At 62.8% G+C, this 115,343-nt stretch carries 112 protein-coding genes, 1 tRNA gene and 1 riboswitch (2 of these 114 only partly in view); of the genes, 67 read left to right on the forward strand and 46 right to left on the reverse strand.

The window, feature by feature from the left end; translation table 11 throughout:
- Both QRN42_RS00790 and QRN42_RS00795 read left to right on the forward strand, forming a co-directional pair.
- A protein-coding gene (locus tag QRN42_RS00790) for a pullulanase X25 domain-containing protein (protein WP_284977571.1) crosses the window boundary here: on the forward strand, positions 1–575 show its 3' portion. Its footprint begins 322 nt before the window's first position; only the last 575 of its 897 coding nucleotides appear in the window; the start codon falls outside the window, past its left edge; its stop codon occupies positions 573–575.
- Positions 576–668: 93 nt separating this feature from the next.
- A complete protein-coding gene (locus QRN42_RS00795) occupies positions 669–953 on the forward strand; it encodes an acylphosphatase (RefSeq protein ID WP_284977572.1) in 285 nt (94 codons plus the stop codon).
- A gap of 21 nt (positions 954–974) precedes the next feature.
- On the opposite strand, the gene QRN42_RS00800 is transcribed toward QRN42_RS00795, so the two are convergent.
- From QRN42_RS00800 to QRN42_RS00815, 4 genes are read right to left on the reverse strand one after another with little or no spacing between them, the layout of a single operon-like run.
- Positions 975–1,367 carry a type II toxin-antitoxin system VapC family toxin gene (locus QRN42_RS00800; protein WP_284977573.1) on the reverse strand — a complete coding sequence of 131 codons (393 nt, stop codon included), beginning with the start codon at positions 1,365–1,367 and terminating at the stop codon, positions 975–977.
- Complete coding sequence (locus QRN42_RS00805) at positions 1,364–1,630, reverse strand: type II toxin-antitoxin system Phd/YefM family antitoxin (protein WP_284977574.1); 267 nt, start codon at positions 1,628–1,630, stop codon at positions 1,364–1,366. Before QRN42_RS00805 ends, QRN42_RS00800 begins: the two co-directional genes overlap by 4 nt.
- 56 nt (positions 1,631–1,686) lie before the next feature.
- Positions 1,687–2,589, reverse strand: coding sequence for a ribokinase (locus tag QRN42_RS00810; protein WP_284977575.1), 903 nt, complete (start codon positions 2,587–2,589; stop codon positions 1,687–1,689).
- A 34-nt stretch (positions 2,590–2,623) separates the two neighbouring features.
- A complete protein-coding gene (locus tag QRN42_RS00815) occupies positions 2,624–3,397 on the reverse strand; it encodes a GntR family transcriptional regulator (RefSeq protein ID WP_284977576.1) in 774 nt (257 codons plus the stop codon).
- 135 nt (positions 3,398–3,532) lie between these two features.
- Between QRN42_RS00815 and QRN42_RS00820 the strand changes: the two genes are divergently transcribed.
- Entirely contained in the window at positions 3,533–4,972 is a 1,440-nt protein-coding gene (locus tag QRN42_RS00820) for an MFS transporter (RefSeq protein WP_502869466.1), read from the forward strand.
- Positions 4,973–5,055: 83 nt separating this feature from the next.
- Positions 5,056–6,033, forward strand: a complete 978-nt coding sequence (locus QRN42_RS00825) for a nucleoside hydrolase (RefSeq protein WP_284977577.1) — start codon at positions 5,056–5,058, stop codon at positions 6,031–6,033.
- Here QRN42_RS00825 and QRN42_RS00830 read toward each other — a convergent pair.
- Complete coding sequence (locus tag QRN42_RS00830; protein WP_284977578.1) at positions 6,020–6,772, reverse strand: ArsR/SmtB family transcription factor; 753 nt, start codon at positions 6,770–6,772, stop codon at positions 6,020–6,022. The two genes, QRN42_RS00825 and QRN42_RS00830, sit on opposite strands and share 14 nt — an antisense overlap.
- 87 nt (positions 6,773–6,859) lie before the next feature.
- Positions 6,860–7,360, reverse strand: a complete 501-nt coding sequence (locus QRN42_RS00835) for a DinB family protein (protein ID WP_284977579.1) — start codon at positions 7,358–7,360, stop codon at positions 6,860–6,862.
- 78 nt (positions 7,361–7,438) lie between these two features.
- Between QRN42_RS00835 and QRN42_RS00840 the strand changes: the two genes are divergently transcribed.
- The gene (locus QRN42_RS00840) at positions 7,439–8,092 is read left to right on the forward strand and encodes a hypothetical protein (RefSeq protein ID WP_284977580.1); all 654 of its coding nucleotides are present in this window, start codon (positions 7,439–7,441) and stop codon (positions 8,090–8,092) included.
- Between the two features lie 42 nt (positions 8,093–8,134).
- Here the strand turns inward: QRN42_RS00840 and QRN42_RS00845 are convergent, their stop codons facing one another.
- Positions 8,135–8,470, reverse strand: coding sequence for a hypothetical protein (locus QRN42_RS00845; protein ID WP_284977581.1), 336 nt, complete (start codon positions 8,468–8,470; stop codon positions 8,135–8,137).
- Positions 8,471–8,803: 333 nt separating this feature from the next.
- Between QRN42_RS00845 and QRN42_RS00850 the strand changes: the two genes are divergently transcribed.
- The 6 genes from QRN42_RS00850 (at position 8,804) to QRN42_RS00875 (ending at position 14,296) form a co-directional block, all read left to right on the forward strand.
- Positions 8,804–9,541, forward strand: coding sequence for a GAF and ANTAR domain-containing protein (locus QRN42_RS00850; protein WP_284977582.1), 738 nt, complete (start codon positions 8,804–8,806; stop codon positions 9,539–9,541).
- Positions 9,542–9,739: 198 nt separating this feature from the next.
- Positions 9,740–11,104, forward strand: coding sequence for an MFS transporter (locus tag QRN42_RS00855; RefSeq protein ID WP_284977583.1), 1,365 nt, complete (start codon positions 9,740–9,742; stop codon positions 11,102–11,104).
- 161 nt (positions 11,105–11,265) lie between these two features.
- On the forward strand, positions 11,266–12,261 hold the full coding sequence (locus QRN42_RS00860) for an NADP-dependent oxidoreductase (RefSeq protein ID WP_284977584.1): 996 nt from the start codon (positions 11,266–11,268) through the stop codon (positions 12,259–12,261).
- 23 nt (positions 12,262–12,284) lie between these two features.
- Positions 12,285–13,139, forward strand: a complete 855-nt coding sequence (locus QRN42_RS00865) for an alpha/beta fold hydrolase (RefSeq protein ID WP_284977585.1) — start codon at positions 12,285–12,287, stop codon at positions 13,137–13,139.
- Between the two features lie 37 nt (positions 13,140–13,176).
- Positions 13,177–13,776 carry a TetR/AcrR family transcriptional regulator gene (locus QRN42_RS00870; protein ID WP_284977586.1) on the forward strand — a complete coding sequence of 200 codons (600 nt, stop codon included), beginning with the start codon at positions 13,177–13,179 and terminating at the stop codon, positions 13,774–13,776.
- Positions 13,777–14,032: 256 nt separating this feature from the next.
- Positions 14,033–14,296, forward strand: a complete 264-nt coding sequence (locus QRN42_RS00875) for an SRPBCC family protein (RefSeq protein WP_284977587.1) — start codon at positions 14,033–14,035, stop codon at positions 14,294–14,296.
- A gap of 62 nt (positions 14,297–14,358) precedes the next feature.
- Here the strand turns inward: QRN42_RS00875 and QRN42_RS00880 are convergent, their stop codons facing one another.
- The 7 genes from QRN42_RS00880 to QRN42_RS00910 form a co-directional block, all read right to left on the reverse strand.
- Complete coding sequence (locus tag QRN42_RS00880) at positions 14,359–15,546, reverse strand: TerC/Alx family metal homeostasis membrane protein (protein ID WP_284977588.1); 1,188 nt, start codon at positions 15,544–15,546, stop codon at positions 14,359–14,361.
- 104 nt (positions 15,547–15,650) lie between these two features.
- The gene (locus QRN42_RS00885) at positions 15,651–17,588 is read right to left on the reverse strand and encodes an ABC transporter ATP-binding protein/permease (RefSeq protein ID WP_284977589.1); all 1,938 of its coding nucleotides are present in this window, start codon (positions 17,586–17,588) and stop codon (positions 15,651–15,653) included.
- On the reverse strand, positions 17,585–18,778 hold the full coding sequence (locus tag QRN42_RS00890; protein WP_284977590.1) for a peptidoglycan-binding domain-containing protein: 1,194 nt from the start codon (positions 18,776–18,778) through the stop codon (positions 17,585–17,587). Before QRN42_RS00890 ends, QRN42_RS00885 begins: the two co-directional genes overlap by 4 nt.
- A 6-nt stretch (positions 18,779–18,784) precedes the next feature.
- Positions 18,785–19,606, reverse strand: coding sequence for a hypothetical protein (locus tag QRN42_RS00895; protein WP_284977591.1), 822 nt, complete (start codon positions 19,604–19,606; stop codon positions 18,785–18,787).
- Between the two features lie 10 nt (positions 19,607–19,616).
- Entirely contained in the window at positions 19,617–20,003 is a 387-nt protein-coding gene (locus QRN42_RS00900; protein ID WP_284977592.1) for a peptidase inhibitor family I36 protein, read from the reverse strand.
- A gap of 303 nt (positions 20,004–20,306) precedes the next feature.
- Positions 20,307–20,714 (reverse strand): SRPBCC family protein, encoded by a 408-nt coding sequence (locus tag QRN42_RS00905; protein ID WP_284977593.1) that lies wholly within the window; start codon positions 20,712–20,714, stop codon positions 20,307–20,309.
- Complete coding sequence (locus tag QRN42_RS00910; protein WP_284974266.1) at positions 20,707–21,039, reverse strand: ArsR/SmtB family transcription factor; 333 nt, start codon at positions 21,037–21,039, stop codon at positions 20,707–20,709. The genes QRN42_RS00905 and QRN42_RS00910 overlap by 8 nt, the downstream gene beginning before the upstream one ends.
- 468 nt (positions 21,040–21,507) lie before the next feature.
- Here QRN42_RS00910 and QRN42_RS00915 point away from each other — a divergent pair, with 468 nt between their 5' ends.
- Complete coding sequence (locus QRN42_RS00915; protein ID WP_284977594.1) at positions 21,508–24,663, forward strand: DEAD/DEAH box helicase; 3,156 nt, start codon at positions 21,508–21,510, stop codon at positions 24,661–24,663.
- 180 nt (positions 24,664–24,843) lie between these two features.
- A complete protein-coding gene (locus QRN42_RS00920; RefSeq protein ID WP_284977595.1) occupies positions 24,844–25,470 on the forward strand; it encodes a dihydrofolate reductase family protein in 627 nt (208 codons plus the stop codon).
- Between the two features lie 57 nt (positions 25,471–25,527).
- On the opposite strand, the gene QRN42_RS00925 is transcribed toward QRN42_RS00920, so the two are convergent.
- A complete protein-coding gene (locus tag QRN42_RS00925; protein WP_284977596.1) occupies positions 25,528–25,893 on the reverse strand; it encodes a TfoX/Sxy family protein in 366 nt (121 codons plus the stop codon).
- A 314-nt stretch (positions 25,894–26,207) separates the two neighbouring features.
- On the opposite strand from QRN42_RS00925, the gene cspE reads away from it, so the two are divergent.
- From cspE to QRN42_RS00945, 4 genes are all read left to right on the forward strand, one after another.
- Positions 26,208–26,411, forward strand: a complete 204-nt coding sequence (cspE, locus tag QRN42_RS00930) for a transcription antiterminator/RNA stability regulator CspE (RefSeq protein WP_284974272.1) — start codon at positions 26,208–26,210, stop codon at positions 26,409–26,411.
- A 403-nt stretch (positions 26,412–26,814) separates the two neighbouring features.
- Positions 26,815–29,382: a helix-turn-helix transcriptional regulator gene (locus QRN42_RS00935; RefSeq protein ID WP_284977597.1), complete on the forward strand. Its 2,568-nt coding sequence runs from the start codon at positions 26,815–26,817 to the stop codon at positions 29,380–29,382.
- 78 nt (positions 29,383–29,460) lie between these two features.
- Positions 29,461–30,723 carry an APC family permease gene (locus QRN42_RS00940; protein WP_284977598.1) on the forward strand — a complete coding sequence of 421 codons (1,263 nt, stop codon included), beginning with the start codon at positions 29,461–29,463 and terminating at the stop codon, positions 30,721–30,723.
- 282 nt (positions 30,724–31,005) lie between these two features.
- Positions 31,006–31,545, forward strand: coding sequence for a nucleoside/nucleotide kinase family protein (locus tag QRN42_RS00945; protein WP_284977599.1), 540 nt, complete (start codon positions 31,006–31,008; stop codon positions 31,543–31,545).
- 144 nt (positions 31,546–31,689) lie between these two features.
- On the opposite strand, the gene QRN42_RS00950 is transcribed toward QRN42_RS00945, so the two are convergent.
- Positions 31,690–33,072 carry a UDP-glucose dehydrogenase family protein gene (locus tag QRN42_RS00950; protein ID WP_284977600.1) on the reverse strand — a complete coding sequence of 461 codons (1,383 nt, stop codon included), beginning with the start codon at positions 33,070–33,072 and terminating at the stop codon, positions 31,690–31,692.
- Positions 33,069–34,235, reverse strand: a complete 1,167-nt coding sequence (locus tag QRN42_RS00955) for a glycosyltransferase family 4 protein (protein ID WP_284977601.1) — start codon at positions 34,233–34,235, stop codon at positions 33,069–33,071. Before QRN42_RS00955 ends, QRN42_RS00950 begins: the two co-directional genes overlap by 4 nt.
- Before the next feature lie 348 nt (positions 34,236–34,583).
- On the opposite strand from QRN42_RS00955, the gene QRN42_RS00960 reads away from it, so the two are divergent.
- Positions 34,584–36,278 carry an FG-GAP-like repeat-containing protein gene (locus tag QRN42_RS00960; RefSeq protein ID WP_284977602.1) on the forward strand — a complete coding sequence of 565 codons (1,695 nt, stop codon included), beginning with the start codon at positions 34,584–34,586 and terminating at the stop codon, positions 36,276–36,278.
- 617 nt (positions 36,279–36,895) lie between these two features.
- Here QRN42_RS00960 and QRN42_RS00965 read toward each other — a convergent pair.
- From QRN42_RS00965 to QRN42_RS00985, 5 genes are all read right to left on the reverse strand, one after another.
- The gene (locus tag QRN42_RS00965) at positions 36,896–37,345 is read right to left on the reverse strand and encodes a hypothetical protein (RefSeq protein WP_284977603.1); all 450 of its coding nucleotides are present in this window, start codon (positions 37,343–37,345) and stop codon (positions 36,896–36,898) included.
- Between the two features lie 88 nt (positions 37,346–37,433).
- Positions 37,434–37,937 (reverse strand): hypothetical protein, encoded by a 504-nt coding sequence (locus QRN42_RS00970; RefSeq protein WP_284977604.1) that lies wholly within the window; start codon positions 37,935–37,937, stop codon positions 37,434–37,436.
- Positions 37,934–38,419: a hypothetical protein gene (locus tag QRN42_RS00975; RefSeq protein WP_284977605.1), complete on the reverse strand. Its 486-nt coding sequence runs from the start codon at positions 38,417–38,419 to the stop codon at positions 37,934–37,936. Before QRN42_RS00975 ends, QRN42_RS00970 begins: the two co-directional genes overlap by 4 nt.
- Positions 38,420–38,445: 26 nt before the next feature.
- On the reverse strand, positions 38,446–39,051 hold the full coding sequence (locus QRN42_RS00980; RefSeq protein WP_284977606.1) for a hypothetical protein: 606 nt from the start codon (positions 39,049–39,051) through the stop codon (positions 38,446–38,448).
- 241 nt (positions 39,052–39,292) lie between these two features.
- Positions 39,293–39,700 (reverse strand): MerR family transcriptional regulator, encoded by a 408-nt coding sequence (locus tag QRN42_RS00985; protein WP_284977607.1) that lies wholly within the window; start codon positions 39,698–39,700, stop codon positions 39,293–39,295.
- A gap of 144 nt (positions 39,701–39,844) precedes the next feature.
- Between QRN42_RS00985 and QRN42_RS00990 the strand changes: the two genes are divergently transcribed.
- The 3 genes from QRN42_RS00990 to QRN42_RS01000 all read left to right on the forward strand — a co-directional run bounded on the left by QRN42_RS00990 (position 39,845) and on the right by QRN42_RS01000 (position 41,229).
- Positions 39,845–40,267 carry an Hsp20/alpha crystallin family protein gene (locus QRN42_RS00990; protein WP_284974283.1) on the forward strand — a complete coding sequence of 141 codons (423 nt, stop codon included), beginning with the start codon at positions 39,845–39,847 and terminating at the stop codon, positions 40,265–40,267.
- A gap of 192 nt (positions 40,268–40,459) precedes the next feature.
- Positions 40,460–40,855 carry a J domain-containing protein gene (locus QRN42_RS00995; RefSeq protein ID WP_284977608.1) on the forward strand — a complete coding sequence of 132 codons (396 nt, stop codon included), beginning with the start codon at positions 40,460–40,462 and terminating at the stop codon, positions 40,853–40,855.
- The gene (locus QRN42_RS01000; RefSeq protein WP_284977609.1) at positions 40,852–41,229 is read left to right on the forward strand and encodes a hypothetical protein; all 378 of its coding nucleotides are present in this window, start codon (positions 40,852–40,854) and stop codon (positions 41,227–41,229) included. The genes QRN42_RS00995 and QRN42_RS01000 overlap by 4 nt, the downstream gene beginning before the upstream one ends.
- Before the next feature lie 24 nt (positions 41,230–41,253).
- On the opposite strand, the gene QRN42_RS01005 is transcribed toward QRN42_RS01000, so the two are convergent.
- Positions 41,254–41,490 carry an NfeD C-terminal domain-containing protein gene (locus QRN42_RS01005; RefSeq protein WP_284977610.1) on the reverse strand — a complete coding sequence of 79 codons (237 nt, stop codon included), beginning with the start codon at positions 41,488–41,490 and terminating at the stop codon, positions 41,254–41,256.
- On the reverse strand, positions 41,483–42,913 hold the full coding sequence (locus tag QRN42_RS01010) for a flotillin family protein (RefSeq protein ID WP_284977611.1): 1,431 nt from the start codon (positions 42,911–42,913) through the stop codon (positions 41,483–41,485). The genes QRN42_RS01005 and QRN42_RS01010 overlap by 8 nt, the downstream gene beginning before the upstream one ends.
- Positions 42,914–43,337: 424 nt before the next feature.
- Here QRN42_RS01010 and QRN42_RS01015 point away from each other — a divergent pair, with 424 nt between their 5' ends.
- Positions 43,338–44,669: a cell division protein PerM gene (locus QRN42_RS01015; protein ID WP_284977612.1), complete on the forward strand. Its 1,332-nt coding sequence runs from the start codon at positions 43,338–43,340 to the stop codon at positions 44,667–44,669.
- On the opposite strand, the gene QRN42_RS01020 is transcribed toward QRN42_RS01015, so the two are convergent.
- Entirely contained in the window at positions 44,666–45,115 is a 450-nt protein-coding gene (locus QRN42_RS01020) for a hypothetical protein (protein ID WP_284977613.1), read from the reverse strand. The genes QRN42_RS01015 and QRN42_RS01020 overlap by 4 nt on opposite strands.
- A gap of 11 nt (positions 45,116–45,126) precedes the next feature.
- Here QRN42_RS01020 and purN point away from each other — a divergent pair, with 11 nt between their 5' ends.
- Positions 45,127–45,711 carry a phosphoribosylglycinamide formyltransferase gene (gene purN / locus QRN42_RS01025; RefSeq protein WP_284977614.1) on the forward strand — a complete coding sequence of 195 codons (585 nt, stop codon included), beginning with the start codon at positions 45,127–45,129 and terminating at the stop codon, positions 45,709–45,711.
- Positions 45,712–45,831: 120 nt separating this feature from the next.
- Positions 45,832–46,767, forward strand: a complete 936-nt coding sequence (locus QRN42_RS01030; RefSeq protein ID WP_284974291.1) for a putative endonuclease domain-containing protein — start codon at positions 45,832–45,834, stop codon at positions 46,765–46,767.
- 83 nt (positions 46,768–46,850) lie between these two features.
- Here QRN42_RS01030 and QRN42_RS01035 read toward each other — a convergent pair whose 3' ends face one another.
- From QRN42_RS01035 to QRN42_RS01045, 3 genes are read right to left on the reverse strand one after another with little or no spacing between them, the layout of a single operon-like run.
- Positions 46,851–48,203 carry an MFS transporter gene (locus QRN42_RS01035; protein WP_284977615.1) on the reverse strand — a complete coding sequence of 451 codons (1,353 nt, stop codon included), beginning with the start codon at positions 48,201–48,203 and terminating at the stop codon, positions 46,851–46,853.
- Between the two features lie 41 nt (positions 48,204–48,244).
- Complete coding sequence (murQ, locus tag QRN42_RS01040) at positions 48,245–49,195, reverse strand: N-acetylmuramic acid 6-phosphate etherase (protein WP_284977616.1); 951 nt, start codon at positions 49,193–49,195, stop codon at positions 48,245–48,247.
- On the reverse strand, positions 49,170–50,117 hold the full coding sequence (locus QRN42_RS01045) for an N-acetylglucosamine kinase (protein ID WP_284977617.1): 948 nt from the start codon (positions 50,115–50,117) through the stop codon (positions 49,170–49,172). Before QRN42_RS01045 ends, murQ begins: the two co-directional genes overlap by 26 nt.
- A 166-nt stretch (positions 50,118–50,283) precedes the next feature.
- On the opposite strand from QRN42_RS01045, the gene QRN42_RS01050 reads away from it, so the two are divergent.
- From QRN42_RS01050 to QRN42_RS01060, 3 genes are all read left to right on the forward strand, one after another.
- A complete protein-coding gene (locus tag QRN42_RS01050; protein WP_284977618.1) occupies positions 50,284–51,258 on the forward strand; it encodes an endonuclease domain-containing protein in 975 nt (324 codons plus the stop codon).
- Between the two features lie 187 nt (positions 51,259–51,445).
- Positions 51,446–53,116 (forward strand): bifunctional phosphoribosylaminoimidazolecarboxamide formyltransferase/IMP cyclohydrolase, encoded by a 1,671-nt coding sequence (gene purH / locus QRN42_RS01055; RefSeq protein WP_284977619.1) that lies wholly within the window; start codon positions 51,446–51,448, stop codon positions 53,114–53,116.
- A gap of 170 nt (positions 53,117–53,286) precedes the next feature.
- Complete coding sequence (locus QRN42_RS01060; protein WP_284977620.1) at positions 53,287–55,506, forward strand: NADP-dependent isocitrate dehydrogenase; 2,220 nt, start codon at positions 53,287–53,289, stop codon at positions 55,504–55,506.
- A gap of 78 nt (positions 55,507–55,584) precedes the next feature.
- On the opposite strand, the gene QRN42_RS01065 is transcribed toward QRN42_RS01060, so the two are convergent.
- On the reverse strand, positions 55,585–56,694 hold the full coding sequence (locus QRN42_RS01065; protein ID WP_284977621.1) for an FAD-dependent oxidoreductase: 1,110 nt from the start codon (positions 56,692–56,694) through the stop codon (positions 55,585–55,587).
- Between the two features lie 110 nt (positions 56,695–56,804).
- Between QRN42_RS01065 and QRN42_RS01070 the strand changes: the two genes are divergently transcribed.
- Complete coding sequence (locus QRN42_RS01070) at positions 56,805–57,245, forward strand: DoxX family protein (protein WP_284977622.1); 441 nt, start codon at positions 56,805–56,807, stop codon at positions 57,243–57,245.
- Positions 57,246–57,274: 29 nt separating this feature from the next.
- Here the strand turns inward: QRN42_RS01070 and QRN42_RS01075 are convergent, their stop codons facing one another.
- From QRN42_RS01075 to QRN42_RS01105, 7 genes are all read right to left on the reverse strand, one after another.
- A complete protein-coding gene (locus tag QRN42_RS01075) occupies positions 57,275–58,345 on the reverse strand; it encodes a Gfo/Idh/MocA family protein (protein ID WP_284977623.1) in 1,071 nt (356 codons plus the stop codon).
- 73 nt (positions 58,346–58,418) lie between these two features.
- Positions 58,419–59,111 carry an ABC transporter ATP-binding protein gene (locus QRN42_RS01080; protein WP_284974311.1) on the reverse strand — a complete coding sequence of 231 codons (693 nt, stop codon included), beginning with the start codon at positions 59,109–59,111 and terminating at the stop codon, positions 58,419–58,421.
- Between the two features lie 2 nt (positions 59,112–59,113).
- Complete coding sequence (locus QRN42_RS01085) at positions 59,114–60,544, reverse strand: ABC transporter permease (RefSeq protein ID WP_284977624.1); 1,431 nt, start codon at positions 60,542–60,544, stop codon at positions 59,114–59,116.
- 224 nt (positions 60,545–60,768) lie between these two features.
- Entirely contained in the window at positions 60,769–61,869 is a 1,101-nt protein-coding gene (locus QRN42_RS01090) for a substrate-binding domain-containing protein (RefSeq protein WP_284977847.1), read from the reverse strand.
- A gap of 53 nt (positions 61,870–61,922) precedes the next feature.
- Positions 61,923–63,194 carry a multiple monosaccharide ABC transporter permease gene (mmsB, locus tag QRN42_RS01095; protein WP_284977625.1) on the reverse strand — a complete coding sequence of 424 codons (1,272 nt, stop codon included), beginning with the start codon at positions 63,192–63,194 and terminating at the stop codon, positions 61,923–61,925.
- Between the two features lie 43 nt (positions 63,195–63,237).
- Positions 63,238–64,794, reverse strand: a complete 1,557-nt coding sequence (mmsA, locus tag QRN42_RS01100) for a multiple monosaccharide ABC transporter ATP-binding protein (RefSeq protein ID WP_284977626.1) — start codon at positions 64,792–64,794, stop codon at positions 63,238–63,240.
- A 129-nt stretch (positions 64,795–64,923) separates the two neighbouring features.
- Positions 64,924–66,114, reverse strand: coding sequence for an ROK family transcriptional regulator (locus tag QRN42_RS01105; RefSeq protein ID WP_284974316.1), 1,191 nt, complete (start codon positions 66,112–66,114; stop codon positions 64,924–64,926).
- Between the two features lie 319 nt (positions 66,115–66,433).
- Between QRN42_RS01105 and QRN42_RS01110 the strand changes: the two genes are divergently transcribed.
- Complete coding sequence (locus tag QRN42_RS01110; RefSeq protein WP_284977627.1) at positions 66,434–67,240, forward strand: carbon-nitrogen hydrolase family protein; 807 nt, start codon at positions 66,434–66,436, stop codon at positions 67,238–67,240.
- On the opposite strand, the gene QRN42_RS01115 is transcribed toward QRN42_RS01110, so the two are convergent.
- Positions 67,237–68,838, reverse strand: a complete 1,602-nt coding sequence (locus QRN42_RS01115) for a PucR family transcriptional regulator (protein WP_284977628.1) — start codon at positions 68,836–68,838, stop codon at positions 67,237–67,239. The two genes, QRN42_RS01110 and QRN42_RS01115, sit on opposite strands and share 4 nt — an antisense overlap.
- Positions 68,828–70,075 carry an alanine racemase gene (alr, locus tag QRN42_RS01120; protein WP_284977629.1) on the reverse strand — a complete coding sequence of 416 codons (1,248 nt, stop codon included), beginning with the start codon at positions 70,073–70,075 and terminating at the stop codon, positions 68,828–68,830. The genes QRN42_RS01115 and alr overlap by 11 nt, the downstream gene beginning before the upstream one ends.
- 195 nt (positions 70,076–70,270) lie before the next feature.
- Here alr and QRN42_RS01125 point away from each other — a divergent pair, with 195 nt between their 5' ends.
- Positions 70,271–71,701: an amino acid permease gene (locus QRN42_RS01125; RefSeq protein WP_502869473.1), complete on the forward strand. Its 1,431-nt coding sequence runs from the start codon at positions 70,271–70,273 to the stop codon at positions 71,699–71,701.
- Complete coding sequence (locus tag QRN42_RS01130) at positions 71,698–73,404, forward strand: flavin monoamine oxidase family protein (RefSeq protein WP_284977631.1); 1,707 nt, start codon at positions 71,698–71,700, stop codon at positions 73,402–73,404. Before QRN42_RS01125 ends, QRN42_RS01130 begins: the two co-directional genes overlap by 4 nt.
- Before the next feature lie 103 nt (positions 73,405–73,507).
- Here QRN42_RS01130 and QRN42_RS01135 read toward each other — a convergent pair whose 3' ends face one another.
- The 3 genes from QRN42_RS01135 to purU all read right to left on the reverse strand — a co-directional run bounded on the left by QRN42_RS01135 (position 73,508) and on the right by purU (position 75,632).
- Positions 73,508–74,029, reverse strand: a complete 522-nt coding sequence (locus QRN42_RS01135; RefSeq protein ID WP_284977632.1) for a gamma carbonic anhydrase family protein — start codon at positions 74,027–74,029, stop codon at positions 73,508–73,510.
- 76 nt (positions 74,030–74,105) lie between these two features.
- Positions 74,106–74,735, reverse strand: a complete 630-nt coding sequence (locus QRN42_RS01140; protein ID WP_284977633.1) for a class I SAM-dependent methyltransferase — start codon at positions 74,733–74,735, stop codon at positions 74,106–74,108.
- A gap of 45 nt (positions 74,736–74,780) precedes the next feature.
- Complete coding sequence (gene purU / locus QRN42_RS01145; RefSeq protein ID WP_284977634.1) at positions 74,781–75,632, reverse strand: formyltetrahydrofolate deformylase; 852 nt, start codon at positions 75,630–75,632, stop codon at positions 74,781–74,783.
- Positions 75,633–75,667: 35 nt separating this feature from the next.
- Positions 75,668–75,753: riboswitch (ZMP/ZTP riboswitch) on the forward strand.
- A gap of 117 nt (positions 75,754–75,870) precedes the next feature.
- Between purU and glyA the strand changes: the two genes are divergently transcribed.
- The 10 genes from glyA to QRN42_RS01195 all read left to right on the forward strand — a co-directional run bounded on the left by glyA (position 75,871) and on the right by QRN42_RS01195 (position 84,884).
- The gene (glyA, locus tag QRN42_RS01150; protein ID WP_284977635.1) at positions 75,871–77,166 is read left to right on the forward strand and encodes a serine hydroxymethyltransferase; all 1,296 of its coding nucleotides are present in this window, start codon (positions 75,871–75,873) and stop codon (positions 77,164–77,166) included.
- A 28-nt stretch (positions 77,167–77,194) separates the two neighbouring features.
- Positions 77,195–78,088, forward strand: a complete 894-nt coding sequence (locus tag QRN42_RS01155; RefSeq protein WP_284977636.1) for a bifunctional methylenetetrahydrofolate dehydrogenase/methenyltetrahydrofolate cyclohydrolase — start codon at positions 77,195–77,197, stop codon at positions 78,086–78,088.
- Between the two features lie 119 nt (positions 78,089–78,207).
- Complete coding sequence (locus tag QRN42_RS01160; RefSeq protein WP_284977637.1) at positions 78,208–79,392, forward strand: sensor histidine kinase; 1,185 nt, start codon at positions 78,208–78,210, stop codon at positions 79,390–79,392.
- Positions 79,389–80,054 (forward strand): response regulator transcription factor, encoded by a 666-nt coding sequence (locus tag QRN42_RS01165; RefSeq protein WP_284974328.1) that lies wholly within the window; start codon positions 79,389–79,391, stop codon positions 80,052–80,054. The genes QRN42_RS01160 and QRN42_RS01165 overlap by 4 nt, the downstream gene beginning before the upstream one ends.
- A 167-nt stretch (positions 80,055–80,221) precedes the next feature.
- A complete protein-coding gene (locus tag QRN42_RS01170; protein WP_284977638.1) occupies positions 80,222–80,578 on the forward strand; it encodes an SHOCT domain-containing protein in 357 nt (118 codons plus the stop codon).
- Between the two features lie 63 nt (positions 80,579–80,641).
- Complete coding sequence (locus QRN42_RS01175; protein ID WP_284977639.1) at positions 80,642–81,205, forward strand: hypothetical protein; 564 nt, start codon at positions 80,642–80,644, stop codon at positions 81,203–81,205.
- Between the two features lie 10 nt (positions 81,206–81,215).
- A complete protein-coding gene (locus QRN42_RS01180) occupies positions 81,216–82,049 on the forward strand; it encodes an exodeoxyribonuclease III (protein WP_284977640.1) in 834 nt (277 codons plus the stop codon).
- Positions 82,050–82,068: 19 nt separating this feature from the next.
- Positions 82,069–83,190: a tryptophan--tRNA ligase gene (gene trpS / locus QRN42_RS01185; RefSeq protein ID WP_284977641.1), complete on the forward strand. Its 1,122-nt coding sequence runs from the start codon at positions 82,069–82,071 to the stop codon at positions 83,188–83,190.
- Between the two features lie 4 nt (positions 83,191–83,194).
- Positions 83,195–83,827, forward strand: coding sequence for a 2'-5' RNA ligase family protein (locus tag QRN42_RS01190; RefSeq protein WP_284977642.1), 633 nt, complete (start codon positions 83,195–83,197; stop codon positions 83,825–83,827).
- A complete protein-coding gene (locus QRN42_RS01195) occupies positions 83,799–84,884 on the forward strand; it encodes a YihY/virulence factor BrkB family protein (protein ID WP_284977643.1) in 1,086 nt (361 codons plus the stop codon). Before QRN42_RS01190 ends, QRN42_RS01195 begins: the two co-directional genes overlap by 29 nt.
- 3 nt (positions 84,885–84,887) lie before the next feature.
- On the opposite strand, the gene QRN42_RS01200 is transcribed toward QRN42_RS01195, so the two are convergent.
- From QRN42_RS01200 to sdhC, 5 genes are all read right to left on the reverse strand, one after another.
- Positions 84,888–85,664 carry an alpha/beta hydrolase family protein gene (locus QRN42_RS01200; RefSeq protein ID WP_284977644.1) on the reverse strand — a complete coding sequence of 259 codons (777 nt, stop codon included), beginning with the start codon at positions 85,662–85,664 and terminating at the stop codon, positions 84,888–84,890.
- Between the two features lie 127 nt (positions 85,665–85,791).
- Positions 85,792–86,574, reverse strand: coding sequence for a succinate dehydrogenase iron-sulfur subunit (locus QRN42_RS01205; RefSeq protein WP_284974336.1), 783 nt, complete (start codon positions 86,572–86,574; stop codon positions 85,792–85,794).
- Positions 86,574–88,373 carry a succinate dehydrogenase flavoprotein subunit gene (gene sdhA, locus QRN42_RS01210; RefSeq protein WP_284977645.1) on the reverse strand — a complete coding sequence of 600 codons (1,800 nt, stop codon included), beginning with the start codon at positions 88,371–88,373 and terminating at the stop codon, positions 86,574–86,576. The genes QRN42_RS01205 and sdhA overlap by 1 nt, the downstream gene beginning before the upstream one ends.
- 98 nt (positions 88,374–88,471) lie before the next feature.
- Complete coding sequence (locus QRN42_RS01215) at positions 88,472–88,948, reverse strand: succinate dehydrogenase hydrophobic membrane anchor subunit (protein WP_284974338.1); 477 nt, start codon at positions 88,946–88,948, stop codon at positions 88,472–88,474.
- A gap of 2 nt (positions 88,949–88,950) precedes the next feature.
- The gene (gene sdhC / locus QRN42_RS01220; protein WP_284974339.1) at positions 88,951–89,331 is read right to left on the reverse strand and encodes a succinate dehydrogenase, cytochrome b556 subunit; all 381 of its coding nucleotides are present in this window, start codon (positions 89,329–89,331) and stop codon (positions 88,951–88,953) included.
- 251 nt (positions 89,332–89,582) lie between these two features.
- On the opposite strand from sdhC, the gene QRN42_RS01225 reads away from it, so the two are divergent.
- The 26 genes from QRN42_RS01225 to QRN42_RS01350 form a co-directional block, all read left to right on the forward strand.
- Positions 89,583–90,716 (forward strand): mannose-1-phosphate guanylyltransferase, encoded by a 1,134-nt coding sequence (locus QRN42_RS01225; protein ID WP_284974340.1) that lies wholly within the window; start codon positions 89,583–89,585, stop codon positions 90,714–90,716.
- Between the two features lie 149 nt (positions 90,717–90,865).
- Positions 90,866–92,071, forward strand: coding sequence for an amidohydrolase (locus QRN42_RS01230; protein WP_284974341.1), 1,206 nt, complete (start codon positions 90,866–90,868; stop codon positions 92,069–92,071).
- 100 nt (positions 92,072–92,171) lie between these two features.
- Positions 92,172–92,606: a MarR family winged helix-turn-helix transcriptional regulator gene (locus QRN42_RS01235; protein ID WP_284974342.1), complete on the forward strand. Its 435-nt coding sequence runs from the start codon at positions 92,172–92,174 to the stop codon at positions 92,604–92,606.
- Between the two features lie 55 nt (positions 92,607–92,661).
- A complete protein-coding gene (locus tag QRN42_RS01240; protein ID WP_284974343.1) occupies positions 92,662–93,093 on the forward strand; it encodes an organic hydroperoxide resistance protein in 432 nt (143 codons plus the stop codon).
- Positions 93,090–94,106: an NADP-dependent oxidoreductase gene (locus tag QRN42_RS01245; protein WP_284977646.1), complete on the forward strand. Its 1,017-nt coding sequence runs from the start codon at positions 93,090–93,092 to the stop codon at positions 94,104–94,106. Before QRN42_RS01240 ends, QRN42_RS01245 begins: the two co-directional genes overlap by 4 nt.
- A gap of 233 nt (positions 94,107–94,339) precedes the next feature.
- Positions 94,340–95,446: a BMP family lipoprotein gene (locus tag QRN42_RS01250; RefSeq protein WP_284974345.1), complete on the forward strand. Its 1,107-nt coding sequence runs from the start codon at positions 94,340–94,342 to the stop codon at positions 95,444–95,446.
- A gap of 126 nt (positions 95,447–95,572) precedes the next feature.
- A complete protein-coding gene (locus QRN42_RS01255) occupies positions 95,573–97,093 on the forward strand; it encodes an ABC transporter ATP-binding protein (RefSeq protein ID WP_284974346.1) in 1,521 nt (506 codons plus the stop codon).
- Positions 97,083–98,420 (forward strand): ABC transporter permease, encoded by a 1,338-nt coding sequence (locus QRN42_RS01260; RefSeq protein ID WP_284974347.1) that lies wholly within the window; start codon positions 97,083–97,085, stop codon positions 98,418–98,420. Before QRN42_RS01255 ends, QRN42_RS01260 begins: the two co-directional genes overlap by 11 nt.
- Positions 98,417–99,706 (forward strand): ABC transporter permease, encoded by a 1,290-nt coding sequence (locus tag QRN42_RS01265; RefSeq protein ID WP_284974348.1) that lies wholly within the window; start codon positions 98,417–98,419, stop codon positions 99,704–99,706. Before QRN42_RS01260 ends, QRN42_RS01265 begins: the two co-directional genes overlap by 4 nt.
- Positions 99,707–99,708: 2 nt before the next feature.
- Positions 99,709–100,122: a cytidine deaminase gene (locus QRN42_RS01270; RefSeq protein WP_284974349.1), complete on the forward strand. Its 414-nt coding sequence runs from the start codon at positions 99,709–99,711 to the stop codon at positions 100,120–100,122.
- A complete protein-coding gene (locus tag QRN42_RS01275; protein ID WP_284974350.1) occupies positions 100,119–101,429 on the forward strand; it encodes a thymidine phosphorylase in 1,311 nt (436 codons plus the stop codon). The genes QRN42_RS01270 and QRN42_RS01275 overlap by 4 nt, the downstream gene beginning before the upstream one ends.
- A gap of 11 nt (positions 101,430–101,440) precedes the next feature.
- On the forward strand, positions 101,441–102,091 hold the full coding sequence (locus QRN42_RS01280; RefSeq protein ID WP_284974351.1) for a DedA family protein: 651 nt from the start codon (positions 101,441–101,443) through the stop codon (positions 102,089–102,091).
- A gap of 183 nt (positions 102,092–102,274) precedes the next feature.
- A complete protein-coding gene (locus QRN42_RS01285) occupies positions 102,275–103,033 on the forward strand; it encodes a DedA family protein (RefSeq protein WP_284974352.1) in 759 nt (252 codons plus the stop codon).
- A 90-nt stretch (positions 103,034–103,123) separates the two neighbouring features.
- Positions 103,124–103,504 (forward strand): hypothetical protein, encoded by a 381-nt coding sequence (locus tag QRN42_RS01290; protein ID WP_284977647.1) that lies wholly within the window; start codon positions 103,124–103,126, stop codon positions 103,502–103,504.
- Positions 103,501–104,313: an RES domain-containing protein gene (locus QRN42_RS01295; RefSeq protein ID WP_284977648.1), complete on the forward strand. Its 813-nt coding sequence runs from the start codon at positions 103,501–103,503 to the stop codon at positions 104,311–104,313. The genes QRN42_RS01290 and QRN42_RS01295 overlap by 4 nt, the downstream gene beginning before the upstream one ends.
- 71 nt (positions 104,314–104,384) lie before the next feature.
- Entirely contained in the window at positions 104,385–105,527 is a 1,143-nt protein-coding gene (locus QRN42_RS01300; RefSeq protein ID WP_284977649.1) for an adenosine deaminase, read from the forward strand.
- Positions 105,505–106,200: a MazG nucleotide pyrophosphohydrolase domain-containing protein gene (locus tag QRN42_RS01305; RefSeq protein WP_284974356.1), complete on the forward strand. Its 696-nt coding sequence runs from the start codon at positions 105,505–105,507 to the stop codon at positions 106,198–106,200. The genes QRN42_RS01300 and QRN42_RS01305 overlap by 23 nt, the downstream gene beginning before the upstream one ends.
- A 116-nt stretch (positions 106,201–106,316) precedes the next feature.
- Positions 106,317–107,597 (forward strand): phosphopyruvate hydratase, encoded by a 1,281-nt coding sequence (gene eno / locus QRN42_RS01310; protein ID WP_284974357.1) that lies wholly within the window; start codon positions 106,317–106,319, stop codon positions 107,595–107,597.
- 180 nt (positions 107,598–107,777) lie between these two features.
- Positions 107,778–108,485: an FtsB family cell division protein gene (locus QRN42_RS18065; protein WP_284974358.1), complete on the forward strand. Its 708-nt coding sequence runs from the start codon at positions 107,778–107,780 to the stop codon at positions 108,483–108,485.
- Positions 108,486–108,553: 68 nt separating this feature from the next.
- Entirely contained in the window at positions 108,554–109,237 is a 684-nt protein-coding gene (locus QRN42_RS01320; RefSeq protein WP_284977650.1) for a DUF501 domain-containing protein, read from the forward strand.
- Entirely contained in the window at positions 109,234–110,220 is a 987-nt protein-coding gene (locus QRN42_RS01325; protein ID WP_284977651.1) for a Ppx/GppA phosphatase family protein, read from the forward strand. Before QRN42_RS01320 ends, QRN42_RS01325 begins: the two co-directional genes overlap by 4 nt.
- Positions 110,217–111,599 (forward strand): S8 family serine peptidase, encoded by a 1,383-nt coding sequence (locus QRN42_RS01330; protein ID WP_284977652.1) that lies wholly within the window; start codon positions 110,217–110,219, stop codon positions 111,597–111,599. The genes QRN42_RS01325 and QRN42_RS01330 overlap by 4 nt, the downstream gene beginning before the upstream one ends.
- Before the next feature lie 38 nt (positions 111,600–111,637).
- Positions 111,638–113,092, forward strand: a complete 1,455-nt coding sequence (locus QRN42_RS01335) for an NAD(P)/FAD-dependent oxidoreductase (protein WP_284974362.1) — start codon at positions 111,638–111,640, stop codon at positions 113,090–113,092.
- A gap of 180 nt (positions 113,093–113,272) precedes the next feature.
- Positions 113,273–113,346 (forward strand) — tRNA-Leu (locus QRN42_RS01340).
- Positions 113,347–113,488: 142 nt separating this feature from the next.
- On the forward strand, positions 113,489–114,718 hold the full coding sequence (locus QRN42_RS01345) for a branched-chain amino acid ABC transporter substrate-binding protein (RefSeq protein ID WP_284974363.1): 1,230 nt from the start codon (positions 113,489–113,491) through the stop codon (positions 114,716–114,718).
- Positions 114,719–114,800: 82 nt separating this feature from the next.
- A protein-coding gene (locus tag QRN42_RS01350; RefSeq protein WP_284974364.1) for a branched-chain amino acid ABC transporter permease crosses the window boundary here: on the forward strand, positions 114,801–115,343 show its 5' portion. It continues 477 nt past the right edge of the window; only the first 543 of its 1,020 coding nucleotides appear in the window; the start codon lies at positions 114,801–114,803; the stop codon falls past the right edge of the window.

The raw sequence follows: 115,343 nt of genomic DNA on the forward strand, positions 1-115,343 counted from the left end.
ACGCCGGAACACCGGTTCCTGCCGACACCCCTGTTCCGACCGCCCCGCCGGTGAATGCCCAAGCGAAGAAGGCTGCCACCAAGCGCGCCTCGGCCAAGAAGGTTGCCGCCCCCGCTACCGCCCCTGCCGAGGCGGCAACCGACGTCGCCGAGCCCAAGGTCGCCGCGGCCAGGATCTCCGCTCCCAAGGCCGCCGCTACCAAAGCTGCTGCCGCTAAGAAGGCTCCTCGCAAGGCGAGCGCCAAGGCCGCACCGGCTTCCGCCGTCGAGACCTTGCCGCAGCCGGACGCCGTCGCCGTGGCGGGGGACTTCAACACGGTCCTGGGCGCGCCGGAGGACTGGGCGCCGCAGCATGACGAAGCCCAGATGACTTTCGATGCCACCGCGCAGGTGTGGACACTGACCGCTGACTTGCCGGCCGGGCACTACACGTACAAAATCGCGCTGAACCGCTCGTGGGACGAGAACTACGGTGCGTTCGGTGCCCGGGACGGTGCCAACCACGAACTGCACCACGACGGCGGTCCCGTCACCATCACGTACAGCCACGAGACGCGCGACATCGTGATCAGCTAGGCATCTTCGCTGCTGGCTCCCGCCCTTGTTCGCGCATGCGCCCGTTGTACGGGAGGTGTGACGGACAAGGGCGGGATTCGTTAAGGTGGCTTCATGGCAGCAGACCAGGTTCGCCTCACGGCCCGGGTTACCGGCGTGGTCCAGGGAGTGGGCTTCCGTTATGGGACGGCACGAAAAGCCCGCGAGCTCGCACTAAAGGGAACCGTCCGCAACACGACCGATGGCGCGGTGGAGTTGATCGCTGAGGGGCAAGTGGCCGAGGTAGAGAACCTTGCGGGCTGGCTTCATTCCAAGCATGCGCCGGGGCGGGTTGAGGACGTCGATTTCCGGATAGCTGAAGCCACGGGGGAGTTCGACGACTTCCGGATTGTGGGGTAGCCCGGTGGGGTAGCCGATTGGCTACGTGCCGGGGGACGTCGTCGTGATCCCGGATTCCACTGCTGCAAGGAGTAACTCCGAGTCGTAAGCGAGCATACTGTCGGCCTGGAGCCGGATGGCTGTTGCCAGATGAATGGCTTCAGCACTCCGAAGTTGTCTTGGCATGGCTGCGGCATACATAAGATCCGAGCGGGTCACGTCCACCAAATTGATTCCGGCCAGCGCCGCGTTTGCGAGGTCGAACGGGATGTGCCTGCGACGGGCCGCGCAGTGCATTTCCGTGTAGAGGAGCATGGAAGCCACGAGGTGTCCGCCCGATCCAGCTACCTCGGAAAGGTGTGCGGCGGTGGCGGACGATTCCCGCTCTTCGACCACGAGCTTCAGGAAGGCAGAGGTGTCAACGTAGAGGATCACCGATCGCCACGCAGATCGGACAGGATTTCTGCTGTGGACATTTCGCTCTTGATGCGGGGAAGAATCGCGAAATCCACCGGCGCCTCGCTGGCTGGGCGGACGCTGCCTGCTTGGAGCAAACGCTCAAAGGGTGAAGCCGACGGCGGAATAAGAGTGGCTGCTACCTCGCCGTTGTTGGTGACGTCAATAACTTCGCCGTTTTTGACACGCTCCAGGATCTTACTGCTCTGGTTGCGTAGTTCACGGTGCGGGATAGTTGTCATGTTATCGCCTCCGTAGCAATCGTAGCATTCTGGCGCCGGAAGGCCTCCCCGTTTCTTTAGCCGAGCTCCGCTGCGGGGTGAGTCGCTTCGATGTAGTGCGTCAGCGGCTTCAAGGCCGGCTGGGATGACGCATCACGAACGGCGTCCGCACCCACCGCATTGGCGACGGCCAGGGCGTGCCCGTACTCCAGCCCGGACTGGAGTGCCAGGACCAATGCAGCGCAGAAAGCATCTCCGGCTCCGATGGTATTGGCAATGTCTGTGACCTTCACCGCTGGAGCTTCGGCAACCCGTTCGCCGTCGACGAAGATCGCTGAGCCGTCGCCACCGTAGGTCACCGCGACCAGGGGAGCCTGTTTGAGGGCGGGGATCAGCTCATATTCCGTCTCGTTCACGATCACCAGGTCGCACCGTTCCAAGAGCCCTGGTATGAGCGGTGCTGCCGGGGCGGCGTTCAACGCGAAGAACCCTGTGCACTTGCGGGCGGCTTGGAGCACTACCTCCTGATCAACCTCCAGCTGGCAGAGGACGGCTTCATCGTCACTGAAAGAGACACCTTCCAAGCGCACGGAAGAATTGGCGCCGGGGCAGACGACGATCTGGTTCTCCCCGTCGCTGTCCACCAGGACCAAGGCGGTGCCGGTAGCTGCGTCCACCAGGGACACGTCGCTGGTGTCGACGCCGGCGCTCGCCATCGCCGCAACGAGGCTCCGCCCGGCGTCGTCCTGGCCCACCGCCCCCACCATCCGGGAACTGCCGCTGAGCCGCGCAGCCGCCACGGCTTGGTTGGCACCCTTGCCGCCGGGTTGTTGCCGGAGGACGGCCCCGCCGACGGTTTCTCCCGGCGAGGGGAGGCGGCTGGCGGTGGCCGTGATGTCAAGGTTGATGCTGCCCACGATGGTCAGCGCGCAGGGCGAAATGGGCGCAGAAGGGTCAAGGGACTCTAGGGGCGTGCTCATGGAAGATCCTTTTCGGGAGGAATGCGGCAGGGGATCAGGAGGACTGTATGACGGAGAGGTGGCCCGCCCGGGCAGCGACCAAGCATTTGGCCAGGTAGAACGGGGCATTGTTTCGCCGGACATACTGGGTGAGGACCAGGACAGGATCTGAGGGGCGGAGCGCCAGCAACTTTGCACGGCTGGGCCCGGCTGTGCTCAGGCTGATCTCGCACTCGCCGGGGCCTAGGTTCACCCCAGCGAGACCGCTCAGCACTTCCAGCAGTGTGGAAGCCGAGAGGGTGGGAGCTTCGGCCGCCTCGGACAGCGCCGCCGCTTCAGGGATTGCTTGCGACACGTTTTCCTGGAGGTGGGCTACCGGTTCGCCGTTGCGGATGAGGACGCTTTCCCAGAACCAGACGTCGACGCCGGGCTCAACTCCGATGCCGGGCGCCACGAATTCCGAGGCTGGCTGCTTGATGGCAGCGACACGTTTGACCTGGATGTCCTGGTGCGGGCCGCCGAGCAGTTGATCGAAGGGGCGGATGTGCTCTATCCCGATGCGGGGCAAGGAATCGGCCACGAACCGGCCCACTCCCCGCCGTGCCCGGGTAAGGCCGTCTTCCTCAAGCAACATCAGGGCTTCCCGGATCACGGTGCGGCTGACGTCCATCATGGTGCCCAGTTCGGTCTCCGTAGGGAGCAGCGAGCCCGGTGGCAGGACCTTTGTCCGGATGGCCTCGGCGATGCGGGAGTAAGCCGCGACGCGCAGGGGCTGACCGGGGGTGGTGGCGATGGGCCGGGACAAGAAGCGGACGGCGTTGTCGGTCAAGGGTGCCTCACAAGTATTTGGGTTACCGACACTGTACCGGATGCATGTGACAGGTTGCACAAGCACGTAATACATGCTTGTATAACAACTCACATCTTGTGGCGCCCACCGCGCCCTCGGACAAAGGAGTTTGATGTGAACATCCCCAACACCGCCACAGCGCCGCCCACTGGCGATCAATACCTGGGCGGCGGGAACCCGGGCCCGGTCAAGGTCGAGGGTCGACGTGCTGCCTTGCTCATCAGCACCTTGGTGCTCGCCGTCCTGGCATTCCAACTCAACGCGAGCATGATCACCCCGGCGTTGCCCCGTATCGGTTCCTTCTTCGGGGAAACGCCCGAGGCCGTGGCGCAGGTGCAGTCCATGTTCTTCCTCGCCGGCGCCATTGCGGGGCCAGTCATTGGAAGGTGGAGCGACTTCATCGGCCGCCGCACCGCACTCCTGTTGGTGCTGGGCATCATGGCCGCCGGAACCGTGCTCTGCATCTTCGCACCAAGCCTTCCGCTCCTTGTCGCAGGCCGCTTCATGCAGGGCGTCTCCAGCGCCATCTTCGCCCTCTCCTACATCATCCTTAACGAGTACCTGCCGGCCCGCCTCTTCGGGACATCCATCGGAATCATCGCAGCGATCAACGGCGGCATCGGCGGCGTGGATGGCTACTTCGGCGGCCTCATGGCTGAAACCCTCGGCTTCCAGTCCATCTTTGTCGCGATCCTTGCCCTGGCCGCGATCGCCGTCGTCTGCGTCATCAAAGTCGTCCCCGGCGGTAAGTCCGCCGTGGCACCCGGCCGGATGGACTGGTGGGGCGCAGGGTCCCTGTCGGTGTTCCTGGTTTTCATCACCTACTTCGTATCCACAGGATCTTCGGCCGGGTGGACCTCCCCGGCGGCCCTTGGCCTGCTCGCAGGAGGTGTCGTATCCTTCGCCGGCTTCTGGCTGATCGAAAAGAAGCGCTCAACACCGCTCGTTGCAGTCCATCACCTGCGCTCGCGCCAAGTGTGGCCGGTCATCGCCACCACCGTGCTGACTCTCGCCGGAATTTTCGCCATCATCAACTTCACCGTGGTGCTGCTCAGCCAAGATAAGGCAAACGGCTTCGGCCTCTCCGCGTCCGTTGCCGCGCTTCTGTTCCTCACCCCGGCAGCGCTGATTGGCGTCTTTGCCGCACCCCTCGCGGGGTGGATTGCCGACCGTCGCGGTTGGATCAAGACTGTTCGCGTGGGCACGGCAACCAGCCTTGCCTGCGCCATCGTTGCAGCGGTCTTTGCCCACAACGAAGTGGCCGTCCTCATCGCCATCGCGGCGCTGGGAGTCTTTTATAACGGCCTCTTCCTCACAGCCATCAACGGTCTGTCCGTTTTGCTGTCGCCAAAGGAAGCTCCCGCCGCTTTGCCGAGCATCAACGGCGCATCGTTCGGTATCGGGGCGAGCCTCGGCGTCGTAGTGGTGGCACCGTTCGCAGGCCTGGGTACCTCGGCCGGGTACTCGACGGCACTCTGGATCTCGGTGGCCATCACCGCCCTGGCTTTCGTCGTCAGCTTGTTCATCGCAGCACCACAGGGTGAAAAGATCTAACGTTCGACGCCGCCGAAGCACCGCTTCCGTACCCACATCACCGCCTGCCTCACCACATCCGCTCCACCCGAAACGAGAGACCCATGACCCAGCCCGCTCCCTTCTACCTTGACTGCGACACCGGCATCGACGACGCCCTGGCCCTGGCCTATCTCTTGGCTTCACCACGAGCAGACCTGGTGGGCATCGGCACCGTCAGCGGCAACGTGTCAGCCGCTGGTGGCGCCCGGAATACCTTGGATTTGCTGAGCCTCGCCGGCCACCCGGACGTTCCGGTGGCAATCGGCGCCCACGATCCCCAGGCGGGTACATTCCACGGCGGTGCACCGCACGTCCACGGCGAGAATGGAATCGGCGGGGTGGATCTTCCCGCCTCCGACCGGGAACCCATCGAGGCATCCGCGGCCGAGCTGTTGGTCCAACTGGCTCACCAGTACGCGGGGGAGTTGCAGGTGGTGGCAATCGGCCCGCTGACCAACATCGCCCAGGCCCTGCGTTTGGAACCCAAGCTGCCCCAACTGGTTGCTGGGATCACCATCATGGGCGGCGCCGCATTGGCACCGGGCAACATCACTCCAGTGGCCGAGGCCAACATTGCCAACGACCCGGAAGCCGCCGCAGATGTTTTCACGGCGGATTGGACGGTCACCATGGTGCCCTTGGACGTCACCATGACCAACGTCCTGGAAGAGCATCACAGGCAGGAGCTCCTCGCTGCCGACCACCCCGTCCCGCGGGCACTGGGTGAAATGCTGGGTTACTACTTCGGCTTCTATGTGGACATCTTCGGGAGGGCTTGCTCGGCGATGCATGATCCGCTCGCCGCAGCCATCGCCGTCGAGGGTGTGGACCTAGCGCTCGCGCCCACCGTTCGTGTTCAAGTGGACACCACGGATGGGCCGGGACGTGGCCAAACGGTATGTGACCTTCGCGGACAGTATGCAGGGTTCCCTGCCCAGCGCGGCGCCCGATGCCGTGTGGTGCTGGCCATCGGCGAGGACTTCGCTCCGCACCTTTTGGGAACCCTGCAGGCGGCGTGGCTAGCCGCTACGCGTACATAAGCGAACCCGGCGTCGTGAGCGTTTCGCCTGTCTCGAGCCAGGTTTTCAAGCCGGAGAGGATCATAGGCCAACCGCCGTAGAGCTGCTCGTTGGCGCCTTCGCGGAGTTGATCGTGCGTGACGGTGAGATGGCACGAATCTCCCACCGGCTCGATCTCCCAGGTGATCCGGGAGGTTCCCTCGGCCTTCACGTCCTCGCCCCACAGCGCTCGCATGGTCTGGACGAGTCTCCGCGGTGGGTCCACTTCGATGTTCTCGCCCTCGCCCAGGGGCGCCTCGGCTTTGCCGTTGTGCATCTCGAAGTGGCCACCCGGGGTCCAGTCGGCGGTGAGGGTGTTCCCGAACTGGTACTTGCTGCGGATCTCACTGGTAGTGATGGCCTCCCACAGCAACTCCGGAGTGGTCTTGATGTAGATCTCGAAAATTCTTTCCATGGGACTTTCCAATCTGGATTTGAGGTCGCTGAGGGCAGCGGCCCATGGTTCTGCATATTTGCTCACCCAGCGATCGTGGATGAGGCGGATGGGGACCGGGTTCAGGAAATGCAGCTTTTCACGCCCCCGACGGCGCGTGACCACCAGTCCGGCGTCTTCGAGCAGTTTGAGGTGCTTGGCGATGCCGAACCGGGTCATCTCGAACCGGGCTCCGAGGGCCGAGGCGGATTGTCCGTCTTCGCGGAACAGCTCATCAAGCAGTTCACGGCGGGTTGGGTCGGCCAAGGCCTTGAACACGGTGTCCATGGCTTCAGGATAGGTGACTATTTGGTCACGTGTCAACGGATTTTAGTCTGGGTGCGTGCCTGGGTTTCTCTGCGTTGCCTCAGGCTTTTAGGCACGCGTGGACAGGATTTGTTCCCGCAAAATATCCGCATGCCCGCAATGCTGGGCCAACTCGCGGAGCATGTGCAGGTACACCCAGCGCAGGGGTAGCGGTCCGCGGCGATTGCCCATCACCAAGTCGTCCAGTCCCAGCGGTGCCGTGGCCAAGCGGGACGCCTCGCACGCCTGGCGGTGCGCTTGCCGGATGCCGGCAATGGTGTCGCCGTCGTCAAGGATGAACGACTCGTCAGGGCTTGCGGGGATGCCGATCTCGGCACGGGTCCTGCAACTGATGGCTTCGTCGAACCAGACCTTTTCGACGAAAATGGCATGCTTCACCAAGCCGAGCAACGTGGTGCGCGACGGAACCAGGGATCGCCGAGCCTCCTCTTCCGTCAGCCCATCCAGGGACGCGTTGAGCATCTGGCGGTGGTCGTCCAAGAAGGTGTCCATTTGCGTGCGGACATCCTGATTGAAGGAATCGGGGGTCATTGCCTTGTGCTGGTCCATAGGGGACATGCTAATGACCCAATACCACTCCGGTCAGCCCTGTTGAGCACCTGTCCGCGCCGGTGGGAGGATGAACTTGTGCATGACTTCTTCGACTTCCTTGGGCGTTTTTGGTGGCTGGTCTTTCCTATCGGCGGCATGGCCGGCGGGTGGGCGCGGTCATGGTCACGGGCTACCGAAGAGCGGCACCGCCGCAAAGTGGAGTTGTACAAGCTCAAAAACCAGCTCGCTGTGCATGAGGAAGCCAACCAAGCCGAGGTCGTTGCCCTGATGGCGGCGCACGATGCCGTGAACCGCAAGTGGCTGGATTACGAGCTCGACGTCGGAAACCTCATCGACTTCCCGCTGATGACGGACGTCCGGGAACCCCTCACCGTCGCCTTCCTTCGCGCCAAAAAAGAGGCAGACGGGTTGCGGCCGGCCGCCGCGGAAGAAATCACGACGCCGGCAAGGCTGGCCGAGTACCGGGCCGCAGTCCACGGATTTGAAGTGGCCTTCGATGTTGCCGAGCGCGAGGCCAGGCGCATCAAGGACGGGAAGTTCACCGGGCCAGAGCGGCAACGTCTGGCCACGGCCCGGAAACTCCTGCGCATTGCCGAGGATTCAGCGGCAACACCGGCCGAGCGGCAAACTGCCTATAAGCGCGCCCGCAAGGAGATTGACGGCCTTATCGTCCTGCCGGAGGCCACTGTGGCGGCGCTGGAAGGCAAGATTGCGGGGATGTTGGCCTGATTCCTCGTGAGCGCGCTGAGCCTGTGCTTGGCGCCTTGGTGCTTAGCCTCGGCCCATGCTCGTGGACGGGTCTCCGCCGCCTTCCGAGGGATCGGCCCGCAGATTGTCGGGATCACCACTTGGCAGGCCAGCCGGACCGGCCACGTCGCCCGAGGCTACGTCGCCCGAGGCGACCGGGACGTCGTCGTCGGTCGACTCATCCTGGTGGGTTCCGCCGTCGTTGGCTTCTGCTTGGCCTTGGGGTTTGTGGTGCTCCGTGTGGGGAGTGTCCTTGGGTGAGAGGTCCTCGTCCATGGCGTTGGAACCCTCGCTAATGGAGGAGTGGACCTGGATGTCGTCGTCTTTCTCGCCGGGATCGGGCACCTCGGCGTCGTTCACGGGTTTGGACGTTCCGGCCAGATCTTCATCGCATTTTCTGCAGCGTTCCGGATGCTGTCTTCTAAGCCCATCAGGTGACTCCTTTCGCCAAACGGTCCGGCGGTCGGATCCGCTTCACATTCATAAGCCTACTTAGTTGTTGCCGGATGTGACACCCCGCAGCACCAGGCGGTGACCCGGGAGTTCAACTCCGTGCGCGTCAAGCAGTGGGCTGAACTTTGTACCGTTGATCGTTGGGCGATAAGGTATTGCCAGACCGTTTTGCAGAGGGCGGCAATATTCGCTCCTTTGGTGTCTGCTGGGGACGCATTTCAGTCAGTAGGAACGTGTCAAATGGTTAACCCCCGTCCCGAGCAGGAAGCAATCCAGAACGGATACTTCCTGGACCTCGTCTTGGGCAGTGAAGATGTCGAGGCTTTCCTCAGCGACCTCGCCGCTTTCTCCGCAGAGAGCCTGTCCGAACCTTCGGCTCCGGTCTTCTGCGGCATCACAGTGTTGCGCCGCAAGAAATCGGCCACCGCGGCCAGCAGTGACGAGCGCGCCCGCGTGATGGACGAGCTGCAAAGCACCTTCGAAGGCCCCTGCCTCACGGCTATGGACAAGCTGTCCGCCGTCCTGGTTCCTGATCTCCAGAATGAACTTCGCTGGCCCGACTACGTCCAGGCAGCCGCAGAGCAAGGGCTACGCTCGATCCTCAGCGTGCCTCTCCTTGTGGAGGAAGAGACCCGCGCCGCGCTTAATCTCTACTCCGAGCGACCCAATGCTTTTGACCAGAGCGACGTGGAACGCGCCGAAGTCTTTGCCTCCCATGCCGCCAAATCGCTCCGGCTTGCCCTGAAAATCGCGCAGCTCAGCGACGCGCGCAATGACCTGGCGGCGGCAATGCAGTCCCGCACGGTAATTGACTTGGCTATCGGCGCGATCATGGCCCAAAACCACTGCAGCCAGGACGAGGCCTTCACCATCTTGCGGACGGCATCCAGCAACCGCAACATCAAACTGCGCCACCTGGCCCATTCGATCATCGCGGCAGTCTCCTCGGGCAAAGTCAGCACCCACTTCGAGGAGTAGGGCCTCCTTTTTCGGGCCCATAATCACGTATCCGACATATTGGATATCCGCTGTGGATTTTTGCTGGATCATCGATTCACGCATGCCCAGCGTCCGCGGGATGACGCGGCGGCGGTGCAGTGCCTTGAGCGACGATCCAGCAAAATCTTGCTAGCCCCTGTTTCTTAGCCCGAGGCAACCATGTACCAGACTGAGAACGTGACGAACAACAAATCCCGCCCCGGCCTCGCAATCGCGGCGCTGAGCCTGGGGACGGCACTGAACCCCCTCAACTCGTCCATGATCGCGGTGGCTTTGGTTGTCCTGCGGGAGCATTTCTCGCTCGACGTCGCCACGGTCACCTGGGTGATCACCTCGTTCTACCTCGCCTCGGCTGCGGGCCAGCCACTTATGGGCCGGCTCGCGGACAGATTCGGCCCCCGCCGACTGTTCATCTTCGGCATGGCACTGGTGGCCGTGACGTGTGCGATCGCGCCGTTCCTGCCCAACTTCGCACTGGTCTGCGTTGCCCGCGCCCTCATGGCGGTGGGGACCGCGACGGCGTACCCATCCGCCGTCGTGATGGTCACCGAACTGAGCCGCCTGGCCAGCTTGCCGCCTACCCGTCCGCTGGGCCGGATTCAGATGGCGACCACGTCCGCCGCGGCTGTCGGGCCGGTGGTGGGTGGCCTTTTGGTGAGCCTAGTGGGATGGCAGGCCCTGTTCGCGATCAACGTGCCGCTGGCGCTGATCGCTCTGTTTGCGGTGCGCCAGACCGCGCCCGCCGACTCGGGCCGTGAGAGCGGCAGGATCGGGCAGTTGGTGCGCGACTCGGACGTCCCTGGCATACTCGCGTTCATCGCGTCCTTGATGCTTGCGATGATGGCCCTGCTCAACGTTGCGCCGGGCTATCGCTGGTACCTGTTGGGCGCAGCCGTTGTGATCGCTGCGCTCTTCGCCGGGCGTGAGCTTCGCTTCAAGCCGCCATTCCTGGACCTGCGCTTGCTCGGGGGAAACCGCCCGCTCCTGTTGGTCTACTTGCTGTTCGTGGTGTTTAGCGGCGTTTACTACTTTGCTTTCTTCGGCCTTCCGCAGTTGCTTCAGGAAGCAGGCCATTACGACGCCGGCGTGGTCGGCCTGCTCATGCTTCCCCTTGCTGCGTTATCGGTGGTGGTGACCCCGGTGACCGTGCGGAAGATCGAGAAGCACGGCGTACGTCCCGTATTGATCGCCGGAGTGGTGGTGCTTGCGGTTGCCTCTGGAGCTCTGGGTATTTTGACGGTCTCGCTCTGGGTGCCCGTGGTGTTCCTGTTGACCGCGCTGATGGGGGTCCCATACGGCATGGTGAGCACGGCCTCGAACCAAGGCTTGTACGTTTCAGCGCGGCCCGAGGAAAGGGGAGTGGCCGCTGGGATCTTCCAGACATGCCGCTACCTCGGCGCGATCACGGCGACCGTACTGATCGGCGTTTTCTACGGCCCCGGGGTCAACCAGGCGAATTGGGGATTGATGGTGTTGGTGATGCTAGGACTGAGCGCGCTGGTGCTGGTGCTGGCCCTGATGTGGCGGAAGCCCGCTGTTTAGTGGGCTGATCCTGCGTTGCGGGGCCTGGTCTGCAGGGAATTGTGGGGTTTGGGCGTGTAGAGCGGGCCCCACAACGCATGGGCGAGCAGTGGCGTCCTTGACGAAATAACTGAGTGGACTCATAATTGAGTCAACTCAGTTATTTCAATCCAGGAGAGCCCATGAGAGCGTTCGCTATCACCAAGTACAAGGAACCGTTGCGGGAGGTGGACGTCCCCGAGCCCGCCGTGGGTGATCATGACGTGCTTGTGCAGGTCCACGCTGCGGGACTGAACCTGTTGGACGAGAAGATCCGGTTGGGGGAGTTCAAGCAAATCCTCCCGTACCGGATGCCGCTGATCTTGGGCAACGACCTGGCCGGTGTGGTGCTCAGCGTCGGTTCCAAGGTGACACTGTTCCAGCCCGGTGACGAGGTGTTCGCCCGGCCTGATAAGGGCAGGATCGGGACCTTCGCTGAGCGGATCGCGGTGGCGGAGGCGGATCTGGCAATCAAGCCCGCATCCATCAGCATGGAAGAAGCAGGTGCCCTTCCGCTGGTTGCTTTGACGGCCTGGCAGGCATTGGTGGAACGGGGCCACGTGGGTCCGGGATCCAAGGTGCTCATCCACGCCGGCGCTGGGGGAGTGGGATCTATTGCGATCCAGTTGGCCAAGTCTCTCGGGGCCACGGTAGCCACCACGGTCAGCGCCGCAAACGGGGACTTCGTACGTGACCTGGGTGCCGACGTCGTGATTGATTACCGCGCGGAGGACTTCAGCGAGAGCCTGCGCGACTTCGATCTTGTGCTCGACAGCCTCGGTGGCGAGAACCTGGAACGTTCCCTGAAGGTGCTGAAGCCGGGCGGGAAAGCGATCGGTATCTCGGGGCCGCCGGACGCCGGATTTGCCCGTGAGCTGGGCGCGAACCCTGTACTGCGCGGAGTGATGTCGGTGCTGAGTTCCGGCATTCGGCGCAAAGCGCGCGCCCTGGGGGTTACGTACGAGTTCCTTTTCATGCGTGCAGACGGCGGCCAGCTGCGCCAGATTGCCGCGCTACTCGACGCCGGCCACATCAAGCCCGTTGTAGGCCGCGTGGCGTCATTCGATGAGACGCCAGAATTGCTCACCGCCCTGGAAAAGGGTGGCGTCCGCGGCAAAACCGTCGTCACCCACAACTGACACCGAACCTCAGGAAGAACATTATGAACACTGCATACAAGGACGCACCCACCAACACCATCACCTCCGGGGGCGTCACCTACGCCTACCGCGAGTTGGGACCGAAGGGCGGGGTGCCCGTGATATTCCTGGTCCACTTGGCTGGGAACATGGACAACTGGGACACGCGCGTCATCGACCCCATCGCCCGGAAGCACCACGTCATCACCTTCAGCAACAGGGGAGTGGGCTCGTCCACGGGAACCGTCCCGAAGTCCATTGAAAGCATGGCCGACGATGCCGTGGCCTTCATCAACGCACTTGGTTACGAGAAGGTGGATATCTTCGGGTTCTCCATGGGGGCGATGATCGCCCAAGCGTTGGTACTGAAGCATCCCACGCTGGTCCGGAAGCTGATCCTCGCCGGTACAGGCCCTGCCGGTGGGAAGGGCATCAGCAAGGTGGTTGCCACCACGTATTACGACATCCTCCGTGGCGCGTTGACCAGGCAGGATCCCAAGGAGTTCCTTTTCTTCAACCGCAATGCCACCGGCAAACCGGCCGCGAAGGCGTTCATCGAGCGGCTCAAGGAGCGTACCGACTACCGGGAAGCGCCGGTCACCATCAAGGCCCTCCAGACGCAGCTCACGGCCATCAGGAACTGGGGGCGCTCGCAGCCGAAAAATCTCGCCGCCATCACGCAGCCAACCTTGATCGCCAACGGTGACAACGACCGCATGGTCCCCTCTATGCTTTCCAACACCATGCACCACCAGATCCCGGGCAGCGAGTTGGTCATCTACCCGGATTCCGGGCACGGAGGGATCTTCCAGTTCCACGAGAGGTTCGTTCCCGTCGCGCTTGAATTCCTGAGCCGCCGAGTAGCGGGCACTGAGTAGCCGCCCGCTGGTTGCGGGCCGCTGATACGGTAGCTAGATGCAGCCAGCGCCCCAGACCCTTGGCCGACGTGAACGGAACAAGCAGGAAAAGCTCCAGCGGATAACAGCCGCTGCCCGGGAACTCTTCACCCAGCACGGCGTGGACGAGGTGACCACCCAGCAGGTGGCGGAAAAGGCCGACGTCGCGTCCGGCACCTTGTTCCTGTACGCAAAAACAAAGGCCGAGCTGCTTCTCTTGGTACATAACGCCAAATACGCCGAAGCCCTCGACGCCGGCATTGCAGCTGCGGCCAAGGAGAAGACCCCGATCGACGCCGTGATGGCCATCATCCGACCCATCATTGAATGCAACCGGGTGCAGATCGAGAACGGCCGGACGTACCTGAAGGAAATTGTCTTCGGTGATCCGGCTGAGCCGCACCACGCAGAAGCGATCGCCCTGACCCAACAGACGGAAGCCGCCGTCGTCGATGTCCTGAAGCGGGACCCGAAATTGGCGGAACGCGATCCCGCGAAGCTCGCCGCCATCATGTCCGCGGTGATGTTCATCAGCATGACATCGGCCGCCAACCTGGCCCTCACGGACGCCGAAGTTGGCGACGAAATACGCGGCCAGATCAGCGTGCTTCTTGGCTAGCGAAATGTAGCATCTGAAGGAGACGGTGGAGCGCCGTGACCTTCCGAGAAAGCAGAATTTCGATGACAACCAGTCCCGAGGGAACCGCCACCACTGTCAGCAAGACGTTCAGCCGGAGTACCCAGATGGCCACCACCATCGATGCTGCCCCCACGACGGTATGGCGCCTACTTACCACGGCATCGGAGTATCCGCAGTGGAACTCCACGGTCGTGTCCCTGAAGGGCGAGATCACTCCGGCTCCAGCATCCAGCTGGTGTCCACACTTGATCCCAGCCGCACGTTCAAGCTCAAGATCAAGGAGTTCGAGCCTCCGCATCGGCTTGTGTGGGGCGACGCACTCGGCGCCCGCGTCTACACCCTCACCGAAACCAATGGCGGGCAGACCATGTTCGACATGACTGAGCGCATCGCCGGCCCCGTCTTCCCCCTATTCGCCAACAAGATCCCATCCTTCGACGCCAGCTTTGAACAGTTCGCCGCCGACCTCAAAGCAGCCGCCGAAGCGGTCACCGAATAAGGGGCACGACGGCGGCGGTCACCTCGTGCGTCACGGATGCCACCCGCCTGGCGTGCTGAAGGTTAGCGGTTCAGGAATGCCTCATGCTGCCGGTGTGCCTCGGCCACCTGCTCGCGGATCTTTTCCACGTCCTTGGCTTTGTTCCGGTACTTGAGCGGCATCTGCACGATCTGCGCTTCCTCCGCGGTGAGCGCGCGGTAAATGCGCTCGCGCTCGTTGGCGTCGGCGGTGTAGTCGAGATCGAGGTAGTCGACGGCGTGGCGACGCGCGTTGTTGATGGCGGTCTGGGCCTTCCCCGCGGGGCTGAGCAGCGAGAGGATCACCGTGATCACCAGCGCGCCGATGATCACTGCCAGCGAGAGGCCGGTGGTGATCTCGACGACGTGAACCGGGTCGCCGTCGTTGATGAACGGCAGGTTGTTCTCGTGCAGGGCGTGCAGCACGAGCTTGACGCCGATGAACGCGAGGATGGCAGCCAGGCCGTAGGAGAGGTAGATGAGCCGGTCCAGCAAGCCGTCGATCAGGAAGAAGAGCTGGCGCAGGCCCATCAAGGAGAAGGCCGTGGCAGTGAACACGACGAACACGTTCTGCGTGAGACCGAAGATGGCGGGGATGGAGTCGAGCGCGAACAGGATGTCCGTGCCGCCGATTGCCACCATCACCAGCAGCATGGGGGTGAGCGCACGCTTGCCGTTGAGGGTGGTGAAGAGTTTGTCGCCGTCGTACTTATCTGTGGTGTGGAAGAACTTCCTCGCCACCCGGATGATGAAGTTATCCGCCTGGTTGTCTTCATGGTCATCGGGCTTGAGGAGGTTGCCGGCGGTGATGAGCAGGATCAGTCCGAAGAGGTAGAACACCCAAGCGAACGAGTTGATCAGCGCGGCGCCGAGGAAAATGAAACCGGTCCGGGCGAGCAGCGAGAAGACGATGCCGACCAGCAGGACTTTCTGCTGGTCTTCGCGAGGGACCCGGAAGCTGGACATGATGATGAGGAAGACGAACAGGTTGTCCACCGAGAGGGCCTTCTCGGTGATGTACCCGGCGAAATACTCCGAGCCCATCTGCGCCCCGCCGAAAACCAGGACCCCGATGCCGAACAGCACGGCGATGCCTACGTAGATGTAGGACCAGAGGGTCGCTTCCTTCAGGGTGGGAACGTGTGCCTTCCGGACGTGGAAGAAGTAGTCGAACGCGAGCAACGCCACGATGACGACGATGGTGACGCCCCAAGCAAGGGGAGAGACGGTCATGTGATCCTGCTTTCGTGAGGCGCGGCGTGGTGCCTACCGAGGGTCAGCGGTCCTCACTCCAAACTACCGGGACGGGCCTTGCGGGCGGTACCCGGGCACGCGGGCTAGGTCCTGAGGATCATCGCAGGATCAGCACGGGCCGCGACGATTGCCGGGTACACGGCTGAGATCGCTCCAGTCAGCACCCCCACCGCAATTCCGAGGGCCGGCATGGTGGGGGTGATCACCGGGGTCCATCCGTTGGCAGCCGCTATGGCTACCACCGCGCTGGTGCCAAGGACGCTGCCCGCAAGGCCGCCTGCCGAGCCGATGATGATTCCTTCGAAAAGAAACATTCGTGCAATGGACCATCTGCTGGCACCGAGCGCTCGTCTCAGCGCAACCTCACCGGATCTCGCCTGAACTGACAAGTACATGGCGGTGGCCGCCGTCAGCGAGGCCAGGATGAGGAGAACACCTGACACGAGGCCAACCATCACCCCGAGCTCAGTCCCGATGCCTGTCTTGAGGTTCCTCAGGTCCGCGACAGTCTGAACGTTGACGGCACCGGGGTTGTCCGGACTCAGGGCAAGCGGAATGGCTTCACTCAGGGGCGCTGGAAAGCCAGGCTTCGTCCTTGCCACATAGGTGGGCTGCAGGTTCTTGATACCAGACGCGGCCGGTGGGTTCAGGAAGATCTTGTCCTCTGCGGAGGCGTCCCGCGGGCTGTTCTCGACGACGGCGACGACGGGTACAGGGTTCCCTGCTACCCAGATAACCACGCCCGGAGCAGCCCGCTGGATGCCAATCGTTGCGGCTGCCTTCGCCCCGATCACAGCGGCTGGCATCTCCGGGAACGCCGCCAAACTGTTCAGTGCCGTGTGAGGGGTCATGTCGCCGTGGAGAATCGCCAGCCGGTTCGCGTCCGCAAGCTCGATGGGCCCGTTGAAGTACGCCGTGGAAGGAAATGCGCGGGTTATGGGGGCATCGGCCGGCGCAATGATGGAGGTCAGCCCAACACGCTCGACGCCGGCCAGTGCACCCACGGCCTTGTACGTCGCTTCCTGCTCGGCATCGGTAGGCACTCTGCCGGTCGGAAGCCGGTTGTCCGTGAACCTCAACTCATCCAGCGCCGCGAGATCGAGGCGTTCTGCTACCTGGCTGGATGTGGTTTGGGTGAGGCCGGTCGCCGCCACCAGCCCACCCACGCCCAGAAGAAAAGCCATCAACAGCAACGCAGTCCGCAGCGGTCGGGAAGAGAGTGAATTGAGGCCATCAGCCATCGATTCAACTGTCCGCAAAAAGCCCGACCCGTGCTTACCCGGCCTTACGCCTGGGTCGGTTTGCGGCGGTAAGTCGGCTGCCGGCGTCGGCGAGGCTTCTTCGCGGAGTATCCCGTCCGCCAGCGTAAGACGACGGTCGGCGGCAGCAGCGACCTTGTCGTCATGGGTGATGACAACGACGGCGACCCCGCGGGCGGCCATCTGGCGGAGGTCATTGATGACGAGCGACGTGTTTATTGAATCCAGGTTGCCGGTGGGCTCGTCGGCGAGCAAAATCCGGGGCCCGGGTGCCATGGCCCGGGCAATAGCCAGCCTCTGACGTTCACCACCAGAGAGAAGGCTCGCTTGGACCTGCGCCCGGCCGGAAAGGCCAAACTGCCTCAACACAGCATCGACTCTGGAAGACCGCTGTGCCAACGGAACGCCCTGGATCCGTAGTCCGAGGGCGGCGTTCATTCCGGCAGGCTCATGCGGCAGCACGTAGGAGTTCTGGAAAACGAATCCGATGGTCGCTGACCGTAACTCGTTCCTTTCACGTTCGGTCAAGGTTCCAACTGACCGGCCGGCTATCTCGAAAGCGCCGCTCGTGGCTTTGTCCAAGAGCCCCAAGACGTTGAGAAGAGTGCTTTTGCCTGAGCCGGAGGGGCCCACAATGGCGATGAACTCGCCGGCACGCACCGTGAAGCTGGCCTCCTTCAGGGCCACGGTGGGAACGGCGCCACCGAAGACGCGCTGCAAGCGCTCTGCCCTCATGACGACGGCGGCCTCGACCGTTGTCACGGTACGCGGACCTGCTGCCCAACCGACAGCGGGATACTCGATTCAACAGCCGCCCAACCGGAGGACTGCGTGGTGACTGTGATGTCTACCCGTTGGAAGGTTGGTGCTTGCGAGGGGGTGCTGGAGCTTGATGACGGGCGCGTGCCGGTGCTCGATGCCGGCTGTTCGACGTCGATGAAGGATCCCGCGCCATCGTGTTGGATCGCAATCAACGGAACTGCAAGCCTCGGCTGGGGGTCTGTGGTGCCCTGCACGTTGACCAATTTGTCGGGTACCAACCAGGCCGATCCCTCGGGTGGAACGGAGACAGTGACGTCCTTTCCGGGTCCTTCCCCCGACGCTCCGGCCTTGTCCGTGAAAGCTCCGACAGACAAAACGGTGCTCACTATCGACTGATCGCCCACTGACAGCCGGACTTTGCCCCCTGCCGTGAGGCTATCGGCGTCAACCACGGTGGCACGCGCCGTCACCACATCCGGCGTCGTTTGTATAACTAACAGCGGAACTGTGCCGGTGACCAAGGTTGCAAGACCGGCTGAACTGGCCACAACGCCCCGATTTCCGGGGATCTGGGCAAACTCCTGCGCGCGAAATATCGGCTTGTCAGGAGCGGTGAGGCCGTCCCCGCTGTAGATCCGTTTGACGGCGTCGCGGGACGCGGCGTCAAACTTGCCCGTCGCCGTGACGGCGCTAAAACCCATACCCTGCAAAGCTTTCTGGAGTTGGACCACGTCATCTCCGGAATCGCCGACGTCGAGGTCCCGGTAGAAGGGGACGTCGTCCGGGAGGAGGAAAACAGGTCGTCCGCCAACCGAGCCAAGGAAGGACCCCGGTGCGACCTCCGTTCCTGGCGCTGGTCCGGGCTTGGTGACCACCTGCCTGGCGGCGCCGGGAATAACCGGTGGGCTGATAGCTGTGATCTGTCCGCGAACTACGGTTCCTTTGAGCACCAGTTGCCTGTCGACGACTTTCATCGACAGCGGGAATGTGACGGGAACGGACTTTTGCGCGTTGTCCAGTGCCGCGTCATTGGGAGCTTTGACCAGTGTTCCCGCCCAAAAGGCCGCCCCCAGGAGCACCAAACCAGTAAGAAGGAAGGCCCAAATTCTCAGCGGATGCAGGATGCGCCGCGCTCGCAGGGGGAGTTCGGCGGTTTCATGACTCGGAGCATCTGTGGAGTGCGTCGACAAAGCTGCCTAACCGCCGTCGAACGCAGTGACGGTTTGGGTGGCTTCGCTGAGCGTTTGGTCAACTTTCTGCCGCTCGGCCAACAAACCCGCTTCGTTTTCCTTGATCAGCGTCTCTTGGTAGGAGGCCTCGATGTCAGCCATCTGTTGGACGAAGTTCAAGTCCATTTTGCATTGCACGTCCGCGACCGCCACCCTGATGGCTGTTTCCTTGTCACCGTGTGCTTCAACCGGACTCCAGGGATCGCTCCCGTCGAACGTTCCACCGTGAGCCTGTACGCACGATTTCCACTGCTCAATGAGCCCCTTGGTCTGAGGATCCTTCCCCGCGGCGACCTTCGCTTTCCCGGCGAGTTGGACGGAGAGTGCGTTGCGGTCAGCTCCGTAGCTTGTTGAGGGAAAGGCTTTGCTCAGGCAGGAGTCCCACTGGTGGTTGAATTCGGGTGTTTTCGTTTCGAGCTCCGGGACGCCAAGGTTCTCTTCAGCGCGGCCGTACCCGAATTGCTCGGCACTTGCCATCAGCCAGATTCCGTAAGGTCGCTCAGCTGCTGAGGTCCTGTCCTTGAAAGTCGCCATAAGATCGATCGGCTGCCCGTTCTGGGACATGCACTGTTGGATCCTGATGCTTCCGGCCCGCTCGATCAGGTTCAACTCCTGCGTGGAGACTGAGTATTTGTCGAGCGGGTACTCGATGGATTCGATGTCCGACCGCAAGAGGGCGCTGGCTTTGGTTGGCTTGATGGTGGCATCGGGCTGGGCCGAACCGAGGCCGCACCCCGTGAGCAAGGTTGCCACGAGGGCGGCTACGGCGAGAAGGTGGCGGCGCTGCATGTTCTCTGAGCTAGATGGACAAGCTCGAGATGATGTCCGAGTAGGTGTAGGGCCAGTGGCCGGGCACGCCATAGTCGGTGAGGTACCCGACGTCCTCGCCTGGTGCCAGCTGCAGCCACGTGCCGGCCCAGTTCGCGTCCGCGTAGAGGGTGGAGACCCTGGACGACCGGCTGTCCACGGAACTGGCCTGATCGTTCATGGCAGACCCGACGTAATTCACAGAGCCGCTGTAGCTCACCTTGAAGCCGTTGTAATTCGTGTCCTGCCACAGGCACAGTGCGTATTGGCAGTCGTAGGCGGCGTGTGCGGGCGCGCTGGTCAATGCGATACCCGAAGCCGCCAAGAGCAACGTCGCTGTAGCGGACGCGGCGCCGCGAATGCTGGATTTCTTGTTCATTTGGATCCCCCTCATTAGGGCCGCTCCGAGCTGCCCAGACAATGTTCACTTGTCGAAACACCCCAAGAGCTCTGCCCAACAAGGCGCTGCCACAAACATCGGCGGCCCAGGCGGTGTGCCGACACCCATGCTGCCGCGCGCAACAGGGCTTAGGTGGTGAAATGACTCGTCTAGGTGGCGGTTTCGGCCAAATTTAGGTGGAACAAACGGAAATCACGACGCCGAAAGTGGTCACCTAGGTGGTGGGGGAACCCGGGTGTCCACGAGAACAGCGGTGTCGACGAGCACCGCGGTGTCGACGAGTTAGCCGACGTTGACCAGGACCTGGTCGATACGGGCGATGAGGCCAGGCCAGCCGTTGCCCATGCCATGGAGGGCCTGCTGTCCCATGGGGGTATCCAAGCGGAAGCCGGCGTGTTCGAAGTGAAGGGTGGTGCCGCCGTCGACCGTTTCAAGCGTCCACGTGATGGTGGTGTCCAGGACGCCTTCGGCGAAGACGAAGCTGATGGACGTGCCCAGCTCGACGGCGAGGACCTCGCATTGCTGGACGCCCCAGCCTCCCATGTCCAGGGTGAAGCGGTGCCCGACGACGGGTGCGATGTCTCCGGGGGTCCACCAGCGGGCGAGGAGTTCCGGCGTCGTCAGGGCCGCCCATACTGACTCTTTGGGGTGCGGGAAAGTGCGTTCGAGGCGGATGGCGTTTTCAGTCATGGGGGTTTTCCTTGTTCTGTGGGTCGGTGTCTAGTAGATCGGCTAGGGCGTCGAGGCGCCGGTTCCAGTACTGCTCGTAGTGCTTGAGCCAGCCGCTTACCTCTTGCAGACCAGCGGGCTGGAGGTGGTAGATCCTGTGCCGCCCCTTCCGCTCCTCGCGGATCAGGCCCGCCTCTTTCAGGACCGTCAGGTGTTCCGAGGCGGAGGAGCGGCTGAGCTCGAGGCGTCCCGTGAGGTCCCCAGCGCTCAGCGGCCCTTGGAGGAGGCTGTCGAGGATGGTGCGCCGCGAAGGGTTCGCGAGGGCGCCGAAGACGTCGGAAGGCATGCGTTGATGATATGTCGGAAAAATCCGAAATGACAAGTTTGGGGTGGGTCGCTGGCACCTACATGGGGTTGGTCGCCACTCATTTGTGGTGCTTTCGCCACCTAGATTCCTTGGTTTCACCACCTAGGCGAGCCACTTCTGCCCCTAGACGGCACCACGCGGGGCAGGCTAGCCGGCGTGTCGGCTGAACTTGGCGAAACGTAAGGAATAGCAGTTGAAAAAGGTTCCACCTCGGTTGCAGGTTGTAATGTTCTTCGCGATGGCCATCATCTTCGCAACCTGGCAGCCGTTTGTTTGGTGGCGAGGCGTTGGAGGAGCAATTCTGCTGGCCTGCGGCTTTTACGGCTGGTATCTGCGGAGGCAGAACAAACGGAATGATGCCAGCGGGTAATTCTCGTGGAATTGAGGTTTGGTTCCGCCCTGAGCGCCCAATTGCTCACTGTCAGTCATACCCAATACCCTGGCGCTGTGAACACATTCGATGGGGGACCGAGCCGGGCAGCACTACCTGAAGGGCTTTACGAACTTCTGCAAACGGCCGATCTTGAGTCCAAGCTGGCTCTGGTGCCGGAACTCAACGCTACGATCGCCGCCGTCGAACATGATGATGCTCCGGACGTGCTGTCCCGCCATGTCGCGGAAGTCGTCAGGGCAGCATTATCCGTGGCTAAGCCGGACGAACGCGTCGCTCTTGTCAACAAGCTCTTGTCCCAGATCCAAGCTGACAACGAAGTCACGCCAGGGCCGAGTCAACTTCTTTCGCTGCACAGAGCGGATTCCATGAAACGTCGCCAACTCAGGCGGCCGACAACCAAATTGAGTGATTCAGCGTTGCTCACCAACGGCAAGGACGACCCCAACCTTGCAGCTGAGCTGCGAAGCGAGATTGAATCGGCCAATACTGTTGACCTTCTTTGCGCTTTTGTGCGTTGGACGGGCCTCCGGCTGCTCGAGCCGGCCCTTGAGCAGTTGAATCAACGTGGTGTGAAGTTCAGGGTCATCACCACCACCTACATGGGTGCCACGGAGCGGCGGGCTATCGATGAACTCGTCCGGCGATACGGCGCTGAGGTGAAGATCAGCTACGAGACACTGGCCACCAGGCTCCACGCCAAAGCTTGGCTTTTTCGCCGTGAAACGGGCTTCGATACTGCATATGTAGGCAGCTCGAATTTGAGCCAGGCTGCCCTGCTGGACGGCCTCGAGTGGAACGTTCGGCTGAGTTCCATTGCCACGCCTGAACTACTCAAGAAATTCGAGGTCACGTTCGACAGCTATTGGGAGCAACGCGCATTCCAAAGCTATGACCCGGACAGAGACGCCGAGAAGCTCGACGCTGCTTTGGAGCGTAACGGTGGAAAGCGTACGGGGGCGCCCAACGCTCTCACCGGGCTTGAGGTCGTACCGTTTCTCCACCAGGAAGAAATGCTCGAAGACCTTGAAGCGGAGAGATCGAAGGGCTTCAACAAGAACCTTCTCGTGGCCGCGACCGGCACAGGAAAAACCGTCATAGCGGCGCTCGATTACAAGCGGCTTTGCGAAGCAGCTGGAAGGCCCCTGTCCTTGCTGTTCGTGGCTCATAGGCAGGAGATCCTGAAGCAATCTCTCCGGACGTACAGAAACGTGCTGCAGGATGGGGCCTTTGGTGAACTGTACGTCGGGGACCACAAGCCTCAGCAATGGACGCACCTCTTCGCTTCAGTGCAGTCTCTCGCCTCCCTCGGGGTCGAAAAATTCGAGGCTAACCAGTTCGACGTCGTCGTCGTAGATGAGTTCCACCACGCGCTGGCGCCTACCTATCGGCAACTGCTCCAGTACTTGCAACCTCAGCAACTTCTCGGTCTAACCGCAACACCGGAGCGCGGCGACGGCGGAAACGTTGCCAAGGAGTTCTTCGACGGGCGGACTGCCAGCGAGCTCCGACTTTGGGACGCACTGGACGCCGATCTCCTGGTCCCATTCCACTACTTCGGGGTATCGGACGACGTGGATTTGAGTCGGGTGGAGTGGAAACGCGGCAATTACGACACCGCTCAACTTGACCGGTTGTATACGGGCAACGATGCGCGTGCTGCCAAGGTAATCCGCGAGCTTCGAGACAAGGTGGTCGGCACCGACCACATGCGCGCCATTGGCTTCTGTGTCTCGGTTCAGCATGCGCACTACATGTCGAGGGTGTTTAACGACGCCGGCATCCCCTCAGTTGCGGTCGACGGCGGCACCGGCGAGACTGCACGCGCGGACGCTTTGACCAAGCTGCGCAACAGAGAAATCAACTGTATTTTCGCCGTGGACATCTTCAACGAGGGCCTGGATATTCCGGAAGTGGACACTATCCTCATGTTGAGGCCCACCCAGAGCGCCACGATCTTCTTGCAGCAGTTGGGTCGCGGCCTTCGGCGTGCAGACGACAAAGCTGTACTCACGGTGCTGGACTTTATTGGGCAACAGCGCCGTGAGTTCCGATTTGATCTTCGCTACAGAGCGCTTACGGGCTATGGACGAAAGCAACTCGAAAAGGCCGTCGAGGAGGAATTCCCTTACCTCCCGTCGGGCTCACAAATCGTGCTGGACCGCGTGGCTCAGAAGGTCGTTCTGGACAACGTCAAAGCCCAGCTTCGTTATAACCGCAGTCAATTGACTAACGACATTGCCTCGTACGGAAAAACCGAGCTTGCTGAGTACCTGGAGGAATCGGGTAATGACGTCAAAACTATCTACCGCTCAACCCGGGACTCCTGGACGGGCTACCTTCGCCAAGCCCAACTCATTGATGGATTCTCCGGCCTCGAATCAGTACTCAAGGGCATCCACTACGACCGTTCTGAGGCTGAGGAGAAGAAGCTCCTCGGACGGATGGCTGCCCTCATCCACGTCGACGATCCGGAACGGGCTGAGGCATATTCCATGCTCGTTTCCGCGGACGCGCCCCGCTACGCAGAGCTGGGCCCGCGAGAGCAGACCTTCGCAAGAATGCTCTTCTACACGCTTTGGGACGACGGCGGCGGTTTCACGACCTACGACGACGGCCTGGATCACCTTCGCGCGTACGGGTTCGTGTGCAGTGAGATCAGGCAAATCGTGCGCCTGGGCGTGGCGGCATCGAAGCACGTCGCCAAGGGTCTCGGCGCTGGGCTTCAGCACATCCCGCTGTTGTCGCACGCAACGTATCGACGCGAAGAAGTTCTCGCTGCGCTTCAGTATGGGTCGCTGGAACAAGGCAGGAACGTGCAGCACCGCGAGGGAGTGGCGTGGTGCAAGGCGACGGCAACAGACGCCTTCTTCGTCACCTTGAATAAGGATGATCGCAAGCACTCTGCGACGACCATGTATAAGGACTATGCGATCAGCACCGAGTTGTTTCACTGGGAATCGCAAAACGCGACTTCGACAATGAGCCCAACGGGCAAGCGGTACTTGGACAGGAAGGCTAACGGATCGCAGATCCTACTTTTCACCAGGGATACTGCGGACGATGAAACAGGTTTGACGGTTCCGTATACGTGCCTTGGGCAGGTTGATTACGTTGAACACAAGGGCGAGAAGCCGATCGCGATTACGTGGCGGCTGCATCGGTCGATGCCCGCTGACGTCTTTTCCGTCGCAACTGCCGTCGGGCAGTAACCGAACCGAGAAAGTCCTTTACCTGCAATTTTCGAGGTCCTCCGCTGAACCGACCGTCCCTCAGCCGCCCGCCCGACGTCGTCGAGCGTCCCCTGACCGTTGCCTCCCGACGGTTCCTGTGCGAGCCTCAAAGTGATCCTGTCGCCGGGGTGACGACGGGCAGCAGGGAAGGAACCCGACATGGGACTCATCCACATTGACCTGTTCACCACGCTCGATGGAGTCGCTCAAGCGCCCGGCGGGCCTGAAGAGGACACCGAAAGCGGTTTCGAGTTTGGCGGCTGGCAGGCGCCGCTCATCGATGAGGTGGTGGGCCAGCAGATCGAGGCCGGGATGGAAGGCATGGACGCGCTGCTGCTTGGGCGGCGCACGTACGACATCTTTGCTTCGTACTGGCCGCACGAGACCGGCAGAATCGCGGAACTGTTCAACCGCATCCCCAAGTATGTTGCGTCGCGCGGGGCTCAGACCTTGGACTGGGCGGGGACCACGCAGCTGGGCCCGGACATGGTGGCCGCGGTGAGCGAGCTTCGCGGCAAGCACGAGAACATCCACGTTATCGGGAGCCTCGACTTGGTGCAGACCCTGTTCGCCGAGCGACTCTTTGATCAGCTCAATCTTTGGGTTTACCCGATCCTCTTGGGCCACGGGAAGAAGGTGTTTGCCGATGGGGTGGTGCCGGCGAACCTCCGACTCATCGAGCCTGTGGTTGCCTCGCCCAAGGGGGCAGTGATGCAGCGCTATGCCTTGGTTGAGGGGACGCCTAGTGTGGGGGACATGGCGCAGACCGATCAGGCGGGAAGGTAGAAAGCCGCCGACGCCGGACCGGACGTCTGTAACTCGTGGCGAGTCGACTTCCCCCGTTTACTTCTTTCTTGCCCGGGGCTTCGGCTCTTTGGGCGGCATCTGGGCAATGTGGGTGAAGGCTTTGGCCACCCAAGGCTCCGCTTGCGAGGGATCGTCGTTCCACTCTTCCGGGAGGCCGACGTAGCCGCCCATAGGACGTTCTTCGGGGCCGAAGGGCTGCGTTGTGTGTGCTGACTCGAGCTCGGACTTGTCCTCTTCTGAGAGCCGGACGCCGATGGTTGGGCCGAACAGCCCTGCGAACATGTTGCCGTTGACGAAGGCGCCCAGATTGCCGAACATCGGTTTCACGACGACCTCCGGATGATCCGGCACTACCGACCTAAAGCGTTCCTTGTCGGCGTCGGACGGCTTGGGCATCTGCATGGAACTCCCTCCCGTGGAGTAATAGGCGGTGCGATCTGCCTGCAGCATACGGCGTGGGAGTGCCGCAAGGTAGGGGACCGGTTGGCTTCGGGGCGGTCCCTCAAATGGATAAATTTGAGAAGAAGTGTGACTGGCGCTTCCCATCTCCTTAAATCTCTGTACACTTGAGACTGTTGTTGTGTTTGGCATTTGGTAGTTCAGGCAGTCCCCGCAGTCCTTCCGGATTGCGATGTTCTGAAGTAACGGTGGAGAACACCCCACACCGGAGACCCGAAAGTCGGGATCATCTCCACCTTCAGTTAGGACTGAAAAAAATGGCTACAGGTACCGTGAAATGGTTCAACTCCGAAAAGGGCTTCGGCTTCATCTCTCCTGAAGATGGCAGCCAGGACGTTTTCGCTCACTACTCCGCTATCAACTCGGGCGGCTACCGCTCCCTCGAAGAGAACCAGAAGGTTTCCTTCGATGTTGAGCAGGGCCCCAAGGGTCCCCAGGCTGTAAACATCCAGGCTCTCTAAGCTTCGGATAGCTAAAAAACAGGATCGGTCGTTGACCGGTCCTGTTTTTTGTCTGCCCTCTATTAGAAGATATGTTCTAGTGCTTGATGAGCCTTTCGGACACATATCCACATAGCGAATTACACCCATGTAATTTTCCCCGGCCCCTCCGTAGCGTTGAAGCAAGCACTCACTACGGCAAAGGGACCGCGATGAACAACTCGAGCACCGAGTCCACTCCACATGAAAAGCGCGCCCACCACCTAGACGTCGCTTCCGAGCACCTAGATTTGCCCAAATCACCACCTAGAGAAGCCATATTCGGCCTGTGCAAGGCCGTTTTAACACCTAGTCCCGTTGCCGCGTTCTAGTCTGCGAAGTGAGCCGCATGCCGGTGATCCCCAGAAACAGAAGGTTGGGCCGAGTGTTCGATTCAGAGGTTCAACGAATCCTCGACTTTGTTGCACGCGGCATCGGTGTCCGGGTTGTGGGCGCGCCCGGCAGTGGCAAGAGCACAGTGGTGCGCACCGTGATCTCCAATTTGGAGAAGACCGGCGTGGATGTCCACTTCATCGCCGGACTCCGCACCCATCGGGCCCTACCCTACTCCGCCATCAAAGGCCTTGGTCTAGAGCTGCGTCCCGGCCGCGGGGGAGTCTTCGACATAGCGGACGTTTTGGCCAGCCAGTTGGCCAAGGCCGGAAAACACGTGCTGGTGGTGGATGATCTCCATTTGGTGGACAACGAATCACTGGCGGTGTTGGAAGCCGTCAGGCGGAGGTCCGACTGTCCCATGATTGCGACGGCTCCCAATACGCTGGTCTACTCCAGGGGACAGCTTGCCGTGCTCAACAGTGGCCGCGAGGCGCTCCTGCAATTGGACCCGCTCCACTACGAACAGGTGCACACTCTCCTCGCCCAAGTGCTCGGTGCGCCCGCAGATGCCGAGACGACAGCCCGGATCCTCACCAAGTCTGCCGGCAATCCCCGCCTTATCGCCCGGATCGCCGAGACCGCTTCACTCAGTGAGCTGCTGGTCATGAAGGGCAGGCAATGGCACATGGCTGCCGACACGCTTTGGAACGAGCACCTGAGCGGGACGCTTGAGGCCCTGCTCGCGGAGCTGCCGCCCGACGAATTCGAGGCCCTGCACATCATGGCGATCCTTGGAACCGCGCGTGTGGACGTCCTCCAGAGGGTGGTTCGACCTGATGTTTTGGAAAGCCTCGAGCGGCGCGAGTTCCTCTCGGTTCTGGACGACCAACACAATGGAACCATCGCCGCCATCAGCCCTCCAGTCATCGCCGACTACTTCCGTGGCGAAAAAATGCTCCGCGACAGGCACTTGCTGCGCAGCAAAATAGCCGGCCTCCTGGAAGCACCAGCACAAACGGCCCGCCCCAACACCTCGATGTCGGACAACTTGCCTCGCGCGCTCTCCTCCTTACGTAGGGAAAAGGGCGACGACGACGCCATCACCGCCCGCCATATCCACGAGCACAACGCTGCCAAGGAACGCCTCCGTTTCGAACGCTGGGAATCCAACAAGACAGCCTCCAACGCGGCGGCGTTGCTTCGGGTCTATTGGGGCGCCCCCGTCAACGTTACGAGGGCAGCCCGTGTGTGCGCGGAAACAGCCACCACAGGCGGCGATCCCGCTGATCTTCTTTTCATCACCATCACCAGGGCCATGCTTGCCATCCATAGAGGGGAAGGACCGGCGGCGGCCGTCGCCCTCCTCAGATCCTTTGCCGAAGAGAACCCCCAACAGGCGGAGGAAGTTGAAAACGCTATAACTTTTATCAGTGCCTCCCACGGCCGGCTGCCTGCACAGGCCAACCCTCCGAGCATCGACCCGAACGCTGGCCCGTCGCCGTCGTCGGGAATGACCGATCTGGTGCGCGGGCTCCTGGAGTTGTACCGCTTTCAGCCAGCCGCTGCGTTGCAATCCGTGGACGGCGATGATGAGGACGACGCCTTTCCCCAATTGCGTCCGTTCATCCGCGGCTTCGCACTATTCGCCGCGGGCCGGATTGAGGAATCGCTGGTGTTTGCGCTGGATTGGCGCGCCGAGGCCAAAAGGAAACTGGACCAATTCGGTGTGATCACCAGCAGCTATGTCGCCGTACACGGGCTCCTCTATCGCGGTCACTTCGAGGAAGCCGAGTACCTGATGAGCAGCGTCTTTGCCATGGGCCGTCCGGGCTTCGTGGTCGACTCCCTGTACGACGCGATGCTGCGGCTTGCAGGTCTGCGCCACACCACCACCGCCCTTCCGCCTGCGCTCTCCATTGCCGCCCAGGCTCGGACAGAAGTTGCCGACGTCGGACCCTTGCCGGGTATTGGTAAAGGCGCGTATCAGCTGATCGCCCACAACAGCGCCCACCCTGCGACGTTTGACCGCAAAGCTGCCGCGCTCGTCAAGCGTCAACTCAAAAGCGGTTACGTCCTCGAAGCGGTGATGACCGCGCTTCTGTGCACGTGCCTGTGCCCGGGCAGGCCCGTCCTGGACCTCTTGCAGAAAGCCCTTCGCGGGAGCGGAATCACCGTTCACGAGCAACTCTTGGCGATCGCCGGGGCCGTGGTGGAGGGAGATCATCAGCTCCTTGGACTCCTCCTGAAGCACTACCAACCCGACGGCGACACCTACCAGGTGGGCATGCTCCTCCGGGGTGCATTGAGGCGCCACGTGATCGACGGCGATACCGCTGCCGCCGATGCCATGGCGCAGGCTTCGTCAATGTTCGCCGCACGTTTCCCCTCAGCAAATGAGCAGCTCTCTTTCAATTCCTTCCGCTCAACCCCTCTGACCGAACGCGAAATTGAGGTGGCCATCCTGGCCGGGCATCGAACGAATGTCGAGATTGGCGAGCACTTGGGAATCAGCGCGAGAACGGTGGAGAACCACATTTCCAACGCCTTGCGGAAGACCGGCGCGACATCCCGTAGCAGTCTCTTCATGCTCGTCGGGAATTCGCTACCGCCACGGTAAGACGGGATACGCTCGGACTAAGCCCTGATGATCGCGGTGCGTCATCAGCCCTGATACTTCGATGCCTGAAGGATTTTCGTGAGCAGTTCACCGGCTCTGGCCCGACGACTCGGCACTTTCGACGCCTCCCTCATCGGCCTCGGTTCCATGATCGGCGCAGGAGTGTTCGCCGCATTCACGCCAGCCGCGGCAGCCGCAGGATCAGGCCTACTCATTGGCCTGCTGGTGGCAGCTTTCGTCGCGTTCTGCAATGCCACATCCTCCGCTCAACTGGCCGCCGCATATCCGACGTCGGGCGGCACGTACGTGTACGGCCGCGAACGACTGGGCCAGTGGCCCGGGTTTCTAGCCGGTTGGGGATTCGTGATCGGCAAAACGGCTAGTGCAGCAGCTATGGCCATGACCTTCGCCGCCTATGCAGCCCCGCAAGGGTGGGAGCGCCCGGTGGCGATAGTCGCCGTCGTGATTCTGACGGCGGTGAACTATCACGGCGTGACTCGGACAGCGGGCCTGACCCGGATTTTGGTGATGGCCGTTCTGGCTGCGCTTGCCATCGCAGTTGCGGCGGTGTGGGGTGGTTCTGGGCCGCACCTCGGCAATATCGCGGGGGAGGGGCTGCTGGCCCACGGCTTGTACGGGATCCTGCAATCCGGTGGGCTGCTGTTCTTCGCCTTCGCAGGGTATGCACGGATCGCGACCATGGGCGAAGAAGTACGGGATCCCCGCCGCACGATTCCGAGGGCCATCGGCATTGCTTTGGGGATCACGATCGTGGTCTACGCCGTCGTCTCGGTCACCGTTTTGGCAGCATTAGGGCCCGACGGCGTGGCGGCCAGCGCGACTCCGCTCGCGGCCGCCGTCGACAATGGGACGCTGAGGTGGGCCGCGCCCGTGGTCCGAGTCGGAGCTGCGGTGGCATCGCTCGGGGCTCTCCTGGCGCTCATCGCGGGCCTAGGCCGGACCAGCCTCGCCATGGCGCGCGAGCACGACCTCCCCAATTGGCTCGCCGCGGTCCACGCCCGCTACAAGGTGCCGCACAGATCGGAGACCGTGATCGCCGTGGCCATCTGCGTGATCATCTCTGTGGCGGATCTTCGCGGGGCCATCGGGTTCTCCTCGTTCGGGGTGCTGCTGTACTACTTGGTGGCTAACGTGGCAGCGTTCACCCAACCGCGCGAGGACCGGCGCTATCCCAAGGCGCTGCAGGTGGCGGGCGCGCTAGCGTGCGTGCTTCTGGTTGCAACACTGCCGCCCCTATCCGCCGCGCTGGGTGTCCTGATGTTCCTTGTGGGCATTCTCTACCGGTTCGTGCGGCTCAAACTTTCGGCTGTCCGTGACTGAGTGAACGGATTATGGGCACGACTCCACCTGGGGGTAGGTGGGTGGAGCCGTGCCGTAGCGCCTCCACATCAGGACGGGTGGGGATTCCCGCCGGACACCGGGAACCCGTCCCGGAGGCACAACAGGAGACTATGCGCCGTTTCGAGCACTAGGGGTTGAAAAAGGCGGACTAGGTGTTCCTCGAAAGGAATCTAGGTGGAATTTCGGAAGAACTGGTCCCTCACTGGGCGTCCCTAGGTGGTCGCTGTGTGCCACCATGGTCGGATGATGGGGGAGAGCAGCGTGGGGACAAGAGCGGATCTTCTGGGAATCCTGGCCGATGACCTGGTGGCTCTGGGACGGGGCCGCCACCTGGTCGCCGTCGATGGCGTGGACGGCAGCGGCAAAACAACCTTCACTAAGAGGCTGGCGGCACGAGTTCAAGGGCGTGCCGTGGTGACAATCCATGTGGACGACTTCCTCAACCTTCGTGAGGTCCGCCACCGAAGGGGACGCACTTCCCCCGAAGGCTTCTGGCTCGACACATATAACTACGCAGCGCTGACTTCAGAAGTCCTCGTTCCACTGGGCAAGGGAGGGGACGGGCGCTATCGGCCAAGTATCACGGATGCCCGCCGAAATCTCACGATAAATTCCGAAATAAGGACGGCCCCCAATGATGCCTTGGTGCTCGTGGAAGGCATGTTCCTCCATCGCGACGAACTCCTGGATCATTGGGACTATTCAGCCTTCCTGGATGTCCCGTTCGCCGAGACCGCGCGCCGAATGTCGCTTAGGGATGGCAGCAGTCCGGACCCCGAGGACCCCTCAATGCGGCGATAGGTGGGCGGTCAGCGTCTCTATTTCGACAACGCCCAGCCGTGGCTGCGCGCAACCTTAGTCATTGACAACACGGATCCGTCAAAAGCCCGGCTCTTGTCGATCGATGAGGCGTTGCAGCGACGGCGTTAGGACTGTACAAACCCGCTAGGCCCGCGCAGCCCGCTTCTCCACACTCCGCGCCGCTGGCGCATGTTCCTCAAGCACACCGCTGCCCGCGCCTAACGCGCAAACCGTCCACCCCGCATTTCGCCAGGCCTCGGCGTCCAGGACGTTGCGTGCGTCCAGCACCATTCGACGTCGTACGAGCGCCCCAGCCTCAGAAGGCGACAGGGCGGCGTATTCGTTCCATTCGGTGAGCAGCAAAACCAGTTCGGCGCCTTCGAGCGCACGCTTGGTGGAGGCCTCGAAGCGGAGTTGCGGGTAACGGATCCAGGCGTTGTTGATGGCTTTAGGGTCGGTGACGGTGACGTGTGCACCGGCGGCGGCAAGTTGTTGCGCGACGTCGAGCGCGGGCGAATCCCGGATATCGTCGGTGTCCGGTTTGAACGCGGCGCCGAGGACCGCCACGGTACGTCCGGACAGGAATCCGCGGCACATGTCGCGGGCGATTTCCACGGTTCGTGACCGTTGATCGAGGTTCACCGAATCAACCAACGCCATCCATTCGTCCACGGACGGCACCGAGAGCTCACGAGCTTGGGCCCGGAACGAACGGATGTCCTTGGGCAGGCAACCGCCGCCGAATCCGAGGCCGGCGTGCAGGTACCGGTTCCCGATGCGCGGATCAAGGCCCATCGCCTCGCTCAGCTCACTCACGTCCGCGCCCGACGCGTCGCACAGCTCTGCCATCGCGTTGATGAAACTGACCTTCGTGGCCAGGAAAGCGTTCGACGCCGATTTGATCAGTTCCGCCGTCGCGAAATTGCACACCAATCGCGGGATGCCGGCGCTGATCAGTGGCTCGTACACCGCATCCAAAACGGCCGTGATGGCGGCGCCGGCGGCGGCACCCTTACCGCCCGGAACGCCGTAAACCAGCCGGTCCGGAACCAAGGAATCCTTTACGGCCGTGCCTTGGCGCAGGAACTCAGGGTTCCAGCCGAGCAGCACGTCCGTGCGCCTGGCCAGCAGGTCGCGCAGCTTGTCCACCGTGCCTACCGGCACCGTTGACTTTCCGACGACGGCGGAGCCCACGGCCAGGTGCGGCAAGAGGCTCCTCGTAGCCCCGACGAGATAGGAGAGGTCCGCCGTGTCCGAGGTCTTGGACTGTGGGGTTCCGACGCATAGGAAATGGACCTCAGCATCGCCGGCCAACGAGAAGTCCGTGGTGAACTCGAGCCTGCCCGTTGTGCGACCATCCCGGAGCAACTCGTCCAGGCCGGGTTCGTGGAAAGGCGCGAGTGCTTTGTTGAGCTGTTCCACCTTGGCGGAATCGACGTCGATCCCCACCACGGTGTGGCCCATGGAGGCGAGCGTTGCGGCGTGCACGGCGCCAAGGTAGCCGCAGCCAATCACGGAAATCTTCATGAGGAGGGTCCTTTGCTGGGGGTAAGTTCGGTGGGGTCGGCTTCGGCCGCGAAAGTAGCGATGACTTCTTCGTAATGCCGGACCAGATTGGCGCTGAGTACAGGCCACGTCCGCCCCTGGACCGACGCGGTTGCGGCCGTCGCGAACGCTTGGCGCTTGGCGTCGTCGCCCATGAGGTCCTGTACGTAATCGTGAAGCTGGCGTAGATTCCCGGGCTCGTACAGCCACCCGGTGCGTGAATTTTCGACGAGATCCAAGGGGCCACCGCGGCCTGTCGCGACCACAGGAACGCCCGATGCCATGGCTTCCTGGATGGTTTGGCAGAAGGTCTCGAACTCGCCGGGATGGACGAAAAGATCAAAGGAGGCCACGGCCTCAGCCAGGGCGTCACCGCCGAGGAATCCCATAATCACAGCGTCAGGCAACGCTGCCTCCAGCGCCGAGCGTTGCGGCCCGTCGCCCACGATCACGAGTTTGGTGTTCGGCAGATCGGCCAGCACTGCGAGGTCCTCCACCTGCTTTTCGACGGCGAGGCGGCCGACGTAGCCGATGATCCGTTGACCCCGCGGAGCTACTGAGCTGCGCCACGTCGTCGAACGTTTCGCGGGGTTGAAGCGCGCGGTATCCACACCGCGCCGCCACATGTCCACGCGGAGGATGCCGCGTCCGCGCAACTGGTTCAGCGCGAATGTGGACGGCACCAGCGTTCGGGTGGCGAGGAGGTGGATGTTGTCCACGCGGTTCCAGGCCCAGTTCTCCAGGAATGGCACGCCATAGCGGGCGGCGTAACTGGGAACCTCGGTTTGGTAGATCGCCACGCTCGGGATGCCGAGCTGATGCGCGGCCTGCACGGCGCGCCAGCCGAGGACGAATGGCGAGGCGAGGTGCACGACATCGGGAGAGAAATCGGCAAGGATTCGCTTGACCCGATTCACACCACCCAGCGCAACCCGCACATTCGTGTACCCGGCCAGCGGCACCGAGGGAAGCCGGTGCACATAGGCACCCTTCTCGACGCTCGAAACATCAGTGTCCGACGTCGACGGCGCGATCACCATCACCTCATCCCCGCGCTCCTGCAGATGCTCCAGCACCCGCAGTATCGAGTGGGTTACCCCATTCATCAGTGGCAGGAATGATTCGGCGACGATTGCGATCCTCACGCCTTCAACGGTGGTGCGACCGGTTGGCGTGGCGGGTGCGGGAGGGTGGCCTGTGGAGGAAGAGTGGGTTAACAGGTGGGGGTCTCTTCGTCCGAGCACGCGCGTAGACTTCCGGTAATCGACGTGCTGGGCGTCGTGAGCTCTGGGGGTCTTGCCATGTTTGCTGCTGGGGGTAGTTCGCGCGCGCTTGGTGGAGTACGACGGCGGCGCCGGGCGGCGGCGGGGGCTCTCGCCGTCGGACTGGCCTTGGGTCTGTTGGTGGGAACCTTTGGTGGGCCGGTACCGCCGGCCGCGGCTGATGCGGTGACACATTTCGTTCCGATTGGGGACCGGCCGTCTGCTATCGCCGTGAACCCAGTGACCGACAAAGCATACGTTGCTACGTTCGAGGGTATTTCGGTTATTTCCGGCGTAGCAGGAGGCGGCTACCTGAACACCGGCGATATGCCAGTGGATGTAGCCGTCAACACCGTGACGAACAAGATCTACGTGAGCGAGATCGGCGGCAAAGTGACGGCTGTTGACGCCGCGACCAACGCCATGACGTCCGTGGCGGTTGGCGCGGAACCGTACCTCCTCAGGGTAAACGAGTCGACGAACAAGATTTATGTGGGAGTCAAGGATGGCGTGACGATCATCAACGGTGCCACCCTGGCCACCTCGTTCGTTGCACTGGCTGGGGGTGCGCAGGACATCGTGGTGAATCCCGTAACGGGCAAGGCCTACGTCTTATCCGGCGGATCCATCAAGGTCATTGGGGCTAACGGTACAGTCGTGGGGGACCACATCGTTGGGGCGGCCGGCGTCCTCGCTCTGGCAATCAACCCGGCAACGAATAAGGTCTACGCGACAACCAGCGTCAGGTATGGTCCCAGCTTGCTGGTCATCGACGGCACCAGCGACACGACAACGTCTACCATCCCTTCTTCGAAGAGGCTCGGAATAGTTGCCGTGAACCCGGCAACCAACCGAATCTATGTCGCAACAGACTCAACATCATCGAGCGGCGGGATAATCGTCTTCGACGGAGTCACCCAGGCAGAAACCGCTACAATAACCACCGATACGACGGTCAAAGCGGTGGTGGTAAATCACACTAACAACAAGATTTACGTGCCGACGTACAACGGTGGAACTACTGTCATCGACGGACGGACCAACAGCCATTACGCCGTCTACACGGGAAGTTTGCCTGTTGCCGCTGCCGTCAACACCACCACCGACAGGGTCTACGTGGTCAGTTACGGCCGGGCGTCAGTGGGAATCATTGACGCAACCGTGGAGCGGCCAGTCAAGAACGACTTCAACGGCGATGGGTTTGCTGACGTTTTGGCCCGGGACGCTTCCGGAGTGCTGTGGCTGTACCCGGGTGACGGCACCGGTGGTTGGCTGACTCGCGTGCAGGTTGGGCAAGGCTGGAACGTAATGACTGCTTTGGTTGCACCCGGTGACTTCAACGGCGACGGCAACGCTGATGTCCTCGCCCGCGATGGAGGTGGGTTGCTGTGGCTCTACCCTGGCACGGGCTCGGGCGAGTGGATGCCTCGCGTGCAGGTCGGCGCTGGTTGGGCGGGCATGACGGCGATCGAGTCCGTTGGCGACTTCAACGGCGACACGTTCGTCGACGTCGCCGCCCGGACCGCCTCCGGTGTGCTGTGGGTGTACCGGGGAAATGGCTACGGTGGCTGGCTGCCGCCGCTTCAGGTCGGTACGGGGTGGAACGGAATGTCCGAGATCACCGGCGTCGGGGACTTCAACGGCGACGGGGCGCCCGACGTCGTTGCCCGTGACGGCGGAGGTGTGCTGTGGCTCTACCCTGGTAACGGATCCGGAGGCTGGCTGCAGCAGCGTTGGACGGGGAGTTCCTGGAACGGCCTGGACTCTCTTGTTGGACCGGGCGACTTTAACGGCGATGGCCAGTCGGATATCCTCGCTCGAAACTCCGCCGGCGAGCTGTGGCTGTACGCAGGTACCGGGGGAACAGTGTGGCCTACGGCGTCTCGAGTTGGTACGGGGTGGGGTGGCATGACGGCGATTCTTTGACAGCCCGTAAGGCCGACAGCCGGGTCCGGGCGTTAGGCTGTGCCGCTTCTTCGGAAGCTCCAGCTGCCTGTTCCCAATGTCGTCTACAACTTGCGAGTAGTGCACAAGTCCGCCTGCTCAGGTTGGTCACGTAATCCGATGAGTTGCCAGCCGCTCAGGGTTTTCAAAACCGGCAGCCGCCCGCCCGACTGGACTTGCAGCATACCTAGCCTCCACCCTTGCCTTTTTGGCTTCGAGTTCAAGTGCCTCCCTGGCTGCTCGTTCTTCTCGCTTTTGTTCCTCGGTCTTACCCCAGGCCACATGACTTGTCCCCTTCACGCCGAGCTGGCTGAGTCTCCGGAAGCCCACACGCTGACTGCAGCATTCTGCTGGGGATTCCCAGGGTAGGTCGGACGGTCGTCGGCGCGGATGACTGTGGAAACCCCGTACTAATCCGAGCCGTACGAGCCCTGAAAGAAAGACGTCGAGGATCTGCCTAGCTGAGCGGCAACGGCTGGCCCTTCCTTGTACGCGACGGACCGCACCCGCACAGCGCTCAGACGCATTTGATCCAAATAATAAAGGCGGTCTTCCAGCCCGAAGCCGGCGACGGCCCCGCAAGGCCGCCGCCTTCCACTCTATTTGGTTGCGGCTCGGGTGACCAAAGTTCCCCCCAGCTTGGGCTGATATTGTGCCACTTTCTTGTCGTTGATGATCCAGTTCTCGCCAACGAGAACGTTCATACCAATGACGTCGGCGAACTGCTTCATTTCATCCACCACTGCGTCTCTGTCTGACAACGAGGAGTAGACGGAAAGGACGGAGCCTGTCCCGCAATTTCCGGACTCCGCGGCGTGGGTCACCTTGTTGGTCTGCTCGAACCCTGAGCAATCACCACCCGCCTCAACAAATGCAGCCTCCAGCGAGGCCACGGAGCTGTAGTGTTCACCGTTTGCTGGGACTGTCTTGGTGGGTGTGGGTGTGGGTGTGGAAGCGGAGGCAGTAGAGGTACCGCCTACGGGGGCGCATCCCGTGAGCGCGACTGCGCCCAAGAGGCATACGGTCAGAAGTAGCTTCTGGTGGTGCATGAGAAATCCTTCAAATTGATTTGGCAGAACGCGCCATTCAGGAGCGTCCTGCTTTTGATAACGATTCCTGGTACTGGCGGTTGTGTCGTTACTGGCTGGACCTACAGGACTGCACGGAGGCCACCAAGCCGGGGCTGGCCGCTGCAAGCTGGCTGTTTAAATCGTTCATTTGCGAAGTGACCGAATTTAGTCCTGCCACATCACGCCCGCCTGCGGCCGTGATGGCCTGGGATGCCAACGGAAACGCCTTGGACATGACACCGATTACAGCTGAGGCCTTGTCCAGTGCATCTATGCATGACTGCGGCGTCTTGGTAACGGTGACAGTGTTGATCTGCGGCTTGGCAGTCACCGTCACCGTTGATGCAGGCGTCGGCTCCACCGCCACAGGGGGTGTCGTGCCAGCGGATACAGCTCCCATACCGAATCCAAACATAACAAGTGCAGCAACAGCACCCACGATGAGATTCCTCTTGTTCAATCTCTTCGGCTTGCGGTCGTAGGGGTTGGCTGGACCCGCACTGAAGTTCATCGGATTCTGGTACAGGGGAGGTTGCGTGCCGTTAGGTGGCATGCTTGTTGGCTCACTCATCGGGACGCCTGGCAGGACTGCTTTGCGCTCGTGTACTTGGGCAGGAGATCCTTCTGGCGGGCGTTGACCGGAGCCATGCTCGCACTGGCTGCTTGGATTCCAGCGGTGTTGAATGAGCCAGCCGCCTTGAGGGCGTCCGACATGTAGCCAACCATGTCGGCGTCGTTCAGGAGTAAGAGGTCAGCCTGCGTTAGTGCGTCGATGCAAGTTGCGGGCGTGACGGATTTGGTTTCCGTCTTGGTTTGTACTTCCACAACAGGCGCAGGCCGGTTCGCGTATCCGATACCTCCACCGATCAGGAGCCCGCCCACCAGAAGAGCGGCGGGCAGGATGAACTGCTTGCGGCTCTTGCTCTTCGGCCCCATTGGGGCGGGCTGGCGCGGCATGTTGAACTCGGTGGGCGCTTGGTACAAAGGAGGCCCAGCGGCCGGATAGTGCGGAGTTGGAACTTGCTCCGGTTCAGTGTTGAGGTTTTCAGTCATTGCGTCCCCCATTTAAGGTTGATTGTTTAGAAGTTGTATTCAAAGCCAGGGCCGAAGCTCTGGCTCATCACCAGCACACCCTTAGTGTCAGGCAGGTCAACGAGAACCTTGCCCGTAGCGTTCTCACCCGGACCTAGACCATCCGCCGGCAACTGCTCAGCGCTGGGGATACAGCCGATTACCGCGGTAGTGAAGAGTTGGCCATTGAACGTGGTCCCGTTCGCGGCGATGAACTTGAAGCTGCCTGCCGTCAGGATGTACTTGGGGAATGACGACTGTGCCAGCTCCGGGGTTGTCTTGATGCTGAGGTCCACCGCATAGAGGTGCCCATTCTTGGGTGCGGAGGCGTACTGCTCGGTGCAGGTAACCGGAGCGATCGAGTTGACCGTGAAGTTGACGGTTGCCTTCTTCGTGATGGTGTCCGTCACCGTTCCCGGGTCGCCAACCTTCATCAGGATGTTCCCCCGGCTGGACTTCGCTGGCCCGTCCGCTGTCGGTGTGGCACTGACGGCTCCGGCCGCAGCCTCCACGGTGGGCGCGGCTCCGGTGCCCTTGGAGTTGCTAGAGCCGCATGCGGTCAGTCCTAGCGCCCCAATGAGCGCAAGGGTAGCCAGGGACGTGGTGTATTTCATTGTGTGAGACCTCTCCTGGGTGCATATTTCTGCATTGGCGATGCGAGATAGTGGGTGCATCGTCTCATGGGACAACAGACGATGTAGTTATTGACTGGAATGTGTCGCCTCGGCAACTAATGGAACGACGTCCATCGTCTGCATCCCTCCGAAACGAATTCCCCTGCGCGGGCGCACCCGGTTCGCTTAGCTGTGGTTCAATAATGTGCGGCCGACCCGGTATGTGCGCAGCTCACCTGCTTTAGCCTGAGTCCCGGCCCCGCGCCCGCTTCAGATCCCTCCGCAGCCCCTTGTTATCCGCCCGCAGTTCGCGGTTGTCGTCCGCCAACCCCCGATTGTCCTCGGTCAGCCCGCGGTTTTCCGCCTCCAGCTCGAGCACGAGTTTCACCCCGGCCAGGTTGAGCCCTTCATCCAGGAGTGCTCCGATTCGGCGCAAGGTCGCCAGGTCCGACTCGCTGTAGCGGCGAGTGCCGCCGTCGGTCCTTTCCGGAGTGAGCAAGCCTTTGCGTTCGTACTGCCGGATGTTCTGTTGCCCGGTACCGACCAGTTCCGCGGCAACGGAAATAGCGTAAACGCCCATCGCGTCCCGTTCGCGAACGTCCCTTCCGCCGTCGTGCTCCACTGCACCTGAGCCGCCAGAACCAGCCATCAAACCCCCTCAAAAATCTTCGGAAAATCCACTTGCACCACTCTCTCACCAGTGCTATAAAAAATCTATACCAGCCAACATAGATCCACCCGAAGACTGGTACAAACAACAGATCAGCATCACGATCAAAGGAGTGAGAACAAAATGCTGATGCGCACTGACCCGTTCCGCGATTTCGACCGGCTCGCCCAACAGGTTTTTGGCACAACAGCACGCCCGGCGGGCATGCCCATGGACGCTTGGCAGGAGGGCGAAGAATTCGTTGTCGCGTTTGATCTGCCCGGTGTCAGCCCCGATTCCGTCGACCTCGACGTCGAACGCAACGTCCTGACGGTCAAGGCGGAGCGGAAGTCGCCAGCTGGCGAGAACACGGAACTAATCGCCGCCGAACGCCCGCAAGGCGTCTTCAGCCGGCAACTGATCCTGGGCGACACGCTGGATACCGACGGCGTCAAGGCCAGCTACGACGCTGGTGTGCTGACCCTTCGCATCCCCGTTGCAGAGAAGGCCAAGCCGCGGCGCATCGAAATCACGTCGAACGGACAAAGGCAGGAGATCAACGCCTAGTCCGGCAGGACCGGGAGCATCAGACCGACCGCATCGGAAAAGTTGGGTGCAGGCTTCGTGCCACCCCACAGCGCATCTTGCGCAAAGAAAACGCGGCCCCCGACGTTGCCTCCCGATGGATGGCCCTCGGCTCACGCCGGGGGCCATCTCCAAACCCGTACCCGCACCGGAAGCAAACGCACGGAAACAACAGTGAGCAACCAACCCGATCACTACGCGATCCTGCAGGTGGTCCCCGACGCGACCGCCCGTGAGATCACCCATGCGTACCGCTCGCTGCTCCGCACGCACCATCCGGACACACGCCAAGCGGACGACGGCGGTGGCGCACTTTCCGCGGCCGACGTCCAGCAACTGCACGCCATCATGCAGGCGTACGGCGTTTTGTCGGACCCGAGGAAGCGGGCGGCTTATGATCTCGCGCGCTCTGGCCTGCCTGCTCGGACTGCCGGGACGCCTGTGAGGGTTCGCGTTCACCGGACAACGTCGCCCGCACCCGGCGATCCGGACCAGCCGCCCCTATCCTTCGGCCCGCCGCGTTGGGCTCCGCCGTCTTACAACACCCGAACACCAAGGAGTCATTCATGAGCGCATGGCGTCCCTACGACGGCCACATCATTCCTGCGTTTTACGAACGGTTCGAGAAGCGCTGGGGGAGGGGGACAGCGCCGTTCCTGGATCCCGAGGTCCACGAGCAACCCATGCCGCGAGCGCAATGGATCAACCCGGACACGGGCGCGGCGGTGGCGGTAGTGCCGATCTGGGCGGACGACCCGGAACACCGATCGTTTGGCGTGTTCTATCTTCCTCCCGCAGGGGATATCTGGATGCTCCGCCCCGGGCCCACAACATTCATGGAACCCCGAAGCGGGGCAAGCCAAGAGCATGTGACCCTGCGCAACGATGCCTTCAAGAAGGCCGTCAACCATGCCAAGGAGTTCATCTACGGCCCGCAACTATGAGTTGCACTCCCTCGAGGAGAGCTCCTACTCCCTTAAAACCTCGGGCAACTCATCCACGTACACCGTCTGGGGCGGTTCGTAGTAGATCACCAACACCTTCTCGCCCACGGGGAACACACTCGTCTTGTCGAACGGGTGGGCGAAGAACGCGCTCGTCCCTCCTTGGAAGGGGAGCATGACCTCGCCTATGGTGCCAGGTGCGATGGTGCCGGTCACCCGGCCGATCTTTCCGGTCAGGCTGCGGTTGACGTCCTTATGCATTGGGAGCTTTCGACGGCGGAGACGCTTCCTTTCCGCGCAACGCCGACGCCAGGGAGGGCAGGAAGCTACCGACCTGCGACAGGATTCCACCCACCATGCTGTTCAGGCCATCGCCGCCGTTGAGCACCGTGAGCTGCCCGATGCGGGAGAAGGGCTCGGCCGCGGCGGAAACGATCGCTGGCATGTTCTCTGCGATCTGCTGGGAGATCACGGCATCCTGGTTGGTCTCCAAGGCTTCACCACGAGCCTTGATGCCCTCGGCTTCAGCCAGTGCCTTGGCCTTCACCGCCGAAGCGGCAGCGTTGCCTCGCGCCGTCGTCGCCGCTGCCTCTGCTTCACCGGTCAGGCGAGTGGCACCAGCCATTGCTGCGGCGGCGCCTGCATTCGCCTGGGCTTCGAGTTCAACGCGCCGCGCATTGGCCTGGGCGTCAAGCTCGGTACGCCTGGCCAGTGCTTCCGAAGCACTGATATCCGCCGCCTTTTTGGCTTCGGCTTCCGTCCGCTGGGCGTAGGCCTTCGCGTCCGCGGGCTTGCGGATGGTGGTCTGTAGCTTCTGCTCTTCGCGGTCGGCCTCGAGTTTGGCCACTTCCGTTTCCTGGACCACCACTTGCTGGCGGGCGGTGGCATCGGCTAAAGGCCCCGCTTGGGCTGCATTCGCGCGGGCCTGCTCGGCGTTGGCCTGGGCCGCGGATTGCTTGATGGCCGAAAGGCTCTGGGCATCCGCGATCAGCGCCGCAGCTTCTGCCTCCTTTTCCGCAGCTTCGCGGTTCCGGGTGGCCTCGGCGATCCGGGCTTCCATCTTGACCTGCGCAATGTGTGGCTTGGCGAGGTTTTGGATATAGCCGGTGGGATCCTGCAAATCCTTGATTTGCAGGGAATCAACCACCAGGCCGAGCTTTTCCATCTCCACGCCGCTGGCGCTCCGGACCAGCGAGGCAAGCTTGTCCCGCTCCCGGATAATCTCCTCCACGGTCATGCTGCCGATGATGGAACGCAGGTGCCCTTCAAAGACGTTGTACACCTGGCTCTCCATCCGGGGCTGCTGGCCGAGGAACCGCCGCGCCGCGTTGGCAATGAACGGTGGAGCATCGCCGATTTTGTAGATCACCACGCCATCAACGATCACCTGGATGCCTTGGGAGGTCACACAGGAAACTTTGAGCTCTGTCTCGTTCAGCGTCAGCGCGAGGGTGCGCACTGTCTGAAGTCCCGGAACCACCAGTGCGCCCTTCCCGGTGACAATCTTGAAGTCCATGCCATCGGTGTTTTCAAGTGTGCCGCGTGTCAGGCCCGAGATGATCAATGCCTCGTTGGGCTCGGCTACCTTCCACATTGCCTTGGTGGCCACCCACACGAAACCGATAACAAACAGGACGCCGAGAATCATGGCGATCAGTGGAAAGAATGCAGCAAGGTCTTGCATCGACCTGTCCCTTCAGAAAGTGAACCGCCCACACTGGTTGACCCCCAATAGGCCAAGTGGTTGCTCGTGTACACAGTCTTGTTCTGAGGGACTGCTAAGTCCAGCACGTTTGTGCGTCATTTGTGCCGGTTCGTTCGAAGGCTGTTGCAAGGAGGCAAAAAAGAAGGCTGGTGCAGCCGGTCGAATGAATTCGAAGGGCGGCTGCACCAGCTGCTAGTACGACTTTCTGTTATGCGTTGTGACACCTGTCCATTGGCCGCTCCTAGTTCCCGGCTTCGATTGATTTCCGGGCCTTCAACGCCTGCGCATCCCCCTGGGAACACCTCCCATCTTACGGCGGGGCACCGCAAAAAGCGCTGAATTTCGGGTCAGCGCAGGGGCGCCTCCCGGGGGAGGGCTGCGCTCCGTGGCACGATGGATCACGATGAAACTGCGCGCTGATCAGACCGGAAACCGTGGCCTCCCCATGCCTCTTTGGCTACAGGGTGGTTTGGAAGCGGCGCAAGCGGCATTCATCTCAGCCATTGTGGTGGTGCTTCCACTGCTGGGCGTCTGGGCCACCGACGGTTTCCAGAACCGCAACGTGGATTTCCTGGCCCGCCTGGCCGGCCAAGCGTGGCTCCTGATCCACGGCGTTTCCTTGAACCTGACACAGGTCAACCCAGGCACCGTGGCCCAACACGGATCAGGGGTTCTGACCCTGATCCCGCTGGGCCTGACGCTGATTCCTTTCCTGCTGGCATGGCGCACGGGCCGTCGCCTTGCCCGCGCGTCCTACACGGACCAGCTGTGGCAGGCATTCCTGGGAGCCCTCCTGGTGTATGGCGCGTTCGGGATAGCCACCGGCTTCGTCTGCCGGACACCCGAAGTTGTGATCAACCTCTGGTTCGCCATGACCATCCCGCTGATTCCCTTCGGCTTGGGGATAGTTGTTGGAGCGCGACGTGAAGCAGGCTCGTGGAGCCGCCTCATCGGCGTCGACGCCGTCACGTGGCTCGCGCGCACCAGCCAGCACTCCCGCTGGGCCGGGTCCTACGTGGGGTCGGCCATCAAGGCAGGTTTCGTTGCCGCCGTCGCCTCTGTCTGCCTGGCCGCTGTGTTGTTGGCCGTGACCATCGTGATGCACTGGACGGATATCATCGCCGTCTACGAAGGGCTCAAAGCCGGTGCCATGGGCGGTGCGGTGCTGACCATCGCGCAGCTGGGCTTCCTGCCGAACCTGGTCTTTTTCGCCCTTGCCTGGTCCTCCGGTGCGGGGTTCTCCTTGGGCGTTGGTTCGCACGTGGGGCCGCTTGGCACCGCCGTCGGACCGCTCCCGGCCGTCCCCATCTTCGGTGCGCTTCCCGCCGGACAGCTCGACGCCGGACCGATGGCGCTTGCGCTTCCGGTGGTCGCTGGCATCCTTGGGGGTTGGTGGTTCCTGCGCGCAGGCGAAAACCACTTTGACGAATGGCTGTCCATCAAAATCAAGGCCCGTTGGTTCACGGCAGCCGTGTCCACGCTGTTCCTCGGGGCGTTGGTAGGCGCGATCGCCGGTGCCCTCTGTGGTGTCGCGGTGTGGATTTCACGCGGTTCGGCCGGCATTGGGCGGCTCACGGAAATCGGCCCCGACCCGATCAGGACGGCACTCTGGCTGGCCACGGAAGTGGGGCTCGGCGTCGTGATCGGTTATGCGGTGGGGCCATGGCTGGAACGCCGGCAGAAGCTGCGCGAGGCGGACCTGGACCACGCAGTTTACGACGACGAACACGCCTAGCGCAGGGCAGCCGGCATGGATTTTTCCAACTGGGTGAGGCACTGCGTCTTGGCGGATTCCGTCAATGCGGCCCGTGAACAAGCCTGGTAGGTGCTGACCTGCGTGAAGAACAGGGCGGTGGTGAGGATCAGCAGGCACATGACCGCGGTGACAATGAGCCCGGAAATGGTGCCGAACAACACCAGGCGCGGGTGCCTGAACTTTACAGCCCGCACCAGGACCACCACGCCAAGCACTAAACCGATCACCGTCAGCAAAGCGCTCAGCCACACGTAGTTCACATTCAGGGAGAACACGAAGAAGGATCCCAAGGCAGCCAACAAGAAGGCGCGGAACAACATCTGGGTCACGCCAAAAGCGGCTTTCTCGGCCTCACTGTACGGTTGTTTGCTCCGCTTGGGGCCGGCGTCGGAATTCATGTTTTCCAGCCTACGCGAGCCGACCATAAGCTAGTGCAATGCGAATTGTTGTCCTCGTCTCCGGTACCGGCTCCAACCTCCAGGCTGTCATCGACGCCGTGAAGTCAGGTGAACTGGACGTCGAGATTGCCGCTGTGGGAGCGGATCGCCCCGATACCTACGGGGTAGAGCGCTCGGAAGAGGCCGGGATCGAAACGTTCGTGGTCAACTTCAACTCGTTCCAGACCCGCGCTGAGTGGGATGCAGCGCTGCGGGACAAGGTCCTCTCCTACCAGCCCGACGTCGTGGTCTCCTCCGGGTTCATGCGCATTGTCAGCGCGGACTTCATCGATGCTTTCGGCGGCAAATACGTCAACACCCACCCGGCCCTGCTCCCGTCGTTCCCCGGCGCCCACGGCGTTCGCGACGCCATGGCGTATGGCGTCAAGGTCACTGGGTGCACCGTTCACTGGGCCGACGCCGGAGTGGACACCGGGCCGATCATCGCCCAGGAAGCCGTGGCTGTTCTTCCCTCTGATACCGAGGAGAGCCTGCACGAGCGCATCAAGATAGTGGAGCGGCGCCTCTTGGTCCAGACCCTGGCGTCCCTGGCCGCCTCCCAGCCCACGCCATCGCCCAACTAGGGGACAGATAACGTCGCCCTGAGCCCTCAGAGGGCCCGGAGCTGTCCCCTAGTTGGGCGTTGCGCGCCCGGGCCTGTGGATAACAGAACGCACGGCCGTTGATTTTGCCAGCATGGGCCCATGAAGATCGCACGGCCGCTGCCCGCAAACCTGGCTATGAAGCCCTTCATTGTCCAGGAAGCGCTCGACGCCGGCGTCACAGCTGGGCGCCTACGCTACAGAGATCTGGCCTCGCCAAGCCGTCAGATCCGCATGCCTAGAATAGTGGACGACCTGACGGTTGCCGATCGTGCCCGGCCTCTGACCCTGGTTACTCCGTTCTCAGCTGCGTCACATGCAACGGCATTCCTGCTCTGGGAGTTTCCCGGATTCCTGCCTGGGAGTCACGAGACGAGTATCCACATTTCGCGGCCCGACACCATGGGGAGACCTCGCCGCAAAGGCGTCACTGCGCACAAGGGGCAGTTCTTCGCGGACGAAATCACTACGCTGAACGGACTCTTCGTAACCAGTAGGGCCCGGACATGGCTGGACTGCTCCCGGAAGATGGACATCGACGAGATCACTGTCGTGGCCGATCATTTGCTCCGTGTTCCGAGGCTGGAATTCGAAAACCGATCCGAGCCATACTGCACCATGGATGACCTTGAAGAGATGCTGGACCGGCACTGGGGGACACCAGGTATCCGCAAGGCCCGCCTCGCCTTGGAGCAGGCGGTGGTGGGCGCCGACTCTGCTCCCGAAACTCGACTGAGGCTGGCGCTTGGGCGGGCTGGGCTTCCCACCCCGGAGGTCAACGTGCGCACGGTGTTGAGTCCCGGTGTCGTACGTCAACCAGACCTTGGTTACCGCGAGTGGCGGGTCGGCGTCGAATATGAGGGCGAGGGCCACTCGGACCCCGCGCAGGTGGTCAGGGACATTGCCCGCGAGGAAGACTACAGCCGCGCGGGCTGGAACCTTGTGCGCATCTCAAAGCGCCATATGAGCACCGGCGCAATCACGGCGGTGGCCAAGGTGAGGCGTGCGCTGGAGCAACGCGGGTGGTCGCCCAACTAGGGGACAGATAACGCCGCTCTGAGCCCTGAGTGGAGCAGGAACTGTCCCCTAGTTGGGGGCCGCTAGTTGGGGAAGGGGCGGCGTCAGGCGAGGACGCGCTGCTTGGTCTCCGGCGCCATGAAAGCCATCCACAGCACGGAGAGCAGCACCAAGCCACCGGCCATCGCGAAGGACTGGGCCAGGCCGAACTCGGGCCAGAAGAATGATGCGAACACCAAGGGCCCAAAGCCCGCTCCGATGCGGGAAAAGCTGGAGGCCCATCCGAAGCCGGACCCCCGCAACTCAGTGGGGTAGAGCTCGGACACGTACGCGTAGAGCACCGGAATCGCCACCTGCACCACAAAGCCGAACACCAGCAGCCAGAACACCGCGGCGGCCGGTACGTCCACCACGAATGCCACGATCACGAGCGTCAGCGCGGACAGCGGGCCGGTCACGGCGAGGATCCACTTGCGGCCTACGCGCTCCACCAGCAGCGCCGCAGCCACCACGCCCAGAAGCCCGACGGCGGCCATTCCCGCCGTCGTGAGGAACGCCTTGTACTCCTCGAAGCCGGCTCCAATGAGAATCCGGGGCATCCAGGTCAGGGACACGTAATAAACCAGCAGCACGGAGAAGAACAAAGCCCAGGCCGCTGTCGTAATCTTCCAGTCGAACTGCCAGATGAGCCGCAGCTGCTTCCAAATGCTTCCAGCGGACAGCCGTGGCGCGGCCTGGGCCGCGGGCAACCGGTAAGCCCGCGGTTCCATGCCGGTGGCGGCCACTAAATCGTCGATGACGGCCGCCGCTTCAGCACGCCGCCCTTTCCGGATCAGGAACATCGGGGATTCAGGCACGCTCCGGCGGATCCAGAAGACGAGCAGTGCCGGCACCACCATGACCAGCATCGTCAACCGCCAGTCTGCAAACGCAGCGACGAACCACGCTGACAGGAAGCCGCACAAGGCCGCGCCCACGGGCCACCAGCCGTCCATGGCGGTGAGGACTTTGCCCCTTTGCTTGCGGGGCGTGAACTCACCCACCAACGCGTAATCCACGGGAATGCAACCGCCTAGACCGAAACCGGCCACAAAGCGGAAGATGCAAAACCAGACGACGTCGGGCGAGAAAGCGCCCAGGACGGTGAAGATGCTGAAGATCAGGAGGGTGGCGCTGAACGCCTTCTTGCGTCCAATGGTGTCCGCGATAGTGCCCCAGGCAAACGCGCCCACCGCCATTCCGATCAGGTTGGCCGTGCCGATCCACGCAGCGCCTGCCGGTTGCAGGGACCAGTGCTTGGACAGCAACGGAATCAGGATGCCGTTGAGCGTCACATCCCAAGCATCGAACATGAAACCCAAGCCGCCGATCACGAAGATCTTCCCTTGGACCTTCCACCGCCACGGCAATTCCTGCACCACTTGTTCGCCGCTCGGCACGGCTGTGTATGTATTCATTGGGCCTCCTGCATGAAACTTTATGCGCTCTGCAGCATGCCCTACTTCCGGGTTTCGATCGCCCTTCGCAGGAAACCACCGGCGTCGTCGAGCGCGGTCTTTGCTGAGGAGGGGTCGATGCCCGTGAGCAGCACCAAAATCGCCGCCTTCACCGAGCCCCCGACGGAGTCCAGGGCGGCGGCCGCTTCCTGCGCCGAGACTCCCGTGGCGTGCTGCACGGTCCGCTGGGAGCGGGCCAGCAACTTCTCATTCGTCGCGCGCAAATCCACCATGAGGTTCCCGTACGTCTTGCCCAGCTTCACCATGGTCAACGTGCTGATCATGTTCAGGACCAATTTCTGCGCGGTGCCCGAGTTCAGCCTGGTCGATCCCGCAATGAACTCGGGGCCCACCTCAACGTCGATAGCAACATCGGCCAGGTGCCCGACGGCCGAGCCCTTGTTGCACGCCAACGACGCCGTGAACGCGCCCCTCTTACGGGCCTCCTCCAGTGCGCCGATCACGTACGGCGTCCTTCCGGAGGCAGTGATACCCACGACGGCGTCCGCTTCAGTGACGTTGATATCGTGCAGGTCCCGAGCCCCGGCGGTTGCGTTGTCCTCGGCGTACTCCACAGGTTTTTGGATCGCTTGGACCCCGCCCGCGATGAGCCCGACCACGAGACCCGGCGGAGTGCCGAAGGTGGGCGGGCATTCGCTCGCGTCGAGCACTCCCAGGCGGCCAGCCGTTCCCGCGCCCACGTAGATCAGTCGTCCGCCACGTCTAAACCGCTCGGCAACGGCGTCGACCGTTTCAACGATTTCAGGAGCAGCAGCCGCAACGGCGGCGTGCACTCCTGCACTGTGGGAAAGCATGGTCGCGACCAGCTTTTCCGTGCCAAAGGTGTCCAGGGCGTCCACCCCCTCGGCGGTGGCTTCGGTCTGCAGACCGGCCAGGACGGTGCGGAGATCCGCGAGTTTGTCCGCGTCAGTTGGTTCCGGTTGCTCCGTCACGGTGGATATACCTTTCGTGGATGAGCCCGCGGCGCACCGCTGCGAGGGCAGCACCGTCCAAGCCATCGCCCAGCGGGGTCACCACCTCAATCCCAGCCGAAGAGAGCGAGTTCTGCAAGAGCCCGGCAAAGAACTCCGAGTCCGCCACACCGCCCAGCAGGGCCACGTGGCCGGGGCTTTCTTGGTTGCCACACGCTCTCTGCACCGTGCGGGTCAAGATCCTGCACGCCTCGCCGATGATGTCACGCGCGACGCCGTCACCCGCCTCCGCTGCCTGCAGCACCTGGGGTGCGAAACGGGCCATCGCGCGGTAAGGGTTCTCGTGTGCGGCAAGCCAACCCGGAAGCATGTCCGGCGACTCGACCAACGCGCCGGCCGCAGCCGAGAGGGAGGTAGCGGGACCGCCGTCGTGCGCTTCCAAAACTGCTTGAAGACCTTGTTGACCAATCCACCGGCCGCTGCCGCGATCGCCAAGGTAGGGGCCCCAGCCGTCGGCCCGGTGGAGGAGGCCGGGCTCGTCGAAGCGGAAGGCCACGGCGCCTGTCCCGACGATCAAGACGGTGCCGGTCCCGCCGTCGAATGCACCCAAGTGCGCGGCGGTGGCATCGGAGAGCACGGCAGCTGGAACGCGGAAATGATGGGCCAGGAGGGCGGCCAATTCGCGGGAATTTTCAGTGGAAGCCTCGACGCCGGCTACTCCGGCGCCTATCCCCGCGAGGCTGTTGAGGGGGAGTGCGGGCGCCAGCAAAGCCACTGTCTTGAGCAGGAGGTCGAACGCGAGGGCGGGCCCTTGGTCTACGTGAATGCCGGGGAAGCCGTGCTGGTCCGCTGCCGCGAGCAGATCGTGGCCCCTGCGCAGCTCAACGCGGCACCGACTCTTTCCTATGTCGGCAACGAGGACTACGGAGGTGGACGCTTCCATGGACCAACCCTACTTGGGGGGCAGCCCGATCCGTGTGGGCTACTCCCTTCGTTGTGGGGCCCGCTCCGCAGGGTTAGTTGGTCGTTTTCCATGCAGAGCAGGCCCCACAACACGGCCCCCAAGCAGGGTGTGGAGGAGAAGTCACAAGCACGGACAAGACCATTTTGTGGATAACCAAACACCGCCCGTCAATACCGGCGAGCATGGTCCAATGCCGAAACCAACTCCTCTGCCGTCGGACCTGGACCCCAATGGCTTCCTTGTCGCTGATGCTTACGCCGCAGGTGTGCCGCGCGGGCGACTGCAGTCAAAGGAACTTGTTACTCCCAGTCGAGGAATTCGTCTTGCCCGAAGTGATGATCGCAATCTTGAGCTTCTCGGCAGGCTGCATACGGCGATCACTCCGCGCTGCGCTGCGAGCCATGTGACAGCGGCACTTCTGTGGTCGATGCCGCTTCCCATATATCTGGAAGAAGAAGGCACCAATGGGCTGATCCATGTGACTCGGAGACAGGAGATCGGCCGGGTCAAACGTCGGGGAGTGATTGGTCACAGGGCACCGCTGTTAGCCAGGGATGTTCGTCTGGTCAATGGCGTTCATCTCACTTCCCCCGAGTGGACTTGGGTGGATCTGGCCCGGCATATGGGGCGGGGGTCTCTGGTTGCGGCCGGTGACTCCCTACTTGCCCGTGAGAGCCCGCTGTCCTCGATCGCGGCCATTCAAGAGGTCATCGATCGGCGTCCAAAGGTCAAAGGTATTCGAATGGCTCGGGAGATACTGCCGCTGTTGCGTGAAGGTGTGGACTCACCCCAAGAGTCGCGATTGCGGGTGAAAATCGTCGACGCCGGACTGCCGGAGCCGGCAGTGACCCTGCCAATCTTCGACGATCTAGGCAGGTACATGTCCACACCCGACCTTCAATACAAGGAGTACAAAATCGCACTCGAATACGAGGGCGACCACCACAGATCCGACCCCGTCCAGTGGGGCAAAGACATAGAGCGGGACGACCGGTTACGCGCCAACGGATGGATCGTGCTGCGGTTCTCCCTTGTCCAGATGAAAGGTGGCTGGGGTAGCGCTGAAAAGAAGATTCGCGATGCGCTGGTATCGCGCGGATGGCGAGGGCCGGCGTCGTAAGGGGTGGGCTTGTGAGGCCGGGTGTGCAGGGATGGGGGGTGGGTGTGGGTGCAGAGTGGGCCCCGCAACGGGCGGGGTGGGGTTGGGGGCCAAGGACGCGACTCAAAACCGGTGCGCCAACGAAACACGATAAACTCTCCGTATCCCACCACCCGCGACATTTACGCGACCTAAGACGGAGACTTTTGTGAGCTTGACGCAGCTTGACCGTGTTCCCATCCGCCGTGCACTGATCTCGGTTTACGACAAGACGGGACTGGAGGAGCTCGCGAAGGGCCTGCACGCAGCCGGCGTCGCCATCGTTTCCACCGGCTCCACCGCCAAGAAGATCGCCGCCGCAGGCATCCCGGTCAAGGAAGTCGAAGAAGTCACCGGCTCCCCGGAAATGCTCGACGGCCGGGTGAAGACCTTGCACCCCCGCGTTCACGGCGGGATCCTCGCCGATCGCCGCGTCCCTGCCCACATGGAGACGCTCGCCAGCATGGACATTGAAACCTTCGACCTCGTGGTGGTGAACCTCTACCCGTTCGTCGAGACCGTGAAGTCCGGCGCGGCGCAGGACGACGTCGTTGAGCAGATCGACATCGGAGGCCCCGCCATGGTGCGGTCGGCCGCGAAGAACCATGCCGCCGTCGCTATTGTCACGGACCCCAACTTCTACGGCGCCGTTGTTGCCGCAGCCCAGGAAGGCGGCTTCGACCTCAACACCCGTCGTCGCCTGGCTGCCAAGGCCTTCGCGCACACCGCCAGCTACGACAACGCTGTTGCTTCATGGACCGCCAGCCAGTTCCTGGACGAGGACGGCGACGGCGTCATCGATTGGCCTGCCTATGCAGGACTGGCTCTGGAGCGCTCCGAGGTTCTCCGCTACGGCGAAAACCCGCACCAGCAGGCCGCCCTCTACGTGGACCACGCGGCTCCAGCAGGCATCGCCCAGGCTGACCAGCTGCACGGCAAGGCCATGAGCTACAACAACTTCGTCGACGCCGATGCCGCCCTCCGCGCTGCCTTCGACTTCGCCGAGCCCGCCGTCGCGATCATCAAGCACGCCAACCCGTGCGGTGTCGCCGTCGGATCCGCCGACGCGGCAGACCCGATCGCCGACGCCCACGCCAAGGCCCACGCTTGCGACCCCGTCTCCGCTTTTGGTGGCGTCATCGCTGCCAACCGCACGGTCACCGCTGGCATGGCGCGCACGGTTGCGGGCATCTTCACCGAGGTGGTCATCGCCCCGGACTTCGAGCCCGAGGCTGTGGAGATCCTGTCCAAGAAGAAGAACATCCGCCTGCTCGCGCTCCCCGAAGGCTACGGCCGCTATCCCTCGGAGATGCGCCAGGTTTCCGGCGGCGTCCTGGTCCAGATGAGCGACAAGGTGGACGCCGACGGCGACAACCCCGCCAACTGGACCCTCGCCGCAGGCGAAGCCGCCGACGAGGGAACACTCGCGGATCTGGCTTTCGCCTGGACCGCGTGCCGCGCGGCGAAGTCCAACGCCATCCTGATCGCTGACAACGGTGCCGCCGTCGGGATCGGCATGGGCCAGGTCAACCGCCTGGACTCCTGCCGCCTCGCCGTCGAGCGCGCCAACACGCTGGGCGTGTCGGTGGAGTCCGACGTCGAAGGTGCTGGCGGCGCCTCCAACGCCGACGCGACCAACGCCCCGGAGCGGGCGCGCGGTGCCGTTGCAGCCTCGGACGCGTTCTTCCCGTTCGCCGATGGGCTGCAGATCCTGATCGACGCCGGTGTCCGTGCCGTTGTTCAGCCGGGCGGTTCGGTCCGTGACGATGAAGTGATCGCCGCAGCCAACGCTGCCGGCATCACGATGTACTTCACCGGCGCGCGCCACTTCTTCCACTAGCAAGGAACGCCCGACGGCGGCTGGCCCCTAGGGGGTGCGGCCGCCGTCGGGCGTTAACCGCCGGTGAGGGTAACGAACACGTGATCTCCACCACTAAGAGGCGTCAAAACGGCCTGCTCGGGTAAGTTAGAGATGTTGAAATCTGCAGACTTTCAGGGAGAACCCCGCCAATGGCCAAGATTATCTATACCCACACAGACGAAGCGCCGATGCTGGCTACTTATTCATTCCTGCCGATCGTGGAGGCGTATGCCTCGACTGCGGGTGTGGAGGTGGAGACCCGCGACATTTCGCTGGCCGGCCGCATCATTGCCGTTTTCGGTGACTTCCTGACTGAAGAGCAGCGCACGGGCAACGCCTTGGCTGAACTTGGCGAGCTGGCAAAGCAGCCCGAAGCCAACATCATCAAGTTGCCCAACATCAGCGCCTCGGTGCCGCAGCTCAAAGCTGCCATCGCCGAACTCCAGTCCCAGGGCTACGCCCTCCCGGACTACCCGGACAACCCCTCCTCGGACACCGAGACGGACATCCGGTCACGCTATGACAAGATCAAGGGTTCCGCCGTGAACCCGGTGCTGCGTGAAGGCAACTCGGACCGTCGCGCACCTCTGTCGGTGAAGAACTACGCCCGCCAGAACCCGCACTCCATGGGTGCCTGGAGCCCCGATTCAAAGACCAACGTTGCCACCATGGGTGAGAACGACTTCCGTTCCAACGAGAAGTCCGTGGTCCTGAAGGCTGACGATTCCCTCACCATCCAGCTGGTCCGGGAAGACGGCACCACCAAGGTCCTCAAGAAGGGCTTCCCGGTCCTGGCCGGTGAAGTGGTTGACGCTACGGTCCTGCGCGCCGACGCCCTGGACGCGTTCCTCAAGGCACAGGTTGCCCGTGCCAAGGAGGAGGGCATCCTTTTCTCCGCACACTTGAAGGCCACCATGATGAAGGTCTCGGACCCCATCATCTTCGGCCACGTGGTCAAGGCATACTTCTCGGAGCTTTTCGACACCTACGGCAAGCAGTTGGCTGCCGCGGGGATCAGCCCCAACAATGGCCTCGCCGCGATCCTCAGCGGTCTTGGCGACCTCCCCGAGGACGTCCGCGACGGCGTCAAGGCAGCTATCGCCAAGGGCCTCGAAGACGGTCCTGCGCTGGCCATGGTGGACTCGGACAAGGGCATCACCAGCCTCCACGTTCCTTCTGACATCATCGTGGACGCCTCCATGCCGGCCATGATCCGGTCCTCCGGCCACATGTGGGGCCCGGACGGCAAGGAAGCGGACACCCTGGCCGTCATCCCGGACAGCTCCTACGCCGGCGTGTACCAGGTGGTTCTCGACGACTGCCGGGCCAACGGCGCTTTCGATCCCACCACCATGGGCACCGTCCCCAACGTGGGCCTCATGGCGCAGGCAGCCGAGGAGTACGGCAGCCACGACAAGACCTTCGAGATCGAAGCAGCCGGCACCGTTCAGCTGGTGGACAGCAAGGGCACCGTGCTGATCGAACACCAGGTCTCCCCGGGTGATATCTGGCGTGCATGCCAGACCAAGGACATCCCTGTCCGCGACTGGGTCAAACTGGCAGTCACCCGCGCCCGCGCCTCGCAGACCCCGGCCGTGTTCTGGCTGGACAAGGGCCGCGCCCACGATGCCAACCTCATCGCCAAGGTCAACGAGTACCTCAAGGACCACGACACCGAGGGCCTGGACATTAAGATCCTCTCCCCGGTGGAAGCTACGGCGTTCACCCTGGAGCGCATCCGCAAGGGCGAGGACACCATCTCCGTCACCGGCAACGTCCTGCGCGATTACCTCACGGACCTGTTCCCGATCCTTGAACTTGGCACCAGTGCCAAGATGCTGTCCATCGTTCCGTTGATCAACGGTGGTGGCCTGTTCGAAACGGGTGCCGGCGGATCTGCTCCCAAGCATGTCCAGCAGCTGGTCAAGGAAAACCACCTCCGCTGGGACAGCTTGGGCGAATTCCTTGCCCTGGCCGTCAGCTTCGAGCACCTCGCCACCACCACGGGTAACGCACGCGCCCAGGTCCTCGCGGACACGCTGGACCGCGCAACGGGCACGTTCCTCCTGGAGAACAAGTCCCCGCGCCGCAGCGTGGGTGAGCTGGACAACCGCGGAAGCCACTTCTACCTGGCAACGTACTGGGCCCAGGAACTGGCCAAGCAGACCGACGACGCCGAGCTGGCTGAGGCTTTCGCCTCGATCGCTGACTCTTTGACCTCCAACGAGGAAACGATCGTCGGGGAGCTTGCCGCCGTGCAGGGCCCCGGCGTCGACCTTGGCGGTTACTACCGTCCGGACGCCGCTAAGGCTGCCGAGATCATGCGCCCGTCGGCTACGTTCAACAAGGTCCTCGCGACCCTGAAGTAGCCCCGAGCCTGAAGTAGCCCCGAGCAAAACCGGCCCGCAGGCATCGCCTGCGGGCCGGTTTTTCTTTTAACCGGTGATTCAGCGGTCTGCGGCGAACCGCGCTGGGGCCGTGCCGCCGTCGACGATGTCCTTCAGGATCCGGCCAATCGCCGGCGTGAATTTGAAACCGTGCCCCGAGAAGCCGGCACCCACCACCATTGGACCAAAGCGGTCAAGCACAAAATCCTCATTGGGGGTTGTGGTGTAGGTGCAGCTGATGGGAACCACCGAGGAAGGGTCGACGCCTGGAAGCCACTCCTCGGCGTACCGCACCAGGGCTTCGAGCTGCTGGGGGATGGGTTCGAAAGTGCGCTCGTCCGGGTCCATGACGGGGCCGACGCCGTGCCAGCCCGCCTTGACGCCTTCGCCGGGCGTGAGCATGCCGTAGACGGGGCTGAACCAGTACTCGTAGAGCTCGTTGTTCGGGTCGGGATCCGGGTTGTGGTTGAAGCTGGGCCACACCAAGGTGTTGTCCAGAGGCGTGAAGTGGGCCGGTTGTTCCTGGGTGACCACCAATGCAGGCAAATCCGCGAGCTTCCCGATCAGTTTAGGGGTCCAAGCGCCCGCTGTGACCACAACCCGGGCGGCTGAATATTCTGTCTCGTCCGTTACCACCACCACCGATTCGCCGCCGGTGACTTGGATGTCCCGGACCGGCGTCGAGTATTTGAACGTGGCGCCGTGGGCCTCGGCGGACTTGCGCAGCGCCACGAGCGCGTCAGCGGAACGGACGCGGCCCGATCCCGGGACGAACAGGACGTCGGTGCTGAAGTTCATGCCCTGCCAGCGGTCCGCCGCCTCGGCCGCGGGAAGGAAGTAGCTCTCGATGCCGCGTTCCTGGTGGGCTGCCCGAATCTGCTCCAGCCGGGGGACGTTGCCATGGTTCACCAGGCCAACGAGGTCCAGCAACGGCGCTCCGTGCTCAGCGGCGAGCTCGTCCCATAAGGTTTTGGACTCGGCCAGCAGGTCCAGGTAGTCCGTCTCTGCGTATGCGGTGTTGAAGTTGCGTGTAGCGCCGTGGGAAGCACCGATGTGGTGGCCGGCCTCGAATTGCTCCAAGAGGACCACGGACTTGCCGGCCTTGGACAACTGCCACGCTGCCGCCGATCCCATGGCCCCGCCACCAACAACTACAACGTCCACCTGCATACCCGCTCCATCCGTCGATCGCCTTCTCCCATTCTGCCCCCACTCAGCAACTAGGACGTTGGGTGCGGCGGCGTTTGGTGTGCCGCGCCGCGCATGGAAGATTGGAGTGCGTGAAATTCCTGCACCCGTCTCCCGTGTCCTCAGCCCGCGGCATCGCCATCATGCGGGTGGTTTTTGGCGCCCTCATGCTCGTCCACGGCATCCAGAAATACCTCGCCGGGCACGCCGCCTTCGCCGCTTCTGTGGCCGCCATGGGCGTGCAGAAGCCCGACGTCGTTGCCTGGTTCGTGATCGCCGGCGAAATAGGGCTCGGGCTGCTTTTGGTCCTGGGGGCACTGACCAGGGTGGCGGGTTTCCTGGCGGCGCTGATGTTCGCGGGCATCTGGTTCGTCACAGAGGGCGGGAAGCCACTGATCACCGACCAACCCGGCGTCACGGCCGAGCTGCTGATCGTCTACTTTGCGTTGTCCGTGGCATTCGTGTTTGTGGGATCGGGAGCGTTGTCCCTAGACCGCAAACTTTCCAAGGCCCCGGGCCGCAAAGCGCGTTAACCCACGTGAATTACATACGACGCCGCGACTCACCGCGCGTCGTTGGGGTAGCGGATCCCCAGCTGGGACCGCACTCCGTCAAAGAGCCGCATGACGTTGACCGAGTCTTCCCACGGCATGACAGGGCTTTCCGTGAGTCCCTGCTGCACACAGCGCGTGACTTCCCGGAGCTCGTAGGTGTAGCCGGTACCCACGACGTCGAACTGTTCCCGGCGCGGTTCATCCCACCCGACTCGGATCACAAGTTCGCTGGGATTGTTCACCGATCCCACAGCCTGCACGAACCCGAGGCCGCCGGCCACCGTAGCTGTCCGCGGACCATGGGCCATCAACGACGACGTCAGCTGCGCCTGGGCGCCGCTTGCATACCCCAAGGTCAGGGCATTCTGTACATCCACGCCGTCCTCGTTCAGGGACCCGATCGCGGTCACCGACTGCGGGAACCCCAACGTCCCCAGCGCCCACAGCAAGGGGTAGACGGTGATATCCAGCAGTGCGCCGCCGCCGTCGTTCAGCGCCCAAATACGGGCCGAAGGATCATACGGGGCAGGGAATCCGAGGTCCGCGCTGACCCATTGGATCTCTCCGAGTTCGCCGGAAGCCGCTATGGAAAATGCCCGTTGCATGCTGGGCAGGAACCGGCTCCACATGGCCTCCATGAAGAACACGTTCTGCTCCCGGGCCAGCGCGACCAGTTGCGCGGCTTCGCGGGCGTTGATGGTCACTGCCTTCTCGCACAGGACGTGTTTCCCGGCGCGCAGCGCAGCTGATGCGACCTCGAAGTGCTGGGCGTGGGGAGTCGCCACGTAGACCACGTCGACGGCGGGATCCTCCACCATGCGCTGGTAGCCGGGGACACCGCCGTCGTCGCCGTATGCCTTGGCGAACCCGTGCTCGGCGGCGAAGGCGTCGGCGGCAGCCTGCTTCCGGGAACTCACCGCGTAAAGTTCGGCGTCCTCAAGCAACGCCAAGTCCTTGGAAACGGACGTGGCGATGTTGCCGGTGGACACGACGCCCCACCGCAGGCGCCGGCCCGTGGCTGCCCGAGGATCCTGGTTGGCCTGCGTGGAAAGCCATGGCTGGGCGATAGGGAGCGTCATGCCTGCCATCCTCTCACCCCCGCGGCCCACTTGCCCGGAACCATTCCAGGTTCCCGGCAAGTGGGCCCAACAATCACCGAAGTGAGCCCTTCCTGGCCTCTTCGGTGAGCCGTCCCTGCTGAAGACGGAAGCAGCGTTCGGTCTTTTGCGCGAGACTGCGGTCGTGCGTGACCACCAGGATGGTGGTGTTGTGGTCCCGGCTCAGCGAGCTCAAGAGCTCGATGATGTGCTCCCCGGTCTGCTCGTCCAGGTTGCCCGTGGGCTCGTCAGCGAGGATCAGCTTGGGCTCGTTCGCAAGCGCCCTGGCAATTGCCACCCGCTGCTGTTCACCGCCGGACAGGCGGTTGACCTTGCGCGTCTGTTTCTCCGGATCCAACTGCACCTGCTCCAGTAACTCCTTGGCCCGCTGCAGCCGCTTTGCTTTGCGCACGCCCGCGAACTCCATGGGCAGCATGACATTGTCCAAGGCGGTGAGGTTGGGGATCAGGTTGAACTGCTGGAATACGAAGCCGATGTCCCGACGGCGGTACTCGGTCAGCTTGCTGTCCGGCAGCCCGGCCAGGCTCACGCCGTCGACGACGACGTCACCACTGGTTGGCTTGTCCAGCGCACCCAGCAGGGACAACAGTGTGCTCTTACCGCTGCCGCTCTTGCCGACGATGGACGCCAGCGTTCCCCGCTCGAGCTCGAAACTGACGCCGTTGACGGGTTTGATGGTCCGGTCACCGGACTTGAACTGACGGACCAGGTCCTTGACTTCAATCACGGCTATTCTCCTCGGAGTACTTCGATGGGGCGGACGCGGGCGGTAAGCAACGCCGGAATCAACGCGCCGATAATTGCTGCAGCGAACACTGCTGCGATGCCGATGGCTATAACTCCCGGCGATGCTGTGGCCGTGACGGAGGTGAGCAGTTGGGACGCACCACCAAACGGGCCGCCTTGACCGCCCCCACCGAACCCGCCGCCACCGAACCCGCCGCCACGCTGGGTGGGGCCGGCGGTCGTCGTGGTGGTGTTCGAACTGATCAAAGCCGAGGCGATCCCGCCGCTGGCGAAGGAAGCGATCGCTGCACCGACAACACTTCCCAACGCAACGAGCACGAGGGCCTCGAGGACGAACTGCAGTCCAATGGTGCGGTTGCGTGCACCGATGGCTTTCAAGACCCCGATCTCACGCCGGCGCTCACGAACCAGCATCACCATGATGAGCAGGATTATGATCCCGGCGGTGGCCAAGGCTGCGATGAAGGCGACCATGGAGATATTCCTGACGCTGCCCAGCGAACTGACGGCGGTGGCAAGGTTGCGCTGTCCTTGGGTGACGTCGGCTTTGCTCGCACCGAGTGCGTTTTGGACGGCCGTCTTGGTGCTGTCCACGTTGTCCATGCTGTTCACTGTGACGATCATGGAGGACAGTTCGTCGGGGGTGGCTGCCAGCGCTTGGGCTTCGGGGAGGGTCACGTAGACGGCGTTGTTGCCGAAGGTCGTTCCCGCATCGAAGATACCGGTGACTGTAAAGGTCTTGTCCTCAATGGTGAACGTTGAGCCGACCTTGAGGTTGTTCTTCTCAGCCAGCGTGGTCCCTACCAATGCCTTCGCAGAGGCAGCTGTGTAGTCACCCAGCCCGGTGCCGCTGGTGATGGCTAGGGCTTTACCAGCGCTATCCACCTCTGCGCCGATTCCCGTAGCAGTGATGGGGAGACTCCGGGCAGGCTGTGTGCCGGTGGTGCCTGTGCCTGTGCCTGTGCCGGTGGAGCCGTTGTTGCGGTTGCCCAGCGTTCCGGCGTCGATCGCTGCCGTCAGGTTGGTGGTGACGTTCGTTTGCTGTCCGCCCGGAGCGGCGCCGCCCGGTCCGGCGGCCTGCGTGGTGTCAGTGGTCGAACCGGTGGTTGCAGTCCGTAGCCGCAAGGCCTTGGTGCCCACCACGGAGGTGACGTTGGTAACGGCCGCGGCGGTCTTCGCTTCGGCGGTGGTCAGTGGTTCTCCGCCGCCTTCAAAGCCTTGGCCGCCGGCCGGATTCACTGTCAGCGTGGTGCCTACCGAAGCGTTGAGCTCCTGCACCTTGGCGCCCACGGCCTGGTTGGCCACGAGCATGGCCAGTGCCAAGCCGATGGCCACGGCCAACACTGCAACTACCGCAGCCGTTCTGATTTTATTGCGGAAGGCATTGCCTACGCTCCTGGCAAGGACGCTCACGTTTCTCCTTTGGACCTGCTGGTGGCCCGCTGGAACGGGGCCGCAGGTCCAACATTGCCCAGCGCCGCTGTGCGGTGAGCCAGCCCAGGCTATGTGTGGGCTGTGAAAGGTGAGCGGGCCACTGCTTTTAGGGCAGTGCAAAAGCCCCAACGCAAAAGCCCCAACCCGCCGTGTGGCGGATCGGGGCTTCCCTGCTGCTTTTATGCGGTGTTGCTTATGGTCGATTACTTCGTGATCGGGCCGAGTACCGGATCGTCCACGTAGGCCGTCTTGACGTTGTCCTTGGTGACGATCTGAGGAGGCAGGAGGAACGCAGGAACAGTCTTTACACCGTTCTTGTAAGAGTCCTTGTCGTTGATCTCCAGCTGCTTGCCTGCCTGCAGGTCCTTCACCATGGTGATGGCGTGCTCAACGAGCTTGCGGGTGTCCTTGTTGATGGTGGAGTACTGCTCGCCGGCCATGATCGACTTGACGGACTCAACTTCGGAGTCCTGGCCCGTGACGACAGGAAGCGGTTTGCCGGCCGCCTTGACCGAGGTCAGGATGGCGCGGGCCAGGGTGTCATTGGGGGACAGTACGCCGTCCAGCGAAGCGCTGGTGTAGGAACCCGCGATCAGGGTATCCATGCGCTTCTGGGCATTTTCTGCCTTCCAGCCCTGGGTAACGGCCTGTTCGAACGAGGTCTGGCCGGAAACTACCTTGAGGGTACCGTCGTCGATCTTCGGCTTCAGGATGCTCATGGCGCCGTCGAAGAAGACCTTGGCGTTGGCGTCATCCGGGGATCCGGCGAAGAGTTCGATGTTGTACGGGCCGGAGGGCTTCTTGGCCTTCAGTCCGTCCAACAGTGCCTGGCCCTGGAGCACGCCGACCTTGAAGTTGTCGTAGGCCACGTAGTAGTCCACGTTGGCGGTGTTCAGGAGCAAGCGGTCGTAAGCGATGACGGTGGCACCGGCATCCTTGGCCTGCTTGAGCTGCGTACCCAGCTGGGCGCCGTCGATGGCTCCCACAATAATGACCTTGGCACCCTTGGTGACCATGGCGCTGATTTGGTTCTGCTGCTCGGAAACGCCTCCGTTGGCGAACTGGACGTCGGCCTTGAAGCCGGCTCCGGTGAGGCCGTCGTTGAACAGCTTCTCCGCGAGGACCCAGTTTTCACTGGTCTTCTGTGGAAGCGCGACGCCGATCAGCGAGTCCTTGGGGAACGCATCCGCGCCTGCGCTGTTGCTGCTGCTGGACCCACTGTCCGTGCGGCCGCAGGCTGTCAGCGCCAGTGCCGCGATGGCAGCGACTGCTGCTGCCTTTCCTGCTTTACCAAACATTCGCATATCTTGGTTCACTTTCTGTATGGGTGGGTGGAGCGAGTCGTTGGGAGCCGGTTCTAGGCCTCCCGGGAAATGACCTCTTTGGTTTGGGTGGTTTCGTCCGGCTTGAGTTCGTTGTTGTTGCGCTGGAAATTCTTCAACAACATGCCCGTGATGGACCTCTTGCCCTGGGACTTGTTGTAAACATCGAAGGCAACTGCTGCCAGGAGCACCAAGCCCTTGATGATCTGGGTCAGGTCAGCGCCCACGCCCAGCAGCTGGAGGCCATTGTTCAGGACGGCCATGACGAGGCCACCGACAATGGAGCCGATAACGGTACCCACGCCACCGGTGACGGCTGCGCCACCGATGAAGACTGCTGCAATGGCGTCCAGTTCCCAGCCGACGCCGTCGAACGGTCCGGAAGCGGTGGAGCGGCCAACAAAGATCATCCCGGCCAGTCCTGCCAGGATGGACATGTTCATCATGACCATGAAGTTGACCTTCTTGGACTGCACACCGGACAGCTCGGCCGCGTGGCGGTTGCCACCGACGGCGTACACGTGGCGGCCGAGGACTGTCTTGTCTGCGATGAAGCCGTAGATGAGGACCAATACCGCCAGGATGAGACCGGGGACGGGGAACGACGTGCCAGGGCGACCCGTGGCGAACAGGTAGGTTGCGTAAAGGATCGCAGCGCAGATCAGGACCAGCTTTGTGGTATCGACCCACATTTCAGGTACATCGGCGCCCAGCGCCTTGTTGGCTGCACGCCTCCGGAGGGACATGATGACCACGAAGGCCGCAGCGAGCACTCCAAGAAGTAGCGTGGCGTTGTTGTAGCCGGTGTTCGGACCAATTTCGGGCAGGTACCCCGAACCAATGAACTGGAAGTCCTCCGGCACCGGAATCGTGTTGGACTTGCCTACGAACTGGTTGAAACCGCGGAACAGGAGCATGCCTGCCAGGGTCACGATGAAGGCTGGGATACCCACATAGGCTGTCCAGAAGCCTTGCCACGCGCCGATCAGGGCACCCAGCGCCAGGCCGAACAGCACGCCCATGTACCAAGGGATGCCCCAGTCGCGGATGGCAAGAGCTACGGAGACACCTACGAAGGCTGCCACGGAACCGACCGAAAGATCGATGTGGCCGGCGATGATCACCAGGACCATGCCGATGGCCAGGATCAGGATGTAGGCATTGCCGTTGAACAGGTTGATCACGTTGCCGGGCGTCAGGGTCCGGCCCTCGGTGAAGATCTGGAAGAAGACGATAAGTGCCACCAGGGCGAATATCATGCCGAACTGGCGGGAATTGCCACCAAATAGCTTCTTGAGCGCGTTCATTGTTTTGGTCCTTGTGTCAGGAAGGGGTGAGGCTGGGCCACGGTCAGGCGGTCTTTCGGGCGGAAGTCATGAGCTTCATGAGGCTTTCCTGGGTTGCTTCGTTTTTATCCAGGACACCGGTGATGGCGCCCTCGAAAATCGTGTAGATACGGTCGGACAGGCCCAGGAGCTCAGGAAGCTCCGAGGAGATGACGATCACTCCCTTGCCTTGGTTGGCCAGCCTCTGGATGATCCCGTAAATCTCGTACTTGGCACCCACATCGATGCCGCGGGTGGGTTCGTCCAGGATGAGGAGGTCAGGGTCGGTGAACATCCACTTGGCCAGGACAACCTTCTGCTGGTTCCCACCGGAGAGCTTGGCCACGCCTTCCTCCACCGATGGGGTCTTGGTCCGGAGGGACTTGCGGTATTCCTCTGCGACCGAAAATTCCTTGCGGGCATCAACCACCGAGTGCTTGCTGATCCCCCGAAGGTTGGCAGCAACGGTGGTGGTCTTGATGTCATCGAGCAGGTTCAAGCCCAGCGATTTGCGGTCCTCGGTGACGTAACCGAGTCCGGCGTCGATCGCTGCGCGTACGGAGCGGAGCTGAACCGGCTTGCCGTCCTTGTAGACCTGGCCCTTGATGAACCTGCCGTAGGAGTGTCCGAAAAGTGAGCGAGCGAGTTCGGTCCGGCCGGCGCCCATGAGACCTGCGAAACCGACGATCTCGCCGCGGCGGACGTAGAAGTTCGAACCCTTGCAGATAAGCCGGTCCTGGATCTGCGGGTGCCCGACGGTCCAGTCCTTCACCTCGAAGAACACCTCGCCGATCTTCGGCTCGTGATCCGGGAAACGGGACTCGAGCGTCCTGCCCACCATGCCCTTGATGATGCGGTCCTCGTCAACACCATCGCGCTTGACGTTCAACGTCTCGATGGACTTGCCATCGCGGATGATGGTGATCTCGTCCGCGATCTGTTCGATCTCGTTGAGCTTGTGGGAAATCATGATGGAGGTGATGCCCCGGCCCTTGAGTCCGCGGATCAAGTCCAGCAGGTGCTGGGAGTCGGATTCGTTCAGCGCCGCGGTGGGCTCATCCAGGATCAGGAGCTTCACGGATTTGTTCAGCGCCTTGGCGATTTCCACCAGCTGCTGCTTGCCGACACCGATTTCCTTGATGGGGGTGTCCGGATCATCGCGCAAGCCGACGCGCGCCAGCAGATCCAGCGAACGCTTGCGCGCCTCAGCCCAGTCAATGACGCCCCATTTGGTGGGTTCATTGCCCAGGAAAATGTTCTCCATAATGGAAAGTTCCGGAATCAGGGCCAGTTCCTGGTGGATGATCACGATGCCGGCTGCTTCACTGGCGCGGATGTCTTTGAATTGCTGGGTTTCTGCCTGGTACACGATGTCACCGGTGTAGCTCCCGTAGGGGTAGACACCGGACAGAACCTTCATGAGCGTGGACTTGCCGGCGCCGTTCTCACCGCAGATCGCGTGGATCTCGCCGGCCATGACCCGCAAGCTCACGTTCGACAAGGCCTTCACGCCCGGGAACTCCTTGGTGATCGACCGCATCTCCAACAGGATGGGATCACCTTGCGTGTTGAGGGTTGTCATCAGCCCTTACGCCTCCAATGCAGACTTCGTTGTCGGCCCCGCAAACGGCGGAGCTGTCTGATGAAAAAGTAAACTGGATCACCCGTCTTGTCGTCAAGACTTGAACGCATGATGTAGCTAACGATTTCGTTACCTACCGGTAATACCGGCATGTTGAAACACCAAAGCGGCTGCTCCAAGAGCTTCCGCACGAGCCCCCAAAGAGGACATGGCGAGGTGTGTTGTCTCGCCCACCACCGGCACCGCGTGGCGAATCAGGCCCCGCCGAATGGGCTCCAGGAGGAGGTCCCCGAGCCCTGCCAAAGGTCCCCCCACAACAATGACTTCAGGGTTGATGAGGTTGGTGACATTGCCCAAAGCGCGCCCCACGGCCAGGCCGGCGTCGTCCACCACGCGCTGGGTGGCGGAGTCTCCGGCGAGGCAGTTGCGGACGATGTCCTGCGGGGTCAACAGCCGGTCCTGGCCGCGTCCCAGCAGTTCGATCATGGTGGTGGTGGACGCTATCGTTTCGAGGCAACCGCGGTTCCCGCAACGGCAGACCAAGCCATGCTCATGGATGGTTGCATGGCCGATTTCCCCGGTGATGCCAACGTTCCCGTAGTAGGGGAATCCGTTGAGTATCAAGCCTGCGCCGATGCCCGAACCGACCTTGAGGAACATGAGGTTGGAGACTCCGCTGTGCGGCCCCCAAGTCACCTCGGCCAGGGCACCCAGGTTGGCGTCGTTGTCAACAAAGACGGGGCAATCCAGTGCTTCCTCCAAGCGGTGGAGGATGTCGATGCCCACCCATTCAGGGAGGATGGCCCCCTGCGCCACGGTGCCGGTCCGGCGGTCGATCGGGCCTGGTATTCCGGCGCCCGCACCCACCACCGCGCTGCGGGAAATGCCGTTGTTCTCCAGCAAGGTATCCAGCAGCTGAACCGCCGTCGCAATGCCTTCCTCGGCTTGGTGGCCCAGCGGTAGTTCGACGTAATCCTCGGCAATAACGTGGTAGCCCAATGAGGCCAGGACCACGCGTAAGTGTCGGCGGCCGAAGTCGATTCCGACGGCGACTGCACCGTTGCTGTTGAGCCGCACATTTGTTGCGCGGCGCCCCGAACTCGTGGTCGGCTCCGTTGCTACCAGCCCGGCGTCTTGCATGATCTTCACGATGTTGGACACTGTGGCGGTGGAGAGCCCGGTCTGCCGGGAGAGTTCCGCCTGCGTGGAGGGCCCGCTGAGAAGGCATTCGATGATTCGTTGCTGATTCTGGTGGCGCAAGGCAGACTGCGAGCCGGGTTTTCTCGGCTGGCTCTTCGTTGAGCGCTGGGTAGCGGGCATGACAAGAGAGTGCCCCAAAAGCGTCGTTGTAGTCAAGAAGTGAACGCAAGGAGTCAAGGTTCCCCGACATACTCCAACGCATGATCTGCCCAATTCTGCCCGTTGTGGGGCCCGCTATGCACCCTCAAAAGCACGAATGGCGTGTAGAGCGGGCCTGGCAACGAAGCGTCGGGGCCGAAAGCGTGCAATGCGTCCCGTCTGGTCCGCCGTCGGGTCCAAATGCCCGGGTGACGCCCGAAGCGACGCGCCTAGGCTGGAAGGGAACAAAGAACACACTTCGCGGAACACCCTGCGCCGGGAAGCGAACACCAAGGTGGTAATGATGCTGCTGTCCCTCCTGCAAGCAAACGCGTCAGTCCTCGACGTCGATGCCAACCTTCGCGTCATTGACGACGCCGCCAGCCGGGCTGCGCGGGCAGGGGCGGGGTTGCTCCTGACCCCCGAGCTGTTCCCTGTGGGCTACGCGCCCCTGCGCCTGCACGCCGAATTCGACCCCTCCACGCTCCCCGGGATCCGGGCCCGCCTCGCCGAGATAGCGTCCAAGCACAGCATCGGGCTCGTCTACAGCCTTCCCGCCGTCGGCAACGACCAAAATGCCTGGAATATCACCGCGACTTTGCTGGATGCCGCGGGTAAGGAAGTCCTCAACTACGCCAAGGTCCATCTCTTCGGTCCGGAGGAACACAAGGCGTTCGTCGGCGCCCAGGAACCCCCCGCCGTCGTGGACTTCATGGGCATCCAAACCTCGATGCTGATCTGCTACGACGTCGAATTCCCCGAAGCGGTGCGGGCCGCGGCCACCCGCGGCGCCGAGCTCCTGCTGGTGCCCACCGCGCTGTCGGCAGGATTCGACAATGTGCCCCAGGTGCTCATCCGTGCCCGTGCGCTGGAGAGCCAGCTCAACGTGGCGTACGCCAACCACAGCGGACACGAGGACGTGTACGACTTCCTGGGCGGAAGCGTCATTGCAGGACCGGACGGTTCGTTGCTGGCTGCCGCGGGGGAGTCTGCCGCGCTCTTGTTCGCCGAGATCGGCACAGCGGCGGTGAAAGCCGCCCGCGAGGAAGTCCCGTACCTGCGCGAACGCCGGCCGGGCCTGTACGCGCAGTGGGACCCGCAGGCCTAGGCAGCCACCAGCTCCTCAACGTACTGCAGCGCAAACCACAGCTCGGCGCGCACCTGCGCGGCGTTGAGGTCCATGTCCAGGAGTTCGCCCACGACGCCGACCTGCCGCCGAACGCTGTTACGGTGCAGTCCCAGCAGTTTCGCCGAAGCGTCCCAACTGCCGTTCTCGCTCAGCCAACCCCGGAGGACAACAAGGAGTGGATCCCTGCGCTCCGGTTCAAGGGAAAGAATGGGTGCAAGCAGCCGTTCGGCCAGCAAGGTCCCCGCTTCACGTCCCAGCAGGCCTGCCACAGACCAGGAGACCTCTTCCACACGCGCGCTTTTGCCGGTTGAAAGAACCCTGCTTCGGAGCGAGCTGACACGCTGATAGGCCGCGCTGAGTTCCGTCATCTCGGTCGGTTCGCCGATAACCAGGCGCCAGCCCAACTTCTCCACATCGGCCACGAGGGGCTCATCAACCCTGAGACGTGTGATCGCGGCGAAGCCGTACTCGGTAACCTCCACGAGTTTGGTATCAAACAGCCTTCGCCACTGAAGCACTTCGCGCACGGGCCCCTCGTCGGCGGCGTCGAGCCTGATGCCTTGCACCACCCGCATCTGAGCCGAGCGAGTTGATGACAAACTTTGGGCCAGCAGATCCTTCAAGCCGTTCAGTTGCTTGGTCCCGCCGGATACCAGGGACTCCGGGTGCAGTAGCGCCGCGGTGGCAAGTTGGCTCGGAGCCAACGAACCGCTGGTCCGTTGCCGCACCAGAAGTTCCAGCAGCCCCACGGCGGATTGCACCACGTTGTTCTGGGCCGGCGTCAGGGGAGCGTCGGATCCGAGGATCAGCGCGCCGAGGTTCGCGTCCTTGGTGCTGCGCAGCGGGTGCCCGAATACCAGCGCGGACCCGGGCTGGTCAAAGCCCTCCATTTCCACGCGAGGCCCACTCCCGGACAACAAGCGTTCCAGCATGGGCGCCAGCAACGAATGTTCGACGCCGGTGCTGCCGGCGCCGTTGCTGCCACGGGCGTTGCTGCCGCGGGCCCGCACCCGCCCGTCCGCCCCGACCAACAGTGCCCACACCGGGACCCGCTGCACCAACGCAGCCAACAATTCGTGCTCGGGCCTGGGGGAGAGGACTGCCCGCATGAGCTGCCTGTTGGTCTCGGCCAACTGCCGGAATACCCGGGCGTTATCCGACTCCAGGAGTTGCGAGAACTCCAGCCCGATCGCAGCAAACGGCAGCGATTCGGGGACCTCGAACAGGGTCAGGTTGTGCCTGCGGCAGGCGGCCAGCAGTTCTTCGGGGACGGCGTCGAAATAGGGGCGGATACCGAACCCGAGGGCGGCCACCTTCGCTCCGACGAGCCGCTGGACGTACTCGTCCACCTTCCCCGCCGAGCCGCCCTCGCCAAGGAAGGGCAGCCCGGCGGTGAGCAGGAATTCGCCCTCCGGGAGGTAAGGCGTGGGATCCTCGAGCTCGCTCGGTTCGACCCACCGCAGCAGCTCGCCGCCGCTGCCGCCGTCGTGAAGCGTGACCAACCCGGGCGGCAACTTGGCGAGGAACTGGTCGAGGGTGACGAAGCTCAGGCGGGCGGTGGCGGGCTCAGGCGTCATGGACCTGCCCGGCGGCGGCCGGCTCCTGGTAGTCGGGGCACTGGTACGCGGTTTGTCCTTCTCGGTTCGCCGCGTAGACCCGGGGCAGCCGGGGTGCGATCCTGTTGATGATTTCGTCCCCGTGGCTGCCGATTGCCGCGCCCCAGTCGTCGGCGCTCGCCGCCCCTCCCTTCGGATCGCCGAACAACAAGGCGGTATCGCCGACGTCGATCCCCGAGGCGTCGGCCCCAAGGTCCACCATGAACTGGTCCATGCATACCTTGCCGATCACGGGCACGCTGCGGCCGGAGATGGTGACCAAGGAACGGCCGCTGATACCTTTCGGAATGCCGTCCGCGTAACCGAGGGGGATGAGGCCCAAGTAGCGCGGTTCGTAGGTGATGGCCTGGTGTTCATAGCTGACTCCGGTGCCCGCGGGCACTTTCTTGACCATCACCAGCGGCGCGGTGACGCTGAGCGCAGGGCGGAGTCCGAAGTCGGCAGGATCCAAGTGATCGGCCGGCGCGAGGCCATAGATGGCCAGGCCTGCGCGGACCATGTCGAAATGGAATTCCGGCCGCTCCAGGATGTTCGCCGAGCTGGAAACGTGCCTGAGCTCGGGGCTCAGTCCAGCCTCGCGGGCCTCACGGACAGCGTCTTCGAACTCCACGACGGCGGCGGAGTTACCGGGGTGGGCTGGAACGTCGGCCCAGGCCAAGTGGGTCCAGATTCCACGCACCTGCACCGTCCCGTCGAGCTCGGCCAGCCGCGCTCGGGTGATCAGTCCGGCCCAGTCTTCCTTGCGGGCGCCACCGCGGCTGAGGCCGCTGTCCAGCTCGAGATGCACGACGGCAGGGCGTCCCAGGCCGCGGGCGATGCCGGCCAAAACCTCGAGCTGGCGGACGCTGCCGAGCGAAACATCGATGCCGTATTCGAGAGCTTCCCGAATGGTGGCGCTTGTCTGGGATGCCAGATAGAGCCATGAGAGGATCGGCACATCGATGCCGGCTTTCCGTAGCGCAATCGCCTCGCTCAGCTGCGCGGTGCCCAGCCAATCCGCGCCGGATTCGACTGCCGTTCTGGCTACCTCGATGAGTCCGTGTCCGTACGCGTTGCCCTTGACGACGGCCATGAAGTGGGGTGCCCCTGTGCGTTCCTTAAGGACCCTGATGTTGTCTGAAATTGCGGACAGATCCACTTTGACCTGACCCGAGAGGGCCGCAGCGGCATCCTCTTGATAATGTGCATTACGTCTCATGGATGATCACTATAGGTCATTTTGCACCACATTGAGAGATGGCTCACATGCCAGTCTTGTGGAGGGGAAATCGGAAACTACTTTGAAGGGACGTCAAAGGTGACTGTGCCTGTGAACACCCAGAACGCACTTACTGACAGCGTGGCAAGGCCCCGTCTGGGCACCCAATTGCTGCGCCGCAAACCTATCGGCCAAATGGTCAACGAAGCCGGCAGCGGTGAGGGCGGGACGCCCTTGGTTCGCAGCTTCGGTGTCCTCCAACTGACCATGATCAGTGTTGGTGCGACTCTCGGCACCGGTATCCTGGTCATCCTTGGCGAATCCGTGCCGCTGGCCGGCCCGGCCATCTGGATCTCGTTTGTGGTGGCCGGCCTGGCCGCATTGCTCTCTGCTGTTTCGTACGCGGAGATGGCAGGCCTGGTGCCCGTGGCCGGCTCCAGCTACTCCTACTCGTACGCCACCATGGGCGAGGGCATGGCCTGGATCTGTGGCTGGTGCCTGGTGCTGGAGTACGCAGTGTCCGTGGCCGCCGTCGCGGTGGGCGCCGGGCAATACGTCAACGAAGCGCTTTCAGCTTTCGGCCTGGTGATGCCCGACGCCGTTAGCCAACCACCGGGCGACGGTGGCCTGGTGAACGTCCCGGCTATGGTGATCGTGGTCTTGGCCATGATCCTGCTGGTGCGGGGCGCTCGTGAAAGTGCTTGGATCAACACCACCATCGTCATCATCAAGATCGGCATCCTGCTGTTCTTCTGCGTCGTGGCCTTCAGTGCCTTCAACGCGGGCAACTTCGAACCATTGATGCCGATGGGCGCAGCAGGGGTATCAGCGGCCGCTTCCAGGGTCTTCTTCTCCTACATCGGCTTCGATGCCGCCTCCACCGCAGGTGAGGAAGCCAAGAACCCCAAGCGGGATTTGCCCCGAGCCATCCTTCTTTCCATGGTGATCGTGACCAGCATCTACGTTCTGGTTGCGGTCGCAGCCATCGGCGCCCGCCCGTGGGGCTGGTTCGACGGCACCCAGGCTGCGTTGGTCCAGATCCTGGACGAGATTACGCACCAGCCGTGGATCGCCTTGGTGTTCTCCGTGGGGGCCGTCCTGGCGATCGCCAGCATCGTCCTGACGGTGCTCTACGGCCAGACGCGCATCCTTCTGTCCATGTCCCGCGATGGCCTGGTGCCCAAGGTCTTTGGCCGGATCTCTCCGCGCACCGGCACTCCTGTGGCCGGAACGCTGATAGTGGGCACCGCCGTCGCCCTCACTGCGGGCCTGGTCCCGCTGGGTGCCCTCGCCGATGCCACCAGTATCGGTACCCTTTTCGCCTTCGCCTTGGTGAACGTCGCCGTTATCTACCTTCGCCGCAACCGCCCGGATCTTGAGCGGCCGTTCCGTGTTCCGTTGTACCCGGTCGCGCCCGTGCTGGGCACCCTGATGTGCGTCTACTTGATGGCGAACCTCGGTGCGGACACCTGGGGGGTCTTTGGTTGCTGGATGCTCGTGGGAATAGCCATCTACTTCGGCTACGGACGCCGGAATTCCAAGGTAGCCGCGCTCAGCGAGCAGGACTACCGTGAAATGACAACCAGGGTCGTGAGCCCGGAACCTGTGAAAGCAGCAAACTTATGACCATCGCCACCGAACTTCCACTCTCCGACGCCGCTGCTTCCGCGGCGGAGGCCGAGCGGGGGCCCATCACTATGCTGAACCCGGACTTCCCGTTCAGCTATGACCATTACCTGGCCCACCCCGCGGGCCTGGGCACCGTACCCGAGGACCTGTACGGCACCGAAGTTGCCATCATTGGCGCCGGGCTTTCCGGACTGGTCACCGCCTACGAACTCATGAAGCTGGGCCTCAAGCCCGTTATCTACGAGGCCGACCAGATCGGGGGCCGCCTGCGGACTGCGAGCTTCCCCTCAGCCCCGGGCGTCGTGGCCGATCTTGGCGGGATGCGCTTCCCCGTCTCCGGCAAGGCGTTCTACCACTATGTGAACCTGCTCGGGTTGGACACCAATGATTTCCCCAACCCCATGGCCCCGGCCACGTCCAGTACCGTGATCGAACTCGCCGGCAAGAAGCACTACGCCACCACAGCCGAGGAACTCCCGGAATTCTTCCGCGAAGTCGCTGACGCGTGGAAGGCGGCCGTCAATGACGGGGCTGCCTTCACTGAAATGCAGGAGGCCATCCGGGCTCGCGACACCGCCCGGATCAAGGAAATCTGGAACGAACTGCTTCCCCGCATGGACGAGCAGACGTTTTACGGATTCATTGCAGCGAGCAAGTCCTTCAAAGAGGCCGGCTTCGCGCACCGCGAGGCGTTCGGTCAGGTGGGATTCGGAACCGGTGGCTGGGACACTGACTTCCCCAACTCCATCCTTGAAATCCTCCGCGTTGTTTACACCGACGCCGATGACCAGCACCGCTCCATCGTCGGAGGAGCGCAAAGGCTCCCCGAGGCACTGTGGAACCACGCGCCGTCGGACCTTAAGTACTGGCCGCAGGGCACGTCCCTGGCATCCCTGCACTCCGGCTCCCCGCGGGGAGCAGTTTCCAACCTCCGCCGCGCGGCTAACGGGGACCTCCTGGTCCGCGAGAGCTGGGGGCGGGAGGCAACCTACCCTGCAGTGGTGACCACCTGCCAGTCATGGTTGCTGTCCACGAGGATCCACACTGAGGAGGCGCTGTTCCCGGCTGAGCTGTGGACCGCGATCGAGCGCTCGCACTACATGCAGTCGTCAAAGACCTTCGTGATGGTGGACCGGCCGTTTTGGAAGGACATCGACCCGGAGACCGGCCGTGAAGTCTTGTCCATGACCCTCACCGACCGCCTCAACCGGGCCACCTACCTGCTCGACGACGGCCCCGACAAGCCCGCCGTTATCCTTCTGTCTTACACATGGAACGACGACGCCTTGAAGTGGCTCGCCCTCACGGCTGAAGAGCGGGTCAAGCTCATGCTGCACTCCCTGGAGCAGATCTACCCTGGAGTGGACATCGCCGGCCACATCATTGGCCAGCCCATCACGGTGTCCTGGGAGGCCGATCCCAACTTCATGGGAGCCTTCAAGGCCAACTTGCCGGGGCACTACCGCTACCAGCAGCGGCTGTTCACGCACTTCAAGCAGGACCAGCTTCCGGAGAGCCAGCGCGGCGTCTTCCTCGCCGGGGATGACGTGTCCTTCACTGCCGGTTGGGCGGAGGGCGCTGTAACCACGGGGCTGAACGCTGTGTGGGGCGTGGTGAACCACCTGGGCGGTTCCTCGGTTGATGGCAACCCGGGTCCGGGCGAGCTGCTGGATGAGCTCGGCCCTATCTCCCTAGACTAATCTCCCTCGACTAATTTCCCTGGACCAATCTCCCGCGTTGCCAGGCCCGCTCTGCACCCTAAAACCCTTGGTAAGTGCGCAGAGCGGGCCTGGCAATCGTCGTTTAAGCCCCGTGCATCGCCCTGTGCGCGGCAGCGAGTTCCTTGTAGTGGGCCGCGTTGCGCTTGACGCCGTCGAACTCTTCGTCGGTCAGTTCGCGCCGCACTTTGGCCGGGACCCCGGCGACGAGCGATCGGGGGGGAATAACCGTGCCCTCCAGGACAACGGCGCCGGCGGCAATAAGGGAACCGGCGCCGATCACGGCACCGTTAAGGATGGTTGCGCTCATTCCGATGAGGCAGTCGTCCTCCACAGTGCAGCCATGGACGACGGCGCTGTGCCCCACCGACACGCGCTCGCCCACCGTGCAGGGGAATCCGGGATCGGCGTGAAGGACCACGTTGTCCTGCAGGTTCGATCCCGCTCCAACCTTGATGGCCGCGGTATCAGCCCGGACGGAGACGCCGTAGAAGGCGCTGGAATCCCGGGCCAGCGTGGCCTTTCCGATGATCGAGGCGGTGGGTGCAACAAATGCGGATTCGTGGATGTCCGGGGTTTCCCCGGCAAATGTGTAAGAGGGAGCCATAGGCCCAGCTTATTTCCCAACTAGGGAACAGCAAACGTCGCTACGAGCGCTCAGAGGGGCGTTATCTGTCCCCTAGTTAGGTGTGTGGCCTAGTTGGGTGCGGGGCTTGGTTGGGTACGGGGGTACGAAGGACCAGGAACTGGTAGTGCCGCCCTGTGTTGTCGGCGCCGGGGCCTGACTCCGCGCCGGCATCCTCCGGCCACGTCCGGAAGCGTTCCACGGTGCCGTGCTCCCCAAAGAGCCGATTGACGGTTGGGTCGCTGCGGTGGCTGAGGAAGCGACGGGGTTCTTCGAGCTCCTCGAGGTTCAGTGTTTCGTCATCGTCACCTGACCAAAGCCCGACGGCGATTGGCGCGCCAGGCGCCGTTACGCGCACGAGCTGGCTGACGACGTCGTGAATCCTGCTGTTGGGCACGTGCGCGAGGGTGTCCATGGCCCAAGCGGCTGAAAACGAACCGTCAACGAAGGGCAGGTCCTGCCCGCGCGCAACCGAAGCGTTGAGCCCGGCGCCCCGGGCCAGCCGAACGCTGTCGTCGGAGCGGTCCACACCGCAGTAATGCATGCCGGCGCGGACGAAGGCCAAACCCTCAAGGCCCGCACCGCAGCCCAACTCAAGCACGGATCGCCGGTGCTCGGACTTTAGCAGCCGGATGAACCATTCCCGGCACTCCACCCGCTCCGGCGTCAACGATTGGACCGGTCGCATAGTTACAGCTTAGTTCGGGGGACGGCAGCGGGGCCGGGTGAGGGGTTAGTTGAACACGACCGTCCGGGTGCCATCGAGCAGCACGCGGTGTTCGGCGTGCCACTGCACGGCTTGGGCCAAGGTTCGGCCCTCCACGTCCCGGCCCATCTGAACGAACTGGGCGGGCGTCCGGGCGTGGTCAACACGGATGACTTCCTGCTCGATGATGGGACCTTCATCCAAGTCCGCCGTCACGTAGTGGGCAGTGGCGCCGATGATTTTCACCCCGCGGGCATGGGCCTGGTGATACGGCTTGGCTCCCTTGAACGAGGGCAGGAAGGAGTGGTGGATGTTGATGGCCCGGCCGTTCAGTTCGGTGCAGAGATCGTTGGAGAGGACCTGCATGTACCGGGCAAGGACGGTCAGTTCGACGTCGTTCTGCGCGATCAGCTTCAGCAGCTCTGCCTCCGCCTGTGGCTTGGTTTCCGGCGTGACCGGGATGTGGTGGAAGGGGATGCCGTAGAAGTCGGCGAGTTCCTCAAGGTCCCGGTGGTTGGAGACGATGGCCGGGATCTCGATGGGCAGGGTTCCTGTGCGCTGGGCGAACAGGAGGTCATTGAGGCAGTGGGCATCCTTGGAACACAGGATGATGGTGCGGACCTTCCGGCCTACCGGGTTGACCTGCCAGGTCATGCCGAACGACTCGGCGACCGGCTGTAGGGCCGCCGTCAGCTCCGCTTCGGTTGACGACGTCGTTGCCTCCACCCGCATGAAGAAGTTACCCGTGCTTGGGCTGCCGTACTGCTGGGAGTCGGTGATGTTGCAACCGGCGCCAAGGAGGGCTCCGGCTACCGCATGGACGATGCCGGGACGGTCGGGGCAGGACAGTGTTACAACAAAAGCGGTGGAGTCAGTCACGCCGACAAGCCTACCCGTGCTGCCTTGTTGTACTGTTAACGGGTCGCAACTGGCGTTGGGTGGACTACCACCAGGGAGCGGCAATCATGAAGACCACGGATCGTACGCCTGGGCCGAGGGTCATGTCTTACCGCCGCACATAAACGTGACCGATTCCGCCGTCATCAACGCGACTCGGGAATGCAGCTGCCGGTAGCCTGACCTGTAGCACTACCCGTTGCCTAGCCAGGAGATCTCCGTGACTACCACAACCACTTCCGCGTCTGTCAGTAACCAGTCGCTCGCCGATCTCGATCCCGAGATCGCAGCAGTCCTCAACCAGGAACTCGGCCGCCAGCGCGGCACCCTGGAAATGATTGCGTCCGAAAACTTCGCACCCCGCGCTGTCATGGAGGCACAGGGCTCCGTCCTGACCAACAAGTACGCCGAGGGCTACCCGGGCCGCCGCTACTACGGCGGTTGCGAATACGTCGACGTCGCTGAGCAGCTCGCCATCGACCGCGTCAAGGAACTGTTCGACGCCGAGTACGCCAACGTCCAGCCGCACTCCGGTGCACAGGCTAACGCTGCAGCCCTGTCAGCCATGATCACCCCGGGCGATAAGATCCTTGGCCTGTCCCTGGCCCACGGCGGCCACCTGACACACGGCATGAAGCTCAACTTCTCCGGCAAGCTCTACAACGTAGCGGCCTACCAGGTTGAAGAAGACACCTTCCGCATCGACATGGACAAGCTCCGCGAGCAGGCCATCGCAGAGAAGCCGCAGGTCATCATCGCCGGTTGGTCCGCGTACCCGCGCCACCTCGACTTCGCCGCTTTCCGTTCCATCGCCGACGAAGTTGGCGCACTCCTGTGGACGGACATGGCGCACTTCGCCGGCCTCGTCGCAGCAGGCTTGCACCCGAGCCCGGTGCCGCACTCCGACGTCGTTACCTCCACGGTCCACAAGACCCTCGCCGGTCCGCGTTCCGGCGTGATCCTCGCTAAGCAGGAATGGGCCAAGAAGCTCAACTCCAACGTCTTCCCGGGCCAACAGGGCGGGCCGCTGATGCACGTCATCGCAGCCAAGGCCGTTGCCTTCAAGATCGCCGGCAGCGAAGAATTCAAGGAGCGCCAGGAGCGTGTGCTTGAGGGTGCCAAGATCATCGCCGACCGCCTGAACCAGTCCGACGTCGCCGAAGCGGGCGTCTCGGTCCTCACCGGCGGCACCGACGTTCACCTGGTCCTGGTTGACCTGCGTAACTCGCAGCTGGACGGCCAGCAGGCCGAAGACCTCCTGCACTCCGTGGGCATCACCGTGAACCGCAACGCCGTTCCGTTCGACCCCCGCCCGCCTATGGTCACCTCCGGCCTCCGCATCGGTACCCCGGCCTTGGCCACCCGCGGATTCGGCGCCGCCGAGTTCACCGAGGTTGCCGAGATCATCGCAACCGCCCTGAAGGCAGGCTCCGCCACGGATGTCGAAGCCCTCCAGGCCCGCGTGGACAGGCTCGCCGCGGACTTCCCGCTGTACCCGCAGCACGAGCAGTGGTAACGGGTTACCACCAGAAAGAGCAGATGGAATGACACAATCCACCGCACAGGTCCTCGATGGCAAGGCCACCGCCGCAGCCATCAAAGCAGAACTGACCACTCGCGTCTCCGCACTGGCGGCCAAGGGAATCGTTCCTGGCCTGGGCACCATCCTGGTGGGCTCGGACCCGGGCAGCACTTGGTACGTCGGAGGCAAGCACAAGGATTGCGCTGAGGTTGGCATCCAGTCAATTCGCAGGGACCTGCCCGAGGACATCAGCCAGGAAGACCTCCTGAAAGTTGTCCGCGAGCTCAACGAGAACCCGGAATGCACCGGGTACATCGTCCAACTTCCGTTGCCAAAGCACATCGACCAGGACGTCATCCTGGAGGCCATGGACCCTGACAAGGACGCCGATGGCCTGCACCCGATGAACCTTGGCCGGTTGGTGGCCAACGTCAATGGTGTGATGAAGTCGCCGCTTCCCTGCACGCCGAAGGGCTGTGTGGAGTTGCTGCGCCGCCACAACATCGAGCTCAAGGGCAAGCGGGTCCTGGTGGTTGGCCGTGGAGTGACCATTGGCCGTCCGATCGGGCTTCTGTTGACCCGCAAGGAAGTCAACGCAACGGTCATCCTTGCCCACACCGGAACGGTGGACCTGCCCGCAGAACTCAGGCAGGCCGACGTCGTCATCGCGGCAGCAGGTGTGCCGCACATGATCAAGGCTGAAGACCTCAAGCCGGGTGCAATCGTGCTCGACGTCGGCGTCAGCCGTGTGGACGACGGCAACGGCAAGGCTGTGGTCACCGGAGACGTGGACCCGGCCGCGGCCGACGTCGCCGCCTGGCTGTCCCCGAACCCGGGCGGTGTTGGCCCGATGACCCGAGCCATGCTGCTCGCCAATGTGGTGGAGAGCGCCGAGCGCCAAGCCGGCATCGCGTAACAACAGCATGGCTTAAGAACAGAGGGCTTAACAAAAGCAGGGCGCCTACTCCCCACGGAGTAGGCGCCCTGCTCCGTTAACCTGACGACGCCCGGACCACCCGCGGCTAGGCTCGGTGTATGCAGCCGAGTTTTCCTGCGCTCCGGGGCGCAGCTGAGCCCCGGAGATATCGCCGTTTTGCGGGTCCGCCCACCAGCTTCATTGTGATCACGGTGGCGGCCATCCAAGTGGTGGGAACACTCATCTCCGCGCGCCATCAGGACTCGGCCCGGCCCCTGGACATCGCCGCGATGCTGCTGCTCCTGGCCGGCCCCGCCGCTTTGGCTTTCCGCCGCCGTGCACCTCTTGCCATGTTCCCCGTTGCCTTCCTGGCCACGGCAGGCTACCTCGCCCTGGGCTACGCCTGGGGTCCGATCGCTTTATCCCTGGCCCTGTCCATCGTCCTCACGGCTGCCGCGGGCCTGCGGTGGCAAGCGTGGCTCGGCGCGGGGATCGCTGCGGGGGCCGTCGTCGTAGGCGCGGCGGTGAGCGGCGATCCGAACTGGCCCCTGCGTGCCTCCGCAGGTGTGGCCTGGGCTGCCATCCTGGTGCTGCTGGGGCAAGCATTCCGGCGACGCGGCGAACGGTTCGCTGAGTACCGACGACGGCGGGAGGCGGCACAGAAAGCGGAACGGGACGAGTACCGGCTCACCCTTGCCCGGGACATCCATGACGTCGTAGCCCACTCCCTCTCCATGATCAATGTGCAGGCATCCGTGGCGTTGCACGTCGGCGCGGACGATCCCGAGAAACTCCGCCCTGCGTTGGAAGCCATCAAAGCAGCCAGCAAGGAGTCCCTGACGGAAGTCCGGCAACTCCTCGGCGTGCTGCGCGAAGACGCCCCGTTGGTCCCCGCGGCCAAACCCACGTTGGCCGGACTTCCAGCGCTGGCCAAGAACGCAGAGTTGGGCGGCCTGCGGGTCACGCTGCAGGACAACTCGGACCATCAGCTCATCGGCCCCGCCCAGCAGGAGGCGGCGTACAGGATCATCCAGGAAGCCCTGACCAACGTCGGCAGGCACTCAGGTGCCAGCTCCGCCGTCGTGCGTCTTGGCCAGACCGGTAGTGGCCCGACCGCCGGGGCGCTGACGGTGACCGTCGACGACGACGGCGGCGGCATGCGTGGAGCGCTCCCGGGCAATGGTTTGACGGGAATGAAGGAGAGGGCAGGCGCCATGGGCGGTACCCTCACTGTGCGTGAATTGCAGCCCGGCTTGCGGGTGGAAGCGGCCCTCCCGATACACCTCGAAGGGAACCGCCCGTGATCCGCATCCTACTTGCCGACGACCAAACCCTCATCCGGGCGGGTTTTCGCGCGCTCCTGGATGCTGAGCAGGACATGGAGGTGGTGGGGGAGGCAGGAACAGGGGCCGACGCCGTTCGCCTCGCCGCCCGCGAGCAACCAGACGTGGTCCTCATGGACATCCGCATGCCCGGCGGGGACGGCCTGAACGCCACCCGCGAGATCCTGGCCAACCCGTTGTTGGCGGGCACGCGGATCATTATTCTCACCACGTTCGAGCTGGATGAGTACATTTCCGAGGCCGTGCGGGCTGGCGCGGCGGGCTTCCTGGTCAAAGACACCGAACCCGCGGAATTGATCCGGGCCGTCAGGGTGGTCCACGACGGCGACGCCCTGCTTTCGCCCTCGGTGACACGGCGAATCATGGCGCAGTTGGCCTCACAAAGCCGTGCCGCGGGCAAGGCGATCCCCTTGGACCAAGTCACAGACCGCGAACGGGAAGTCCTGGCCTTGGTGGGCGAGGGGCTGAACAATGCCGAAATCGCGGAGCGGCTGTTCATTACACCACTCACAGCCAAGACCCACGTTTCGCGCATCATGACCAAGCTCATGGTCCGGGACCGTTCACAACTGGTGGTCCTCGCTTACGAATCCGGGCTGGTGCGGCCGGGTTGGAGCAGCTAGGCGTTTGGAGCAGCCAGGCGGTGTAGGGAGACTACCGCCGGAGTAGCGGTGATACCCCAAGTGCCTCCCGACGGCGGACGCCGCCCCAGTCGCCGCCGGGAAGACTCGAACCAGAGCCGAAAGCCGGCTCGCGCCGGGCACCGGCGGCAAGAGTTTGGATCACTGACATGTTCACCGCACTGGCATCAATAGCAGGGCAGGTAATAAGCACAGGGCAGGCATCAATTGCAGGGCAGGCAAGCACCGTAAGTGGTGCGCTGGCGCAGATGCAGGATGCCGCCGCCGTCCACGGCCCGTGGGCAGGCGGACCCGCTTGGCCCTTCTTCCTCCTGTTCCCGCTGTTCTGGATCCTCGTGATCGGCACGCTCATTTTCGTGGGACGCAGGACGTGGCGGCGCAACCACCACTGGGCGGGGACACAGGGCGCTGAAAGCGTGCTGCGTGAGCGCTACGCCCGCGGCGAAATCGATGAGACCGAATTTCGGCAACGCTTGGAGGTCCTGCGCTCGCAGCCCGGGAAATAGCTCCCATGTTCGCCATGCGTGGAAGGGGCCCGGCAGCCATTTCGAGTTTGCGACAATTGAAGTATGCAATCTCTTGGTGACTCGCGCCCGTCCACGTCCGCTGCCGGCAAAGGCATGTTCAAGGGCTTCCGAATTGGCGGCTTGGGCATGACTGTTTTGCTGATCGCGTTCGTGGTGGCAGTGATTTTCGCTGCCAACAAGAACGACGTCGTGGGCTGGGTCGTGGCGGTTGTCGCGTTCGGCTGGCTGGTTTTGGCCACGTTCGTGGTGCTCAGCATCCGCACGGCCGCCAAGCGCGCCGGTGCCAAGTTGACCGAGGCGCATAATGCGTTCACGGCGGCGACCGGCCGCGCGTCGTCGGGCGTTGCAGACAACGGCGGAACTCGGGTGGTAGCCGAGCGGAGCCACAATGACGATGTCAGGGACCTGAAGCTGGACCACTCGTTCAAAATCGTCCAGGTCCAGGTGCGGGTGGTGGAGCAGGAACGCGCCAAGGGCGACGCCGCCGACCAGGACACCATCAACCGGGCGCTGGAAACCATAGCCATCACGGCCACCAATGCCCGGGACATGATGAAGACGGGCGACCCCTCGGACGAGCCCGTGGCCGGAACCATCATCGACTAGAGTAGAGCGGGTGAGCACGGCATTGAAGAAGGATTTCCTTCGCATCGCATCGGTCAACGTCAACGGCCTTCGGGCTGCCTACAGGAACGGCATGGCGGAATGGCTGGAGCCTCGCGAGGTAGACATCCTCTGCTTGCAGGAAGTCCGTGCTCCTGATGACATCGTGAGGTCGTTGCTCGGGGATGGCTGGCACATCCTCCACACCGAGGCCGAGGCAAAAGGCCGTGCAGGGGTGGCCATCGCTTCCCGCGAAGAGCCCACAGCCACGCGGATCGGGATCGGCGACCCCTACTTCGATACCTCCGGACGCTGGGTGGAAGCGGATTACATCGTTAGGAACACCGCGGGGGAGTCCAGCACCCTTTCCGTGGTCAGCGCCTATGTGCACTCCGGGGAAGCAGGAACTCCCAAGCAGGAGGACAAATTCCGTTTCCTGGACGCCATGACCACGCGGCTTCCGGAACTCGCGAAGCACAGCGACCACGCCTTGGTGGTCGGCGACCTCAACGTCGGACACACCGAACTCGACATCAAGAACTGGAAGGGCAACGTCAAGCGTGCCGGCTTCCTCCCGGAGGAGCGCGCCTACTTTGACCGCTTCTTCGGCGAAGAAATCGGATGGAGGGATGTTCACAGGGGCCTGGCAGGTAATGTCGCCGGCCCCTACACCTGGTGGTCCCAGCGCGGTAAGGCCTTTGACACTGACACAGGCTGGCGCATCGACTACCACTTGGCCACACCGGATTTCTCGGCAGCCGCCTTCTCGGCTGTGGTGGACCGGGCGCCGTCGTGGGACACCCGCTTCTCTGACCACGCACCGCTGGTAGTGGACTACCAGCTCTAAGCTTCTGAAAGTATCCTCCATGACTAGTTCCACTACGACTGAAACCGGCTCGGACGTCACTGCAACGGCCGCCCGGGCAGCGGCGTCCAGCAAACCGGCAGCCGGAGCCAAGCATCGCGTCCTGTCCGGCATGCAGCCTTCCGCTGATTCCCTGCACCTTGGCAACTACCTTGGCGCCTTGGTCAACTGGGTCCGGATGCAGGACGAGTACGATGCCGTTTTCTTCATCCCGGACCTGCACGCCATCACGGTTCCGCAGGACCCGGCTGAGCTGGCCCGGCGCACCCGCGTCACTGCCGCCCAATACATCGCCGGCGGCGTGGACGTGGACAAGTGCACCTTGTTCGTCCAGTCCCAGGTCCCGGAGCATGCCCAGCTTGCCTGGGTGCTGAATTGCATCACCGGAATGGGCGAGGCCGCCCGGATGACCCAGTTCAAGGACAAAGCCCAGAAGCAGGGCTCGGACCAGGCAAGCGTGGGCTTGTTCACCTACCCCATCCTGCAGGCCGCTGACATCCTCCTGTATCAGCCTCACGGAGTTCCGGTGGGCGAAGACCAGCGGCAGCACGTTGAATTGAGCCGGGATCTCGCGCAGCGCTTCAACAGCCGGTTCGGGGAGACATTCCAAGTCCCCGAGGCCTTCATCCAGAAGGAATCGGCCAAGATCTACGATCTGCAGAACCCCACGGCCAAGATGTCGAAGTCCGCGGAATCCCCGGCCGGGCTGATCAACCTGTTGGATGATCCCAAAACGGTGGCCAAGCGCATCAAGTCGGCAGTGACCGATACCGAGACGGAGATCCGTTACGACCGCGAGAACAAGCCGGGCGTGTCAAACCTGCTGAGCATTTATTCGGCGATCAGCGGCAAGCCAGTGCAGAAAATCGTGGCTGACTACCAAGGAAAAATGTACGGGCACCTCAAGGTGGACCTGGCGGAGCTGGTCTCGGGGCACCTTGCACCGATCAGGGAACGCGCCAACGAGCTGCTCGCGGATCCGGCAGAACTTGACCGTCTCTTGGCCCACGGGGCGGACAAGGCACGGGAAATTGCATCCGCCACCCTCGCCGACGTCTACTCGCGGGTCGGTTTCCTTCCCTATCGTGGAATTGCTTCAAACGGCGAACAGGGAGTCCGCTAACTCCATGTGCGCAGCTGGCCAGCTCAACGTCAGGACCGACACCCGCAGGGGTGCCGGTCCGGACAATGCGCGACAGACCGCCGTCGCCCGTGTCGACTGCGGTGCCGGCCACACCATGTGCGTGGGAGTGATCCTTGGCTTCCCGGCCGACGTGGCCCGCGAACTGCGGGAATGGCGGGCCTCGTTTGGCGATCCCATGGCCGAGGTCATTCCTGCCCACATCACGTTGATCACCACAACCCCCACCCAGGACTGGACCGCCACCATCGAGCACGTCCGGGAGGTTGCCCGCTTCCAGGAGCCTTTCACCGTCACCATTTCGGGCACCGGATCATTCCGGCCCGTTTCACCGGTGGTGTTTGTCAATGTCGAAGAAGGCTTCGAGGAGTGCGTGAAATTGCACGAGAAGCTCCAAAGCGGTCCTCTCGAACGGAGCCTTCCCTTTCCGTACCACCCCCACGTCACGGTCGCTCACGACGTCGGGCAGGAAAGCCTCGATGAGGCCGAGACGGTGCTCAGTGATTACCGCGCCACCTTTCCGGTGGTTAGCATGGGACTTTACGAGCACGACAGCAACGGAATTTGGCAGCTACGGGAAGAGCTCGACTTTGGCGGCGATACTGACCAAGAACGGTAAGCGGAACCCGGCGAAAGAGACGGACGGTCCGCCACTTCCAACTGAGCGGGCGCAACTGAAACTTGAGTTCCTGCGCAAGAGGCAAGACTGGGGCCAAGCGAAACTTGCCGGCGATGCGTTGCCTAAGAAGGCCGGCGTGTTCCTGGCTTTGGTCGTCGCGAAGCTGAACACCAACCGTGCAATGCGCTCGTTCCAGCAGTACACCCGCCAGCATGGACCCCTGTTGAGCGCCGGTATCGGTTTCACCATGTTCTTCTCGGTGACAGGCCTCCTGACTACAGGGTTCGCCATCACCGGGATCGTCCTCGGCGGTGATCCGGTGCTCGAAGGCGCCGTGATCAGCAGCGTCGCAGCTGCGGCGCCTGGCCTGCTGGCGGTCAACGGCGGAAAAGGCTTGGTGGATCCGCAATCGCTGCTCAATCCGGCCGGGCTTGGCTGGACCGCAGTGATCGCCGCCGTCGTCACTGTCTTCACCTCCCTGGGCTGGATTGCCAGCGTCCGGGAGGGCCTGCGCGCCGTGACAGAGGCCGGACCCCTGCAACGTAATCCCATCCTCCAAAAACTCATCGACGCAGGAACCCTCCTACTCCTCGGAGTGCTCCTGGTGGTCAGCTCAGGGGCGTCGCTGGTCTTCGGCACCGCGGCGGACTGGGTCATCGGTCTTCTGCCATTGGACGTGGCCGTGTCTGGGCCCCTTGCCGCAGTGGTCAAGATCGTGGTTCCGCTCTTGCTGAACTGCACGACGGCGGCGGTGCTGTTCCGCGTCGCAGCCGGGCTGGCGTTGGGTCGCCGGGCGTTCGTCGAAGGAGTGGCCCTCGCCGGGGTGGGAACCACCATACTGCAGCTTTTCAGCACCGAACACCTGGCGCGGGCCGGTCACAACCCGGTCCTCGCCTCGTTCGCCATCATCATAGGTTTGCTGATCTGGTTCAACCTGGTCAGCCAGGTCTACCTCGTCTCTGCCTCGTGGTCCGCTATCCGGGAGGCCGACGACGGGTCAGCCACCGCCCAGCGAACCAAAATCCTCGGCTCGCGGCGGGTAACGCCCCACACGTAGGAGCTAGACGGTTACAGGGAGTTCCAGATACGGGTCTGCCCACGCGCTGATGATCCGGGCAACCCGTGCAGCTTGGCCCTTGCCCGTGAGCAAATGTTCGCTGCCTTCCAAGGAGATGAAACTCCGGGGATGCCTCGCGGTGCGGAAGATCTCGCTGGCGTTGTCGATCCCCACCGTGTTGTCGGTGGGGGAGTGCATCACCATCAGAGGCTTGTGGAGACCCCGGATACAGTCCCGCAGATCGGCCTTTTCCACGTCTTCGACAAAGTGGCGGCGGACTTCCATGGGGCGGCCGCCCAGATCCACTACCGCGCTGCCATCGCGAAGGATGGCGTCTATTTCGGTGTCGAACATGTGCTCGACGTGCTTGGGCTCATAGGGCGCGCCCACTGTCACCACAGCATTCAGGCCCGGGATGTCGCGCGCAGCGGCGAGCACTGCTGCCCCTCCGAACGAATGTCCCACCAGCAGGCTGATCCTGCGGCCCTGTTCCTGCATGAACGCCGCAGCCAAGATGGTGTCTGCAACCTTTACGCTGAATGATCCCGCGGACCATTCCCCGCCGGAGCCTCCCAGCCCCAGGTTGTCAAAGCGCAGCATGCCTATACCTTGCTCGGCCAACCCTTTGCAGATGCGTGAGGCAGCGGGGCTGTCCTTACCGAGGGTCAGGCCGTGCGAGTACACGCCCCACCCCCGCAGGGGACCCTCAGGAACGTCCACGACGCCGGCCAGCACATCGCCGGTACTTCCAACGAAGCTGATCTTCTCAGGGCGCGACACGCTATTCTCCTAGGGTTTGGGCTGCCTTGTTGTGAACTCACTGGGGGAGTCCGGATTAACGACGTCGGCGCCGTCACCAGCAGTGGTGAGCGGCGCCGTCGTCGTGCTGTTCTTTAGTGCGGTCCAGCTAGATCTTGCGGGACAGGATTGCCTGCTTGACCTCGGCAATGGCCTTGGTCACCTGGATGCCACGCGGGCATGCTTCGGAGCAGTTGAAGGTGGTGCGGCAACGCCACACGCCTTCTTTGTCGTTCAGGATCTCAAGGCGCATGTCGCCGGCGTCGTCACGGGAATCGAAGATGAAGCGGTGGGCGTTCACAATCGCTGCCGGGCCGAAGTACTGACCGTCGGTCCAGAAGACCGGGCAGGACGAGGTGCAGGCTGCACACAGGATGCACTTGGTGGTGTCATCGAAGCGTTCACGGTCCTCAACGGACTGCAGGCGCTCCTTGGTGGGTTCGTGGCCCTTGTTGATCAGGAACGGCATGACCTCACGGAAGGACTGGAAGAACGGCTCCATGTCCACGATCAGGTCCTTCTCCACGGGGAGACCCTTGATCGGTTCCACCGTGATGGGCTTGGACGTGTCCAGGTCCTTCAGGAGGGTCTTGCAGGCGAGGCGGTTGCGGCCATTGATGCGCATGGCATCGGACCCACACACGCCGTGGGCGCAGGAGCGGCGGAAGGAAACGCTGCCGTCAATCTCCCACTTGACCTTGTGAAGGGCATCCAGCACACGGTCCGTGCCGTACATGGTCAGCTTGTAATCATCCCAGCGTGCCTCTTCCGAGATTTCCGGATCGTAGCGGCGGACGCGGAGGGTGATGTGGAAGGTGGGGATTTCACCGTCGCCGGCGACGCTTGCCGGGAGCTCGATCTTGGATGCGGGCTCTGCCATTTCGGTCGTCATTAGTACTTACGCTCCATCGGCTCGTAACGGGTGAAGATGACGGGCTTGGTCTCAAGACGGATGCCCGCAACCGATTCCGCCGAGGACGCGGCGGTGACGGAAGTGTCAAGGTATGCCATGGAGTGCTTCATGAAGTTTTCATCATCGCGTTCCGGGAAGTCCTCGCGGTAGTGTCCACCGCGCGATTCTTCGCGGTGCAGGGCACCGACGGTCATGACCTTGGCCATGTCCAGGAGGAAGCCCAATTCCACTGCTTCCAGGAGGTCAAGGTTGAAGCGCTTGCCCTTGTCCTGGACGGTGACGTTCTTGTAGCGCTCCTCGAAGGACGCAATATCCCGAAGGACCTGCTCCAAGGACTCCTTGGTACGGAACACCTGCATGTTGGCGTCCATGGTCTCCTGCAGTTCCTTACGGATCTGGGCGACGCGTTCGGTTCCGGTACCGGTCAACAAACCGTCCAGGATGCTGCGGGTCATCGCTTCGGGGTCCGCCGGCAGCTCCACGTAGTCAGCCGTCTTGGAGTACTCCGCGGCGGCGATGCCGGCGCGCTTGCCGAACACGTTGATGTCCAGAAGCGAGTTGGTGCCCAAGCGGTTGGAGCCGTGCACGGATACACAGGCAACTTCACCGGCAGCGTAGAGTCCCGGAACGATCGTGTCGTTGTCCTGCAGCACCTCGGTGGTGATGTTGGTGGGGATGCCGCCCATGGCGTAGTGCGCCGTGGGGAACACCGGCACCGGGTCCGTGAACGGTTCCACGCCCAGGTAGGTGCGGGCGAACTCGGTGATGTCCGGAAGCTTTGCCTCGATGTGCGCCGGCTCAAGGTGGGTCAGGTCCAGGAGGACGTAGTCCTTGTTCGGGCCACAGCCGCGGCCTTCACGGACTTCATTCGCCATGGCGCGGGCCACGATGTCACGGGGAGCCAAGTCCTTGATGGTGGGGGCGTAACGCTCCATGAAGCGCTCACCCTCGGAGTTACGCAGGATGGCACCTTCACCACGCGCACCCTCGGTGAGGAGGATGCCCAAGCCGGCAAGACCGGTCGGGTGGAACTGGAAGAACTCCATGTCCTCCAACGGGATGCCGCGGCGGAACGCGATGCCCATGCCATCACCGGTAAGGGTGTGGGCGTTGGACGTGGTCTTGAAGACCTTGCCGGCGCCACCTGAAGCGAACACCACGGACTTGGCCTGGAACACGTGCAGTTCGCCTGATGCGAGGTCGTAGGAGACGACGCCGGCAACGCGCTTCTGCTTGTAGGGGGTACCGTCCTCGCGAACGGCGTCCTCTTCGACGATCAGCAGGTCAAGGACGTAGTACTCGTTATAGAACTCAACGTTGTGCTTGACACAGTTTTGGTAGAGGGTCTGCAGGATCATGTGGCCGGTACGGTCTGCGGCGTAGCATGCCCGGCGGACGGGGGCCTTGCCGTGGTCACGGGTGTGGCCACCAAAGCGGCGCTGGTCGATCCGGCCTTCGGGCGTGCGGTTGAACGGCAAACCCATCTTCTCCAGGTCCAGCACGGCGTCGATGGCTTCCTTCGCCATGACCTCGGCTGCGTCCTGGTCAACCAGGTAGTCGCCACCCTTGATGGTGTCAAAGGTGTGCCATTCCCAGTTGTCTTCTTCGACGTTGGCCAGTGCTGCACACATGCCACCCTGTGCCGCACCGGTGTGCGAGCGGGTGGGGTAGAGCTTGGTCAGTACCGCTGTGCGTGCACGCTGACCGGACTCGATCGCGGCGCGCATGCCGGCGCCACCTGCACCGACAATGACGACGTCGTACTTATGGACCTGCATACCAGATGCTCTCTCTTTCAAAAATTCAGATGGTCGGCGGAGGCTGCTCCGCTACTTCAGGCGTGGCCAGCCGCAGCGGAAAGCCGCGGCGCGGTCCGCTAAGGCGCCGGGCAGAAACCGCCGGGCAGCTGAACGCCGTTGACGACCGGGCACGGGTTGAAGGTGAAGATCACCAACGTGCCCAGGATGATGATGACGAAGGCTGCGGCGTAGAGGACACCCTTGAGCCAGAAGCGGGTGGCGTCCCTTTCGGCGTAGTCGTTGATGATCGTGCGGACGCCGTTGGTGCCGTGCAGCATGGCAAGCCACAGCATGGCGAGGTCCCAAAACTGCCAGAACGGATCGGCCCACTTACCTGCAACGAAGCCGAAGTCGATCGCGTGGATGCCCTGGCCCACCATGAGGTTCACGAACAGGTGACCGAAGATGAGCACTACCAGGACGACGCCGGAGAGGCGCATGAAGAGCCAGGCGATCATCTCGAAGTTGCCGCGGCTGTGACCACTGCGGTTGTACTTCGGGGCGATCTTCCCTGAGCCGATTTTTCCACTGCGTGGGGATTCGATGGTGGTCATGGTCAGTGGCCTCCCAGTGCCAGGGACAAGTGGCGGACGGCGAATGCACCGAAGACGACCACCCAAAGAATAAGCACGGTCCACAGCATCTGCCGCTGGTACTTGGCGCCCTTCTTCCAGAAGTCGATGGCGATGACGCGCAGGCCGTTGAAAGCGTGGAAGACAATCGCAGCGACCAAGCCTGTTTCACCAATGGCCATCAGGGGGTTCTTGTAGGCGCCAATCACGGCCGTGTAGGCCTCAGGGGACACGCGCACCAATGAGGTGTCCAGCACATGGACCAACAAGAAGAAAAAGATCACTACACCGGTAATTCGGTGTCCAACCCAGGACCACATGCCTTCACGGCCGCGGTACAAGGTGCCAGCTGGTTTTGTCGGCACTGATTAAACCTTCCTGCAACACAGCGGCGCTGGCATGGGATCCACGCGGGGAAACGCCTGCTGCGAGAGCACTCGTAGCTCACGCCTAAATCTAGGCTTCGCTAACAGCTTATTCAATTTAGGCCCTACTTCGCTCGTTCATGGTTCAACCACTCCGCAGTGTTCTAGGCAGTTTTGGTCATTCCCTGAGACGAACGCCACATGTGTCGCGTTCTGCAGGGCTTGCCGGTGCTGTCGGATAAAGTGTTGCGGTGAGTACAGACGACGCGAAAATCCAGGAATCGCCCTTGGGCCGCTTCCACGCCGTGATCCCGGCGGGTGGTGTGGGGACCCGGCTATGGCCTCTCTCGCGTGCCGCTGCCCCTAAGTTCCTGCATGACCTGACAGGTTCCGGCAGCACCTTGTTGAGGGCCACCTACGACCGACTCGAACCGCTGGCGGGTTCCCGCGTGCTCGTGGTGACCGGCGAGGCCCACCGGGCAGCAGTGTGCCGCCAGCTCCCGGAGGTGGGCGAGGACGAGATGGTTCTCGAAAGCGAACCCAAGGACTCGGGCGCCGCGATCGGACTTGCTGCTGCGATCTTGCACCGCCGCGATCCGGAAACAATCATGGGCTCCTTTGCCGCGGACCAGGTCATCAGTCCCGACGACCTCTTCCAAGAAGCCGTTCGCGAGGCGATCTACACGGCCGCCACCGGCAAGATCGTCACCATCGGTATCAAGCCGACGCACCCGTCCACGGGGTTCGGATACATCCGCTCCGGGGCGGCACTCAACGTCGAAGGCGCCCCTAACGCCATGGCTGTCGCCGAATTCGTGGAAAAGCCCAGCCAGGAAGTTGCCAACAAGTACGTCGAGGCCGGCGACTACGTCTGGAATGCAGGGATGTTCGTTGCGCCCGTGGCGCTCATGCTGCGGCACCTGGAGGCCAACCAGCCCGAGCTCTTCGCGGGTCTGCAGGAAATCGCGGAGGCATGGGACACTCCCCGGCGCGCCGAGGTTACGTCCCGTATTTGGCCCACCTTGCCCAAGATTGCCATCGACTACGCAGTGGCCGAGCCCGCAGCGGAAGCCGGGGACGTCGCCGTCGTGCCCGGTACTTTCCGTTGGGACGACGTCGGCGACTTTGCCGCCATTGGCCGCCTGAACAACGCGGGCGACGTCGACGAGGTCACCGTTCTTGGTGAAGGCGCCCGCGTGTTCGCGGAAAACGCCAGCGGCGTGGTGGTTTCCGATACCAAGCGCGTTATTGCCCTTATCGGTATCAAGGACGTCGTCATCGTGGATACTCCGGACGCGCTGCTGGTGACCACCAAGGAGCACGCGCAGCTCGTCAAGGGCACGGTGGACGCGCTCAAAGCCAGCGGCGATACGGACGTGCTCTAACGCTGGGGTAAACACCGGTACTTGTGCCGGTGTTTATACCGTGAGTGTTTATACCGTGAGCCACGTCCTTGGTAGTCCCGCAGCTGAACGTGGCGTAACCAAGAGGTTGCTTTCGTTCCTCCGAGCGCTTGCATGGCTAGAGTTGTGACGTGCGCAATTACACGACTGAAACCGAGCCGGCCCCCGTTGTGAGTCCTTGGGTTGACGAGCTCCTTCCCGGACTCATCGAATTCCGGCGTGACCTCCATGCGCACCCCGAACTTTCCTTCAAGGAATTCCGCACCACGGACAAGCTCGTGGAGCGACTCGAAGCCGCTGGGCTGAAGCCACGGCGGCTCGAAGGTACCGGGCTGACGGTTGACGTCGGTGAGGGCCCGATTGGCACAGCCCTCCGCGGCGATATCGACGCACTTCCGATCATCGAGGAGACCGGGCTGCCGTTCGCGTCAAAGAACCACGGCGTTACCCACGCCTGCGGGCACGACGTCCACACCACCGCCATGCTCGGGATTGCCCTGACGCTGCAGCGGATGCACAAAAACAATCCGCTCGGCGGTACGGTCCGGATCATCTTCCAGCCTGCCGAGGAAACCATGCCCGGCGGGGCCTTGTCCTGCATCGAACAGGGCGTCTTGGAGGGTGTGCCGCGGATCCTCGCCTTGCACTGCGATCCGCGAATCAACGTGGGCCAGATCGGTACCCGCATCGGCGCGATCACCTCGGCGTCGGACACCATCAAGATTGAGCTTTCCGGACGAGGAGGGCATACCTCCAGGCCACACCTGACCGAAGACCTGGTGTTCGCGCTGGCACAAATTGCCGTCAATGTTCCCGCCGTGCTCTCGCGCCGCGTGGATGTGCGCAGCGGTGTTTCCGTGGTCTGGGGCCAGATTTCCGCAGGTTCGGCCCCCAATGCCATTCCCGGGTCGGGTTACATGGCCGGAACCATGCGTTGCCTGGATCGCGAGGCCTGGCACAGCGCGGGCGAGTTGCTGGACGACGTCGTGAAGCAGGTGGCGGCACCGTATGGCGTGGACGTGCATCTCGAGCACACCCGCGGCGTGCCTCCTGTGGTCAACTCGGAGCATGAGACGGCCCTGATCGAAGCCTCCGCACGGGCCGAGTTGGGTGAGAAAGCGGTGGTCCTGACGCCGCAGTCCATGGGTGGCGAGGACTTCGCGTGGTTCCTCGCGGACCTTCCCGGCGCCATGATGCGCCTGGGCACCCACACGCCCGGCGGCGAGGAGTACGACCTCCACCGTGGTGACTTCATCGTGGATGAACGCGCGCTCGGCTATGCCATCCGCGTCCTCACTGCCGCTGCCCTCCGCACTATCCGCGATCTGGAGCAGTAGTTCCAACCTAGGCCCGTACTTAGTTGTGTGGACCATGAGAGTGCGTGAACCGCATGGAGTTGAGTTGTGCACAATTGAATTGTGCGCTATCGTTTGGATCATGAGTGATGCACCCAGGCTCCGCCACCAAGTCTGTTTCGCGCTGTACTCGGCATCCAAAGCGGCGACGGCGGTCTACCGGCCGGTCCTGGAAGAGTTGGGGCTGACCTACCCGCAGTACCTGGTCATGCTGGTGCTCTGGGAACAGGAACCGCGGAGCGTGCGGGAACTCGGGGCCGAGCTTGGTCTCGATTCCGGCACGTTATCGCCCCTGTTGAAGCGGCTTGAGGGCATGGGGCTGGTCCAGCGCCGCCGCTCAGCTGAAGACGAGAGGCGCGTCGACGTCGTTCTGACCGATGCCGGAACGGCCCTCAGCGCCCGGGCGGGGGCTGTGCCCCAGCGTCTCGCCGATGCCGCAGGCCTCTCCGCCGCGGAGATTGAGCAACTGCACAACACCTTGGGCAAACTGACCGCAGCCCTGAACAGCTCACTCTGAGAACTTCCCACCCAAGACACCCAAGACATCATTGTCAAAGAGAAACGGAAACACGATGAAGACTCTTTACACGGCTGAGGCACTTGCCTCCGGCGAAGGGCGCGACGGCAGCGCCCGCACCAATGACGGCAAGCTCGACGTCGCACTGGCAAGCCCGGTGGAACTGGGCGGCAACGGACAAGGCACCAACCCTGAGCAGTTGTTCGCCGCCGGCTATGCTGCCTGCTTCCACTCGGCACTCCGGATGGTGGGTCGCAAGGAACGCGTTGACCTCAGTGACTCCGCCGTTGCCGCCAAAATCCACTTCGGTGCGCTGCCTGACAGCGAAGGCTACGGACTGGCTGCCGAGCTCGAGATCGCCCTGCCGGCCCTTGACCGCGAAACGGCGGAGAAACTGATGGCGAAGGCCCACCAGGTCTGCCCATACTCCAACGCCACGCGCGGCAACATGGCCGTGGACCTCAAGCTCGTGGAGTTCGCAGCATGAGCGCCGTGACTCCCGTGGAAACCCGCGAAATCCAGCTCGCTTCCCGGCCGGTTGGCCGCCCGACGCCGGAAAACTTCCGCTTGGCTGTCACACCGTTGCAGGAGCTGGCCGATGGGCAGCTCCTGGTGCGCAACCAGTTCATGTCCGTGGACCCGTACATGCGCGGCCGCATGAATGACGTCAAGTCCTACTCGGCGCCCTTCCAAGTGGATGCAGCGCTCGACGGCGGTGCGGTGGGCGAGGTGATCGCGTCACGTTCGGACGCGCACAAGGTGGGTGACGTCGTCGTGCATTCACTGGGATGGCGCGAATATGCGGTGGTGGACGCTACGGCTACCACTCCGGTGCCGAGCGGGCTCGCTCCCACCTCCGCTTTCCTCGGTGCTTTGGGCATGACCGGGCTGACCGCCTATGCCGGCCTGTTGAAGGTCGCCGAATTCAAGGAAGGAGACGTTGTCTTCGTCTCTGGCGCCGCTGGTGCCGTCGGTTCGATGGTGGGCCAGATCGCCAAGGCCATGGGTGCCTCAAAGGTGATCGGCAGCGCCGGATCCGCGGAGAAGGTTGCCCGGCTCTTGGAGCTGGGCTTCGACTCGGCCTTCAACTACAACGATGCCCCGGTCCTGGACCAACTGCGTGAAGCAGCGGGGGAGCGCGGCATCGATGTCTACTTCGATAACGTGGGCGGCGATCACCTGGAAGCGGCGCTGGCCACACTCACTGTGGGCGGTCGGGTGGCCATGTGCGGTGCCATTTCGCAGTACAACTCCACCGAGCCCCCGGCCGCACCGCGAAACCTGGCGGTAGCCATTGGCAAGCAGCTGACGTTGCGTGGCTTCCTGGTGGGCGGCCAGCGCCAGCATGCCGCCGAGTTTGCGCAGAAGATGGCCGGCTGGCTTGCCGACGGTTCAGTAAGCTACGACGAAACCATAGTGGACGGTCTCGAGAACGCGCCGCAGGCGTTCATTGACCTGCTCGACGGCGCCAACACCGGCAAGATGCTCGTGCGGCTCTAGCATGGTGGCACCTGGGCTCCCCGCCAAGGGTTGGTAACAAAAGGTCAACAATCTGCTTCTCCTCAGGGATTTGTGCTATCAGGGTGTGTTTCAGGCCACTAAAGTTGGTGTCATCAATGCGCCCTCGGCGCGGCTGCGAGCATCAGTGAAAACAGAATTTCTGCCTCAGGTTTAGGAAATGGACACTCATTGACCATCAGTCGTAGCGCCAATCACTTTTTCCTGGAGGAAAATTGAAGAAACCACTGCGTGCCACCCTGAAGCGCGGTTCTCTGGCCGGTGTCGCCACAGCAGGCGCAGCCGCCCTTTTGCTGACTGGCTGCGGGCAAGCGCCCGATTCCAACTCCAGCAGCAACAGCGCCAGTAACTACGTGGGTTGCATCGTCTCGGACTCCGGCGGATTCGATGACCAGTCCTTCAACCAGTCCTCCTACGATGGCCTGAAGAAGACCGAGAAGGACCTGGGCATCACCACCAAGTCCGCTGAGTCCAAGTCCAACAGCGACTTTGAGACCAACCTCAACGGCATGATGTCGGCCAACTGCAACTTGACCATCACAGTCGGCTTCCTGTTGGGAGATGCCACCAAGGCTGCCGCCCAGAAGAACACGGACAAGCACTTCGCCATCATTGACTACACGTACACGGACCCCATCGCCAACGTGAAGCCAGTGGTCTACGACACCGCCCAGGCCGCCTACTTGGCAGGCTACACGGCGGCGGCCACCACCAAGACCGGCAAGGTGGGAACCTTCGGCGGTATCAAGATTCCCACCGTGACCATCTTCATGGACGGTTTCTACGACGGCGTCCAGGCGTACAACAAAGCCAAGGGCAAGTCCGTGCAGGTTATTGGCTGGGACAAGACCACCCAGGACGGCTCGTTTACCGGTGACTTCGAAAAGCAGGACACCGGCAAGCAGGTCACCAAGAACCTCCTGGACCAGGGCGCGGACATCGTGATGCCCGTGGCCGGTCCGGTGGGCAAGGGTGCTGGCGCAGCCCTGAAGGAAGCGAAGGCAGCGGGCAAGGACGTCAAGCTCATCTGGGTTGACTCCGACGGCTACCTGACGGCCCCTGAATACAAGGACCTCATGCTGACTTCCGTGGTCAAGCAGATGGGTGACGCCGTTGAAACGGTGGTCAAGGACGACAAGGACGGAAAGTTCACTAACGCCGCTTACGTTGGCACGCTTGCCAACAACGGCGTGGCGATCGCCCCGTTCCACGATCTCGACTCGGCTGTTTCATCGGATACCAAGTCCGAGGTGAACGCGCTGAAGGCGGACATCGTTTCCGGCAAGTTGGTTGTGCAATCGGCGGCCAGCCCTAAGAAGTAGGCAATTCCTGGACGCGCCGCCAGTACCGAGCCCCGGTACTGGCGGCGTGTTTTTGACTAGCATTGGCTCAAAGCCTCAGGCTGTTGGGCTGTTCGCCGTCCCTCGGACTCACAGAACGGTGGAGTTGTGAAACTCGAATTGAAGGGGATCTCGAAAGCTTTCGGGACCTTCTACGCCAACCAAGACATCGACCTCGTGGTCGAATCCGCCCAGATCCATTGCCTCCTCGGCGAGAATGGTGCGGGCAAATCAACACTCATGAACGTGCTGTATGGCCTGTACGAACCCACGGCCGGCCAGATCCTGGTGGACGACCGTCCGGTCAGCTTCCGGGGCCCCGCGGACGCCATGGCTGCAGGTATCGGCATGGTCCACCAGCACTTCATGCTGGTTCCCGTTTTCACGGTCGCCGAAAATGTGGCCCTCGGCGCGGAGCCTACCTCCTTCGGCGGGGTCCTCAGCATGGACGAGACCCGCACGAAGATCCGTGAAATCTCCAAAAAGTACGGGTTCGACGTCGATCCCGACGCTTTGGTGGAGGACCTACCGGTCGGCGTCCAGCAACGCGTCGAAATCATCAAGGCCCTGGTCCGTGAGGCCAAGGTGCTCATCCTGGACGAGCCGACGGCGGTCCTGACGCCTCAGGAAACGGACGAGCTCCTGGACATCATGAGGCAACTGAAGGCAGGGGGCACCTCCATCGTCTTCATCTCGCACAAGTTGCGCGAAGTCCAGGCCGTTTCTGACGTCATCACCGTGATCCGCCGCGGCAAGGTGGTAGGCGATGCGCCTCCTACGGCGTCGGCCACCGAATTGGCATCCATGATGGTCGGCCGTCCGGTGAGCCTTAGCCTCGACAAGGCCCCGGCGCAGCCCAAGGAGACCACGTTCGTCGTCGAAAACCTGACTGTCCGTGCAGCCAACGGCACCAACGTGGTGGACGGCATCAGCTTTGACATTGCCCAGGGCGAGATCCTCGCTGTTGCGGGCGTCCAAGGGAACGGCCAAACGGAACTGACCGAAGCCATCCTTGGCGTGCAGGAACACGTCACTGGTTCGGTCACCCTCGACGGCAAGCAACTGCTGGGCCTTCCGGTCAAGGAAGTCCTGCGCTCCGGCGTCGGCTTTGTTCCCGAAGACCGCACCGTTGACGGGTTGGTGGGGCCGTTCTCCGTCGCCGAGAACCTTGTCCTGGACCTGTATGACCAGGCTCCGTTCGCGAGCGGCATCAGCATGAAGCCGGCCAAAGTGGTGGAGAATGCCAAAGCCAAGATCGAGGAATTCGATATCCGAACCCCCTCGGCGGGATCTGCGGCCGGAACATTATCCGGCGGTAACCAACAAAAAGTGGTCATGGCCCGTGAGTTATCGCGGCCGCTGCGGTTGTTCATTGCCAGCCAGCCCACGCGTGGCGTGGATGTGGGCTCCATCGAGTTCCTGCACAAGCGCATTGTCGCCGAGCGCGACGTCGGAACACCGGTCATGATCGTCTCCACCGAACTCGATGAGGTGGTTGAGCTCGCAGACCGGATTGCGGTGCTCTATAAGGGCAAACTCGTGGGCATCGTGCCTGCGGACACACCCAGGGACACCCTTGGCTTGATGATGGCCGGCGTCGGCCCGGAAGGAGGCTCCGATGACAAGTAAGCACCGGTCCGATGAGACCCAGCCAGCTGAATCGACGTCGGAAGTACGCGCGGCGGATGTCGCTCTCGACACCGCCGGGGGAGCCCTGGCCCCGGCGATCGTGCCCGTTTCTTCGCAGAGCGGAGATCCCGGCCACGAGCAGGACAGCGTGATCCGGAAAATCGTGATGGGCAACGGTTTCGTGTCCGTTCTGGCCGTCATCGTGGCGCTGATTCTCGGTGGTCTGCTGATTGCCAGCACCGACGCCGCCGTGGCGAAAACTGCAGGCTACTTCTTTGCTCGACCAGGGGACTTCCTGTCGGCAGCGTGGAGTGCCATGACCAAGAGCTACATCGCGCTCTTCCAGGGCTCAGTGTTCAACCCGCGCCAAGGCTTGCAGCCGCTGTTGGAAACCATGACAGTGGCAACGCCGCTGATTTGCGCTGGCCTGGGCGTGGCTTTGGCCTTCCGGGCGGGCCTGTTTAACATCGGTGCGCAGGGGCAGATCATCATCAGCGCCACCCTCGGAGCTTATGTCGGGTTCGCTTGGCACCTCCCATTCGGCCTGCACCTGCTGGTGGTAGTGATCATGGGCGTCCTTGGCGGTGCTGCGTGGGGCGCGTTGGTTGGCGTCCTCAAGGCACGAACCGGCGCGCACGAGGTGATTGTCACCATCATGCTCAATTACGTTGCTTTGTTCCTGCTGGACTTCCTGTTGAATACCGCAGCCTTCCGCCGCGCTGGAGACAACAGCCCGATTTCGCCGCGCCTGGATGATTCCGCAACGTACCCGATCCTTATTCCAGGGTCCCGCCTCCACTTGGGCTTCCTGGTTGCAGTCCTGCTGACCTACGGTGTGTGGTGGATGCTGAACCGATCCACCATTGGCTTCGAATTCCGTGCCGTTGGCGCCAACCCCATCGCCGCGCGCACTGCCGGAGTCAAAGTATCCCGGGCAACGATCTTGGTCATGGCCCTTGCCGGAGCCCTTGCCGCTTTCGGCGGGGTTGCCCAAGTAGCCGGTACGGAGAAGGTGCTCACGGGCGGTATTGCAGCCCAGATAGGCTTCGACGCCATCACTGTTGCCCTGCTGGGGCGCAGCACCCCGTGGGGGACCTTCTTTGCAGGGTTGCTGTTCGGCGCTTTCCGCGCAGGAGCGGTGCAAATGCAGATCCAGACCGGAACACCGATCGACATCGTGCTGGTGGTGCAATCGCTCATCGTGCTGTTCATCGCTGCGCCACCCCTGATTCGGTCGATATTCCGGCTTGAACCCAAGAAGAAAAACAAGAAGACCAAGGCAGCCCCGAAAGCTGCCCTTGCACACGCCTCCGGAGGTGCCAAGTGAGCGCAACATCCACAGCTTCCGCCCCAGGGGCAACAGCCCTGCCTGCGTTCCGGCCTTCTATGAAGGTCCCCCTGACACTCGGCGTATTGGCCGTGATTGCACTGGTGTTCTTCGGCCTGCTGGGCCCTGGGCAGACTGCCGAGATGAAGATCAGCGATCCCGGTGACGCTGTAGCGGTCCCCGCGCTGTTGATTCCAGGCCAAGTGGGCGGCATCGTGCTCGGCATACTGCTGCTCGCGATGGCTGCGTACTCGATCTACCTCTGGACCCGGAACACCCGCTCGCCCAGGTGGCTGCCCATTGCGTTCTCCGTGGTCTTCGTTTTTGCGGTGCTCCTCTGGATCGTTGCCGGTGCCCGCCAGCCATCGATTTCCCTTGCCGGGCTGATCGCCGGTTCCGTGACCCTTGCCGTTCCCTTGGTCTTCGGTTCCCTCTCCGGTGTGCTGTGCGAGCGCGTCGGCGTCGTCAATATCGCCATTGAGGGCCAGTTGCTGGGTGGGGCCTTCACTGCGGCCTTGGTCGCGACAGTAACGGGCAGCCCGTACGTGGGCCTACTGGCCGCCGCAGGCGCCGGGGCTGCCGTCTCCATGGTGTTGGCGGTTTTCAGCATCAAGTATCTGGTCAACCAGATCATTGTGGGCGTGGTGCTGAACGTCCTGGTGTCCGGCCTCACCGGCTTCCTGTTCGGCACGGTCATGGCTCCGAATAAGGACCAGTTCAACACTCCGGGCCGCTTGGATATCCTGCCGATCCCGCTGCTTTCCGACATTCCGATCATCGGGCCCATCTTGTTCAAGCAGTCCGTTGCGGGTTACCTGATGTATGTGGCTGTTGCCGTGGTGTGGTTCGGCCTCTTCAAGACCCGTTGGGGGCTGCGCGTCCGCGCCGTCGGCGAACACCCGCAAGCGGCGGACACCATGGGGATCAACGTCAACGCCACCCGTTTTTGGAACGTGACCTTGGGCGGTGCCATCGCAGGCATCGGTGGTGCTGTGTTCACGTTGGTGACCATCGATTCCTTCACCAAGGAAATCTCAGGCGGCCGCGGCTTCATCGCCTTGGCAGCATTGATCTTTGGCCGTTGGAACCCGATCGGTGCGTTCCTGGCCTCGCTGCTGTTCGGCTTCGCCTACAACCTGCAGTCGATCCTTGGCATCATCGGAACGCCCGTGCCGAGCCAGTTCATGGCCATGCTGCCGTATTTGGTGACCATCTTCGCCGTCGCCGGTTTGGTGGGCAGGTCGCGGCCACCGGCTGCCAGCGGCATACCGTACGTGAAAGGTTGAGCATGGACACCGGTCACCAGCAGGACGTCGACTGGCCAGCCCTGGAACAGGCTGCCAAAGAGGCTATGGAGAGGGCCTATGCGCCGTATTCCAAGTTCCCGGTGGGAGCAGCAGCCCTCACCGAGGATGGCCGGATCGTGAGCGGCTGCAATGTGGAGAACGCCAGTTATGGCCTGACGCTGTGCGCCGAGTGCGCGTTGGTTGGGCAGCTCCACATGAGCGGCGGGGGGAGGCTCGCTGCGTTCTATTGCGTGGATGGCCAAGGAAACATCCTCATGCCGTGCGGGCGTTGCCGCCAACTGCTGTACGAATTCAGGGCACCCGGAATGCAGCTCATGACAACGCAGGGAATCAAATCCATGGACCAGGTGCTGCCGGATGCCTTCGGTCCCGAACATTTGGAGGAAACCACGTGAACAGCACCGAAGCGTTCGACGCCGTTCAGATCATTTCGATCAAGCGGGACAAGGGCACCCTCACTCCTGAACAGATCGATTGGACCATTGACGCGTACACCCGCGGCGTGATCGCCGAGGAGCAGATGGCGGCCCTGAATATGGCCATCCTGCTCAACGGGATGGACCGCGCCGAAATTTCGCGCTGGACGTCAGCGATGATCGCCTCGGGCGAGCGCATGGATTTCTCGTCACTGACAAGGCCCGACGGCGGCCGGAAGGCTACCAGCGACAAGCACTCCACCGGTGGCGTTGGTGACAAGATCACGCTGCCCCTGGCACCCTTGGTGGCTGTCTTCGGCGTCGCTGTTCCGCAGCTGTCGGGCCGCGGCCTGGGCCACACAGGCGGAACGTTGGACAAGCTGGAAGCCATTCCGGGTTGGCGGGCCAATCTCACCAATGACGAGATCATGAGGCAGTTGCAGGACGTGGGCGCGGTTATCTGCGCCGCCGGTTCAGGACTCGCGCCAGCGGACAAGAAGTTGTATGCATTGCGCGACGTCACTGGAACGGTGGAGGCCATCCCGCTGATTGCTTCCTCAATCATGAGCAAGAAAATTGCTGAAGGCACAGGTTCGTTGGTGCTGGACGTCAAGGTTGGCTCCGGCGCATTCATGAAGGACGAGGCGCGGGCCCGGGAACTTGCTGAGACCATGGTGGCCTTGGGAAAGGACGCCGGAGTCCATACGGTGGCGCTGATGACTGACATGTCCACGCCACTGGGCTTGACTGCGGGAAATGCGATTGAAGTTGAGGAGTCCGTGGAGGTCCTCGCCGGCGGCGGTCCGGAAGACGTCGTCGAACTTACCGTCCGGTTGGCGGAGGAAATGCTGGCCGGTGCCGGTATTCACGACGCCGATCCCGCTGCCGCGCTCAGGGACGGCCGGGCCATGGACGTGTGGAACCGGATGATCGAAGCGCAGGGCGGCGATCCCAGGGCGGCATTACCGGTAGCCAAGGAGTCCGAGGTCGTTTACGCGCCAGCGGACGGTGTGCTTGTGGAACTGGATGCCCTTTCGGTGGGTGTTGCTGCCTGGCGTCTGGGCGCGGGGCGTGCTCGCAAGGAGGATCAGGTGCAGGCAGGCGCAGGTGTTCGAATGCATGCCAAGCCGGGTGCGCTGGTCCGGGCGGGTGAGCCGTTGATGACCCTTTTGACGGACACTCCGGAAAAGTTCGCCCGGGCAGAGGAAGCCTTGGAGGGCGCCGTCGTCATAGCGCCGGAAGGTTCACGGCCGGCGCATCGGCTCATTATCGATCGGATCGCCTAGGTTTTAGTCCTGTGCAGGCTCTTAACGACTTCATCCTGGCGGCGGCAGAGCAGCCGTGGGTGTTGTTATTGGTGCTGGCATGCTGCCTGATCGATGGTTTCTTCCCACCCATTCCCAGCGAATCCGTTGTTGTCGGATTGGGCGCCGTCGCAGGTAGCAGTGGCTCGCCGAACCTATGGTCACTGGGCCTGATGGCGGCGCTTGGGGCGTTCTCCGGGGACAACATCGCCTACTTCATCGGCCGCGGTGTTGGTGTTCAGCGGTGGCGCTGGATGCGGACCCGGCGAATGCAGGGCGCCTTCGGCTGGGCGGGGAAGGAGCTACGACGGCGGCCCGCTTCCTTGATCATGGTGGCGCGGTTCATCCCGATCGGTCGTGTAGCGGTCAACCTCGCCGCGGGCGCCACCGGATTCAGCCACGGCAGGTTTGTTGCCTTCACCGCCGTGTCCGCCCTGTTGTGGTCCACCTACTCCGTGGTGCTCGGGTTCTTCTTCGGCAAGTGGTTCGAGCACAATCACCTCCTGGGCGCTGTGATCGCTATCGTGGCGGCAATTGCCCTCGGCGTGGTGATCGATCGCATCATCAGCAAGGTGCGTGGCTCGGTGCCGTTGGACATAAGCAACGTCCCAGCGGAGGACGTGTCTCCTCCGCCTACGGTATGACGCAGGGGCTGCCGGTGGTGGCAAACATCAGTCCGCCGGTGGACGCCCGGACTGCTCCGGGGCCGCTACCGTTGGAGTTGTGGTCCAAGGCCGGGACGTAGCGAACGACGCCCCGGCCATGGGACACTTAAGAGCGACTTCCGTCACAGTGTCAAGTCACATTCGCCTAGGAGCTACCCCCGCGTGGAGTATTTGAACCATTTGCTTGATCATGCAGCCGGGCAGCCCTTGGTATACCCGATCCTTTTGGTGTTCTTCTTCGTCGACGGATTCGCCACGATTCTCCCCAGCGAAATGGCCATTGTAGGACTCTCGGCACTTTCGCTTCGCAGTGGCGAGCCCAACCTCTGGATCTTGGGGGCAACGGCCCTGGTGGGGGCCATGGCGGGGGACAACATGGCGTACATGCTGGGCCGGAAAATCGGCATTGACCGCTGGAAGTGGATGCGCAGGCCCAAGATCCAGAAACTGTTTTCCTGGGCCCAGTATGAATTGGACAAGCGCGGGGCCGTGCTCATTTTCACAGCCCGCTACATCCCGTGGGGCCGGGTGGCCGTGAACTACGTCGCGGGCCAAACCGGGTTCAAGCACAGGACATTCTTCTTCCTGGACGCCTTCGCATGCCTCACCTGGGTCTGCTACTCCATCGGCATCGGCTTGCTTGCGGGCCAGTGGGTTCACCACAACCCGCTCTTGGGCGTCGGCATCGCAGTGGCATTCGCCGTCGTCCTTGGCTTCGTAGTTGACCATGCGCTCCGGTGGTGGCACAAATACTTGGAAAAGAAGGACGCGCGCCGCGGACACGCCGTCGGAAACGAAAGCTCCAAGGCCGGCGCTGACGGCGGCACTGCAGCTGGCGAACCATCCGGCACCCACGCCTCGGTCCCGGTGAAGCACGGTCCCGCCGTGGCCAAAGTCGACGTTTCCAAGCCTGCCGGATAGCCTTCCCGCACGGCGGCTACCACCGAATCGCCGTCGGTTGAATGTGGATTTCTTGTTGCTCTCATGTGGGTCTTCTGAGACAATGGGACGATGGAGGCATCGGTACGCAACGAAATTCATCAAGACACCACGCGGATGAATATCCACGACCTTGTTCGGGAACTCAATGAAAACGTTGGTGCTGTTGTCGTGCAGACGATGGCCGGGGTGAAAGACCGTACCTCCCCGTATAAATGGGCCCGCCCTGATGGCCCGGTTCCCCGGCAGGAGTTTGAAGATCGTCTGCGTCTTGGATACCGCGTGTGGAAGACGGTCTACATGGCCGATGGAAAGCATGTTGCGTTGGCTTGGTTGATGGGCGCTAACCCGCGTCTTGAAGAAAACCTTCCCGTCCTCTACATCCAGGAGCAGCGAAGTAGGGAAGTCATAGGCGCCGCTGAAGCGTTCGTGAACGATACCTACGCTGCGTGACGGCGGCTCTGGCGGAACGCCTCTGCGAGGCGACGGGCCTTCACCTGCTAGAGGCGCGCGGCGAGAGCGCGTTCCGCGTGGCAAAGGATCGCTACGGTGCGCTCTCGGTTCTACCGAATGCGGTAGTTGGTCCATTGCCGGTAGGAGCGGACCCCGGAGAGGGTGACCACCGCGGCCGATTCGATGCAAAAGGCCGGACCATCTATCTGGCTGATTCATGGGAATGCGCGTACGCGGAGGTGTTGGTCCAGTTCCGTCGCGAGCGGGCCAAGATCGCAAAGGTTGCAGAGTCCATCAACTGGGAAGTCAACGACTACATCAGCCAGGTTGCCGCTGAAGCCGAAAGCAATGGTGTCGACGTCCCATGGGCGATCTCTGTGGACTGGCAGATGGAGAGATCGGTTTATGAGATCCAGCTACCCCGGAATGGATGGTGGGTACAGATCGACCACGCCGAGACGCTCCTCGCTCTGGAAGGACTAGCTCCCAAAACGCCCGGTCTCACGGATCGTCTCCACCTTCTTACTTCGGACGCAGTTGAAGGCGAGGACCGCGATCTGACGACACTACTTGCGCACGTCCTGCGGGGAGTATCCCTCGACGACGGCTCCAGACCATTAGGAATTTCTTACCGGTCTAAGACGCTCAAGGGTCGGTGTTGGGCGTATTGGGATCGCCGCTCCGACGAAGGGCTGCCGCCGGGCAGCAACGATTTGCTGCAGGTGTCCTCCAAAAACGTCGGTCCCGACCCGGAATTTGTTAGGGTCGCACGCTTCTACAAACTTCCTATCCTCGGCGCCCGTCGATGAGGTCGGTGGCAGTCAGATGGTGCATCGGGACCGCTCTGAATTCTTGGGCCGTCATCATCTAGAGTTGGTACGTGACTGAGCCCATTCTTGATGCTGCCCCTGCCCTCGACTTCGACCTCAAGAGCCTGCCCAAGGTTTCCCTGCACGACCACTTGGATGGAGGGCTCCGGCCGGCCACCATCATCGAATTGGCCAGCGCCGTTGGCCACACCCTTCCGTCCACGGATCCCGTTGCGCTGGGTGAGTGGTTCCGCGAATCCGCCGACTCCGGTTCGCTGGTTCGCTACCTTGAAACGTTCGACCACACCATCGCCGTCATGCAGACCAAAGAAGGGCTGTTCCGGGTCGCCAAGGAGTTCGTGGAAGACCTTGCAGAGGACGGCGTGATTTACGGTGAAGTCCGCTGGGCGCCCGAGCAACACCTGCGTGAAGGCCTGTCCCTGGACGAGGTAGTGGAGGCAGTCCAGGCCGGCCTGGAAGCAGGCGTGGAATCAGCTGAAGAGCGCGGACACCAGATCCAGGTGGGCCAACTGATTACCGCCATGCGGCACGCCGATCGCGGGCAGGAAATTGCCGAACTTGCAGTCCGTCATCGGGCAAAGGGAGCTGTCGGCTTCGACATCGCAGGAGCGGAGGACGGATTCCTGCCGTCCCGCTTAAAGGACGCATTCACGTATCTCGCCGAGAACAACTTTCCGGCCACAGTCCACGCCGGTGAGGCTGCCGGCCTTGACAGCATCCAGTCTGCACTCGTTGATGGCCGTGCCCTGCGCCTGGGCCATGGCGTGCGGATCGCCGAGGACATCACCGTGGAGTTCGAGGACAACTCCGACGACGACGGCGAGGACACCATCGGCATGGTGACCCTCGGCGGCGTGGCCGCCTGGGTGCGCGACCGCGGAATTGCCTTGGAAGTATGCCCGTCGTCCAACCTGCAGACCGGTGCGATCGCCGGCTTCGGTGAAGGCATCGAAAGCCACCCGGTGGACATGCTGTTCCAGCTCGGTTTCAACGTCACCATCAACACCGATAACCGGTTGATGAGCGGCGTCACCCTCACAGATGAGTTCGAGTTGCTGGTTGAGACCTTCGACTACGATCTCGACGACTTGCTCGAGTTGACGCTCAACGCCGCCGAGGCTGCCTTCCTGCCGCTGGATGAGCGCGAAGCGTTGGTCGAGTACATCAACGATGCCTACGCCAACCTCGGCTAAGGGTTCCTCCGGGCTCACGGAGTTGCTGCGCACAGTGGCGGCACTCCGTGAGCACTGTCCCTGGATGGGTGCGCTGACCCACGAGTCCTTGGTGGAGTACCTCATCGAGGAATCCTATGAGGTTGTGGACTCCATTGAAGCCGGCGAATCCGCGGCGCGGGATGATGAACTCCGCGGTGAGTTAGGCGATGTCCTGCTTCAGGTGGTCCTTCATGCCCGGCTCGCCGAGGAGCGCGGAAGCTTCGATTTCGACGCCGTGGCGCGGGGCATCAATGCCAAGATGGTCAGGCGCAATCCCCATGTGTTCAGGGATGATGGATCCCTTCAAGACACTTTTCCGGCCACGGTGGAGGAAATCGTCCTGAAATGGGATGCTGTGAAGCGCGCGGAAAAGCCGGAGCGGGCCGATCCGTTCGAAGGGATTCCGCCCCACCTGCCGGCCCTGGCGGGTGCGCAGAAGTCGATCGACCGGGCGGTACGCGCCGGACAAGCGGTCGACGTCGGCAGCCGTGTTTCCGCCGTCGGGCTTAACGCAATCCCAGCCTCGGAAGAAGGGCTGGGGGAGTTGTTGTTGGCCGTCGTCGCAGGTGCGCGGGAGCAGGGGCTCGACGCCGAGCGGGCCCTTCGTGGCGCCGTCCGGGCGTTCCAAAAAACCCAAGCGCAGCCTTCATGACGTGAGGCTGTGGACGCCGTGCCGTAACCTAAGCCACTCTCGACTACGCTAGTAGCGACGAGGACGTTGAGAATTTCCCTCCACATTCCTGTAATTCGCCCATAAGGAGCACATCCATGGCGCTTATCGATGCCATCCACGCACGCGAGATCCTTGATTCCCGCGGAAACCCGACCGTAGAAGTTGAGGTCCTGCTCTCCGACGGCCAGATCGGCCGCGCAGCTGTTCCCTCCGGTGCCTCCACCGGTGAGCACGAAGCTGTTGAACTTCGCGACGGCGACAAGGGCCGTTACCTTGGCAAGGGTGTCCAGAAGGCCGTAGACGCCGTCATCGACGAGATCGCCCCGGCACTCATTGGCTTCGACGCCACTGACCAGCGCAGCATCGACCAGGCCATGATCGACCTCGACGGCACCCCGAACAAGGGCAAGCTCGGCGCCAACGCCATCCTGGGTGTTTCCCTGGCCGTTGCCAACGCAGCCGCAGCTTCCTCGGACCTGCCGTTGTACAAGTACCTGGGCGGACCCAATGCCCACGTCCTGCCGGTTCCGCTGATGAACATCCTCAACGGTGGATCGCACGCAGACTCCGACGTCGACATCCAGGAATTCATGATCGCCCCCATCGGCGCCGAGACCTTCTCCGAAGGCCTGCGCTGGGGCGTTGAGGTCTACCACAACCTCAAGTCCGTCCTGCAGCAGAAGGGCCTCTCCACGGGCCTCGGCGACGAGGGCGGCTTCGCCCCCAACCTGCCGTCCAACCGCGCAGCACTGGACCTGATCCAGGAAGCCATCAAGAACGCCGGATACACCCCGGGCACGGACATCGCCCTGGCGCTGGACGTCGCCTCCTCCGAGTTCTACAAGGACGGCGCTTACCAGTTCGAAGGCAAGGCACTCTCCGCCACCGAGATGAGCGCCTACTACGCCGAGCTCGTTGCCGACTACCCGCTGGTCTCCATCGAAGACCCGCTGGACGAGAACGACTGGGAAGGCTGGAAGACCCTCACCGACACCATCGGTGACAAAGTCCAGCTGGTGGGCGATGACCTGTTCGTCACCAACCCGGTCCGCCTGCAGCAGGGCATCGAGACGGCCACGGCCAACTCCCTGCTGGTCAAGGTTAACCAGATCGGTTCCCTGACCGAGACGCTCGACGCCGTTTCCCTCGCCCAGCGCGCCGGTTACACCACCATCACCTCGCACCGCTCCGGCGAAACCGAGGACACCACCATTGCTGACATTGCGGTCGCCACCAACGCCGGTCAGATCAAGACCGGTGCCCCGGCCCGCTCAGAGCGCGTTGCTAAGTACAACCAGCTGCTGCGCATCGAAGAAGAGCTCGACGATGCCGCACGCTACGCCGGCCGCAGCGCATTCCCGCGTTTCAAGGGCTAGCATTCCGCAAAAACGGCTGACCGGTGGCTATGGTGGAAAGACCATGGCCACCGGTTCTGTTTAACGCCTTGGGTGCGGAACCGGGCATGGCTGGACGGAAGGCATTGCCCGGCGTCCAAGCAGATCAGAGATAACCAGCACAGCAACCGCCAGGCAAGCACCGGGCATTACAGGAGTGTCATGGCCACCCGTCGTCCCAAAGTCCCCAGGGCGGACGCCCTCGACGGGCAGAGCATCGGCACCAAGGCCGCTTCTCCTACAGCCTCTCCCGCAGCCACTTCTCCTAAGGCCGGAACGAGGGCTCCGGCAGCGCCGCAGCAGTCGGCCAAATCCGGGAGTGCCGCATCGTCCGCGGCCAGCGCATCGTCCGCGGCGAGGCCAGCCTCAAGTGCATCCGGGGGTAGGAAGCCCACCGCGGACCCGGCTCCCTTCAAGGGCGCTCGCGGCTCCTCCAGCCGTTCACGCGGCTCCTCCAGCACAGCCCGCGATGACGCGCCGGTTCCGGCCAAGGCGTTCTCCGGCCGGTTGCTGGCATTGGCCGTGGTGATGATCGCCATCACCATCATGTTGACCCCAACGGTGAAGATCTTCCTGGAAAAACGGGCGGAGATCTCCGACCTCCAGGCACAGATTTCCAGTCGCCAAGCGGAGCAGGCAGACCTGACCAAGCAGCTTTCCCGCTGGCAGGACCCCAACTATGTCAAACAGCAGGCTCGGGATCGCATTAACATGGTTATGCCGGGTGAAACGGACTACTGGGTGTTTGGCGGGAATGATGCCGCTGGCACACCGGGTGGCCGCACCGGCTCCGGATCATCTGCGAACCCTGCAAATCTGCCATGGGTGGATGCGTTGTGGGAGTCCATCAGACGATCGGCAACAGACTAGACGCGGTGCCCGCCGCCGTCGTGTCCCAAGGGGCTCGGCACCAACGGGCAGGAAGGGTGGCAGCGCAAGTGGAAGAGAACACGGCAGCCGTGCCGCAGGAAACCCGCCAGCCATCAGCACACGATCTCGAGGTCCTGAGCCGGCAACTTGGCCGTCCCGTCCGCGACGTCGTGGAGATCCCCGCACGGTGCGTGTGCGGCAATCCACTGGTCGCGGCAACAGCGCCCCGCCTCAGCAACGGAACCCCTTTTCCCACCACGTTCTACCTCACGCATCCCGTGATCACTTCCGCAGTGTCGCGGCTTGAAGCGGGCGGGCTGATGGGCGCAATGAATGAGCGGTTGGCCGCCGACCCGGAACTGGCCCAGGCCTACCGCGGGGCCCATGACGCCTACCTGGATGCCCGCAACCACATCGCGGAACGCTCCGGAACCGGGGCCGTTCCCGAGATCGACGGCGTTTCAGCCGGGGGGATGCCCAGCCGCGTGAAATGCCTTCACGTCTTGGTGGGCCACTCGCTGGCAGCGGGTCCCGGAGTGAATCCCTTGGGCGATGAGGCGCTGGAAGCCATCGCGGAATGGTGGACTAAGGACAGGTGCTATTGCGACGGCGCTTGGGACACTGCCGGTGAAGCCCCTTCCCGCGACCTGAGCCGGCACGGTCCACAGGGCCTGCCGGACATTGTCGGACGGCCCGCCCCCACGCGGAAAGCCAAGACCGATCTCCCGAGCGAACAGGACAACCCCGCATGAGCCGAGTGGCAGCCATCGACTGTGGAACCAACTCCATCCGCCTCCTGATCGCAGATACCGCTGATACCACCACTGGTACAGCACACACAGCCGGCGCTGGCCCCACATCCGGTCCACTGGTCGACGTCGTGCGCGAAATGCGCGTGGTGCGCTTGGGCCAAGGCGTGGATGCCACCGGTGAGCTCGCGCCGGAAGCATTGGAGCGCACGTTCGCCGCTGCCCGGGACTATGCGGCCCTCATCAAGGAACACGGCGTCAGTAGTGTGCGTTTCGTCGCGACGTCGGCCACCCGGGACGCGCGTAACCGCCAGGTTTTCGTGGACGGCGTCAGGGATCTGCTCGGTGTGGAGCCGGAGGTCATTTCCGGTGACGAGGAGGCCGCGTTGTCCTTTTCCGGCGCAAGTAGCGTCTTACCGGCGGGGGAGGACCTGATCCTGGTGGTCGATCTCGGTGGTGGCAGCACCGAGTTTGTCGCGGGTGATTCCGGCGGCGTCATCGCTGCCAGGTCCGTGGACATCGGCTGCGTGCGGTTGACCGAACGCCACCTCCGCAGCGATCCGCCCACTGCGGCTGAAATCAGCGCGGCAGAGGCCGACGTCGATGCCGCCCTTGACCTTGCCGGCCAAGAAGTGCCGCTGGACCGTGCCACGGCTGTGGTGGGTGTCGCCGGTTCGATCACCACCATCACGGCGCACGCGCTCGGGCTGCCGGAATATCAGCCGGGCCGGATCCACGGCGCCGAACTCGACCTGGAAACCATAACCAAGGCGGCAACGAGCCTGTTGGAAATGACGCGTGAGGAACGCGCAGCGCTGCCGTACATGCACCCCGGGCGGGTCGATGTGATCGGTGCTGGCGCCCTGGTCTGGCGCCGGATCCTGACACGGTTGGCCACGGTCAGCAACGGGAAGATCAGAATGGCTGTTTCCAGTGAGCACGACATCCTTGACGGCATCGCCCTGAGCATACGGGCTGCCGGGTGACTTCGAGGCGTCGCCGAGCCTTTTCCGCCGGGGTGGCAACTGTGCTGGCCGGGGGTCTCTTTGCCGGGATGTTGGCAACAGCTCCGGCAGCCACTGCAGACGCGTGGCGCGACAAGGAGTATTGGCTCGCCGATTCCGGCGTCGTCAATGCCTGGCAGGTATCCAAGGGCGCCGGGGTCACGGTGGCTGTTATCGACTCCGGCATCGATGGAAGCCACCCCGATCTTGCAGGCGCGGTGGTCGGAGGTGCCGACGCGTCAGGGGCCGGGGCGCCGAACGGCCAGAAGAGCATCGGCGCCAAGCCCGAGCACGGCACGCTCGTGGCCACGATGTTGGCCGGTCGCGGTCACGCCGCTCCTGCGCCGACTCCGGCCGCCGGATCGGCGTCGCCAACTCCCACACCACCTCCGGTGGTGCCACCGGACGGAATCATCGGCGTCGCCCCCGAGGCTGACATCCTGTCCGTTTCCACTTGGCTTGGCTCGCCCAACCCCGGCGGCAAGACAGACCAGGAACAGATACCCGATGCCGTGCGCTGGGCTGTGGACAACGGGGCCAAGGTCATCAACATTTCCTTGGGCAGTACATCGCCTGACTGGCCGCAAAGCTGGGATGCCGCGTTCTTGTACGCCGAGCAAAAGGACGTTGTGATTGTTGCCGCCGCCGGGAACCGGGTGGGCGGAAACATCCAAGTGGGCGCCCCTGCCACCATCCCGGGTGTCCTCACAGTTGCAGGGCTCGACGGCAACGGACACGCCAGCATCGATGCCTCTTCCCAAGGCATCAGCATCGGGGTAGCCGCGCCGGCTGAGAACCTGGTGGGCGGAATCCCCGGAGCCGGATACGCAGAATGGGCCGGAACCTCCGGGGCCGCACCCATTGTTTCCGGAGTGGCGGCCCTGATCCGGTCCAAATGGCCGGACATGAGCGCCAAGCAAGTCATCAACCGGATCGTCAGCACGGCCAAGGATGCAGGTGCTCCGGGCAAGGATCCCCTTTATGGTTACGGCATCCTCAACGCCGAGGCCGCGCTGAAGAACGACGTTCCGGAGACGCGGTCCAACCCGCTGGGGTCCATCGCCGATTGGATCAGGGTGCATCGTCGGGGCGACCTCACCACGCCTTCGCAAGCCCCGGTGGCCAGCCCGACCAGCGCACCACCAACCTTGGCGGACCCCACCGTTCCGGTAGCCAAAGCTCCGGCCGGCATGGACGCTGCGCTTCCTGCCGCCGTCGTCATCGGGTTCGGAGGGTTGTTTGTCGCGCTCCTGATTGGCGCGGCACTTCACTTGCGACGAGTGTCAAAGCGCACCAAGGGTGCCTCCGAGGAGACAGAAACAGGAGCCGTGGATGCGGTTGACCCACCTTCCCGACCATAGTTAGTGAAGATTTTCACAAACTGTTGTATTCTGGAGCCATGGCAACCACCCCAGAGCTCATTGACCGTCCTCGGGTCCTCGTCGTCGGCGGCGGTTACGTCGGCCTGTACGTGGCACTCAAACTGCAGAAGAAGATCGCGAACGCCGGTGGTATCGTCACCGTCGTCGATCCACTGCCGTACATGACCTACCAGCCCTTCCTCCCCGAGGTTGCAGGCGGCAACATCGAGGCACGCCACGCGGTGGTCTCGCACCGTCAGCACCTCAAGCAGACCGAGCTCATCCAGGGCCGCGTCACCAGCATCGATCACGCCAACCGCACGGCAGTTGTGGCGCCGTCAGATGGTGACGCACCGTTCGAGGTTCCTTACTTCGACGTCGTGATCGCCGCTGGCGCCATCACCCGTACCTTCCCCATCAAGGGTCTCGCAGACGCCGGCATCGGCCTGAAGACCATCGAAGAAGCCGTGGCGCTGCGCAACAAGGTGCTTGACCGCATCGAGGCAGCATCCACCATGACGGATCCCGCAGAGCGTGCCAAGGCCCTCACATTCGTGGTGGTTGGTGGCGGCTTTGCCGGCATCGAGTGCCTCACTGAGATGGAAGACCTTGCCCGCGCCGCTGTCCGGAACAACCCCCGCATCCGCCAGGAGGAAGTCCGCTTCATTCTCGTCGAAGCCATGGGCCGCATCATGCCGGAGGTCACCGCTTCACAGGCCGAGTGGGTCGTGGAGCACCTCCGCAGCCGTGGCATCGAGGTCTTGTTGAACACGTCGCTGGACAACGCTGAAGGAACCCTGAAGCTCATCAACCTCCCGGACAAGACCCCCGCGCAGGAAGTTGAAGCGGACACCCTGGTGTGGGCTGCCGGCGTGCAGGCCAACCCGATGATCCGTTCCACCGACTTCCCGCTGGAACCCCGTGGCCGCGTCCGCGTGCTCCCGGACCTGCGCATCGCCGGTGATGAAGGCATTATCGAAAATGCTTGGGCTGCCGGCGACATCGCCGCTGTTCCGGACCTCACCGGCAAGGGCCTGCCGGACGGTACCTGTGTCCCCAACGCCCAGCACGCTCTGCGCCAGGCCAAGAAGCTCGCCAAGAACCTGTGGGCTTCCCGCTGGGACAAGCCGCTGGAGGACTACAAGCACAAGAACCTTGGTGCAGTAGCCGGCTTCGGCGAGTGGAAGGGCGTTGCGAACATCAACCTCTTTGGTCGCATCGGCCTCAAGGGCGGCCCCGCCTGGCTGGCACACCGTGGATACCACGGTCTGGCCATGCCCACGGTGGAGCGCAAGTTCCGGGTGATCTCCGGTTGGGTCCTGACCTTCTTCGCAGGCCGCGACACCACCCAGCTGATTGATCTCGATAACCCGCGCGGTGCCTTCGTGGCCGCAGCAACTCCGGCTCCCAAGCCCGTTGCCGCACCCGCCCCGGCGGAATCAAAGCCTGCTGCGGACGATTCCAAAACCCCGGTGACGGCAGACGCCAAGTAGCCACCCTCGCCTGGACTGTACCTGGTTCAGGAAACGCTCGACGGCGGTCGCTCCCCAAAGGGGGAGGGGCCGCCGTCGAGCGTTTTAAGCTGCGCGTTTGCCCCTCGGATGCCACCTTTTGGGGCCTTGCGCGTGTGCGTCACCGGGAACTATCCGTAGCTGGGATACCATGGTCCGGGCGCCCCAGTAGCCCAATTGGCAGAGGCAGCGGACTTAAAATCCGCGTGTTGTGGGTTCGAGTCCCACCTGGGGCACAAACTATTCAAGCCGTTACCATATCCTGACCAGCGAAAATGTGTCATAGAGCACATCTTGGTAGTAGTCTCTTGCTCATGTTCGAAGTGATCGCAGCTTCGGGACAATGACCACACAACAGATGGTTCGCGGAGGCTATTCATGTACAAAAAAAGAGTCATTACGGCGATTGCGGCAGCTGCCACGCTCGGCATGCTGGTGACAGGTTGCGCTAATCAATCAGGCCCAAGCACATCGGACTCTTCTGGGGCAAGCAACAAGGTCAACATTCCCGCAATTTCCAAGGTCGACGTTCCTTCCGGAGCCGTTCTTCCCAAGGGTGATGGCAAGGCTACCTGCCCGTCCACCACCACGCTGGCCTATGGCGGTGCCGAGACCGGCCCCAACGCCCAGCTTGGTATCAACATCTTCAATGGCATCCAACTCGCCATCAACCAGCACAACCAGGCAAACCCGGGCTGCCAGGTGCAGTTCAAGAAGTTCGATACTGAAGGCGATCCGAACAAGGCCACCGGCCCGGTGACCCAGATGGTTTCCGAGTCGGACATCGTCGGCGTCGTCGGCCTCCCGTTCTCCGGTGAGTCCAAGGCCACTGGCAACATCTTCGAGCAAAAGGGCCTCGTTCACATCACGCCGTCGGCTACCAACCCCGGCCTGACCAAGAACGGCTGGACCACCTTCTACCGCGCCCTCGGCAACGACGCCGTTCAGGGCCCGGCTGCAGCGAAGTTCCTGACGGACAAGCTGCAGGCAAAGAAGGTTTACCTCGTCCAGGATGACTCCGACTACGGAATCGGCCTCGGTACCCAGACGTCCCAGGCACTTGGCGGAGCACTCGCTGGTTCCGACAAGGTCATCACCGGCCAGAAGGACTTCTCGGCAGTGATCTCCAAGATCATGAACACCAAGGCGGACACCGTTTACTACGCCGGTTACTACGCTGAAGGTGCCCCGTTCGACCAGCAGCTCGTTGCCAAGGGCTTCACGGGATCGTTCGTCGGCCCTGATGGCGTGAAGGATGACCAGTTCATCAAGCAGGCAGGGGACGCCTCGTCCAACGCCTACTTCACTTGCCCCTGCATCCCCGGTGAGCTCATCCCCGACTTTGCTTCGGCATACAAGGCAATCGCCAACGCTGATCCCGGAACGTACTCAATCGAAGGATACGACGCCGCAACCGTCCTCCTTTCCGGTATCGACAAGGGCAAGCAGACCAGGGCGGACCTCCTGTCATGGGTCAAGTCCTACGACGCAGACGGCCTGTCCAAGCACTACAAGTGGGACAGCACCGGCGAGCTGGCAACGCCTGATGTTTACGGTTACAAGGTTGAGAACGGCAAGATCGTTCCCATCGGCGTCATCGGTAAGTAATAGTCGACAGCACATGTGAATGCTGGGGGTAGGCATTTATGCAAACCCCCAGCATTTCTCTTGACCGCATCAGGAAGCATCCATGATCACTGAAGTTATCCCTAGTTTGATCAGAACCGTCAGTACCGATGACACGTGGATTACATTCGACGTGAATTCGCTGGCCCAGAACTTTTGGAGTTCCACTTTTGATGGATTGACCTTCGGGGCAATCTACGCGCTGGTGGCGCTCGGTTATACGCTCGTTTATGGCGTGCTCAACCTCATCAACTTTGCCCACTCCGAAGTTTTCATCACTGGATGTTACGGAGTGTTTTTCACCCTGAGTGCCCTCAACTTCGGCCCGTCGGCTCCGAAGCTCGCTTTTTGGGCCATTGTAGGGAACCTCGTACTCGCCTTGGTTGTTGCCATCGTGGCTTCCGCGCTCATGGCGGTCATTGTGGAGCGGGTCGCCTATAAACCCCTGCGACAACGCAAGGCTCCACGCTTGGCATTCCTGATTACCGCCATCGGTGTCTCCTTCGCCATCCAGTACACGATCTACTGGTGGCGTGGTCCCAGCCCCGAAGCTGCGCTGACCATGTTCCGCCCGACGCCTCTGTTCGATGTCTTCGGAACCATCATC

The sequence above is a fragment of the Arthrobacter sp. fls2-241-R2A-200 genome (assembly GCF_030209745.1).
Classification (GTDB): domain Bacteria; phylum Actinomycetota; class Actinomycetes; order Actinomycetales; family Micrococcaceae; genus Arthrobacter.

Bases quoted from the DNA above. Each gene is read 5' to 3' on its own strand.
- QRN42_RS01270 (WP_284974349.1), top strand. From the start codon at position 99,709: ATGGACACCGGTCACCAGCAGGACGTCGACTGGCCAGCCCTGGAACAG.
- QRN42_RS01215 (WP_284974338.1), bottom strand. From the start codon at position 88,948: ATGACCACCATCGAATCCCCACGCAGTGGAAAAATCGGCTCAGGGAAG.
- QRN42_RS01205 (WP_284974336.1), bottom strand. From the start codon at position 86,574: ATGACGACCGAAATGGCAGAGCCCGCATCCAAGATCGAGCTCCCGGCA.
- QRN42_RS00925 (WP_284977596.1), bottom strand. From the start codon at position 25,893: ATGCAGATGCCCAAGCCGTCCGACGCCGACAAGGAACGCTTTAGGTCG.
- QRN42_RS01175 (WP_284977639.1), top strand. From the start codon at position 80,642: ATGCAATCTCTTGGTGACTCGCGCCCGTCCACGTCCGCTGCCGGCAAA.
- QRN42_RS00810 (WP_284977575.1), bottom strand. From the start codon at position 2,589: ATGAGCACGCCCCTAGAGTCCCTTGACCCTTCTGCGCCCATTTCGCCC.
- eno (WP_284974357.1), top strand. From the start codon at position 106,317: ATGGCGCTTATCGATGCCATCCACGCACGCGAGATCCTTGATTCCCGC.
- purN (WP_284977614.1), top strand. From the start codon at position 45,127: ATGCGAATTGTTGTCCTCGTCTCCGGTACCGGCTCCAACCTCCAGGCT.
- QRN42_RS01130 (WP_284977631.1), top strand. From the start codon at position 71,698: ATGACCATCGCCACCGAACTTCCACTCTCCGACGCCGCTGCTTCCGCG.
- QRN42_RS01235 (WP_284974342.1), top strand. From the start codon at position 92,172: ATGAGTGATGCACCCAGGCTCCGCCACCAAGTCTGTTTCGCGCTGTAC.
- QRN42_RS01075 (WP_284977623.1), bottom strand. From the start codon at position 58,345: ATGACGCTCCCTATCGCCCAGCCATGGCTTTCCACGCAGGCCAACCAG.
- QRN42_RS01170 (WP_284977638.1), top strand. From the start codon at position 80,222: ATGTTCACCGCACTGGCATCAATAGCAGGGCAGGTAATAAGCACAGGG.
- QRN42_RS01245 (WP_284977646.1), top strand. From the start codon at position 93,090: ATGAGCGCCGTGACTCCCGTGGAAACCCGCGAAATCCAGCTCGCTTCC.
- QRN42_RS01020 (WP_284977613.1), bottom strand. From the start codon at position 45,115: ATGGTCGGCTCGCGTAGGCTGGAAAACATGAATTCCGACGCCGGCCCC.
- QRN42_RS01190 (WP_284977642.1), top strand. From the start codon at position 83,195: ATGTGCGCAGCTGGCCAGCTCAACGTCAGGACCGACACCCGCAGGGGT.
- QRN42_RS01290 (WP_284977647.1), top strand. From the start codon at position 103,124: ATGGAGGCATCGGTACGCAACGAAATTCATCAAGACACCACGCGGATG.
- mmsB (WP_284977625.1), bottom strand. From the start codon at position 63,194: ATGAACGCGCTCAAGAAGCTATTTGGTGGCAATTCCCGCCAGTTCGGC.
- QRN42_RS00830 (WP_284977578.1), bottom strand. From the start codon at position 6,772: ATGGACACCGTGTTCAAGGCCTTGGCCGACCCAACCCGCCGTGAACTG.
- QRN42_RS00850 (WP_284977582.1), top strand. From the start codon at position 8,804: ATGGTTAACCCCCGTCCCGAGCAGGAAGCAATCCAGAACGGATACTTC.
- QRN42_RS01065 (WP_284977621.1), bottom strand. From the start codon at position 56,694: ATGCAGGTGGACGTTGTAGTTGTTGGTGGCGGGGCCATGGGATCGGCG.
- QRN42_RS01105 (WP_284974316.1), bottom strand. From the start codon at position 66,114: ATGCCCGCTACCCAGCGCTCAACGAAGAGCCAGCCGAGAAAACCCGGC.
- cspE (WP_284974272.1), top strand. From the start codon at position 26,208: ATGGCTACAGGTACCGTGAAATGGTTCAACTCCGAAAAGGGCTTCGGC.
- mmsA (WP_284977626.1), bottom strand. From the start codon at position 64,794: ATGACAACCCTCAACACGCAAGGTGATCCCATCCTGTTGGAGATGCGG.
- QRN42_RS01325 (WP_284977651.1), top strand. From the start codon at position 109,234: ATGAGCCGAGTGGCAGCCATCGACTGTGGAACCAACTCCATCCGCCTC.
- QRN42_RS00905 (WP_284977593.1), bottom strand. From the start codon at position 20,714: ATGACTGAAAACGCCATCCGCCTCGAACGCACTTTCCCGCACCCCAAA.
- QRN42_RS01115 (WP_284977628.1), bottom strand. From the start codon at position 68,838: ATGACGCCTGAGCCCGCCACCGCCCGCCTGAGCTTCGTCACCCTCGAC.
- sdhA (WP_284977645.1), bottom strand. From the start codon at position 88,373: ATGCAGGTCCATAAGTACGACGTCGTCATTGTCGGTGCAGGTGGCGCC.
- QRN42_RS01305 (WP_284974356.1), top strand. From the start codon at position 105,505: ATGCCTACGCCAACCTCGGCTAAGGGTTCCTCCGGGCTCACGGAGTTG.
- QRN42_RS01015 (WP_284977612.1), top strand. From the start codon at position 43,338: ATGAAACTGCGCGCTGATCAGACCGGAAACCGTGGCCTCCCCATGCCT.
- QRN42_RS01125 (WP_502869473.1), top strand. From the start codon at position 70,271: ATGGTCAACGAAGCCGGCAGCGGTGAGGGCGGGACGCCCTTGGTTCGC.
- QRN42_RS00825 (WP_284977577.1), top strand. From the start codon at position 5,056: ATGACCCAGCCCGCTCCCTTCTACCTTGACTGCGACACCGGCATCGAC.
- QRN42_RS00880 (WP_284977588.1), bottom strand. From the start codon at position 15,546: ATGACCGTCTCTCCCCTTGCTTGGGGCGTCACCATCGTCGTCATCGTG.
- QRN42_RS00910 (WP_284974266.1), bottom strand. From the start codon at position 21,039: ATGCCTTCCGACGTCTTCGGCGCCCTCGCGAACCCTTCGCGGCGCACC.
- QRN42_RS01345 (WP_284974363.1), top strand. From the start codon at position 113,489: ATGTACAAAAAAAGAGTCATTACGGCGATTGCGGCAGCTGCCACGCTC.
- QRN42_RS01260 (WP_284974347.1), top strand. From the start codon at position 97,083: ATGACAAGTAAGCACCGGTCCGATGAGACCCAGCCAGCTGAATCGACG.
- QRN42_RS01160 (WP_284977637.1), top strand. From the start codon at position 78,208: ATGCAGCCGAGTTTTCCTGCGCTCCGGGGCGCAGCTGAGCCCCGGAGA.
- QRN42_RS00900 (WP_284977592.1), bottom strand. From the start codon at position 20,003: ATGAACAAGAAATCCAGCATTCGCGGCGCCGCGTCCGCTACAGCGACG.
- QRN42_RS00975 (WP_284977605.1), bottom strand. From the start codon at position 38,419: ATGACTGAAAACCTCAACACTGAACCGGAGCAAGTTCCAACTCCGCAC.
- QRN42_RS00860 (WP_284977584.1), top strand. From the start codon at position 11,266: ATGAGAGCGTTCGCTATCACCAAGTACAAGGAACCGTTGCGGGAGGTG.
- QRN42_RS01110 (WP_284977627.1), top strand. From the start codon at position 66,434: ATGATGCTGCTGTCCCTCCTGCAAGCAAACGCGTCAGTCCTCGACGTC.
- QRN42_RS01090 (WP_284977847.1), bottom strand. From the start codon at position 61,869: ATGCGAATGTTTGGTAAAGCAGGAAAGGCAGCAGCAGTCGCTGCCATC.
- QRN42_RS01135 (WP_284977632.1), bottom strand. From the start codon at position 74,029: ATGGCTCCCTCTTACACATTTGCCGGGGAAACCCCGGACATCCACGAA.
- QRN42_RS18065 (WP_284974358.1), top strand. From the start codon at position 107,778: ATGGCCACCCGTCGTCCCAAAGTCCCCAGGGCGGACGCCCTCGACGGG.
- alr (WP_284977629.1), bottom strand. From the start codon at position 70,075: ATGAGACGTAATGCACATTATCAAGAGGATGCCGCTGCGGCCCTCTCG.
- QRN42_RS01035 (WP_284977615.1), bottom strand. From the start codon at position 48,203: ATGAATACATACACAGCCGTGCCGAGCGGCGAACAAGTGGTGCAGGAA.
- QRN42_RS01005 (WP_284977610.1), bottom strand. From the start codon at position 41,490: ATGCATAAGGACGTCAACCGCAGCCTGACCGGAAAGATCGGCCGGGTG.
- QRN42_RS01045 (WP_284977617.1), bottom strand. From the start codon at position 50,117: ATGGAAGCGTCCACCTCCGTAGTCCTCGTTGCCGACATAGGAAAGAGT.
- QRN42_RS01060 (WP_284977620.1), top strand. From the start codon at position 53,287: ATGGCCAAGATTATCTATACCCACACAGACGAAGCGCCGATGCTGGCT.
- QRN42_RS00970 (WP_284977604.1), bottom strand. From the start codon at position 37,937: ATGAGTGAGCCAACAAGCATGCCACCTAACGGCACGCAACCTCCCCTG.
- QRN42_RS00795 (WP_284977572.1), top strand. From the start codon at position 669: ATGGCAGCAGACCAGGTTCGCCTCACGGCCCGGGTTACCGGCGTGGTC.
- QRN42_RS00985 (WP_284977607.1), bottom strand. From the start codon at position 39,700: ATGGCTGGTTCTGGCGGCTCAGGTGCAGTGGAGCACGACGGCGGAAGG.
- QRN42_RS01030 (WP_284974291.1), top strand. From the start codon at position 45,832: ATGAAGATCGCACGGCCGCTGCCCGCAAACCTGGCTATGAAGCCCTTC.
- QRN42_RS00865 (WP_284977585.1), top strand. From the start codon at position 12,285: ATGAACACTGCATACAAGGACGCACCCACCAACACCATCACCTCCGGG.
- QRN42_RS00805 (WP_284977574.1), bottom strand. From the start codon at position 1,630: ATGACAACTATCCCGCACCGTGAACTACGCAACCAGAGCAGTAAGATC.
- QRN42_RS00965 (WP_284977603.1), bottom strand. From the start codon at position 37,345: ATGCACCACCAGAAGCTACTTCTGACCGTATGCCTCTTGGGCGCAGTC.
- QRN42_RS01240 (WP_284974343.1), top strand. From the start codon at position 92,662: ATGAAGACTCTTTACACGGCTGAGGCACTTGCCTCCGGCGAAGGGCGC.
- QRN42_RS00835 (WP_284977579.1), bottom strand. From the start codon at position 7,360: ATGGACCAGCACAAGGCAATGACCCCCGATTCCTTCAATCAGGATGTC.
- QRN42_RS01335 (WP_284974362.1), top strand. From the start codon at position 111,638: ATGGCAACCACCCCAGAGCTCATTGACCGTCCTCGGGTCCTCGTCGTC.
- QRN42_RS00920 (WP_284977595.1), top strand. From the start codon at position 24,844: ATGGGACTCATCCACATTGACCTGTTCACCACGCTCGATGGAGTCGCT.
- QRN42_RS00870 (WP_284977586.1), top strand. From the start codon at position 13,177: ATGCAGCCAGCGCCCCAGACCCTTGGCCGACGTGAACGGAACAAGCAG.
- QRN42_RS01010 (WP_284977611.1), bottom strand. From the start codon at position 42,913: ATGCAAGACCTTGCTGCATTCTTTCCACTGATCGCCATGATTCTCGGC.
- QRN42_RS01140 (WP_284977633.1), bottom strand. From the start codon at position 74,735: ATGCGACCGGTCCAATCGTTGACGCCGGAGCGGGTGGAGTGCCGGGAA.
- QRN42_RS01000 (WP_284977609.1), top strand. From the start codon at position 40,852: ATGAGCGCATGGCGTCCCTACGACGGCCACATCATTCCTGCGTTTTAC.
- QRN42_RS00895 (WP_284977591.1), bottom strand. From the start codon at position 19,606: ATGCAGCGCCGCCACCTTCTCGCCGTAGCCGCCCTCGTGGCAACCTTG.
- QRN42_RS00950 (WP_284977600.1), bottom strand. From the start codon at position 33,072: ATGAAGATTTCCGTGATTGGCTGCGGCTACCTTGGCGCCGTGCACGCC.
- QRN42_RS00980 (WP_284977606.1), bottom strand. From the start codon at position 39,051: ATGAAATACACCACGTCCCTGGCTACCCTTGCGCTCATTGGGGCGCTA.
- QRN42_RS00990 (WP_284974283.1), top strand. From the start codon at position 39,845: ATGCTGATGCGCACTGACCCGTTCCGCGATTTCGACCGGCTCGCCCAA.
- QRN42_RS01155 (WP_284977636.1), top strand. From the start codon at position 77,195: ATGACACAATCCACCGCACAGGTCCTCGATGGCAAGGCCACCGCCGCA.
- trpS (WP_284977641.1), top strand. From the start codon at position 82,069: ATGACTAGTTCCACTACGACTGAAACCGGCTCGGACGTCACTGCAACG.